The organism is Pseudomonas sp. NGC7, from assembly GCF_047159675.1.
Lineage (GTDB): Bacteria > Pseudomonadota > Gammaproteobacteria > Pseudomonadales > Pseudomonadaceae > Aquipseudomonas > Aquipseudomonas kermanshahensis.
On the sequence record NZ_BAAFZY010000001.1, the window covers coordinates 3754520 to 3869562 of the forward strand.

Here is a 115043-nt window from a genome sequence, read left to right on the forward strand (position 1 = left end):
AGGCTGCAGCCCGTTATGGGCGTGAAAAGCACATCCGCTTCAGCCTGTCGCTGCGGCCGATCCTGGGGGCTACCGAGGAGCAAGCCTGGGACCGTGCCGAGCGCATTCTGGCCGATGGCCAGACGCGCATCGGCATCCGCCAGGGCAACCGCCGCGAAAAGAACTTCGGCAAGAGCAACGCCGGCTCAGAGCGCCTGGTGCAGTTGGCCAGCCAGCGCAAGGTGCATGACACCCGGCTGTGGACCGAGATTGCCGCGTTGGGCGGCGGTGCGGGCAACTCGACGTCGCTGGTAGGGACGGCGGACCAGGTGGCTGAGGCCGCGCTGGCGTACTACGAACTGGGGGTTAGCACCTTCCTGTTCCGCGGGTTCGATCAGTTGCGCGATGCGGTGGAGTATGGCCAGGAACTGATTCCGCGGATTCGCGGTTTGGTGGCGCAGCGGGAGGCTGGGCGTAGCGCGCGGACGGCTTAGTACACCTTGATGCCTCTAATGCCGGTGAGACCGAGCGTCGCCGATCTCACCGGCCCTGCAACACCTCAGACATGCACCACAAATGGATTTGTGCAAACCGTCGGGCTGCGTCATGGGCCCGACTGACCTGCTGCACACATCCGAATCGCCCTTTCGGAGACCGTGACATGGGATTGTCCCGCAGAGACCTGATCACCCGCCTCGCCGCCCTCGGCGGCTATTCGGCAACCCTGGGTATGCTCGGGCAAAACACCCTCGCAAGCACCTTCCAGCCCCTGCAACTGGCCACCAACGGCGGTAATGGCAAAACCGTGGTCATTGTCGGCGCCGGTATTTCCGGCCTGGTATCGGCCTATGAGCTGCGCAAGGCCGGTTTCAACGTGAAAGTCCTGGAGGCCCGCGAGCGCGTCGGTGGCCGGGTATGGACGCTGCGTAATGGCGACTCGATCGAGCACAACGACGGTTCCCGCCAAACCGTTGAATTCGACACGGGCCTGTTCTTCAACGCCGGTGCTGCACGCCTGCCCAGCCACCACCTGACCATCCTCGGCTATTGCCGCGAACTGGGCGTCGAACTGCAGGTGCTGGTCAACAGCAGCCGCAATGCACTCGCCCAACCAGACCTCAACCGACCACCGCTGCTGTTGCGCCAGGCCGTCAACGACACCCGCGGCCACTTCAGCGAGCTGCTGGCCCGCAGTGTCAGCCGCAACAGTCTCGACCAGGACCTCAGCGCCCCTCAGCGCAAGGCACTGCTGGACTTTCTGAAGGTCTATGGCGACCTGGACCCCCAGCAGCAGTACCGGGGCTCGGTACGCTCGGGCTACACCCGCTTCGCCGGTGCCGGCGACCAGACGCCCATACAGCGCCAGCCGCTGCCCCTGGAGCAACTGTTGGACAGCAACCTGCTGTTGCCCCTGGTGTTCGACGAAATCCCCGAATTCTCTTCCACCATGTTCCAGCCGGTCGGTGGCATGGACCAGATCCCCAAGGCGTTCTATCGCCAGGTCAAGGACAGCGTGCAACTGGGCGCCGAAGTACTTAGCGTGCAGACCGGCGAGCAAGGCAGCCGTGTGGTTTGGCGCGACCGCAAGAACGGCCGGCAACACGTCGAAACTGCCGACTACGCGATCGTCACCCTGCCCTTGCCGCTGCTCGCGCGTCTGGACACCAACTTCAGCGCCGACTTCCGCAAGGCCATCGGCCTGGCCGAGGGTGACAAGGCCAACAAGGTGGCCTGGCAATCGCCGCGCTTCTGGGAGACTGACTTCCAGATTTACGGCGGCCTCTCCTACATCAACCACGAGGCTCGCACCCTGTGGTACCCCAGCGACCGGCTTAACAGCGAACAGGGCGTACTGGTCGCCACCTACAACACGGGCGAGGTCGCGCAACAGTTCGCCGGCAAAGGCTTGCAGGCGCAGATCGCCTCCTCGCGCCAGGCAGTCGAGTCACTGCACCCTGGCCACAGCCACAAACTCAGGCGTCCGCTGGCGGTGAACTGGTCGAAGATCCCGTTCAGCGAAAGCCCGTGGATCGTCCACGACGAAGTCGCCCAGCCCGGTTACGACATCCTCAACCAACCGCAAGGCCGCACCTGGCTCGCCAGTGATGCCCTGGCCCATGGCGGCGTTGGCATCTGGCAGAACAGCGCCGCCGAATCGGCGCGGCGTGTGGTCGGCCTCATCGCCCATCACGCCAGCCAAACCTCTCACGGCGTTGCGGCCTGACACAAGGAACCCAGACCATGCCACGTCTTCTTCTGCTAGCCGGAGTACTCATGGCCCTGACCCTCAACGCCAAGGCCGAAGGCATCAAACGCATCGACCCGCCAGGCTCGAGCTTCCCCATCTCGCAACTGGTGACCGTGCCCGCTGGCAGCCACCTGACATTCGTCAGTGGCACCCTGCCGGACATCGCCGACCCGAACGCGACCAAGGGCAGCAGTGCCGCCTTCGGCAATACCGAGACCCAGACACGCTCGGTACTCAACAAGCTACGCACGGCCCTGCGCAGCCAAGCGCTGGACCTGGGCGACATCGTGCAACTGCGGGTGTTTCTGGTGGGCGACCCCGACAAAGGCGGCCACCTTGACTTCGATGGCCTGCAGGCGGCGTACACCGAGTTTTTCGCCACTGCCGAGCAGCCGCGCAAACCAACCCGAACCGCGATCCAGGTCGTGGCCCTACCATTGCCTGGCGCCCTGGTGGAAATCGAAGCGATCGCGGCCAAGGCGCCCTGAGTGCGCCATGCCGTCAGTTAAGGAATTTTGTGCATGAAGCAACCTTTGACCACCGCCTCGCTGCTCCCCGTTGCCCTGCTCGCAGGGCTCAACAGCGCCACCGCCCTCGCCAGCGAACCCGCCGCCTCGGCATTGGGCACGGTGATCGTCACCGGCAACCGCGGTGCGGAAAAACGCACCATCACCTCCAGCCCCGTGCCCATCGATGTGATCAGCGCCAAACAATTGCAAGAGACGGGCAAGCCCGGCCTGATGGAAGCCCTGAGTGCCAGCGTGCCGTCGCTGACCCTGCCGGAAAAGACCGGCTGGGACGCCAGCGGCATGGCCCGCGCACCGAGCTTGCGTGGGCTCAATGCGGCCCAGGTGCTGGTGTTGGTCAACGGCAAGCGCCGCCACACCAGTGCCACCTTGAATATCAGCGGTATCAATGCCGGCGCCGCACCCAGCGACCTCGATCTGATTCCGATCAGTGCAATCGATCACGTTGAAGTGCTGCGTGACGGAGCCGCCGCCCAGTATGGCTCGGACGCCATTGCCGGAGTGATCAACGTGATCCTCAAAGCCGATGCCAGCGGTACAGCAGTGACCACCGCAGGGCAAGGCTACGACGGTAAGAAGCAAACCGTTCAACAAAGCCTGAACAAAGGCTTCGAACTCGGCCGCGACGGCATCTTGCAACTTGCCCTGGATGCGCGCAGCCAGAACGACGACAACAAGGCCAGCGCCAATGGCTACAGCCAGGCCGAAGCGTTCGACCGTGCTGGCAAGGTCACCTATGGCGGCTACGGTACCCCCAAGATCAACCTGCTGACCTTGGGCTATAACGCAGAACTGCCGGTCAACGACGAACTCAGCCTGTACTCGTTCAGCACCTGGTCTTACCGTAAGGCCGAGCAAGGCCAGAACTTCCGCCTGCCGACCATCGTCAACACCATTACCACCGGCCCTAATGGCTACCCGGCCGGCTATACGCCCACCTGGTACATCGAAGAACACGACTACCAGGCCGCCCTCGGCGCCAAGGGCCTGGTCGGCGAGTGGGACTGGGACTTGTCCAGCACCTATGGCCGAAACGAGGCCGAACAAGGCACCTGGAACAACCAGAACCCGTCCTTGGGCGAAGCCACGCCGAACCATTTCGAATCGGGTACGTGGATCGCCTCGCAACTGACCAGCAACCTCGACTTGCACCGCATCTTCGACATCGGTCTCGGCAAGCCCCTGGACGTGTCCTGGGGGCTGGAGCAGCGCCGCGACAGCTATCAGGTCAAGGCTGGCGACTGGGCCAGCTGGGCCGATGGCGGTTATTGCGCCAGCCCCGGCAACTGCGCGGCCTCCGGCGCGCAGGTCACCAATGGTATCTCCCCAGCCGAGGCCACCAGCGCCAGCCGCAACAGCTATGCAGGCTACCTGGACGTTGGCTTCCACCCACTGCCGCAGTGGTACTGGGGCGCCGCCGTGCGCTACGAACACTACGACCGCGGCATCGGCGCCACCCGCAGTGGCAAGCTGACCACGCGCTACGAATTCACTCCCGAACTGGCCCTGCGGGCCACGGTTAGCAACGGTTTCCGTGCGCCTTCCTTGGCCAACAGCCTGTTCAGTGCCCGCTCGACTACCTACGGTGTTGTGAACGGGGTATATCAGTCGATCAACTACGGCGTGCTACCCGTGGACAGCGCAGCGGCTCAGGCGCTGGGGGCCGAAGCGCTCAAACCGGAAAAATCGACCAACTACAGCCTCGGCCTGACCTGGCAGCCCAGCGAGCGGCTGGCGTTCACCGCCGATGCCTACCTGATCAACGTGCGCGACCGAATCACCCTGACCGGCACCCTGCTCGGCCCAGAGGTGACGGATACCCTGCTAGCCAGCGGCATCGACTCGACCTCTGGCGGCCGCTATTTCACCAACGGCGCCGACACCCGCACCAAGGGGCTGGACGTGGTGGGCAGCTACGACCAGGACCTAGGCGGCGCCGGCTCGCTAAAGTGGACGGCCGCGTTCAACTGGAACGACACTGAGATCCTCGACTACAAGCAGAGCGTGAACATCCTGGGCACGCCCTATGAACTGATGAACCGGGAGGCGCGCAACTTCCTCACCGACGTTCAGCCGCACACCAAGCTGATACTCGGTGCCAACTGGCGCTGGGACCGCTATCGCGTCAACCTGGGGCTGACCCGTTACGGCGCGTGGCGTGAGGTGAATGCCGCCAACGATCGCTCGCTGGACCGAGAATACAAGGCTCGCTGGATCACCGACCTTGACCTTGGCTACCAATTGACCAAAGACCTTGAATTGGCCATCGGCGCGCGCAACCTGTTCGACGTGTATCCCGAACGCCAAGCCCCCAGCAGCAAGACCATGGTCAAGGGCTACGGGGCTTATTCGCCGTACGGCTTCACCGGCGGTTACTACTTCGGGCGCGTCACCTACAACTTCTGAAATACTTTTCACGCGCACACCGCTGTGCAATTGACGGAAAACCTGCCTCGTGGTCTCCTAATGCCTCGCGTTCAGGTGCCCCTCAGGGGGTGAAACGGGAAACCGGTGCGTCGCAAGCCCTCGACCAGGGCCCGACCAAGCCGGTGCTGCCCCCGCAACGGTAAGCGAGCGAAGCGTCTAGACCACTGTGCCGCGTCATCTGGCATGGGAAGGGGCGCTTTTCAGGAGCCCTGCTCCTCCTCGTGAGCCCGGAGACCGGCCTGACGTTCATGAACACCCCGCGGTGGGCGGGCGCTGTCGCATTCCCCTGGGCGGATCACGTTCGGGGCTGCCGCGCTTTCCCGTTGCCCACAAAAAGCAGAGGAACGCGTCATGCCCGTCACCAGCGCCAAACACAGCATTGCCACCCCCGTCACCCTCAGTCAGCGTGTCGTCATCGCCGTCGGCGCCAGCCTGCTGGGCCTGTGCCTGGTGTACTTTGCCGGCTTCTCGCACATCGAAGCCGTGCACAACGCGGCGCACGACACACGCCACAGCGCCGCCTTCCCCTGCCACTGAGTACGCCCCATGATCATGCGCATTGCCCGTACTGCGGGCTTCAGCGGGCTGCTCGCGGCCTTGCTGCTGACCCTGCTGCAAAGCTTCTGGGTTGCCCCGTTGATCCTTGAAGCAGAAACCTACGAATCCGCAGCCCCTGTTGCCGAGCATCACGAACACGGCGCCGAAGGGGCCGCGGCCCATGAACACAGCGCCGAAGCCTGGTCGCCTGAAGACGGCTGGCAACGCGTGCTGTCCACCACCGGGGGCAACCTGGTGGTAGCGGTAGGCTTCGCGCTGATACTGGTCGCCCTGTACAGCCTGCGTGAACCGAAGCGCGTGGGCACCGGCGCCCTGTGGGGCCTGGCGGGGTTCGCCGTGTTCTGCCTGGCCCCTACCCTGGGCCTGCCGCCAGAGCTGCCGGGCACCGCTGCCGCTGACCTGGGGCAACGCCAGGCCTGGTGGATCGGCACCGCAAGCGCTACCGCACTGGGCCTGGCCCTGTTGGTATTTGCCCGCCACTGGCTGGTTAAAGCGCTAGGCGCCGTGCTGCTGGTACTGCCGCATGTCATCGGTGCACCGCAACCTGAGGTGCATCAAAGCCTCGCCCCTGAAGCCCTGGAAGCCCAATTCAAGGTCGCCAGCTGGCTGACCAACGCCGCCTTCTGGCTGGCCCTGGGCCTGCTCAGCGCGTGGCTGTACCGCCGCTCTAGCCAGGCCTGATGGCTTTCGACGCCACCCTGCCGGCGCTGTACGCCGGCTTTGGCTGCCGCCGGGGGTGCCCGGTGGACACCCTAGAAAACCTGCTGCGCCAAGCCTTGGCTGACCATGGCTTGGCGCTGTCAGCACTGCGCGGTATCGCCAGCATCGCCCTCAAGGCTGACGAACCTGGCCTGCAGCAGCTTGCCAAACGCCTTGGCCTGCCCTTGCTGCTGTACGATGCCGGGCAACTTCAGCCCTACGAACCCCTGCTCAGTCATCGCTCGGTCATCGCCCATGCCCACAGCGGTTGTTGGGGCGTCGCAGAAAGCGCGGCGCTGGCCTTGGCCAGCCAGCACCTCGGCACGGCCCGGCTGCGGGTCGCACGCCAAGTGCTCGGGCCGGCTACCCTCGCCTTGGCCTGCGGGCGATAATTCGCAGCATCCCTTTCATCGCAAGGACTTTCCATGACGGTCTACTTCATCGGCGCCGGCCCCGGCGACCCGGAACTGATCACGGTCAAGGGCCAGCGCCTGATCCGCCAGTGCCCAGTGATCATCTATGCCGGCTCGCTGGTACCCGCGGCTGTGCTCGAAGGCCACCAGGCCGTGACCGTGATCAACAGCGCCGAGCTGCACCTGGAACAGATCATCAGTGCTATGCGCACGGCACACGCGCAAGGCCAGGACGTGGCCCGCGTGCACAGCGGTGACCCGAGCCTGTATGGCGCAATCGGCGAGCAGATCCGCCATCTGCGTGAGCTGGGCATCGACTACCAGATCATCCCAGGCGTCACCGCCGCTGCCGCCAGTGCGGCCCTGCTGGGCTGCGAGCTGACCCTGCCACAGGTGTCGCAAACGGTGATTCTCACGCGCTTTGGCGACACTTCGCCGATGCCGCCCGGCGAGCAATTGGCCGACCTGGCGCGCCATGGCAGCACCTTGGCCATCCACCTGGGCGTAAAAAACTTGCCGCGTATTGTCAGCGAACTGTTGCCGCACTACGGCCCGCAATGCCCGGTTGCCGTGGTCCATCGCGCCACCTGGCCGGACCAGGACTGGGTGCGGGGCACCCTTGGCGATATCGTCGAACGCGTGGCGCTTAAGGATTTTCGCCGCACGACGCTGATTCTTGTCGGCCATGTACTGGGTGACACGCCTTTCGCCGAGTCGGCCTTATACCGTGCCGGGCACGCGCACCTCTTTCGCCCTGGCGACTGAGCATTGCCAGCGTTAGCGCAGGCGTAGCAGACTCAAGGTTCCCCCTGCCACCTGGAGCTACGCCAATGCTGGAATTACGACCCAATTGCGAGTGCTGCGACGCTGACCTGCCGGGTGATAGCCCAGACGCCTTGATCTGCTCCTTCGAATGCACCTTCTGCCGTGCCTGCGCCGACACCCGCCTGCACGGCCGCTGCCCCAACTGCTCCGGCCAGTTGCTGGCACGCCCGCCACGGGTCGGCCAAGCACTGGCCAACAACCCCGCCTCGACCCAGCGCGTGCGCAAACCTCATACCGCTTGCGCCTAAAGGCCTTGTGCAAATGGGCATCGCCACGCCACGCGGGCGGTGCCCATCCCTGTTTTTTGTAGGATTTTTCAACAACACCTACAGGGTTATTCAACAACTCTATACTCGGCATTACCAAACGTAGGGAATGGCCGTATCTTGCAGCGCTTCCGATAAACCCCCTTGCAGACGTATTCCTGAGTGTTCCAGGAAGCGGACCACAGCCCTACAGGAGTTTTCTTCATGACTACCGTCCTGATCGTCGACGACCACCCTATTGTCCGGCTCTCCCTGCGCCTGCTGCTCGAGCGGGAGCGCTTTCACGTCGTGGGTGAAGTTGCCAATGGCAGCGAAGTGGCTCAGGCAGCACGCGAACTACGGCCGGACGTGGTGCTGCTGGACATCGGCTTGCCCGGCCTGGACGGCATGGAGGTCATCAAACGGCTTCAGAGCCTGGAGCCAGTGCCCAAGATCATGGTGCTGACCGGGCAGGCGACCGACCTGTACGTGAGGCGCTGCCTGGATGCAGGCATCGGCGCCTTTGTCACCAAGGACGAAGACCACGAGGCCCTGCTGTTCGCGCTCAAGGCCTTGGTAAAAGGTTATTCGACCTTCCCGCAGATGTCGGTCAACAGCAATTCGCTGGAGAGTGAACCGACACGCCTGGCCAGCTTGTCCAACCGCGAAATGGAAGTGTTGCGGCGCCTGGCTCGCGGTGAAAACAACAAGAATATAGGCACCTGCATGAACCTCAGTGCCAAAACCATCAGCACCTACCGGGGCCGCATCATGGAAAAGCTCAAAACAGAATCGTTGGTAGAAATGGTCGATCTGGCCAAACGCAACAGCGTTTACTGAGCCCAGCCGCCATGACGCGCCTGCTGGCGAGCATCCTGTTGGCCATCGGCATGGCCAGTTCCCCTGGGTTGTTCGCCGACAGCGAACCTCGGCAACTGCTAGCGCGCTCGATCAGCGCCGCGCCGCCCTTGCAACTGAGCGACCAGGACCGCCAATGGCTGCAGCAGCGCGGCCAGCTGGTACTGGGCAGCTCGCGGCCTGACTACCCGCCGTTCGAAATCAACATCAGCGAACGTGATTACGAAGGCCTGAGCGCCGACTATGCAGGCATCATCGCCGAGCAGTTAGGGATCCCGGTCGAAGTGCGACGCTTCGACAACCGCCACGCAGCCATCGCCGCACTGCGCGAGGGCCGCATCGACCTGCTCGGCAGCTCCAACGCCTTCGAGGCGGCGGATGCTAAATTAGGCCTCAGTTCGCCCTACGCCGACGACCTGCCGGTCATCGTCACCCGCGAAGGCCGCACCCTGAAAAATGCCCTCGACCTCGACGGCCTGCGCCTGGCCATGGTCGACCACTACCTGCCCGCCAGCGCCGTGCGCTCGCTGTACCCCAAGGCGCAATTGAGCCTATACCGCTCCACCTTGGCCGGCCTTGCCGCGGTCGATCTGGGTGAGGCCGACGCCTACCTGGGCGATGCCATCAGCACCGACTTCTTTATTGGCAAGAGTTACCAGGGCACCTTGAAGATCGACCATTTCTGCCAGGTGGCCCCGGGTGCCTTTGCGTTTGCCATGGCTGACGACAACCCCCGTTTGCGCGGGTTGGTCGACAAGGCCTTGGCCCGAATCACCGAGAGCGAGCGCTTGACCATCCTGCGCCGCTGGACCAGCGGTAACACCAGCCTGCTGCTGGAGCGCCACCTGACCGCCTTGACCGCCGAAGAGGCCGCCTGGATCGCCCACAACCCGACCGTCAAGGTACTGGTCAACACCTCACTGGCACCGCTGACGTTCAACGATACGCAGCACCGTACCAACGGCATCACCTTGGAGCTGCTCAAGCAAATTTCCCTGCGCACGGGCCTGCACTTCAAACCCATCGAGAGCCAGTCGGCGCAGGCGATGATAGAGCGCCTGGCGCGCGGCGACGCGCAGATGATCGGTGCGCTGGGCTACGGCACCGAGCGTGCCAAACAACTGCGCTTCACCCGCCCTTACCTGGTCAGCCCCAGGGTATTGGTGACCCGCAACGACGCCACCTCATCGGCGCAGGCCAAAGCCCTCGATGGCCAGCGTGTCGCCCTGGTACGTGGCTCGCCACAGCGCGCAGACCTGCAGCGGCGCTTCCCACGCGCCAAGGTAGTCGAAGTGGACAACCCCCTCGGGCTAATGGAAGCGGTGGCCAGTGGCACCGCCGACGTGGCCCTGAGCAACTACATCAACGCCACCTACTACATCAACCATGTGTTCAAGGACCAATTGCGTATCGCCAGCGTGCTGGACGACAGCCCGGCCATCGCGGCATTTGCCGTGGCCCCGGACCAACCTCAGCTGCAGGCCATACTCGACAAGGCGCTGCTGAGCATCCCCCCCGAAGAACTGGACCAACTGATCAACCGCTGGCGCACCAGCACGCTGGTCAGTGACAGCCCATGGCGCGACTACCGCACGCTGGCGCTGCAAGTGCTGGTGCTGTCCGCCCTGCTGTTGGCCGGGGTGGTGTTCTGGAACACCTACCTGCGCAAACTCATCCACCAGCGCACCGACGCCCAGCACGCCCTGCAAGCCCAGCTAGCCTTGAGCCGCGGCCTGCTCGAACAGTTGCGCCAGGCCAAGGATGATGCCGAACAGGCCAGCCAGACCAAGAGCACCTTCCTGGCCACCATGAGCCATGAAATCCGCACACCGATGAATGCGGTGATCGGCCTGCTCGAACTGGCCCTGGAAGACAGCCGCGCCGGCCGCTGTGATACCCAGACCCTGCAGACTGCCCACGACTCGGCCATTGGCCTGCTGGAGTTGATCGGCGACATCCTCGACATCTCGCGCATCGAGTCCGGGCACATGACCCTGCAACCGGTGCCGACCAACCTGGTCGAACTGGTGCGCAACACGCTGCGGGTATTCGAAGGCAATGCGCGGATCAAAGGCCTGCACCTGCACAGCACGCTGCCCACCGCACCAGGCTGGGTCATGGCAGACCCCTTGCGGCTCAAGCAGGTACTGTCCAACCTGATCAGCAACGCCATCAAGTTCACCGAGCGCGGCGAAGTGCACGTCAGCCTTACCCTGTCGCCTGCCGACGCAAAGAGCGACCTGCAGGTCGAACTCTGCGTACGCGACACCGGCATTGGGATCAGCCCGGAAGACCAGGCCCGGCTGTTCAATGCATTCGCCCAGGCCGATGGCCCGCGGGCACGCCAGGGCGCCGGGCTGGGTCTGGTGATCAGCCGCACCCTGGCCGAATTGATGGGCGGCACGCTGAGCCTGCACAGCGTCGAAGGCGTGGGCAGCAAGGTGCAAGTCTGCCTGCAGTTGCCCGCCAGCCAAGCCCCCACGCCTGCCGAGCAGCGCGCCCCGGTGCTGGAAGCCAGCAGCGGACCGCTGAACATTCTGGTGGTCGACGACTACCCCGCCAACCTGCTGTTGCTAGAGCGGCAACTGCACACATTGGGGCATCGCGTCACCCTGGCTGAAAACGGCGAAATCGCGCTGGACCGGTGGCAGGCAGCGCGCTTCGACCTGGTGATTACCGACTGCAGCATGCCGATCATGGATGGCCACGAACTGACCCGCCGCCTACGCAAGCTGGAACACGAGGGCGGGTTGATGGCCTGCAGGATCCTCGGCGTCACCGCCAACGCACAGGCCGAGGAACGTGCCCGCTGCCTGGCCAGTGGCATGGACGAATGCCTGTTCAAGCCGATTGGCCTGCAAACCCTGAAAAACCACCTGCCCCAGGCCAGCACGCACATACCGCCTGTGCAGGCCCAAGGCAGCGGTTTCAACCTGAGCGAGCTGCGCCACCTGACTCAGGACGACGAACAGCTCACCCGGCACCTGCTAGAGCAGCTGTCACAAAGCGCCAGTGAAGATTTGGCCGCACTGTGTGCACTCGGGCCAGAGGCGGATAGCGACGCCGTGCGCGCCTTGGCCCACCGCATCAAAGGTGGGGCAAAAATGCTCAAGATGCGCACGCTGGTCAAGCACTGCGAAGCCATCGAACAGGCGCAGGCCCAAGGGCTGCCAACGGCTGAACTGCGCCAGCAACTGCAAGCCAGCATGCAGGCCCTGTTGCACGAACTCAGTGCCGCCCTCAGTGCAATTGCAACGTCGAGTTGATCTGGCTGATCGCATCGACCACGTGGCGTGACCCTTGCTGGATTTCCATGATCACCGTGCCGGCCTCGTTGGCCAGGGCCACGCCATGGCCGGTACGCGTCAGGCTCGACTGCATGCTTGCCACCGCCAACAGCGACAGGTCATGGTTTTGCCGCACCACATCGACGATCTCCAAGGTGGCCTTGCTGGTACGCGCCGCCAGGTTGCGCACTTCATCGGCGACTACGGCAAAACCGCGCCCATGTTCGCCGGCGCGCGCCGCCTCGATGGCCGCGTTCAACGCCAACAGGTTGGTCTGGTCGGCGATGCCGCGAATGGTCAACACGATCTGGCCGATCACGTCCGACTGCTTGCTGACTGCATCGATACTGCGTGCGGCGTCATTGAGCTCCTGGGAAATCTGTTCGATTACCTGCACCGCCTGCTGTACCACCTCGGTGCCCTTGCGGGCGCAGGCATCGGTTTGCATGGAGCTGGCGTGGGCGGCATCGGCGGCGCTTTGCTGGGTGCAGACCTGGCTGGTGATGTCGCTGGCGAACTTCACCACCTTGTACAGCCGGCCCTTGCTGTCGAAGATCGGGTTGTAGGAGGCTTCGAGAAAGACCGTCTGGCCTTGCTTGTTGATGCGCTCGAAGCGGTGCGAATGGTATTCCCCCCGGTTAAGCGAGGCCCAGAACTCACGGTACGCCGACGACTCCCGCTCGTGGGGCAGGCAGAACAGCCCATGGTGGCGCCCGACCACCTCTTCCAAGCGGTAGCCCATGGTGGTGAGAAAGTTCTGGTTGGCCTTGATCACCCGCCCGGCAGGGGTGAACTCGATCACCGCCATGGAGCGGCCGATGGCCTTGAGCAGGCTCTCGCTTTCGTGCTCCTGCATAACGCGCTGGCTGATGTCCGACGCCACCTTGATCACGCTGGTGACCTGGCGCTGCTCATCCAGCACCGGCATGTAGCTGGCTTCGAGCCAAACCTCCCGCCCTGCCTTGTCGACGCGCTCGAAGGTCCCGCTGATGGCCTTGCCCTGCCCCAATTCACGCCAAAGCTGCTGATACTCGGCCGTCTTGACGTAGGCCGGGTCGCAAAACAACCGATGGTGCTTGCCGCGTAGCTCTTCGACGCTGTAACCCATGGCCTGGCAGAAACGCTCGTTGGCGTCGAGAATGGTGCCGTCGGGCGCGAACTCGATCATCGCCATCGAACGGCTGATTGCCGCCAGTTTCGCTTGCGCGCTGGCCAGTGCCTGGTGACTACGCTGAATCTCGACCAAGTCGGACTTGCGATGGAAATCGAACATGACGCCGGGCTCCTTTATGCGCGGGATGTCCTGAGCATAGATGGGCAACTGCGCCATGCAAGCACATTGATATCACCTTGTAATTAACACCCCAGGCGCTACTCGGGCACCGCGTGTCACGAGCTTTCGCGCACCATCAACTCGAAACCAAGGTCTTGCTGCTCGGTGGCCACCCGCTTGCCGTCAAGCAACGCCAGCAGGGCCTGCGCGGCGCCCCGACCAACGGCAGCCCGCGGCGTGCGAATCGAGGTCAGCCGCGGGACCATGTGCGCTGAAGCGGGCAAGTCGTTGAAGCCGACCATCGCCACCTCGCGGGGTACTTCAACGCCCTGGCGCAGTGCCTGCAGGACCGCACCCTGGGCCAGGTCGTCGTTGCAGAAGAAGATACCGTCGACATCCGGCGCCTGTTGCATCAGCTGGCTGAACAACGTACTGCCCAGCGCGATCGAGGAAGGCTCCGGTGCAAGGATTTCCAGCTCCGTCGACTGCAGCCCTGCCTCGGCGAGGGCCTGGCGGAAGCCTTCGGCACGCTGCATCACCCGTGGGTCGAGCTGCGCGGCAATGAACGCCAGCCGGCGCCGCCCACGCTCGATCAGGTGCCTGGCCGCAGCGCGCCCGGCCTGTTGCTGCGAGAAGCCCACCGACAACGCACCCGCCTCGCCGCCCAGCTCCATCATGTGCACGCAGGGCACGCCACTGGCCGCCAGCATCTGCCGCGCGGCGTCACTGCGCTCGAACCCGGTCAGCAGCATGCCGCAAGGCTGGTAGGCCAAGTAGTTGCGGATCAGGTTTTCTTCTTCGGCAATGTCGTAGTGATAGTTACCGATCAACACCTCAAGCCCTCGCGGGCGCATCACCTCGTGAATGGCTTCGAGGGTGTCGATGAACAACTGGTTGGACAACGACGGGATCAGTACCACCACCGACTGGCTGCGCGCCGAAGCCAGTGCGCGGGCTGCCGGGTTGGCGACATAGCCCAGGCTGGCCGCAGCAGCGGCAACCTTTTCCACCAGCGCCGGGGCAACCGTGCTGACGCCGCGCAAGGCGCGGGATGCGGTGATCGGGGAAACCCCAGAAAGCCTGGCGACTTCTGCCAGGGTAGGACGACCGGTGGTGCGAGAGCCTGTGCGTGACATGGATGTTGTAATTTTACTACTTGCCAAGGGAGGGGAACGGCCACTAAGGTAGCGCTGTCTCAGGACGCAGGCAATGTAATCTTTGGTAGCGGTTCCACGTGCACTGTGCCAAGCGTCCATACTGCGTAAGGACAAGACCAATAACACCGGGGAGGTGGCTGTTCGTCAACGACGAGACAGCGCTATCTCACCCCGCAGGAGGTACTGATGAATTCTCCCCTGTCCGCCATTGTGGTGATGGGCGTGGCTGGCTGCGGCAAAAGCTGCGTCGGCGCTGCCATTGCTGCCAGAAGCGGCGGCCGCCTGATCGAAGGCGACGCTTTCCACCCTGCCGAAAACATCCGCAAGATGAGCGCTGGCATCCCCCTGGACGATAACGACCGAGCCGGCTGGCTGGTGCGCCTGGGCCAGGAGCTGCAAGCCACGGTGCAGTCGGGCGAACGCCCGATCCTGACCTGTTCGGCACTCAAGCGCCGTTACCGCGAAACGTTGCGCGCGTCCATGCCGGGCCTCGCGTTCGTGTTCCTTGAGCTGACCCCTGCCGAAGCCGAAAAACGGGTCTTGGCGCGCCCAGGGCATTTCATGCCGGCGAGCCTCATCGACAGCCAGTTCGCAGCGCTCGAATCGCCGCGTGGCGAGCCACGGACCTTGCCGCTGGACGCCACCCAGGCCATCGACGCCTTGGCCGAGACGGTAGACACCTGGCTAAAGCCTTGCGGTGAGCAGGACCTGGCGCAAACCGCCTGAACCTGGCGGTTTATCCGGCTCACCCAAGACAGCGCTGTCTCGACCAATGAAAGCGCCTGAAAGTTTCATAACGTTACGCCCAAAACAACGATAAGACCGAGGCATTAAAACCATGTTCGGACTGGCTACTGATACCTTCCTGCTGCTCGACGCACTGGTCACCATCGTCGGGCTGATCCTGCTGATCACCCATTTCAAAGTGCACCCCTTCGTCGCCCTCACCCTCGCGGCCGGCTTCCTCGGCCTCACCTCCGGCATGCCGGTGGCCAAGGTGATGAAATCGTTCCAGGACGGTTTCGGCGGCGTTCTGGGCTTCGTCGGTATCGTCCTCGCGCTGGGCACCATGCTCGGCAAGCTGATGGCCGACTCCGGCGGCGCCGACCAGATCGCCCAGACCCTGATCCGCGCCTTCGGCAAGAAGAACGTGCACTGGGCCATGATGTTCGCCGCCTTCCTGGTTGGTATTCCGCTGTTCTTCGAGATCGGCTTCGTGTTGCTGATCCCGTTGGTGTTCATCGTCGCCCGGCGCTCCGGCGTTTCGCTGGTAAAAATCGGCATACCGCTGCTGGCCGGCCTGTCCGTGGTTCACGGCCTGGTGCCGCCGCACCCGGGGCCGTTGCTGGCGATCGGCATTTTCCATGCCGACATCGGCAAGACCATCTTCTACGGCCTGATCGTCGCGCTGCCCACCGCGATCATTGCCGGCCCGCTGTTCGGTAACTTCATTTCACGCTATATCCCGGGCAACCCGTCCCAGGAGCTGATGGACCAGATCGCCAAGGAGTCCGACCAGGGCAACCTGCCGAGCTTCACCATCACGTTGGTCACGGTACTGCTGCCAGTGGCGTTGATGCTGCTCAAGACCTTCGCCGACGTGGTCCTGCCGGCCGAGCACATCGTGCGCCAATGGATGGACCTGATCGGCCACCCCATCACCGCCCTGCTCGCTGCGTTGCTGCTGGCCTTCTACACCTTCGGCGCGGCGCGTGGCTTCAACCGCCAGCAGATCATGAAGATGCTCGACCAGAGCCTGGCGCCCACCGCCGCCATCGTGCTGATCGTCGGTGCCGGCGGCGGCTTCAAGCAGATGCTGGTGGATACCGGTGTCGGCAACGTGATCGGGCAAATGGCCGTGCAGGCCGAAATCTCGCCGATCATGCTGGCCTGGCTGGTGGCGGCGGTGATCCGCATCGCCACGGGTTCGGCGACGGTCGCGACCATCACGGGCGCGGGCATCGTGGCACCGGTGATCGACCTGGTGCCTGGGGTCAACCGTGAGCTGCTGGTGCTGGCCACTGGCGCCGGCTCGCTGATCCTGTCACACGTCAACGATGCCGGGTTCTGGCTGGTGAAACAGTACTTCAACATGACCGTGGCCGAGACCTTCAAGACCTGGAGCATGATGGAGACCATCCTTTCGGTGGTCGGCATCATCTTCATCATGTTGCTGTCGATGGTGGTGTGACCGTTGATCGGGGTGGGGGCACCAGGCGCGGGCTTAATGGCCCAATCGAAATAGAAGCCTTGCCCCCATCCCGATGCAAAGGAGCTTGCCCCATGATCCGCACCTTCCTGCTTGCAGCCGTACTGGTTTCACCGCTGGCCCTGGCGGTCGGCACTGGGCCCACCTACCCCGACGACCCGCACAACCCAGCGCCGACACCGGGTGTAGACAGCACGCTCAACCCGATTGAAAAGCCGATGCCACGCGACACCGACCCGCGGATCGAGGGCAATGACCCCAAGAGCCCGCCGGCCACCCAGAATGATGGGCGGGATTTGCCAGGGATGGATGGCAGTGGCTCGGAAGGTACTGGGCGCCAAGGCACGAGCACGGGCAACCCTTGACCCCCCTGTAGGAGCAGCCTTGTGCTGCGAAGAGGCCGGCGCCAGCAGCGAAGATTCACTGTGTAGTTGCCGGCCTCTTCGCAGCACAAGGCTGCTCCTACCCAGAGCGCGCGCTTGGCCTAAGAAAAGGGGGCAATGCTCACCACTGCCGCTTGTCTGGCCTGGTCAACCCGAGCTTTTCGATCCGGTAACGCAGCATATCCCGCGACAGCCCCAGCATCCGCGCCGACTTGGTCACATTCCAGTCAGTCCGGTCTAAGGTCTTGCACACCAAATCCCGCTCCATGTCCGGCAGGCTGGTACCCGGCTCTGGCTCATGCCGTGGCATCTCAAATACTGCAGGCGCCTGCTGCTGTATCAACGGCTCGTCGATCAGCGTCATGCACAGGTTCAACTGATGCGATTGCACCACCTCATTGGGTGCCAGCAACACCGTCTGCTCCAGCATGTTGCGCAGTTCGCGCACGTTGCCAGGCCAGCTGTAGCTCAGCATCAGGGCCTCTGCCTCGGCGGAAAAACGCAGGTTCGGCTTGCCATAGCGCCGCCCGTGGTGCGCTAAAAAATGCCTGGCCAACAGCAGGATATCCTGCCCCCGGGCATACAGCCGCGGTACCTTCAAGGCGATGATGCGTAGCCGGAAGAACAGGTCGCGGCGGAACTTGCCTTGCTGCACCATCTGTTCGAGGTTGCAGTTGGTAGCGCTGATCACCCGCAAGTCGACCTTGCGCTCCTTGACCGCGCCAATGCGGCGGATGCTGCGATCCTCCAGCAGTTTGAGCAGCTTGGCCTGCAGCACAAGGTCCATCTCGCCGATTTCATCGAGGAACAGCGTGCCGCCATCAGCGGCCTCGACCAGGCCTACGCGACGCTCCTTGGCATCGGTGAACGCGCCTTTTTCATGGCCAAACAACTCCGCCTCCAGCAAGTTGGCCGGGATCGATGCGCAGTTGAATTCGATGAATGGGCCCTTGCTGCGCGAGCCATCAAAATGCAGGGCCCGGGCCACCAGTTCCTTACCAGTACCGGTCTCACCCTCTACCAACACCGGCGGCAGGTCGTCGCTGGCCATGCGCCGCTCGGCGTCCAGCACCTGGCGCAGGGTGTGCTTGAGGCTGTGCATCACCGGCGACTCGCCAATCAGTGCCTGCAGCCCGGACTTCTGCGCCTCGCGCTCCTGGTAGAACGACAAGGTGCGCTCCATCCTTTCAGCCGCCAGGGCCTTGTCCAGGGTCAGTTTAAGCTCGGCCAGCACCACCGGCTTGGTCAGATAATGAAAGGCGCCCTCCTTCATGGCCTGCACCGCGTCTTCGACATTGCCGTAGCCGGTCATCATGATGACCTTGAGCGCGGGCGCCTGCGCCACCAGCACGCGCAACAGGTCATGCCCACTCATGCCTGGCAACGAGTTGTCGGTCAGCACCGCATCGGGCTGGGCCTGCTTGATCTGCTCCAGCGCAAGCTCCGCGCTGTGGCAGACCGTCACCTCGTAACCCTTGAGGCTCAGGTAGGTGCGAATGTTGTCAGCAAGGATTTCATCATCCTCGACTACCAGGATGCTGTGTTCCATGGTCCCCTCCCGCTGCGATATTGAAAGTAAGGCTTACGCGGGTTCCTTCCTCTTCGCGGCTGCTCAGGCTGACCGAGCCGCCAAAACGCTCCATGATGCGTTGCACCAGGGCCAGGCCTACACCGAGGCCGCCCTGCTTGGTGGTGAAGAACGGCTTGAACACCATCCGTTCCTGCTGTTGGCTCATGCCCTTGCCGGTATCGCTGAGCAGCAGCACGGCGCGTTGGCCGTCCTGCACGTTCACTTGGGCGCGCAGCACCCCCCCTGCCGGCATGGCTTCAAGGGCATTGGAAAACAAGCTGTTGAGGATTTGCGTCAGCTGCAGCGGCTGGCTGGCCACACACTGCACGTCGGGGCCCTCGTAGCAGAACTGCACGCCGTTGCGCGCCATCTGCTGGGCGAAGGCCAGGTGGGTGTCCTCGATGGATGCGACCAGGTCCACGGCCTCGGGCTCGTCACTGGTCGGGCGCAACGACACCAGCAAGTCGCGCACCCAACGTGACATGCGGTCGACCTGGCTGATGATGTCGGTGATGTTCTTCTGTGCGGTGGGGTTGGCGATCTCCTGGGCCAGTTCGGCGCTGGAGCGGATGTTGGCCAACGGGTTGCGCAGGCTGTGGGCCACCGCAGAGGACATTTCGCCCAGTGCCACGTAGGTTTCACTGGCTACCAGGCGGTCTTGCTGCTGGTTGAGCATCAGCGCCGCCCGGCGCACGATCCAGAACAGGCCAAAGTAAATCAGCGCGCCACCCATCAGGGTCGAGGCCCAGATCAATACATAACCGCGCTGGATACGCCGGATCAGGTCCTGCGGCTCCTTGTAGATTTCCACCATCGACAGCACCTGCTCGCCTTGGCTGTCGAACAGCGGGATGTAGTTTTCGATGAACAGGTACTTGGGTTCGCGCAGAAACTTCTGTTCTTCACGGTCGTCCTCGGCCTGGTGGTAGCTGGCAGACACCGCTTTGCGCGAACGGAACGCGCGCTCCAGGTCGCCGTCCTCCTCGATCCGCTCGCCAATCAACTGAGGGTTGGTGGACCAGACAATGGTCCGGTCGCGGGCGTAGACGTTGGCCAGCAGGGTATCGGGCAGGTGTTCGACGTGGTCGAGGAACTCGACACGGGTCGATTCGGCCAACGCCGGGGTGAACTGCAGGTGTTGCAGGTCCAGGCGCGGATCGAGCAGTTCGCCCATGGTGGTGCCCGGCGGCAGTTGCGAATGGCGGACCTCGGCCTGGGCCATGGCCTGGATGAACTGAGCGGTGAGCATGGCATCGCGCTCCACGCTGTCGCGCACCACGAAGCGCGTCGACACATAGCCCAGGCCACCGGCCACCGTGGCGATGATCACCAGGCTGATGATCGAAAACCAACGCAACAGGTTGAACTCGCGCAACGGCGCCGCAAAACCACGGGTGGCCGCAGACGCTTTGTCGGGCACTTCGTTTTCCAGCATCTGCATTGAGGGGTTCCCGCGCTGGGCGTCCGTTCTGAAGCGCACTCTTGCCACGATTAGTAGCAATTTAATGGCACTTCACCTAGGTCGCCAAGGCGACCCGTTGTTGCCATGCTCACGTTGCAAAAAATCAGCCAGCAGGCTAAAGAAAAGACATATTCATATTTTTCAATCACTTGAGATAACTTATTAAACCCTGGTCAAGCTTCAGTCCCCACTTTTGGGTAACCATTACCCAAAAAAATCTAGCTGTTATAAATCATATACTTGCGATCTGAACCTAAAGCCCACTAAGAAGACTTGGCCAACCTGAAATTCAGCGAAACGCGGGTGCCATGCCCTAGGCTGCTGCTCAACCTTACCGCGCCACCAAAGCGCTCCATGATGCGTTTGACCAGAACCAAGCCAACGCCCAGCCCGCCCTGCTTGGTGGTGAAGAACGGCCTGAAGGCCATGCGCTGCTGTTGCTCGGTCATGCCCTTGCCGCTATCGGACAGGCGCAGCGTCAGGCCGCGCCGGTCGTGGCGCACCACCTCGACACGCAACTTCCCGCCCTGCTCCATCGACTCCAGTGCGTTGGCAATTAAACTGCTGAAAATCTGCCGCAGTAACGCCGGGTGCCCCAACACCTGAACCGCCGGTAACGGTTGCAGGTCGAGGGTGACGCCACTGCGCGCCAGCGGCACGGCAAAGGTCTGCAGGCTTTCCTGCAGCGCCTGCGGCAGGTCCACCGCCACCGCCTCGTCATTGAGCGGGCGCAGTGACTGCAACAGCTGGCGGATCCACTGCGACATGCGGTCGACTTGGCTGATGATATCGTTGATGTTCCTTTGCGCCGGGCCCTCGTCGAACGCCTGCGCAAGCTCGGCACTGGAGCGGATGCTCGCCAGCGGGTTGCGCAAGCTGTGCGCCACCGCCGAAGACACCTCGCCCAAGGCCACGTAGGTTTCATTGTTGATCAGCCGTTTCTGCTGCACCGCCAGCAGCTTGGCCGCGCGGCGCATGATGCCGTACAGGCCGATATAGACCAGCCCGGCGCCGACGGTGATCGCCAGCCAGATGAGGATCAGGCCATGTTCGATGCGCACGATCAGGTCATGCGGTTCCTTGTAGATCTCCACCATGGCCGTGACGTGCTCGCCATCGGCGTCGAACAGCGGTATGTAGTTTTCAATGAACAACTGCTCAGGCAGGGTCACGAACTTTTGCTCTTCGCGTGCCCGTTCGAAGTCGTGGTAGCTGGCCGAGACCCGCATTTTGTACTCGAAGGCGCGGTCCAGGTCGTCGTCGCCTTCGATCAACTTGCCGATCAGCGCCGGGTTGGTCGACCAGATCACCGTGCGGTCCGGCGCATAGATATTGGCCAGCAGCATGTCCGGCAGGTGGGCGATGTGGTCGAGAAACTCGCCCCTAGCCTTGCGCCGGGCATCAGGGTCGACATCCGGCAGCGCCGTGCGATCGGTGCGCGGGTCCAGCAATTCGCCCATGGTGCGCACATTGGGGATCGACACATGGCGCACTTCAGCATCAGCGATAGAGGTGATGAACTGAGCGGACAGCAGCGCATCGCGCTCGACGCTTTCATCGATGATGAAACGGCTGGAGATCAGCCCCAGCCCGACCGCGACCGAAAGGATGATGGCCAGGCTGACCCAGGCATACCAGCGCAGCAGGTTGAACGGCTTGCGTGGGGCTGTCGCCTCGGTACCGGCAGGCACTCCAAGGGCGTCGGAACGGGGGGCGATGTCCATGGCGGACTCCACAGCTGGGCACCTTTGAAGGTTATAGCCCAGAGTTGGGGGAACCATGGTTCTAAATTGATGTCATCCGCCGAAGGGTGGCCGCCGCGCTGCTCGGCCACGTCGCGCGCCTACAGCGGCGAGTCGTCCGCCAGCCCTTGCAGCTTGCGGTAATCGCGCAGCACGTTGGGCACGTAGCGGCGGGTTTCGGCGTACGGTGGCACTGCCCCACGGCGCAGCACCGCGTCGGGGCCGGCGTTATAGGCGGCCACAGCCAGGGTGATGTCATTGTCGAACAGGGTCAGCATGCGTTTCAGGTAGCGTGCCCCACCCTGTACATTGTCCTCAGGATCCAGGGCGTTCTCCACGCCCATCTCACGCGCGGTATCGGGCATCAGCTGCATCAGCCCCACCGCGCCCGCCGGCGAGCGGGCCTTGGGGTTGTAGCCCGACTCAGCCTTGATCAGCGCATGCAGCAGTGCTTGCGGCACGTTGTGGGCCAACGCTGCAGCGGCCACCAGCTCGGCATAGGGCCGCCCGGTGATCATTTGCGCACCGGCAGCGCCCGCCTGGGCCAGCGGTTCGCTGATCACCCGCTGATACTGGCGCCCGGGCCGATGGACGTTGGTCAGTACGTAGCCGCCCTTGGCATCGATGGAGATGTACACATCGGCCTGGGCGGCACCCGCCGCCAGCCAGATCAAACCCAGGATAAGTCCACGCATGTCGGTCGCCTCTTCGTCGTGGCCCCCGATGTGGGGGAAATGCCCCGGAAAACCCGAGGTTGCAGACCACGACGCAAGCACTGTGCCGCTTCCTGCACCGCATGGCGCAAGGCCCCGAGGCAGACGTGCACGGCTGTTGCATGGTGCCTGCCACAGCATGTTCCTACGCAGCGGAGGGCATCACCATGCAGCGCAGATCCAACCCCCAACGTGGCTTCACCCTGCTCGAACTCCTCGTGGTGCTGGTTGTGCTCGGCCTGCTGGCCGGTATCGTCGCGCCCAAGTACTTCAGCCAGCTTGGCCGCTCGGAGGTCAAGGTGGCGCGGGCGCAGATCGAGGGTTTGAGCAAAGCCCTGGACCTCTATCGCCTGGAAGTCGGGCATTACCCCAACAGTGAACAAGGCTTACAGGCACTGGTCATCGCCCCAAGCGGCGAGGCCCGCTGGACCGGCCCGTACCTGCAGAAGGCCGTGCCGCAGGACCCGTGGGGCCGCGCCTACATCTACCGGCAACCCGGTGAGAACGGCGGCGAGTACGACCTGCTGTCGATGGGCAAGGACGGCCAGCCCGGTGGCGACGGTGAGAACGCCGAAATCACCAGCTGGCAATAAGGAGCTCGGCCATGCGCTACAGCCTCAAGGCCCTGGGCAGACAGGGCGTGGTGCAATTGCAGATCGATGCCGAAGATGCCGACCAGGCGCGCCGCCAGGTCGAGGATCAAGGCTTGCGGGTGGTCAGCGTGAAGGGCCAGGGCAGCGCCTTGCGCGGCATGGCCTGGCGCCGCGAAGCGAGCTTTGACCTGGTGTTGTTCAGCCAGGAGCTGTCGACCCTGCTCAACGCTGGCTTGCCATTGATCGATGCTCTGGAAAGCCTGGCGGAAAAAGCCCCCGCTGCGGCCTCGCGCAAGGTGCTCGGCGAACTGGTGCGCCAGCTGTACGAGGGGCACTCGCTGTCTCAGGCGCTGGGCCGCCAGCCCAGGATATTCCCGGCCCTGTACGTGGCGCTGGTGCAGTCCAGCGAGCGCACTGGCGCCCTCGGCGACGCCCTCGGCCGCTATATCGCCTACCGGCAACGCCTGGACCTGGTGCGGCAGAAACTGGTGGGGGCGTCGGTTTACCCACTGCTGTTGTTGCTGGTCGGTGGTGGCGTGGTGCTGTTTTTGCTCGGCTACGTGGTGCCGCGCTTCAGCCAGGTGTTCGAAGGCATGGGCACCGAGCTGCCGTGGCTGTCACGCCTGCTGATGCAGATCGGGTTGTTCTTGCATGCCCAGCAACTGCCGCTGGCGCTGGGCAGCGTGGCGAGCATCACCGCCCTGGTGCTGCTGCGCCGCCACCCGCTGGTGCGGCGCTGGGCAGCGCGCCAGCTCAGGCGCATGCCAGCGCTGCACCAGCGGCTGATGATGTACGAACTGGCGCGCTTCTACCGCTCGCTGGGCATCCTCCTGCAAGGCGGTATTCCAATCCTCACGGCCATGGGCATGGCCCGCGGGCTGCTGGGTAGCGCCGCCGCGCAGGGCCTTGAACAGGCCAGCCAGCGCGTGGCCGAGGGGTTGCCGCTGTCCGATGCGCTGGAAGTTGGGCAACTGGTGACGCCAGTGTCGCTGCGGCTGCTGCGCGCCGGTGAGCAGTCGGGCAACCTTGGCGAAATGCTTGAGCGTTGCGCCGACTTTCACGACCAGGAGATTGGTCGCTGGGTGGAATGGTTCGTGAAGCTGTTCGAGCCGCTGCTGATGACGTTCATTGGCCTGTTGATCGGCTTTATCGTGATCCTGATGTACATGCCGATCTTCGAATTGGCCTCGAGCATTCACTGAAGGCTAAGGCCGAGGCTTTCGCGCAATGTCGTGCCTTCATACGCGGTGCGGTAGACGCCACGTGCCTGCAGCAATGGCACCACTTCTTCGGTGAAACGGCGGAACTGGCCTGGATGGCCAATGTAGATATTGAAGCCATCCAGCGCCCGCGCCTCGAACCACTCGGTCATTTTTGCCGCCACCGTTTCGGCGGAGCCGACGAATGCCCCCGGGCGTAACTGGCGGCCGAACTCCACCGCCTGGCGCAAGCTGAAGCCCTGCGCCCGCGCCTGGTCGGCAATACGCTTGGCATTGGTGAAGAAGCTGCTGCGGGCATGCTCCAGGCTCTCCTGAGGGAACGGCGCATCGAGGTCGTACTGGGTGAAATCGTGCCACCCGAAATTGCGCCCGAACTCCTTGAGTGCCAGTTCGAAGCTGTGGTCCTGCTGGTGGTAGTGGCGCTCGATCTCACGGGCGTGGGCATCGGTGTCGCCCACATAGATTTCTGCACCTGGCAGTACCAGCAACTGCTCCGGGTCTCGCCCCAGGCGCGCGGCACGTTCCTTGACGTCACGATAGAAGGCCTGGCCCTGCTCGATGCTGGCCGCGTGGGTGAAGATCACATCAGCGGTGGCGGCGCCCAGATCGCGGCCCTGCTGCGAGTCGCCAGCTTGGAAGATTACCGGTTGGCCCTGGGGCGAACGCTGGATGTTCAAGGGCCCCACCACCGAGAAGTGTTCGCCCTTGTGGTTGAGCGCATGCAGCTTCGAGGGGTCGAGGAACTGGCCCGTGGCGCGATCACGCGGGAAGGCACCGTTTTCATAGGAATGCCACAAGCCCTGCACCACTTGCACGTGTTCCTCGGCGCGGGCGTAGCGGGTGTCGTAGTCGTAATGCTCGTCACGGCCATAGTTACCCGCGGTGCCGGCATCGCCGCTGGTCACCACGTTCCAGCCAGCGCGGCCTTTGCTGATCAGGTCCAGCGAAGCAAGGCGACGGGCAACGTTATAGGGCTCGTTGTAGGAGGTGGTCAGGGTACCGACCAGCCCGATATGCCGGGTGGTGACGGCCAGGGCCGAGAGCAGGGTCAGCGGCTCAAGGCGGTTGAGGTAATGCGAAGGTGAGCCGGGGGTGATGTATTGGCTGTCGACGATGAATATCAGGTCGAATAGCGCAGCCTCGGCCTGGCGGGCGATGTCGATGTACCAGTCGATGTTGACACTGGCATCCGCCGGCAGCTCGGGGTCGAGCCAGAGGTTATGGCGGCCAGGGCCGCCGCAGCCCATGGTCAGGGCGCCGAGTTTGATTTTGCGGGTGGTCATGGGGAGTCCTCTGAAGTGATGGGGCTGTACCGGCCTCTTCGCGGGCAAGCCCGCTCCCACAGGAAAAGCGCCATCTTCAGCGTCGACGCGGTCCCTGTGGGAGCGGGCTTGCCCGCGAAGAGGCCGGCACAGCCAAACTCAATGGTCGTTGGCCAGCGCCGCTGCAAACGAGGTATCGAACAGGCTCGCTGCCGGGTAGGCCTTGATCAGCCCAAGCCCGGCAAAGAAGTCCACGGTCTTCTGCGCATCGACAATCACCTGGGGGTTGAGTGGCGCCACGTCGGTGCGCGCGCGGGCGAACCAGGCCCGGGCAATGTCGCGGTCGGCGCGGGTGCGCTTGGCCCAGGCGTCGGCATAGGCCTCGGTGTTGGCTGGGTTGTTCAAGGTCCAATCACGGGCCTTCTTCAAACGCTGCAGAAAATCAGTGATCTGCGCACGCTTGGCGTCGACGGCCTTGGCATTGGCCACCACAAAGCTCTGGGCCGGAATCAAGCCTTCGGCTGTGGCCAGCACCCTGGCGCCTTGGCGCTCCTGTTGGGTGACATAGGGCTCCCAGGTCGCGATCACGTCCACCGAACCGCCATCCAGGGCGTGCGAGGCATCCAGCGCGCTGAGGTAGCGCAGTTCCAGTGCATCGCGGGGCACGCCGGCCTTGTCCAGGGCGCTGAACAGCAGTTGCTGGCTCCACGAGCCTTTCCACAGGGCCGCGCGTTTGCCGCGCAGGTCTTCAAGGCTGTGAATGTTCGAATCCTTGCGCGCCAGGATGGCGACCCCGTCGAGGTTCTGCCGGCTCACCGCAATCACCTTGATCGGTGCCCCCAAGGCACCGAGGAACAGCGGCGGCGCATCGCCCAGCAGGCCAATGTCGAGGCTGCCGACATTCAAGGCTTCAGCCACCGGGGAGCCTGCAGTGAACTGCTTCCATTCCAGGGTATAGGGCACGTCATCGAGCACGCCGGCGGCTTCCATCACCGCACGGGCATTAAAGCTTTGATCGCCGACCACCAGGGTCTGCGCGGCGGCGGCCAGGCTCAGTGAGGTGGCCAGCACACCGGCGGCCAGTTGCTTGAGGTATCGCACGTTCGTCTCCAGGGCCAATAAAGGCGCAACTAGGTAGTCGATCCGCCCGTGCGGTCTCGCTTTGATAAATGAAATTGGTATGCGCTTTGAGTCTAAGCAGCGCTCTATTTATAAGTTATAGATGTATAAACCCTGTGGGAAATTCGTTCTAGGCATAACCTAATGCCTCCGACGGTGGCCTATTTCAAAACAGATAGGCGAGCCTGTAAATGCATTTTTTGCATATTAGCTTATGCTTAATTTTACTTTTGTGAATATTCAGCGAGTTTGCTAGGGTTAACCGAAACCGTCAGCCGAGCCTGAACCATGAGCCAACCCCTGCGCCTGGAGCGCCTTCGACACTTCATCGGTGCGCTTTCGGAGCTGCTTGACCGAGCCCCCGACGAAGCCACCCTCCTCGACCAAGGCCAAGGCCTAATGCGCAGCCTGGTCGCCCATGACGACTGGTTACCCGAAGCCCTCGCCCAACCGGACCCAAGCCGCTACCAGCAATACCTGCTGCATTGCGACTCGCGCCAACGCTTCTCTGTCGTCAGCTTCGTCTGGGGGCCAGGGCAGCAGACGCCGATTCACGATCACCGGGTCTGGGGGCTGATCGGCATGCTGCGCGGCGCTGAATATTCGCAAGGTTTCGCCCGCAGCGAGCAAGGTGCGTTGCTGCCGGCCGGTGCGCCGGTGCGGATCGACCCTGGCCATGTCGAAGCGGTTTCGCCGCGTATCGGCGACATTCACCAGGTCAGTAACGCCTTCGACGACCAGGTGTCGATCAGCATCCACGTCTACGGCGCCAATATCGGCGCGGTCAGCCGGGCGGTGTACCTGGCCGACGGCACTGAAAAACCCTTCATCTCCGGCTACTCCAATACCCTCCTGCCCAACATCTGGGACCTGTCCAAAGAGAATCCAGCCCCATGAGTACTGTCGCCACCCGTTCCTTCCATGACATTCGCCGGGCCTTGCTGGCCCATGAAGAGCTGGCGTTGATCGATGTTCGCGAGGAAGACCCGTTCGCCCAGGAACACCCGCTGTTTGCCGCCAACATCCCGCTGTCGAAGCTGGAGCTGGAAGTCTTCGCCCGGGTACCGCGGCGTGACACCGCCATCACCCTGTATGACGACGGTGAAGGGCTGGCTACGCTGGCTGCCGCGCGCCTGTCGGCGTTGGGTTACAGCGATGTGGCACTGCTCGAGGGCGGCCTGGCTGGCTGGCGCGCGGCTGGCGGCGAGTTGTTCCGTGACGTCAACGTGCCAAGCAAGGCCTTTGGCGAGCTGGTTGAAAGCGAGCGGCACACGCCGTCGTTGGCGGCCGAGCAGGTGCAGGCATTGCTCGATGCCAAAGCCGATGTGGTGGTGCTCGACGCCCGTCGTTTCGACGAGTACCAGACCATGAGCATCCCCGGCGGCATCAGTGTGCCGGGGGCCGAACTGGTATTGCGCGTGGCCGAGCTTGCGCCGAACCCCGCCACCCAGGTAATCGTCAACTGCGCGGGGCGTACCCGCAGCATCATCGGCACCCAATCACTGGTCAACGCCGGCATCCCCAACCCGGTGGCGGCACTGCGCAATGGCACCATCGGCTGGACGCTTGCCGGCCAGCAACTGGCTCACGGCCAGCAACGCAGCTTTGCCCCCGTCAGCGACACCACCCGCGCCAGCGCCGCCGGCCGTGCCCGCGCCGTGGCCGACCGTGCCGCAGTCGCGCGGCTGACTCGCGATGGCCTGGCGGCCTGGCAGGCAGAGCCCCACCGCACCACCTACCTGTTCGATGTGCGTACCCCTGAAGAGTTTGCCCAGGGGCATCTACCGGCCAGCCGCTCGGTCCCCGGCGGGCAACTGGTGCAAGAGACCGACCATGTCGCCAGCGTGCGCGGCGCGCGTATCGTGCTGGTGGATGACGACGGTGTGCGGGCCAACATGAGTGCCTCGTGGCTGTCCCAGATGGGCTGGCAGGTCGCCGTGCTGGACGGCCTGTCGGCAGCGGATTTCAGCGAGCCCGGCGATTGGCAGGCGCCCTTGCCGGAACAGCCCCAGGTGAACGAGATCGACGTCGACCAGTTGCAGACCTGGCTGCAAGCGCCAGGCACGGTGCTGCTGGACTTCACCACCAGCGCCAACTACGTCAAACGCCACATCCCAGGTGCCCATTGGGCGATCCGAGCGCAGTTGCCGCAGGTGCTGGAGCACCTGCCGGTTGCCGAACGCTACGTGCTCACCTGCGGCAGCAGCTTGCTGGCGCGCTTTGCGGCGGTCGACTTGCAGGCCCTGACACACACCCCGGTGTATGTGCTGGAGGGCGGCACTGCGCGCTGGATTGCTGCGGGCTTACCGCTGGAAAGTGGCGAAACGCACCTGGCAGTGGCGCGCAGCGACCGCTATCGCCGGCCGTATGAAGGCACCGACAACCCGCGTGAAGCCATGCAAGGGTATCTGGACTGGGAGTTCGGCCTGATCGCCCAGCTAGAGCGTGACGGTACGCATGGGTTTCATGTTGTCCGTTAACGTGCGCCCCGGTCATCAGTGACGCAGTAGGTAGGCACCCGCTGGAACATGCTTTTGCAGCTTCTTGCATTTGCCCGGCGGGGGTTGGTGCCCAGGTGGGCGATCGGGGTACCAGATTCGGCATTTGCCTGGCGGCGGCCTGTGGCCCCGCGGTACCTCGAAGGCAGTTTCGTCCATGAGGTATTCAGGCATGCCCACGCGCTGCTGACCGGCAACGCCCTGGCGTTGCTGGGCAGCAGCTAGGGAGACTGATAGCGCGGGCTCCGGGCTGGCCTCCGCGGGTATTACTTGAACGGCCGACGCCTTTACAGCACCCGGCGGCGTACCCGAAATCCGGGCTTGGTTCGCCGCCTCGATCAATTGCAGATTGCGATTGCGCAAGGCCACGTTGCGTCCAACCCGCAGGTTGGAGCGCGCCGCCAACACTTCAGCCTGTTCGTATTGCCCCTGCTGCAGGCGCAGCACACCCAGGTAGTGCAGCGTGGCGGGGTTGTTCGGCTGGATTTGCAGCGCCCGCTCCAGCGTGGCGGCAGCCTGGTCCAGTTTGCCTTCTGCGTACTGCCTGGAGGCTGTTTCGATCAGCAGGGTCGAGGCCGTGTTACTGCTTGCAGGCGCCGTGCGCTCACCGGCGGTGATGAAATCGCACGCGGTGATACTGAACAACAGGGTTAAGGCCGACAGCATACGCTTGCTTGGCATGAGGAACGCACTCGACGGGTCCAGGTGGGCCTGGTTCGAAAGAAGACGCTATCGACCTGAACATGCCATCGAAGTTCCCGATCAACCGCTCAGATACGCGGCAGGCCATTGCTTCACCGCCCACTAGCCGCTAGAGTCCGCCCTAAGGCGTTCGCTGCGCCTGCGGTCCGCGCGAAGGGGTGCCCAAGCCACGCTTCATCTCATTTTCATTCCAGCTCCCGGCTTGTCGGCGGACCGAGCCCCAAAGGAGTTGGCATGCCCGCCATCCATGCTTCCCGTCATCACGGCCTGCTCGATCTGGCCGACCTGCGCAAACGCGCCAAACGCTTGCTGAAAGCGCTAAACAACGGCGAGGCCGAGGAAGCGCGCGCCCAACTGCGCCTACTCGGCCTGGCCGGCCCGCACTACCGGCTCGCCGACACCCAGTGGCTGCTGGCCCGTGAGACGGGTTTTGCCAGTTGGCCAAAGCTCAAGGCGCATGCTGACGCTGTCGCCTTTGCAGCGCGCCACCCAAACTTCACCGCCGATGGCGAGGCCACCGTGCAGCACTGGCGCTGCGGCAATGACATCGCCCATAGCTTGCGCACAGTGGGCTTTAACGGCGCGTTTCACATGTTCGACGACCCGATGGTCATGGGGCCGGTGCCGGCACTGCCAGAAGATGAGTACTGGCCCGTGCGTGCCGCGTATACGCAACAGGCGTTCAACCTTGGCGCGCAGGACGTCGAGCAGCGCCAGGCTGAACAGCGCGCGGCACTGGCACAGTTGAACGCTGACAGCGAAGTTGTGCTCTGGTGCGAAGGGGATGCTTACGATCAGCTATTTTTGATCCGAGTTCTGGCAAGCCTGCCCTGCCTGCCGCGGCGGCTCGAACTGATCGAAATTACCGAGGTGCCCGGCGTCGAGCGCTTCATCGGCATCGGCCAACTCGCCCCCGACCTGCTTGCCTGGCTTTGGCCACAACGGCGGCCTTTGGGCCCAGACGCCCTAGCGTTAGCGAAGCAGGCTTGGGCTGCCTATACCGCACCAGACCCACGCGCCTGGGCTGCCCTTGCGGCTCAGAAGCACCCGTCTTTACCCCAATTAAGCGCAGCACTTGCGCGACAGTTGCAGGAACTGCCAGGGGCAAAGGATGGCCTGAGTCTCACAGAGCGCTTGCTGTTACGCATTCTCGCGCAAAAGGGTGAGCGCCCGGCCGGCCGAGTGTTTGCACAACTGATGATGCACGATGAACCATTGCCTTACCTGGGCGACCTGATGTTCCACGTGCTGCTGCAACCGCTGATCCATGCACCGCACCCGCTGTTGCTGGAAGGCTCAGGAGAGGGCTGGGCGCAACGGCCCTTGAGGCTGACTGCACTGGGCGAAAGCGTTCTCGACGGGCAGGCCAATTGGCTGGATCAGGCGCCTCCCCCGCGCTGGGTTGGTGGTGTACTTATCGACGCTGAGCAAGCGCCTTGGGTAGTCAGCGAGCGAGGCGAAGTCTGGCAACGCCATTAGGGAAATGCTGCTGGCGCTTGATCTCAAAGGGACTCAACCTTTTCAAGCGCCAGCACTTACCCGCCGCATCACCATGCCCACCAGCACCACATTGACCAGTGCCAGCAGGCACAAGGTCACCAATACCCCCATCGAGCCAAAGTGCTCAAACAGATATCCACCCACCAGCGGCGTCAGGGCCTGGCCGATCAGCGAAGGCCGCGACATGCGCCCCATCAGCAGCACATACTGCGCGGGCGGCATCATTGCCAACGGCAACAGCCCGCGCACGATCGCTCGCAAGCCGTTACCGCAGCCGAATACCAGCAGGCCCACGGCCGTGGCCGCCGGCACCAGCGTCACCAGCAGCAAGCCCACCAGCACCAGGCTTACCCAGGCCAGCGCCGTCCAGATCGGGTGACGCTTGCCCGCCAGAATCTGCAGCACCCGCGAGGCCACCTGGCTGGGGCCGAGCATCGCCGCCAGGCCGATCGCCACCGGCAGCGAATGCCCAAGGCCCTGGAGCACGGCGACCAACTGCACGGCAATCGCCGTCATGATGATCGCGCCAATGGCGAACATGCCGGTCAACAGCAGGTAGAGCTGGCGATCTACCCCGACTGCAGCGCTGTTCTGCTGCGACTTGCGCACCTCGACCTGCCCGCCTGGCGGCAATACACGCCAATACAACGGGGCTACCACCAGTAGCAGCACGACCGCATAACACACGCAGGTCATGCGCCAGCCCAGGTGCTCGATGGCCAAGGCTACGGTCGGCCACGACAGGGTCGAGGCAAAGCCGGCAATCAAGGTGATGCCAGTGATAGCTTTGCCAGCACCCTCGCCATACAGGCCGCCCAGGGTCGAGAACAGGGCCTCGTACAGCCCCATGGCCATGCCCACACCGATCACCGCCCAGGCCAACAAGAACACCAACAGGCTGTGGCTGGCAGCCATGATCAGCAGGCCCACTGCAACCACCGCACCACTGGCCGCCATTTGCGGGCGGCCGCCGTAGCGGGCGACCAGGCGGCTGGACAACGGGGCGCACAGCGCCGAGACCATCAGGCTCAGCGACAACGCGCCGTACACCCACTGGCTGGGCCAGCCAGTGTCACGGCTGATCGGGTCGGCCATCACGGCCATGAGGAAGAACGAACCGCCCCAGACCAGGATTTGCAGGATGCCCAGGCAGACGATGCCGAGGGGCCTGGGGAATTGGGGGGTGCTTTTCACTACGAGGCCTTGAGTCACATACGAGGGTGCCTGCACCGGCCCTTTCGCGGGGCAAGCCCGCTCCCACAGGAAATGCGCCACCTTAAGCATTGACACGGTTGCTGTGGGAGCGGGCTTGCCCCGCGAAAGGGCCGACAAGGGCACCCTACCATGCCCAGCATCGATGAAATATCCCGACATATCATTCAGCGTGATAATAACCTTCGCCCCGTTCGATTCGTGCCTCACGCGCAAGACACTCACACTCCGCCCACTACTAATACATTGGCGGAGTTCTCCATGGAACAATCACTCAAACCCTTGCGCTTTCCACTCGCTGCCCTGGCAGTCGTAGTGCTCAGCGCTTGCGGTCGAACCCCCGACGCCGTGCAGGCGCCCGCCGCGCCCAAGGTCAGCGTGGCCAAGGTGATCGAGCAGCCGATCAACGAATGGGACGAGTTCACCGGCCGCCTCGAAGCCCCAGAAACCGTCGAAGTGCGGCCACGGGTCTCGGGCCAGATCGACCTGGTTGGTTTCACCGAGGGCGCGCAGGTCAAGAAAGGCGACCTGCTGTTCCAGATCGACCCACGCCCGTTCCAGGCAGAGGTCCGCCGCCTCGAAGCCCAACTGCAACAAGCCAAGGCTACAGCCATTCGCAGCGCCAACGAAGCCCGCCGCGGCGAGCGCCTGCGTGACAGCAACGCGATCTCCGCCGAGCTTGCCGAGTCGCGCAGCAGCGCCGCCGCCGAAGCCCGCGCCGGGGTCGATGCGATCCAGGCCCAACTCGACCTGGCCCGCCTGAACCTGAGCTTCACCCGCGTGACCGCGCCCATCAGCGGCCGGGTCAGCCGTGCCCAGTTCACGGCCGGCAACATCGTCACCGCCGACGTCACCCCGCTGACCAGCGTGGTCTCCACCGACAAGGTCTACGCCTATTTCGACGCCGACGAGCGCGTGTACCTCAAGTACACCCAGCTGGCGCGTGAAGGCCAGCGTGGCCAGGCCACCCCGGTGTACCTCGGCCTGACCAACGAAACCGGCAACCCGCACCTGGGCCAGATGAACTTCGTCGACAACCAGGTCAACCCGCGCACCGGCACCATCCGTGGCCGCGCCGTGTTCGACAACCGCGACGGCCAGTTCACCCCTGGCCTGTATGCCCGCCTGAAGCTGGTCGGCAGCGCCCAGTACGACGCCGTGCTGATCAACGACGAAGCCGTCGGCACCGACCTTGGCAAGAAGTTCGTGCTGGTGATGGACAAGGACAACAAAGCCGCCTACCGCGCGGTAGAGCTAGGACCGAAGCTAGAAGGCCTGCGCATCGTGCGCAGCGGCCTGGCCAAGGACGACCGCATCGTGGTCAGGGGCCTGCAGCGTGTGCGCCCAGGCTCCACGGTAACCCCGGAAGACACCCCGATGGCCAGCGAGCAGACCCTCGCCGCCCTCGCCCAACAGCGCCAGGCCCTGGAGGCCAGCAACCCGGCGCCGAAGGTAGCGGGCGCCACTGTAAAAGTCGCCAGCGCCCAAGCGCCACGCGGTTAAGGGACCACACCGATGAACTTCTCGAAATTCTTCATCACCCGGCCGATCTTTGCGGCGGTACTGTCGCTGGTACTGCTGATCGCAGGGTCGATCTCGCTGTTCCAGTTGCCGATCAGCGAATACCCCGAGGTAGTGCCGCCTACAGTGGTGGTGCGTGCCAACTTCCCGGGCGCCAACCCCAAGGTGATCGGTGAAACGGTCGCCGCGCCGCTGGAGCAGGCCATCACCGGCGTGGAGAACATGCTGTACATGTCCTCCCAGTCCACCGCCGATGGCAAGCTGACGCTGACCATCACCTTCGCCCTGGGCACTGACCTGGACAACGCGCAGGTGCAGGTCCAGAACCGTGTCACCCGTACCCAGCCCAAGCTGCCGGAGGAAGTGACGCGCATTGGTATCACCGTCGACAAGGCCTCGCCCGACCTGACCATGGTCGTGCACCTGACGTCGCCGGACAACCGCTACGACATGCTCTATCTGTCCAACTACGCCATCCTCAACATCAAGGACGAGTTGGCGCGCCTGGGCGGCGTGGGTGATGTGCAGCTGTTCGGCATGGGCGACTACTCGCTGCGCGTGTGGCTCGACCCGAACAAGACCGCTTCGCGCAACCTGACCGCCAGCGACGTCGTTGCGGCCATCCGTGAGCAGAACCGCCAGGTTGCGGCCGGCCAATTGGGCGCCCCGCCCGCCCCCGGCTCCACCAGCTTCCAGCTGTCGATCAACACCCAAGGCCGGTTGGTCAATGAGGAAGAGTTCGAGAACATCATCATCCGTGCCGGGGCCGATGGCGAAATCACCCGCCTGAAAGACATCGCTCGGGTCGAACTGGGCTCCAGCCAGTACGCCCTGCGCTCGCTGCTGAACAACCAGCCGGCGGTGGCGATCCCAATCTTCCAGCGCCCAGGCTCCAATGCCATCGACATCTCCGACGAAGTGCGGGCGAAAATGGCCGAGCTGAAGAAGGACTTCCCTGAGGGGATGGACTACAGCATCGTCTATGACCCGACTGTGTTCGTCCGTGGTTCGATCGAAGCGGTAGTGCACACGCTGTTCGAAGCGCTGATCCTGGTCGTCCTGGTCGTGATCCTGTTCCTGCAGACCTGGCGCGCCTCGATCATTCCGCTGCTGGCCGTGCCGGTGTCGCTGATCGGTACCTTTGCCGTGATGCACCTGTTCGGCTTCTCGCTCAATGCCTTGTCGCTGTTCGGGCTGGTATTGGCCATCGGTATCGTGGTGGACGACGCCATCGTCGTGGTGGAGAACGTCGAGCGTAATATCGGGCTTGGCCTGAAACCGCTGGAAGCCACGCAAAAGGCCATGAGCGAAGTGACCGGGCCGATCATCGCCACCGCCTTGGTGCTGTGCGCCGTGTTCGTACCTGCGGCGTTCATTTCCGGGCTTACCGGCCAGTTCTACAAGCAATTTGCCCTGACCATCGCCATCTCGACCGTGATCTCGGCATTCAACTCGCTGACCTTGTCGCCGGCCTTGGCGGCTGTGCTGCTCAAAGACCACCACGCGCCCAAGGACCGTTTCTCGCGGTTGCTGGAAAAGCTGCTGGGCAGTTGGCTGTTCGCGCCGTTCAACCGGTTCTTCGACCGTGCCAGCCACAGCTATGTTGGCGGCGTGCGCCGGGTCATCCGCTCCAGCGGCATCGCCCTGTTCGTCTACGCCGGCCTGATGGGCCTGACTTACCTGGGCTTCTCGTCCACCCCGACCGGTTTCGTGCCGGCCCAGGACAAACAGTACCTGGTTGCCTTCGCCCAGCTGCCGGACGCCGCCAGCCTCGACCGCACCGAGGCGGTGATCAAGCGCATGAGCGAAATCGCCCTGAAGCAACCGGGTGTTGCCGACTCGGTGGCCTTCCCAGGCCTGTCGATCAACGGTTTCACCAACAGCCCGAACAGCGGCATCGTGTTCACCCCGCTCAAGCCATTCGACGAGCGTAAAGACCCGAGCCAGTCGGCAGCCGCCATCGCCGCCGCGCTGAATGCCCAGTTCGCCGACATCCAAGACGCCTACATCGCGATCTTCCCGCCTCCGCCGGTTCAAGGTTTGGGCACCATCGGCGGCTTCCGCCTGCAGATCGAGGACCGCGGCAACCTGGGCTACGAAGCGCTGTACAAAGAAACCCAGAACATCATCGCCAAGAGCCACAACGTGCCAGAGCTAGCTGGCCTGTTCACCAGCTACCAGGTCAACGTGCCACAGGTCGATGCAGCCATCGACCGCGAAAAGGCCAAGACCCACGGCGTGGCGATCAATGACATCTTCGACACCCTGCAGGTCTACCTGGGCTCGCTGTACACCAACGACTTCAACCGCTTTGGCCGTACCTACCAGGTCAACGTTCAGGCAGAACAGCAGTTCCGTCTCGACGCCGAGCAGATCGGCCAGTTGAAGGTGCGCAACAACCTGGGCGAGATGATCCCGCTGGCGACCTTCCTCAAGGTCAGCGACACCTCCGGGCCTGACCGCGTCATGCACTACAACGGCTTCATCACTGCCGAGATCAACGGCGCGGCGGCACCGGGCTACAGCTCTGGCCAGGCCGAGGCAGCCATTGAAAAATTGCTCAAGGAAGAGCTGCCCAACGGCATGACCTTCGAGTGGACCGACCTGACCTACCAGCAGATCCTCTCGGGCAACACCGCGCTGTTCGTCTTCCCGCTCTGCGTGCTGCTGGCCTTCCTGGTGCTGGCCGCCCAGTACGAAAGCTGGAGCCTGCCGCTGGCGGTGATCCTGATCGTGCCGATGACCCTGCTGTCGGCCATTACCGGGGTGATCATCTCGGGTGGCGACAACAACATCTTCACCCAGATCGGCTTGATCGTACTGGTGGGCCTGGCGTGCAAGAACGCGATCCTGATCGTCGAGTTCGCCAAGGATGAACAAGCCAAGGGCCTCGACCCGCTGGCTGCGGTACTGGAAGCCTGCCGCCTGCGCCTGCGGCCGATCCTGATGACCTCGATCGCCTTCATCATGGGCGTGGTACCGCTGGTGTTCTCCTCCGGTGCCGGCTCGGAAATGCGCCACGCCATGGGTGTCGCGGTGTTCTCGGGGATGATCGGCGTCACTGTATTCGGGCTGTTCCTGACGCCTGTGTTCTTCTTCCTGATCCGCCGTTTCGTCGAACGCCGCCAGGCCCGCAAAGCTGAACGCGTTCAATCGCTGGAGAGCCACGCATGAATATGCTCAAGCCCCTGACCCCGAGCCTGTTGGCCTTGGCCCTGGCGGCCTGTGCGGTGGGCCCGGATTACAAGACGCCGACCACCGAGCCTGCCCATTTCGACACTGAAATGCAGGCCAAGGCCTACGACCGCAGCCGCTTCGAAAGCATCTGGTGGAAGCAGTTCGACGACCCGGTGCTGAACCAACTGGTGCAGGCCTCGCTCGACGGCAACCGTGACCTTCGGGTGGCCTTTGCCCGGCTGAAGTCGGCCCGTGCGATCCGTGAGGACGCCTCGAACGACCAGTTGCCGGTGGTCACCAGCCGTGCCAGCAGCGAAATCGGCAAGGGCCAGGTCCCCGGCCAGACTGAGCAGCGGGTTAACAGCGAACGCTACGACCTGGGCCTGGACATGGCTTGGGAGCTTGACCTGTTCGGCCGTATCCAGCGCCAGATCGAAGCCAGCGAAGCCCAGGAAGCCGCTGCCGCAGCCGACTTGCAGCAGTTGCAGGTCAGCCTGATCGCCGAACTGGTCGACGCCTACGGCCAACTGCGTGGCGCGCAGTTGCGCGAGAACATCGCCCTGGCCAACCTCAAGACCCAGCAAGAATCGCGCAGCATCACCGAAACCCTGCGCGATGCCGGGGTCGGCAACGAACTCGACGTGGTGCGGGCCGATGCGCGCCTGGCTGGCGTCGAGGCCACCGTGCCGCAGCTGCAGGCCGAACAGGCGCGCGCCCGCCATCGCATCGCCACCCTGCTTGGCCAACGCCCGGATGCACTGAGCGTCGACCTGTCGCCCAAGGCCCTGCCGGCGATCGCCAAAGCGCTGCCGGTGGGCGACCCTGGCGAGTTGCTGCGTCGCCGCCCGGATATCCGCAGTGCCGAACGCCAGCTGGCGGCCGCCACGGCCAACGTCGGTGTCGCCACCGCTGACCTGTTCCCGCGGGTCAGCCTTAGTGGCTTCCTCGGCTTTACCGCCGCACGCGGCTCGCAGATCGGGTCTTCGGCAGCCAATGCCTGGGGCCTTGGCCCGAGCATCACCTGGGCGGCCTTCGACCTGGGCAGCGTACGGGCCCGCCTGCGCGGTGCCAAGGCTGACGCCGAAGGCGCCCTGGCCAACTATGAGCAGCAGGTGCTGCTTGCCCTGGAAGAGTCGGCTAATGCCTTCAGCGATTACGACAAGACGCAGCAGCGCCTGCTGTCGCTGATGCGCCAGAGTGACGCCAGCCGCAAGGCTGCGGAGCTGGCGTCGATCCGTTATCGCGAAGGTACGGTGGACTACCTGGTGTTGCTCGACGCTGAACGTGAACGCCTCAGCGCTGAAGATGCCCAAGCCCAAGGTGAGGTCGAGCTGTACCGCGGTATCGTCTCGATCTACAAAGCCTTGGGCGGTGGCTGGCAACCTGAAACGGTGGCCAGCACGCGCTGATTTCACCCGCTTTATCGACTCCTTTGGTTGGTTCCTCCCCCAACCGTTTGCCCCGCTGGCCTCGGCCTGCGGGGCTTTTTTTGATGCCTTGTACGGGCTGTGACGGCCGTGGCACCGCCAAGCCTTCAGCGGTTGCATTTGCCCCCTAGCTGCCCCAAGCTCTGCCCTTCCTGCCGCCACGGACCGTCCGATGCCCAGACGCAACCGCTACCTGATCGCCTTGCTGCTGCTGATTCTGGTGTCGGCCATGATCAGCTACCTACCGCGAGACGACCAGCCGGCCCCGCCTACGCTGCCCGCGCACAGCTACGCCAAGGCCTTGCGCCAGGCCCATGAAGGCTTGCCGGGGGCAGCGCGGGTGCTGTACCAGCAGTTGCAACGTAACGACCTGGCCCCAATCCGCCGTGCGGCCCTGTATGCCGAGCTGCCCAACTACCCCTCCCCCCAGGCGCTGAAACTCGCGCGCCTGGACCTGGAGCATGCTGACCCGCTGGTACGCCGAGCCGCCATCGCCGGTATCCGCCGCCTGCTTCCCGCCGCGCAACGCAGCCTGGTGCTGGGCCCGTTGCTCGATGATGCGGATCAAAGTGTACGTTTCGCTGCCGTGGACGCCTTGCTCGGCCTCGACCCGGACGCCATAGGCCTGTACTTCGGCCCCTTGCAGGCCGCCCTTGAGCAGTATCAGCAGGCGCTGGAGCAGCAGCCAGAAGACGCCGACGCGCAGGTGCACCTGGCGCGCCTGTACCTGCACGAAAACGACTACACCCAGGCTGCTACAGCCTTGCAACGCGCCCTGCAGGTTGCACCGGGCAATCTGGACGCGCTGGCAACCCAGGTACGCCTGCTGGAGCGCCAGGGCCATCACGACGCCTCCCGCCAGGTGCTGGCCAAGGCCTTGCTGCTGAGCCCCGACTCGGCCTTTCTGCAATATGAACTCGGGCTCTGGCTCAATCGCCACGATCAACGCGAGTACGCCCTGCTGGCCTTATCGCGTGCGGTGGAGTTGGACACGGACAACGCCGACTACCGCTACTCGCTGGCAATGACCTTGCATGAGCTCGACCAGGTCGACGCTGCGCAAAAGCAGCTGGAAACCGTGCTCAATCGGCAACCGGCCAATCGCCGGGCCCGGCTGTTGCTGATTCAGTACTGGAAAGAGACCGGCCAACTGCAAAACGTCCAGGTGCTGCTGGCCGAGCTAGAGCGCCAGAACCCTGACGATCCGGTGCTGCAACAGGGCCTGTAGGCCCCGCCCCTGATTCGTTGAACCCTAAGCGGCAGCCCGTGGTCCAGTGAGTATCGAACCACTGGCGGCAGGCCAAGCCTTGGCCCTGCCCATTGTCACAGGAGCGTCGCTTTGGCCAGTTCGTTGGCGCTGGACGAACGTGCCTTGATCCTGGCACCCCCGCAACTTGCCGCGGATACCGCGCGTCTACTGGCGTCCGCTGGCATCGAGAGCCTGTGCACCCTCGACATCGCCAACCTGCACGCCTGCCTGATCGAAGGCGCAGCCTTGGTCATCATCGCCGAACAACATTTCAGCAATGGCCCGAGCGTACCGTTGCAGGGGTTTATCGACCAACAGCCCAGCTGGTCCGACCTGCCCATCTTGTTGATCATGGACTTGGCCGCCACTGCCACCCGGCCTTCTCACCCGCCTGACGGCAACCTGATGCAGTTGCTCTGCCCGCTTGATCACGGGCAAGTGCTGCAGCTGGCGCGTATCGCGCAGCGCAACCGCCGCCATCAATACCGGGCACGTGATCAGCTTTCAGCACTGCAACAGCGGATGGACGCCCGCAGCCAGGAACAGCACAGCAACGAGTTTGCCCGCACACAAATTCGCAAGATGGAAGCTGTCGGCCAGTTGGCCGGTGGCATTGCCCATGATTTCAACAACCTGCTGACCAGTATCGGCGGCAGCTTCGAACTGATCGAGCGACGCTTGAACAAAGGCCGAAGCGACAGCCTGGAAGGCATTTTGCGCATGGGCCAGGAGGCCGTGTCACGCGCAGGAAAATTGACCCATCGGCTGCTGGCCTTTTCCAGCCGGCAATCGCTGCACAGCCAGCGGGTCGACCTGCATGCACTGCTGGAGGCGAAGCGCCTGAACGCTGGCCTGACCCACTCGGTGACCCTACAACTGCACGTGCCCAACGACCTGTGGGCCGTGGAGGCCGATGATGGGCAACTGCGCGAAGCCCTCGACAACCTGCTGCTCAATGCCTGCGAAGCCATGCCCACCGGCGGCCTGCTGCGTATCGAGGCCAGCAACCAGCAGATCGAGGCCGAGCAGTTCGCCGACGGCGCCTTGAACAGCGGTGATTACCTGCGCCTGCGCATCATCGACAACGGCCAGGGTATGTCGCAGAGCACGTTGGAACATGCTTTCGAGCCGTTTTTCAGCACCAAACCCGTCGGCCAGGGCATCGGCCTTGGCCTTTCCATGGTGTATGGCTTCAGCAAGCAGTCGCATGGGCATGTCACCCTGCTGAGCAAGATCGGCCATGGCACCCAGGTCGACCTGTACTTGCCGCGGCACGTCGGCGAGGCGATGCCCAAACGCCCAGCCCTCGCACCTGCGCCTGACAGCACGGGCCACACTGTGCTGGTGGTCGAAGACGACCCGCATGTGCGCCAGTTACTGTGTCAGGCACTGAGTGAAGACGGCTTCCCTTGCCAAACCGCCGCCAACGCCAATGAAGCCCTGCAGATCCTGCGGTCGTCGCAACGGATCGACCTGTTGGTCAGCGATGTTGGCCTGCCGGGCATGAATGGGCGGCAACTGGCGGAGATCGCACGTACCTTGCGGCCACGCCTGCCGGTGCTGTTCATTACCGGGTACGCGGAAACGGCCATGGCGCGCGAGGGCTTCCTCGGCGCTGGCATGCACCTTATCTGCAAGCCATTCGAGCTCAAGCAGTTGCAGGCGCAGGTGACGCAGATTCTTGGCAAGCCCTGAACCGGTTCAACCGTCTAGCATGTGCAAAGCCTGGTTCGCTAAGTGCTCCAGCGCGAACGGCTTGAGCATCAATGCGGTGCCCGGCTGATCGAGCAGTTGGGCTTCGATCGGCTGGTCGGTGTAGCCGGTGATGAACAAAATCTTCTGCGACGGCACGATCATGCGGATTGCCTTGGCGACTTGCCGCCCGCTAAACCCGCCCGGCAAACCGATATCCGTGATTACCAGGTCAAAAGGCCCGTCATGGCGGAAGCGATCCAGCGCTGAATTGGCATCTTGAACGTCACAGATGGCAAACCCGCGTTCGGTGAGAAATTCGCGCATCAGTGCACGCAGGTTGAGTTCGTCATCGATCAACAACACGCGCTGGCCTTGCGCGCGATTAACGCTTGGCAGGCATACCAGTGGCTCTTCCGGAACCGGCGCCAGGCTACGCGGAAACAGCATGGAGACTTTTGTCCCTTGGCCTTGGGTCGACTCGATCCACACATAGCCACCCGACTGCCCGACAAAGCCATAGACCATCGGCAGGCCAAGCCCCGATCCCCGTCCCAGTGGTTTGGTCGTGAAGAAGGGTTCAAAGGCCTTGGCGACCTCAGCGGCCGACATCCCGTGGCCGTCATCCTCGACATGCAAGGCCACATAGTCGCCAGGTGGCAGCCCGTTCTCATCCGGGAAATGCGTCGCCAAGCGTTCGTTGACCGTTCTGATCCAGACACTGCCGCGCTCAAGGCACGCTTCACGGGCATTCGCGCACAGGTTGATCAAGGCATTTTCAAACTGGGTGACATCGACGCTGACAGCCCAGGGGGTGACGTCCAGCTCCCACTGCAGGCTCATTTCCGCGCCCAGCGCCTGCTGCAGCAAGGGCTCGATCAGAGACAGCTGTCGGTTGACATTCAGTGGCCTGGCATCCAGCGGCTGGTTGCTGGAAAACGCCAACAGCCGGTGGGTGAGGTTCATGGCCCGTTGCACAGAGTCTCGCGCCAGTTCCACATAGGTCTCAATGCGCTCCAGGCGCCCTTGTAGCAAGCGGCGTTGCAACAACTCGAGGCTACCACCGATGCCTGACAGCAAGTTGTTCATTTCATGGGCCATGCCGCCTGCCAGTTGGCCAACCACCTCCAAACGCTCACTGTTGCGCAGCAAGGCCTCGGACTGGCGTGTGGCTTCTTCGCGGTCTGCGGTGATGTCGCGGCCGACGGCGGTCAGTAAGTTGCCATCGAATGTAGCGGACCAGCTAAACCAGCGGTAGTGGCCGTCCTGGTGGCGCAGGCGGATATCGATCTGCTCAGCCTCCTGACCCTGCACAAAGCTGGAGACCGCCACCTGCACTTCAGCGCGGTCCGCTGGGTGGATCAGCTCCAGTATCGACATGTTCTGTACCAACGCCTCACTCCAGCCCAGGATGCGGTGCCAAGCGGGGTTGGCCGCGTGCAGCGTCAGCTCGCGAGTAACGATCATCATGGCATCACGGGACAATCGCCAGATTTGATCCCGATCGGCCATGTAGCGCTCAAGCTGTTTTTCAAAGGCCGTCGCCTGCTCGCGCCAATGATGGTGCGCCTCGTCACTGGCCTTGGTTTCGATGACCGTGTGTAGAAAACCCGCAACGCCACCCTGCTCGTCCCGAATCGGCGAGTAGCCGAGGGCACACCACAAGGGGTCGTTGACGTTGCCGCGCTCGATGCGTAGCGGCGGGTCTTCGACGAAACTCGAACGGCCTTCGAGGGCCTTGAACACCCAGGGCCCCATGCCCTGCCAGGCATCGTTCCAGAGCACGTCGAACGCCTGCCCCAATGCATCCTGGCCATCGCCCCGGAGCATCCGATAGGCGTCGTTATGGACCACGCTCAGGTCCGCCCCCCACACCACCGCACACGGGAATGGCGACACTTGCATCATGTCGACGGCAATGCGCAGCGAGGCCGGCCAGCGTGGCAGCGGCCCCAGCGAAGTACGGCCCCAATCGAATTGGGCAATGCGTTCGCCCATGGGATCAGCTGATGCTGGGTTGGGCGCCAGCAGCATGACCTGCGGCTCAGCCTCGCGCGGAGTACCGTTTGCGACCAATCTCATGACTCCAATGGCTGATGGGTGGCGACGTTGTTCACGTTAGCACAGCATGCGCTGCATTTATGGCGTACCGGCAGGTGGCAGCTATGCTGATTAGGTTTTCCACTGAGCCATGGAATAGCGGTCCCTTTAGGTTGCCGATGGGAGTGTGGTCATGAGCAAGAAGAAGATGCTGGTAGTGCTGACCAATACGGCCAAGTACCCGACCCTCAAACGGGCAACCGGGCTGTGGTTGGGCGAGGCCGTGCATTTTGTCGAAAAAGTCGAGAAGGCCGGCTACGACGTCGATTATGTCAGCCCCAGCGGCGGCTACGTGCCGATCGACCCGCACAGCCTGCAAATGGCACCTGACCTGGACTGGAAGTGGTACGACGACAAGGACTTCATGACACGTCTGGGTGCCACACTCAGCCCGGGGCTGGTCAAGGCTGACGACTATAGCGTCATCTATTACACCGGTGGGCACGGGGTCATGTACGACTTTGCCAATGACCAGCCGCTGCAAGAACTTGCGCGCAAGATCTATGAGAATAAAGGCGTTGTGGCGGCCGTTTGCCACGGCGTTGTCGGCCTTTTGAACATCAAGCTCAGTGACAACAGCCTGCTGCTGAAAGACCGTCAGGTCACCGGTTTTTCCAACATCGAGGAACAACTGGTGGAACTGGACAAGGTTGTGCCTTTTCTCACCGAAAACGAACTGGTTGCCAGGGGCGGTATTTACAGCAAGCACGATGACCCGTGGAAACCTTACGTGGTGAGCGACGATCGGCTGATTACTGGGCAAAACCCAGATTCCACTGCAACGTTGGCTGAAAAGGTACTCGCAAGACTCGAAGCAAAGTGACGGCTTACGCCTGATTACTTCATTTCTCGAAGCGCAGGCCGCACGCGGACTACATCCGACACGCAATTGATTACATAGGCTCCCAGACTACCTGCCCACCACGGGCAACCTCAGACTGGAGAACAATAGCCTATGTCGAAAATCATGCATGCCGGGCGCAGTTTGCTGGAATTGCTGCTCATCATGGCCATTGGGCTGGTGCCGGTGGTGTCCGGGTTGCTGGTCATGGTGTTTCAGCTGGAGAAAAAGCTCGAAGAAAATGCACAGATCTCCGTGCAGGAAGCGGTATTCACCATCGATAAAGTGCTGGACCGCATGCAAAGCACCGTTATCCTCGCCCAGCCTGTTGCAGGCAAGGCGTGCGCCGAAGTCCACAGCACCCTGCAGGAGCAGGTAGCCCGTGACCCCTTGCTACGCTCGTTGACCTTGGTGCGCGACCAGGAAGCGTATTGCAGCACCCACTCGGACTCCCTCGACCATCTTTCGGCCTTCGCTCAATCCGGGCAACAGGTTGAACTCGCGCTCGATTCGCCAGCATTACCCGCTACGCTGGTGACCCACTTTCAGGAACCGGGCAACAACCCGAGCGTGATCGTGACAGGCTATGCCACTGAACTGCGCAACGAACTGCGGGCTTTTCAGGATGGCCTGACACTGCTTCTGGAGTTCGGCGACCAGTACATCTGGAGCCATGGAGACAGCCGCGAACCGCATCGGCCTTCGCAGTCCGAGTATGCCCAAAGGGCGCTCTCCGAGAGGTATGGGTATGCGGTGAGGGGCGGTTATGCCAGAGGCTATACGGCGCAAGAAATCCGCCAATCGATGTTGCAGGTCCTGCCCTCGCTGGTACTGGTAGGCATCGTGACCGGCTCGATCGTCTACTGGGGTTTGTTCAGGGCGCGTCGCAACAAGCGTGGTACCGCCGCCGAAGCGGCATGACGGCGGTACCAGCACCTATCAATCGGTACTCAATACACCGCGGCGAACCTGGTCCCGTTCGATGGATTCGAACAGGGCCTTGAAGTTACCTTCGCCAAAGCCATCATCACCCTTGCGCTGGATGAACTCGAAGAATACCGGCCCAAGCAAGGTCTCCGAGAAGATCTGAAGCAGCAAACGCTTGTCGCCCTGCTCTGCAGCGCCATCGAGCAGGATGCCGCGCGCTTGCAGTTGGTCGACAGGTTCACCGTGGCCTGGCAGGCGCTCTTCGAGCATCTCGTAGTAGGTCTGCGGCGGCGGGGTCATGAAGCGCATGCCGATGCCCTTCAGGGCATCCCAGGTCTTGAGCAGGTCGTCGGTCAGGAAGGCCACGTGCTGAATGCCTTCGCCGTTGAACTGCATCAGGAACTCTTCGATCTGCCCGGCGCCCTTGGACGATTCTTCGTTGAGCGGGATGCGGATCATGCCATCGGGTGCGGTCATGGCACGCGAGGTCAGGCCGGTGTACTCACCCTTGATATCGAAGTAGCGGATCTCGCGGAAGTTGAACAGCTTCTCGTAGAACCCGGCCCAGTAGGCCATCCGCCCACGGTAAACGTTATGGGTCAGGTGATCGATGATCTTCAGGCCCGCGCCCACCGGGTTGCGGTCTACGCCTTCGATGAAATTGAAATCGATGTCGTAGATCGAGCTGCCTTCTTCAAAGCGGTCGATCAGGTACAGCGGCGCGCCACCGATACCCTTGATCGCGGGCAGGCGCAGCTCCATCGGGCCGGTTTCGATTTCGACCGGCTGAGCGCCCAGTTCCAGGGCGCGGGCATAGGCTTCGTGAGCATTGCGAACGCGGAACGCCATGCCACAGACCGACGGGCCGTGTTCGGCGGCAAAATACGAGGCGATGCTCTTGGGTTCGTTGTTCAGAATAAGGTTGATGCCGCCCTGACGGTACAGGTGCACGTCTTTGGAGCGGTGGGTGGCGACCTTGGTGAAACCGAGTATCTGGAAAACCGGCTCGAGCACGCCAGGGGTCGGCGATGCCAGCTCGATGAACTCGAAGCCCATCAGGCCCATTGGATTTTCGAAAATATCAGCCATGTTCTTGTCCTCATCTACAGCGAAAAATTTAGTGATTTCCGGGGATGTAGAACAGAACAGGCGGTGAGCACGGGATGCCACGCACGCTGCGAGCGAGGAAGCCACCAATGATCAGTTTGAACCCATGGTTTGTCATATGGACCCATTCTCGGCGGGCTTGATTCTCCCGAATGTGGAGAACCTTATTGTTGTATTCGTAACTGGATTCTACAGTGCGTAAATTGGTTTGTCGCGCTTTAGTTCGCCCGTGCCCCCGACAAACGGCTATCCTCTGCACGTTCTCTTCAACAGATTAGGCCAGTATGCCCCTCACCCGTAAAAGCCGCGCCGGCTGGAGTTGGCGCACCCTGCTGCCTTGGGCGATCGGCGTGCTCCCGGTAGCCTGCGGCCTGGGGGTGATGAATTGGCAGATTGACCGTGAACTGCATGCCAACAGCCATGCCACTGCCGCTCAGGTGATCGACCATGTCGAGCGTATTCTCGACACGGCGTCCAGTACGGCACAAGCGCTGCTGCCGTTGGCAGGCGACCCGTGCGCGCAGGTGCAACTGCCCCTGCGCGGCCAGGTCACGCGTAATGCCTTTGTGCGCTCCACCAACCTGTTCCAGCACAACACGCTCTATTGCTCCTCGCTGTTCGGTGAGTTCGATGAGGCCGTCGACGCTGGCGACTACGCCAACGGCACGCTGTGGTTGATGGATGGCAACTCGGTAACGCCGGGCCATGCCCTGCTGGTGTATCGGGCCAGCGACGGCGATCGTGGCGCGATCACTACCGTCGATGGCGACCACTTGCTCACGGCACTGCGCCTGATCGGCCCGGACGAAACGCTGCAGATCCGCGTCGGTAAGGATTGGATGGGCAAGGACGGTGCTGTCCACGAAGGCTCACCGCCCACGGCAGCGACTGCCGCGGTGACGTTGAGCTCAACCCGCTACCCGTTCAGCGTGTACGGCGGCTATGGCGCCGACAAGCAAGGCCAACTGCTACTCAGCCATTACCCCGCCCTGCTTAGCCTGCTGCTGATACTCGGCGCGGTAGCCGGGGCGGTGTGCCACTGGCAAGTCCGCCGCGCCACTTCGCCGCGCGTCGAACTGCAGCGCGCCCTGGAGGCCGACGAGTTTCTGCCGTACTTTCAGCCGGTGGTACGCAAGGGGGATTACCAGTGGGCCGGTGCCGAAGTGCTGATGCGCTGGAACCACCCCCGCGAAGGCCTGGTGCGCCCCGACCTGTTCATCCCTTACGCCGAGCACAGCGGCCAGATCGTCGCCATGACCCGCGCGCTGATGCTGCATACCGCACAGAGCCTGGCGCCGTATGCCGCGCTGCTGGAGGATGGCTTCCACATTGGCATCAACATCACCGCTGACCATTGCCGCGACCTGAGCCTGCTCGACGATTGCCGGACCTTTCTTCAGCACTTTCCGCCAGGCCGTGTGGCGCTGACCCTGGAACTGACCGAGCGCAAGCTGATCGAAGCCACGCCGGTGACCCTTGACCTGTTCGAGAAGCTGCATGAAATGGGCGTGATGATTGCGTTGGACGATTTCGGCACTGGCCAGTCGAGCCTCAACTACCTGCGCCAGTTCAAGGTCGATTACCTGAAGATCGACCAAAGCTTCGTTGCCATGGTTGGGGGTGACGCATTGTCGTTGCACATCCTCGACACCATTATCGAGCTGTCGGGCAAACTGGGCCTGGGCATCGTCGCCGAAGGCGTCGAAACCGAGACCCAGCGCGACTACCTGGCCCGGCATAACGTCGACTTCCAGCAAGGCTACCTGTTCGCCAAGCCCATGCCGGCTGAGGCGTTCCTCGAAGCGCTGGCCGCTCGCCAAGGCGTCTCGCGGTTGCCGCAGGACGCGCCCCCTGAGATCATGCGCGGCTGATCCAGCCGCCCAACTCTCCCATTCGAGGCATTCGTGTCAAAAGGCATCCTTTCATCAGTCATGGCGTCGTGCTTGTTCGCCGTGATGTACTTCTATACTTCCCTGCTCACGCCGCTCGATGGTGAGGAAATCTTTGGCTGGCGTACGCTGCTGACGCTGCCTTGCCTGACGCTGTTCATGCTGGTTTCGAAGGACTGGCAACGTGTCGGTGAGCTGCTGGGGCGGGTACGGCGCACCCCGGTGCTGCTGCTGGGGATGGTCGGTACGTCCTGGCTGATGGGGGTGCAACTGTGGCTGTTCCTCTGGGCGCCGTTGCACGGGCGTAGCCTGGAGGTCTCGATGGGCTACTTCCTGCTGCCACTGACCATGGTCTTGACTGGGCGCCTGGTCTACGGCGAGCGCCTGTCGCACTTGCAGAAAATCGCCGTGTGCTGCGCTGCGCTGGGTGTCGGGCACGAGCTGTACCAACATGGCAGCTTCGCCTGGGAAACCTTGGTGGTGATGATCGGTTACCCGATCTACTTCGTGCTGCGCCGACGCTGCCGCACCGACCACCTGGGCGGTTTGTGGTGCGACATGTGCCTGCTGTTGCCGTGGGCCCTGTACTTCGTGATCCAGGGGCCGTTGTCACCTGCGGACCTGCAGATGCACCCCGGCCTTTACGCCTTGATCCCGGTACTGGGGGCGATCAGCGCATCGGCCCTGATCGCCTACGTGTTGGCCAGCCGCCTGTTGCCGTTCAGCCTGTTTGGCCTGCTCAGCTACGTCGAGCCGGTATTGCTGGTGGGCGTGGCCCTGCTGCTGGGTGAGAGCATTGGCCCGGATCAGTGGCTGACCTACCTGCCGATCTGGGCCGCAGTGCTGGTGCTGGTGCTCGAAGGCTTCAAGCACCTGCTGCGTCAGCGTCGCCGCTCGGTATAAGCCGCACCTGGCGCACGCGCCGCTCCTCAACCGCCTCCACGGTCAGCGTCCAGCCATTCCAGGCCAGGCGATCCCCCACCATAGGCAGGCGGTCCAGCAAGCTCATCACCAGGCCCGCGAGGGTCTGGTAGTCCTCGGTAGCACGCGCGCTGAAACCGGTACGCGCCTGCACCTGGCTGAGGTTAAGGGCACCGCTGACGACAAAGCCATCTCCCTCTTCGACGATACCCGGCCCTTCTACCTCACTCGCATCCGGCAGCTCACCGGCGATCGACTCGAGGATATCGGTCATGGTCAACAGGCCGGTGAAGTCACCGAATTCGTTGACCACGAAGGCAATATGGGTCGATTGACCGCGCATCTGCTCAAGGGCGTTGAGGATGCTGAAGCTTTCCAGCAGGTTCAACGGCGCCCGGGCCATGCGCTCCAGGTCTGGCTGGCTGCCTGACAGCAATTCCTTGAGCAGCTCCTTCTTGTGCACGAAGCCCAGTGGTTCATCGATGCGGCCGTCGCGGATCAGCGGCAGGCGCGAGTACGGCGAATTGGCCAAGGCTTCGGTAATGGCTGCGGCCGGCAGCGCCAAGTCAATCACATCGACCTCGGTGCGCGCGGTCATCACCGTGCGGATCGGCCGCTCGGCAAGGTTCAGCACACCGCTGATCATCACCCGCTCACGGCGGTCGAACAGCACCTCTTCACCACCGCCCTCGACCAGGTCGGCGATTTCTTCCCCTACCTCGTCAGCCTCGACCCGACGGCCGCCCAGCAGGCGCAATACCGCATGGGCCGTGCGCTCACGCAGGGGCTTGTGCTGCTGCAGGCTGCGCTTGCGGCGCGCACGGGCCAGCTGGTTGAACACCTCGATCAGGATCGAGAAGCCGATGGCCGCATACAGGTAGCCTTTCGGGATATGGAAGCCCAGGCCTTCGGCGGTCAGGCTGAAACCGATCATCATCAGGAAGCCCAGGCACAGCATGATCACAGTCGGGTGGGCGTTGACGAAGCGGGTCAGCGGCTTGCTGGCGACAATCATGATGCCGATCGAGAAGATCACCGCGATCATCATGATCGACAGCTGCTCGACCATGCCCACGGCCGTGATCACAGCGTCCAGCGAGAACACCGCATCAAGCACCACGATCTGCGCGACGATCGGCCAGAACGCCGCGTGACGGACCGCACCGCTGGCCTGGGTGACATGCCCTTCAAGCCGTTCGTGCAGCTCCATGGTGGCCTTGAACAGCAGGAACACACCGCCGAACAGCATGATCAGGTCACGGCCCGAGAAGCTCTTGCCGAATACCTCGAACAGCGGCGCGGTCAGCGTCACCATCCACGAGATACTTGCCAACAGGCCTAGGCGCATGATCAGCGCCAGGCTCAAACCGATGATCCGCGCACGGTCACGCTGATGCGGCGGCAGTTTATCGGCCAGGATGGCGATGAACACAAGGTTGTCGATACCCAGCACCAGCTCGAGGACGATAAGCGTCAACAGGCCTAGCCAGGCCGTTGGGTCGGCTAGCCATTCCATTAGCGGGTACTCACGAGGGAAGCGTCACAAGGACAGGTAAAAGGTGGCCGAGAAGGCCAAGGACAGGGGGGTTCCGCGAAGGTGCTCATAGGTACCTGAATAGAAATTGGGTAAGAGATCCTACAATCACAGCCTGTTTTTCTGACAGTGAGAAACTATTACAAAACCTGTAACAGGGGACTTTCATTCAATACAGCTGACGCCCTGCGCCTGAAGAATAGCGTCAACTTCCACCACCTGGATTACCCCCATGAGCCTGTCTTTGTCCATGGCCGCCTTTGCGCTGGCCGCCTCGATTTCCCCTGGCCCAGTCAACATCGTCGCCCTGGGCAGCGGTGCCCGGCATGGTTTGCGCGCAAGCCTGGCGCACGTGGCCGGGGCCACGCTGGGTTTCTGCCTGTTGCTGGTACTGGTCGGGCTGGGCCTGCATGAACTGCTGTTGCGCTGGCCGCTGCTGGGGGTGCTGCTGCACGGGGGAGGTATCGCGTTTTTGCTGTACATGGCGTGGAAGCTGGCCCGCGACGATGGCCGCTTGGGCAGCGATCATGCACAGCCCGCCCCGTCTGCCTGGCAGGGCGCGGCCATGCAGTGGCTCAACCCCAAGGCGTGGTTGGCGGCGGTGGCAGGTGTCGGCGCCTACACAGGGGGCGATCAACAACTGTTGTGGTTGTTCACCTGGATCTATGGGCCGATCTGTTTCGTCTCGGTGGCCAGTTGGGCATGGGCTGGCAGTGTGATTCGCCAATGCCTGGGCAACCCACGGCGTATGCGCTTGTTGAACCGAGGGCTGGCCTTATTGCTGGTGGGCAGCGCGGTTTACCTGGTCATTTGATGCGGGTTCAAGCCTGTCAGTCAGGGCCAAAGGAGCCGCTTCGCGACCCATCGCCGGCAAGCCAGCTCCTACAGAGGTAGCGCATTTCTTGAGATTCACTCACACCTGTGGGAGCTGGCTTGCCGGCGATGGGCTGCCCAGCGGCCCTAAGTTATCGCTTGCGATAATGCCCCGGCGTCGCAGCCAAATGCCGCTTGAAGGCACGCTGCAGGTGCGCCTGGTCGGCGAAGCCCGCTGCCAGGGCCGCGTCGGCAATCGAACTGCCCTGGCGCAGTTGTGCGCGCGCACACTGCACACGCTGGTCAAGCAGGTAGTCGTGGGGCGTTAGCCCAAAACGCTGGCGAAACGCGCGGATCAGGTAGGCGCGGGACAAGCCGCAGGCTTGGCAGATGTCTTCAAGGTCTAGCGGGTCGGTACGGTGTGCACGGATGAAGGCCGCGGCGGCCTCCAGCCGAGGATGGTCCGGTTTGGGTACCCCAGGCTCGCCACCCAGCACGCTCGACAGCCTCTGGAAGAACGCCGCAAGCCGCGCTTCGCGATCCCGCAGGTTTTCGTCGAACAGGTCGGCAAACACCTGCAGCAAGGCGCTGTAGAGGGCCGGCGAGGTACTGGCAACCTGCGCCGGCAACTGGAACCCGAGCCCCTGCAACCACGCTACGTCAACGAACAGCATCAGGTAGGACCAGGCCTCGCCCTCGATGGGGTTGCAGGTGTGCACCACCCCTGGGTTCATTAGCACCGTGGTGCCCGCGCTGACTTCGATCCGGCTGTCAGCGCTCAGGTAGGTGCTGCGCCCACCGGTGATGGCGCCGATGGAAAAGCTCTCATGGGAATGGGCGGCATAACACACCTGGCGCCCGTCCCCGACCCGCCGAGCCTCGACGAAGGGCAATGCTGGATCGCGCCAGAACCGCGACACCTCGATCATCGCCCTGCCCTCATTCGCCGTTGTCGTGTACCACCACCAGCAACTGCGCTGGGCGCGGCCCGACTGAACGCAAGCGGTGAGGTGTCTGGGCGTTGAAATGCAAGGCGTCGCCCTGCTCCAGCAGCACCCGTTCGTTCATGAAATCGACCTCAACCTGCCCGGCATGGACGAACAGAAACTCCTCGCCTTGGTGTTCCTTGAACGTCGGGTCACTGAACTCGGTGGGCGGCTGAATCAGAAACGGCAGCAGGCTGCGCTGCCCTACCTGGCTGGTCAGCGCCGCATAGCCTGGCCCTTCGCCGTCGCCCACCAGCGCCTGGCGTTCAGCGTGGCGCACCAGGCTGTAACGGCTCTGCGCGGCGTGTTCTTCAGCGAACAGCTCTTCGACATTGACGTTCAGCGCCCGCGCCAGTTTCAGCGCGGCAGCGATCGACGGCGTGTTCAAGCCGCGCTCGACTTTGGACAGGTAGCTTTTGGTCATGCCGGTCTTGTCGGCCAGCACTTCCAGGGTGATACCCAGTTTCTTTCTCAGCAGTTTCAATCGGATCGACATGTGAAGCAGTTTCCCAGGCGAAGGCAGATGCAAGGCTCGCGCACACCGATGATACGTGGAGTGCGCGCGAAATGCTGGCCTTGACCGGGCAAATTCTCACGGCATCACGGGCGGCACGTACTGCAAGGTCGTGCCCAGTGCCCACAGCAGCACCAGCACCAGGGGCGCATGCACCAGCAACTGCACGAACGAGAAGCCGATCAGGTCGCGCGCCTTGAGGCCCAGTACCCCCAACAACGGCAGCATGTAAAACGGGTTGATCAGGTTTGGCAGCGCCTCGGCGGCGTTGTAGATCTGCACCGCCCAGCCCAGGTGGTATTGCAGGTCATTGGCCACCAGCATCACGTAGGGCGCCTCGATGATCCACTTGCCACCGCCCGAAGGGATGAAGAAGCCGAGCACAGCCGAGTACACCCCCATCAGCACCGCGTAGGTGTCGTGGGAGGCGATCTGCACGAAGAAGGTGGAGATGTGATGGGCCAGCGTCTGTTCGTCCACCCCTTTGACCTGTGTAAGGACCGCCGCAATCGAGCCATACAGCGGGAACTGGATCAGCACCCCGGTGGTGGTCGGCACCGCGCGGGCCACCGCATCGAGGAAGCTGCGCGGGCGCCAGTGCAACAGGGCACCCAGCATGATGAACAGGAAGTTATAGGTGTTCAGCCCGGAGATGGCCGTGATGGCGGGCTTGGTGGCGAACTCCTGATACAGCCAGCCACCGGCCAGGGCGACCAGCAGCAAGGTCAGGATGGGGCTGTACTCCAGCCACTCACCGGGCCGGCTGCGCTGGGCCGGTGGCGGCGCGGTGAAGCTTGGGTCGACACCGCATTGTTGCGCGGTACGGGCACTGCTAGGGCCTGGTGCGGTGGCATAGGCCACCACCAGCGACACGATCACCAACGCCGCCAGCAGGACGCCGGACTGCCAGAGGAAGATGGTCTCGGTGAACGGAATCACCCCGGTGATCGACAGAATCGACGGTGGCAAACTGGCCGGGTTGGCCTGCAATTGCGCCGCCGAAGACGACAGGCCCAATGCCCATACCGCGCCAAGGCCCAGGTATGCCGCAGCACCGGCTGCACGGTAATCCATGTTCAGGTCGCTGCGCCGAGCCAGGGCGCGCACCAGCAAGCCACCGAACACCAGCGACAGGCCCCAGTTGAGCAACGAGGCCAGCATCGAGATCAGCGCCACCCAGCACACGGCCGAGCGGCCGTTCTTGGGAATGCGTGCCAAACGGTCGATCAGCCGCGCGGCAGGCGGTGAGCTGGCCACCACGTAGCCACCGATGACCACGAATGCCATCTGCATGGTGAACGGGATCAGGCTCCAGAAGCCATCACCAAAGGCCTTGGCGGTGTCGGTCGGTTTGGCGCCCATGGCCAGGGCCCCCACGCACACCAGTACGACGGCCAGGGCAGCGAATACCCAGGAATCAGGGAACCAGCGTTCGGCCCAGTTGGAGCAGCGCAGGGCAAAGCGGGCGGAGCGGCTGTCTTGGATTTCAGCGGCCACGATCAACTTCCTTTTATTGGTTTTATCGGACATTTCTACAGCAACGCAAAAAACCTGTAGGGGCAGCACAAGGCTGCCCCTACAGGTTGAATGACCCGTTTGCGGGTTAGAAAGTCATTTCTTTCACATCATCCGGCACGATCAGCTTGCCGGCGGTCTTCTCGATGATTTCTTCAACGCTCACCCCCGGCGCTGTCTCGCGCAGGATGAAGGCGCCATTGTCGATTTCCAGGTAGGCCAGGTCGGTCAGCACCTTGCGGATGCAACCGGCACCGGTCAGCGGCAGGCTGCAGCGCGGCAGCAGCTTGGACTCGCCGTCCTTCGACGCGTGGGTCATGGTCACGATGATGTTGTCGGCACCGGCCACCAGATCCATGGCACCGCCCATGCCCTTGACCAACTTGCCGGGGATCATCCACGACGCGATGTTGCCTTGCACATCCACTTCGAAGGCGCCGAGCACGGTGAGGTCGACGTGGCCACCGCGGATCATGGCGAACGATTGCGCCGAATCGAAGATCGACGCGCCACGGCGGGCGGTGACGGTCTGCTTGCCAGCGTTGATCATGTCGGCATCGATCGTGCTCTCGGTAGGGAATTCGCCCATACCGAGCAAGCCGTTTTCCGACTGCAACATCACATCCATGTCAGCGGGTACGTAATTGGCCACCAAGGTCGGGATGCCGATGCCGAGGTTGACGTAGTAGCCGTCCTTCAGTTCACGGGCGACGCGTTGCGCCATCTGTTCGCGGGTCAGTGCCATGGTCAGGATCTCTTTGTTGTTCTGAAGGATGGCGCTCAGGCCTTGACGGTGCGCTTTTCGATACGCTTTTCGAAGGTGCCGACAATCACGCGGTCAACGAAAATACCCGGGGTGTGGATCTCGCTGGGCAGCAGCACGCCCGGTTCGACGATCTCTTCCACTTCGACCACGGTGATCTTGCCGGCCGTGGCCGCCAGCGGGTTGAAGTTTTGCGCAGTGTTGCGGTACACCACGTTGCCGTAGTGGTCGGCCTTCCAGCCCTTGACGATGGCGAAGTCGCCGGTGATGGACTCTTCGAGAATGTAGTGGCGGCCCTTGAATTCACGCACCTCTTTGCCATCGGCGACCGGGGTGCCGTAGCCAGTGGCGGTGTAGAACGCCGGGATGCCAGCGCCACCGGCGCGCATTTTTTCGGCCAGGGTGCCTTGTGGGGTCAGTTCGACTTCCAGCTCACCACTGAGCAGTTGGCGTTCGAATTCGGCGTTTTCGCCGACATAGGAGGCGATCATCTTGCGGATCTGCCGGTCTTGCAGCAATACGCCGAGGCCGAAACCGTCGACACCGCAGTTGTTCGACACCACGGTCAGGCCCTTGACGCCACGGCGCTTGATCTCGTTGATAAGGTTTTCCGGGATGCCACACAGGCCAAAACCACCGGCCAATACCGTCATGTTGTCGGTCAGGCCGTCGAGGGCCTCTTCATACGTTGCTACGCGCTTGTCCAGTCCGGCCATGTTGATCCGCCTTTTGTAGTTGTTGAACCGACGAGGCTGTCGGTGAGCGTGTGCCCTCATCTTCACCTTAGTCGACTGATTTGTTAATTTTGTTTTCATCATCGATTGATAACTTTTTCAAAACAACGATCAGGGCCGTCATGAACGTCAAGCAACTCCGCGCCTTCGTCGCCGTGGCCAAGTACCAGAGCTTCGCCCAGGCGGGTGAACACCTGCATGTATCGCAACCGGCGTTGAGCCTGACCATCAAGGCGCTTGAGGAAAACCTCGGCGGCGCCCTGCTCAGCCGGACCACCCGCAGTGTCAGCCTGACTGCCGAAGGTGAGGTGCTGCTGCCGCTGGCCCGGCGCCTGCTGGCCGACTGGGACGACACCGAAGAAATGCTCCGTCAGCGTTTCACCCTGCAACTGGGGCGGGTTTCGGTGGCGGCCATACCGGCCTTCGCCGGTAACCTGCTGCCGCACTCGCTCAAGGTGTTTCGCCAGCGCTACCCGAAAGTCAACGTCACCGTGCATGACGTGATCAACGAGCAGGTACAGGAACTGGTGCGCCACCGTCGCGTCGAACTGGGCATCGGCTTCGAACCGGACAACACCGATGGCCTGGACTTCTACCCCCTGTACATGGACCGCTTCGTCGCCGTGGTGCCCGCCGACTCGCCCCTGGCCGTGCTGCCCCAGGTCAGTTGGGCGCAACTGCTGGCCGAAGACTTCATCGCCTTGCAACGCCCGTCGGCGGTCCGCCTGTTGATGGAACAGAACGTCGCGGCCAGCCATGGCAAGCTGGCGGTGGCATTCGAGAGCCATCAACTGTCGACCGTTGGCCGCATGGTTGCCAGCGGCCTGGGCGTCAGCGCGGTGCCGGCGCTGTGCATCAACCAAATGCAGGAGCTCGGTGCCCGCTGCGTGCCGCTGGTCGAGCCCGCCGTGGAGCGGCGCATGGGTGTCATTGCCCTCAGCGAGCACAAATTGTCCACCGCAGCGCAAGCGCTGCTCGAGGTACTGCTTTCCCATACCCAGATCCCGGAGGTGACATGCGATACGTGAAACTGGCAGGTTCGAAGGTGCCGGCCATTGGCCAGGGCACGTGGTACATGGGTGAAGACCCTGGCCGCCGGGCCGCCGAAGTGGCAGCCCTGCAACAAGGTATCGAGCTGGGCCTGAGCCTGATCGATACGGCTGAAATGTATGCCGAGGGCGGCGCGGAGCAGGTGGTTGGCCACGCCATCGCCGGGCGCCGCGACCAGGTGTTCCTGGTCAGCAAGGTCTACCCGCACAATGCCAGCCAGCGCGGCATGCCTGCCGCCTGCGAGCGTAGCCTCAAACGCCTGGGCACTGACTGCATCGACCTGTACCTGCTGCACTGGCGTGGCCAGCATCCGCTGGAGGAAACCGTCGAAGCGTTCGAGCGTTTGCGCGAACAAGGCAAGATCAAACGCTGGGGGGTGTCCAATTTCGATGTCGATGACTTGCGCGAACTGCACAACCCCGATTGCGCCACTAACCAAGTGCTGTACAACCCGGTGCAACGCGGCATCGAATTCGACCTGCTGCCGTGGAGCCAGAAGCGCGCCTTGCCGACCATGGCGTATTGCCCATTGGCCCAGGCCGGGCAGTTGTTGCAGCACCCCGTGCTGGCCGAAATTGCCGAGCGCCACGGTGCGACACCGGCCCAGGTCAGCCTGGCCTGGGTGACCCGTGATGAGGGGGTGATTGCCATTCCCAAGGCGGTAAACCCAGAGCATGTGCGACTGAATGCGGCGGCCGGCTTGCTGACCCTTAGCAGCGAAGACCTGCGGGCGATTGACCGGGCATTCCCCGCACCGACCCGCAAGCAACGCTTGGCGATGGTCTGAAGCCCTTGCCTGACCCTTGTAGGAGCAGCCTTGCGCTGCGAAGAGGCCGGCGATACCAGAGAAGATCTGCTGAGTTGTCACCGGCCTCTTCGCAGCACAAGGCTGCTCAACAGTCAACGCAACAGGCAACGTTGGCTAATGAAAATCGCGGCTGCGCACATCCAGCCCCTGCAGCAAGGGGCTGATATCCTCCAGCCGCCGCGCAATCAGGTGACGCACCCCGTTCTCCTGCTCCAGCCGCCCGCTCACCTTGAGCAACTGCGCCCCCACCAACGCCCGCCTCTGCCGCTCGGCCAAGTCACGCCAGACCACCACGTTGACCATGCCGTACTCATCCTCCAGCGTCACGAACGTCACCCCACTGGCCGTCTGCGGGCGTTGCCTGCCTACCACCAGCCCGGTCACGGTAATGTTGTCGCCATGCTCGACAGCTGACAGCTCGTGCGAACTGCGGCAACCCAACGCTCGCAAACGAGGGCGCAGCAGCCGCAAGGGGTGGGGCCCAAGCGTGGTGCCCAGGGTCTGGTAGTCGGCAACCAGGTCCTCGCCGACAGTCGGTGCAGGCAGCGCTACCACGGCCTCAGCCAACGCTTCGACCTCGGCGAACAAGGGCAACTGTGGCTGCACCGCCGCCACCTGCCAACGCGCCTGATGACGGTCACGTGCCAAAGCCCTCAGGGCCCCGGCGTCAGCCAGGCGGGCACGGGCGCGGTGGTCGAGCCCTGCACGCAGGCACAAGTCTTCAACATCGCGCCAAGGCCGTTGCGCCCTCGCCTGCTCCAGACGCCGGGCGTCAGCTTCAGCAAAACCACGGACCTGCCGCAGCCCTAAGCGTATGGCCAGCGCCTGTTCACCCACCGGTTCAAGCGTGCAATCCCATTCGCTGTGAAACACATCCACCGGCCGCACCTCGACGCCTTGGCGACGGGCGTCCTGCAGCAACTGGTCGGGGCTGTAAAAGCCCATCGGCCAACTGTTGACCAGCGCGCAGGTGAAAATGGCCGGCTCATGGCATTTGAGCCAACTGCTCGCGTAACACAGCAAGGCGAAACTGGCCGCGTGGGACTCGGGGAAGCCATAGCTGCCAAACCCCTTGATCTGCTCGAAGATGCGCTCGGCGAACGACCGTTCGTAACCATTGCGCAACATGCCTTGAATCAGCCGTTCGCGGTGCGGCTCCAGCCCGCCGTGGCGCTTCCAGGCCGCCATGCTGCGGCGTAGCTGGTCGGCCTCGCCCGGGCTGTAGTCGGCAGCCACCATCGCCAGCTCCATCACCTGTTCCTGAAACAACGGCACACCCAGCGTGCGCTCGAACACTTCCTGCAATTTAGGCGAGGGGTACGTCACGGGCTCCTGCTTCAGGCGCCGGCGCAAATACGGGTGGACCATGTCACCCTGAATCGGCCCGGGGCGCACGATGGCCACCTCGATGACCAGATCGTAGAACGTGACGGGCTTGAGCCGTGGCAACATGGCCATCTGCGCCCGAGACTCGATCTGGAACACGCCCATGGTTTCGGCTCGGCTGATCATCGCATAGGTGGCCGGGTCCTCCCCCGGGATGCTTGCCAGCGTCAATTGCCGGCCCCGGTGGCGCTGCAGCAGGTCGAAGCAACGGCGCAAGGCACTGAGCATGCCAAGCGCCAGCACATCGACCTTGAGCAAACCGACCATGTCCAGGTCGTCCTTGTCCCACTGGATCACGGTGCGCTCTTGCATGGCGGCGTTTTCCACTGGCACCAGTTGATCCAGCGGCTGCTGCGAGATGACGAACCCCCCAGGGTGTTGCGACAGGTGCCGGGGAAAACCGATCAGCTCACCGGCCAGAACCAGCACCCGCCGCAGCGACGGGCTGCTGGCCTCGAAACCGGCCTCGGCCAGGCGTTGCGCATCGGGGATGCGATCACTCCAGCGGCCACAGCACTTGGCCAGCGCATCCACCTGGTCGGCCGGCAGCCCCAGTACCCGCGCCACATCACGCACCGCACCGGCAGCATGGTAGGTGTTGACCACGGCGGTGAGTGCGGCCCGGTGCCGGCCATAGCGCCGGAACACATACTGGATCACCTCTTCGCGGCGGTCGTGCTCGAAGTCCACGTCGATGTCCGGCGGCTCATTGCGTTCGCGTGACAGAAAGCGCTCGAACAGCAAACGGTGCTCCATGGGGTCGAGTTCGGTGATCCCCAGCACGAAACACACCACCGAGTTGGCGGCCGAGCCTCGGCCCTGGCAGAGGATATGCTGGCTGCGGGCAAAGGCGACGATATCGTGCACGGTCAAAAAATAGCTTTCGTAGGCCAGTTCCTCGATCAGCGCCAGCTCCTTTGCCAGCACCTCGCGCACCTTGTCGCTCGGCCCACCCGGCCAGCGCATCGGCAAGCCGCGCTCGCACAGCTCGCGCAGCCAGCTCGCCGGGGTCTGGCTGTCTGGCACCAATTCACGCGGGTACTGGTACTTCAGTTCGCTCAAGTCGAAACGGCAGCGCTCGGCGATGACCAGGGTCTCGGCCAGCAGGTCGGCCGGGTACAGTTCCTGCAACTGTTCAGGACTGCGCAGGTGACGTTCGCCATTGGCGTACAGGTAGCGACCCGCTTCGGCCACCTGGCAATGCTGGCGGATGGCGGTCATGCAATCCTGCAGGGCACGGCGACCGCGTGCATGCATGTGCACGTCACCGCAGGCCACTGCGCGGATACCAACCTTGCTCGCCAACTGGCGCAGTTTGCCAAGCCGCACCTCGTCATCACTGCCACGGTGCAGGTGCACGGCCAGCCACAGCCGCTCGGCGAACAGCGTGCGCAAACCCTCACCGGGCGCAGGGTCGTCGGCATCCTCGGCAACCCACAGCGCCACCAAGCCTTGATGATGCTCGCGCAGGTCCTCGCTGAACAGTTGGTAGTCGCCCTTTTCCGCCCGCCGTCGCGCACGGGTAATCAGCGCGCACAGGCTCTGGTAGCCGGTGAGGTTTTCCGCCAGCAGCACCAGTTTCGGGCCATCCTGCAGGCGGACTTCGCTGCCGATAATCAGCCGCAGTTGGTGCGCCTTGGCGGCCTGCCAGGCGCGGACGATACCGGCCAAGGTGCACTCATCGGTGATCGCCAGGGCGTCATAGCCCTGTTCGCGCGCACGCTTGAACAACTCATCGGCACTCGACGCACCCCGCTGGAAGCTGAAGTTCGACAGGCAGTGCAATTCGGCATACCCGAACCGGCTCATGCAAACCAGCCTTGCAACCACAAAGGGCCTGGCTGGCTGAGGTCGCGGTAGGCCCAGCCGCGCAGGCCGTCGCGGGTTTCGATGCGGTAGTAGTCACGGCGCACGTCGCCCCCGTCCCACCAGCCCGACTCGATGCGCTCGGCATGCCCCAGCACACGGTGGCCGGCTGCCTCCAGCGCCACGGGCGCCGGCAACAGCCAGCCGGGGCGGCTACCCGGCAACACCGGCAGGCTCCCTTGTGCGCCCTGCTCCGCCGCTTGCCAGGCACATTCGGGGCGGTGATCGGCCTCGGCGCTCAGCCCCTTGACGGCCTCGTCGCCCAACCGTGCGCGCAAGCGTTCACGCAACTGCTCCCAGGGCTGCGTCTGCTGGGCGCGGGGGTCGAATAGCGCTTGGTGCTGGGGCACGAAGGGTGGCAGGTCATCGGCGACCAAGCGCAAGTTGCGTACCGGGGCGGGGATTTGCAGCGGCTCCAGGCGCCCTTTTGCCAGTTCGAAGAGCATGGCAGGGTCACGTTCGGCCGCCAGCAGGCCAACCTTGAGCAACGTGTCCGGCCCTTCGGCATGCTCCAGGTGCAGGCAAAAACGCTGCACGCCACAATCGCGCCCAGCCAGGAACGCGCCGAGGTCGTTGAGCATTCTGCGCAGCGGGAACAGCAACGCCTGGTGCGACTCCACGTCGAAGTTCAGCTCCAGGCGCGACTCGAAGCGGTCCGGCGGCTGGTAGAAGCCCAGCCCCAGGGTGCGCAGGCCGAGCAGTTGGTCCAGGTGCAACTGGACCTGCGCAGAAAAGCGCTTGGCCAGGGCGTCGCGCGGCAAGGCCAGCACCTGGCCCAACTGGCGCAACCCCATGCGGGCAAAGGCCTCGGCGGCCTCCAGCGGCAAGCCGACACGGTCGATGGGCATCTGTGCCAGTACGGCGCGGGTGGCGTCGGCACAGGTTACCGCCAGGCCATCGTGGCCGTTGGCGAGCATGCGGGCCGCCACCGGGTTGCTGGCCAGCACGATGCGCTGCCGCAAGCCCAACGCGCTGAGCTCCTGGCGCAGGCGTGCCTCGAACAACGGCCAGGGGCCAAACAGCTGCAGGCTGGAGCCGACCTCCAACAACAAAGCCCTTGGGTAATGCAGGCTCACCTGGGCGCTGAAGCGATAGGCCCAGGCTGCCAGCAGCTGTTGCAACTGCTCGATACGTTTGTCATCGGCCTCTACGCAGGTGAAGCCATCGGCCAAGGCACGCGCCGTGGTCAGGGTTTGCCCGGCACGCAGGCCGAGCGCTGCGGCAGCGGGGTTGACCGCCTGTAGCACACGGCGCTGTGTCGGGCCGCCAATCACTACCAGGGGCGTTTCAGGGTCGTCACGCTCGCGCAGAACAGTGTCCAGCGCCAGCTGTGGCAGCAGAATGCAGGCCCAGAGCATGATGCATCAGCCTCAGCCGGGCAGCGCGATGGGCAGCGCTGGCGGCATGCCGCCCCGGCTCTTGAGCACACGCCACTGTGCCGGCCGAGTGTCGATGGCAATACGCAGAGCGGCCGGCGACGGGTTGTGTGCCGCCTGCTGTGGGCGACAGGCGAACGCCAGCGCCTGGCCGGTCTCGGCGGCCACCTGCAGGCGCCGCAGTGCCCGGTCATCGGCGCGCTCCGGCCAGCACAACACGGCGGCGCAACTGCCTGAGCGCAGGCATTGCTCAGCCGCCCACAGTGCGTCGGCAGGCGTGGCGCTAACCTGGGCCAGCCAGCGTAGATCCACCCCCGCTGCCTGCCAGGCCGGGGCATAGGGAATGAACGGCGGCGCGACCAGCACCACGCGGCCACCTTCTGCGGTCAGGCGCGCCAGTGAGGGCCACAGCAGTTGCAGCTCACCGCACCCCGGGCTGGCCAGCAGCAGTTCGCTGAGCGCCGCGGCCGGCCAGCCGCCCTCGGGCAGGCGTTGGTCGAGCGCGGCATGCCCGGTCGGCTGCAACCCCAGTGGCCGGGCCTGAACCTGCCGCCCGCGCCAGACCTGACGCTGATCGAGCAGCCTGTCGAGATCGACCACCGCGCCCATCAGTCGCGCCTCAGCAGGCCGCAGAACACGCCTTCAATGAAGAACTCCTGCTCAGGGCCCACATCGATCGGCGCATAGGCCGGGTTGCGCGGCAACAGCCGGTAACCGCCAGGCTGACGCTGCAAGCGCTTGATGGTCACCTCGCCGTCCAGGCGGGCGACCACGACCTGCCCGTCACGGGCCTCGCCCTGTTGCCGAATGCCGACCAGGTCACCGTCGAAGATGCCGTCATCGACCATCGAGTCGCCGCGCACTTTCAACAGGTAATCGGGCGTGCGCCGGAACAGGCTGGGGTCGAGCAGCAACTGCTCGTGAATGTCGAGGTCCGGGCCGATCGGGGCACCTGCCGCGACCTGGCCCAGCACCGGCACTTCGAGGATTTCCGGGCGGCGCAGCGGTTGAGCCAGGCGAATACCTCGCGCCTGGTTCGGCGTGACGTCGATATAGCCGGCCTGACACAGGGCGGTGATGTGTTTACGCGCGACGCTGCGCGAGGCGAAGCCGAAGCGCGTGGCGATGTCGGCAAGGCTCGGTGGCTGGCCGTGGTCAGCAATGCGCTCACGAATAAATTCGAGAATGGCGCGGCGTTTGGGGGTCAGATTGTCCATGGAGTACATTTGTACTCTTTTCGCCACACACTGAACAGCCCCCTTCGTCGTCCGCATTGGTTATGATCGTCGGGCTTGTGTTTTTTCATACCTGGATACCTGATGCTGACTGCCCTGCTGTTCGACCTCGACGGAACCCTCACCGACACCGATACCCTGCACCTGCAGGCTTTCCGCCAGTTGCTGCGCGAGCATGACGGCCGTGAACTGAGCCAGGCCCAGTTCGATGCACAGGTCAGTGGCCGGGCCAACGGCGAACTGTTCGCCGAGTTGTTTGCCGATGCCAGCCCGCAGCAATGCCTGGCCCTGGCGGATCGCAAAGAGGCGTTGTTCCGCTCGCTGGCGCCGTCGCTTGCGCCCATGCCCGGCCTGTTGCGCTTGCTGGAGCACGGCCAAGCCTGTGGCCTGGGGATGTGCGTGGTGACCAACGCCCCCCGGCTCAATGCAGAGCACATGTTGCAGGCCATGGGGCTGGAGGCCCGCTTCGAGCATGTGTTGGTGGCCGAGGAGCTTGAGCGAGCCAAGCCGGACCCGCTGCCCTACCTCACCGGGCTACAGCGGCTCGGGGCCGAGGCCGGGCAGGCGCTGGCCTTCGAGGACTCGTTGCCCGGGGTCAAGGCTGCCAGTGGTGCGGGGATCTTTACGGTTGGCGTTGCGACTACTCAGACTGCCGAACGCCTGATGGACGCCGGGGCTGGGCTGGTGATCGAGGACTTTGATGATGCGCGGTTGTGGGCGTTGATTGAATCGATGGGGTGAGGTGTGCATGGTGCATGCTTTGAGTTCAATGGCGCCTGTGAGATCGAGCGCCGCCCGCGCGGCGCATCGCGAGCAACGCTCGCTCCTACGTTTGTTTCGGGCCAATAACGCCTGTGACAGGCGCGCGCGACCGCCTTGTTTGTTCGACGCGATATCGCGTCATGCGCCAAGGCGGTCGCGCGCGTTTGCCCCAGGAATAATTGGCCCGAAACAAACGTAGGAGCGAGCGTTGCTCGCGATGCGCCGCACGGGCGGCGCTCGATCTCACAGGCGCCACAACACTCAACCCCTACACCTCGATGCTCTAACCTTCAACCGCTGCCCAACCTCTCAGGCCGCCCATGCTCATCGACGAAGAACTGACCCTCAAAAAGCTGGAAACCTTCCTCGCCTTCATGCGCAGTGGCAACCTCGGCCGCGCCGCCGCCGAGCTGTCCACCAGTGCCGTTAGCGTGCACCGCGCCATCCACTCGCTGGAAAGCGCCTTGCGTTGCCCCCTGTTCAAGCACGAAGGCCGGCAACTGATCCCGCTGGAAAGCGCCTACGTGCTGGAGAAAAAAGCCCGCCAGCTGATTCAGGACGCCGAGCAGATGGTCCGCCAGACCCGTGAGGCTGCGGGGTTCTATGCCGAACGTTTCCGCTTGGGCGCCCTGTACTCGCTAACGGTAAAGACCGTGCCAAAGCTGGTCATGGGCCTGAAACTGCGCCGCAGCGCGCTCAACATCGACCTGACCCTGGGCTCGAACGTCGACCTGCTGCAACGCCTGAAAAACCACGAACTGGAGGCCATCCTGGTGTCGCTGGACGAAAGCGTCTGCGACCCCGCCTGCGAGCAATTGCCGCTGTTCTCCGACGACATCTTCCTTGCCGTCCCCACCGACTCGCCCTTTGCCGAGCACGCCGAGGTGGACCTGGCCGACCTCGCCGACTCCACCTTCATCACCCTGACCCAAGGCTTTGCCACCCACCGTGATGGTGCACGGGTATTCGAGCAGGCAGGGTTCGAGCCGAAGGTGGCCATGCAGGTGAACGATATCTTCACCCTGCTGAGCATGGTCAGCTCCGGCGTTGGCTTTGCCCTGCTGCCAGGGCGAATCGCTGCGGTCTACGAGAACCGGGTGAAGTTGATTGCCCTGCAACCACGCTATCGCCTGCAACAGCACATTGGCGTGGTGTTTTTGAAGGCGCGGGAACGGGAACCGAACCTGCTGGCGTTGCTGGCTGAATGCAGGATGTACAGCCGCGAAAACTGAGCGAAAGCCTGCAGGTGTTCATGTTCCAGCGACATTTACACCGCTTGCCGGGCGGCGCGCCGGCCTGAACCGGCATGACGCCCTTGCAACAACACTGCCAGCGCAGCCAATACCGCCGGGATCAGCAACGACGCGAACACCTGTGCAAAGCTCCAGCCCATGGCCAGCATCTGGGCGCCGGCAAACGCACTGAGAATCGCCCCGAAGCGGCCGATGCCACTCATCCAACTGGCACCGGTCGCCCGCGCTTCGGTGGGGTAGAACGCCGCTGCCAAGGCATTCATGCCCACACTCGCGCCATTGAGGCCAAAGCCCACGGCCCAGGCAATCGCGCACAGCCAGGCAAAATCCCCGGCCACCTGGCCAATGGCGAAGATCACCGCACCGCTGAACAAGAAGGTCAGCATCAGTACCCGTTGCGGGTTGCAGCGGTCCATGGCCCAGCCCACCGAGATCGCCCCCAGCGGCCCGCCGATCTGGAAACAGGCGGTGACGATGGCCGCTTCGGCCACCGAGAAGCCGCCCCCCTCCTTGACCAAGGTGGGCAACCAGCCGCTGAACAGGTAAACCAGAAACAGCGCCAGCACGTAGCCAGCCCAAAGCATCAACGTGCCAAAGCGGTAGCGCGGCGAGAGAATGGTCGCAATCGCCCCACCACTGCTGGGCGCGCTGGCCGGTACGATGAAGGTGCTGTCGGCGTTGACACGCTCCGGTGCCAGGCGGCTGACGATGGCGTGGATGCGACGCTTGTCAGCACCCTTGCTGACCAGGAAGGTGACCGACTCGGGCAACCGCCAGCACAGCAACGGCACTGTCAGCAACGGCAGCACGCCGCCCAGCACCAGCACGCTGCGCCAGCCCAAGTTGGGGATCATCCAGGCACTGACAAAACCGCCTGCCGCCGCACCCAGTGAGAAACCACAGAAGGCCAGAGTGATCAGCAGCGAGCGGCTGCGCGCCGGCGCGTATTCACTGACCAGGGTGCTGGCATTGGGCATGGCGGCGCCCAGGCCCAGGCCGGTCAGAAAACGCAGGGCAACAAGGGTCTCGAGGTCGGGCGAGAATGCCGAGGCCAAGGTCCAGATACCAAACAGCAGGACACTGCCCAGCAAGACCGCCTTGCGCCCATAGCGGTCGGCCAAGGGGCCGGCGATCAGTGCACCGAGCGCCAGGCCGATAAGGGCCGCGCTCAACACGGGGCCCAGGCTTTGCGCGCCCAGGCCCCAATCGCTTTTCAATTGCGGTGCGATGAAACCGATGAGGGCGACGTCCAGCCCATCCAGGGCGATGATCAGAAAGCCCAAGAAGACCACCCATTTCTGGTAGCGGCCGATGGGTTGCTGGTCGATCAGTTGGCGCACATCAATGGCGTTGTTCATGGGGTATCACCTGTTGTTGTTTTTATGAAGGTGCATCGGCAGTGGGCCGCCATGCGACCCAGACAGCATTACCGGTGAACGAGGCTGGGCAGCCGCACAGGCCGGATGATCCGCGTCTCTTGGGCCACGACCAGATCGCGGGTGGCCTGCAGGTAGGCTGCGAAGTCCGGGTCAGCGTCCCGCGCGGCGCTGCGTTTTTCGAAGTCATCGAGGCTGTCATAGCCCCACAAGTGCACCACCTGGTTGAGCGGGCCAATGCTGCTGGTGTAGAACGCCAGCGGCGCACCGAGATGGCGCAGCAGAATCGGCATGGCCAGCTGGTCGAAGGCTTCGAGAAAGGCCGCCATGCCACGTGGGCGGATGGTGTAGACCCTGTGATCGACGACAGGCTTGTCCATCATGCAACCTCCCGCGCTTTGCCCGCTGTCGCCAGCCCTTGTTCGACGCCCGCCAGGTGGCGCCCGGTGATGTAGCCAAAGGTCATGATTGGCCCCAGGGTGATGCCCGCACCGGGGTAATTGCCGCCCATGATGCTGGCGCGGTCGTTGCCGACGGCGTACAGGCCGTCGATGGCCTGCTGATCGGCGCCCAGCACTTCGCCGACCACGCTGGTGCGGATGCCGTCGAAGGTGCCCAGGTCACCCATGATCACCTTCACGGCAAAGTAAGGCCCCTCGGCCACTGGCGCCACGCACGGGTTGGGCGTGTGCTGCGGGTCGGCCAGGTAGCGATTGAAACGCGTGGTACCTCGCCCAAACTGGCGGTCCTCACCCTGAACGGCGCCCAGGTTGTACTCACGTACGGTCTGCTCCAGCCCGGCGGCATCGATCCCGGCCTTGCGCGCCAGCTCGGTGAGGCTGCTGCCCTTGAGCAAGTAGCCGTTACGCAACAGCGGCCCCAGCGGCATCGGCGAGGGCTTGGCGAAACCCAGGCCGTACTTGGCCAGGGTGCGCCGGTCACAGACCAGCCACATGGCGGTTTCCGGTTGCTCTGCACACGCCTCGATCAAGGCGGCACCCACGTCGTGGTAGGAATTCGATTCGTTGGTAAAGCGCTTGCCTGAGCGCAGCACGCCGATCACACCGGGCTTGTAACGGTCGAGCAAATGGGGGAACGCGACAAATCGCCCTGCCCCCATCGGCACCTTGGACACCGGCATCCACGCCGCCGCCGCTTGCAGGCGGATATCGACCTTGGCGCCCATCGTTTCAGCCATACGCGCACCATCACCCGTGTTGCCTGCTGGCACCGGCGAAAAGTGCTCGCCACCCCGACGCACATGCGGGTAGGCCTGCTTCAACCGTTGCACGTCATGGGAAAACCCGCCACAGGCCAGCACCACGCCGCGCCGTGCCTCGATGCGCAGTTCGCTGTCACCTTGTTTCGCCAACACGCCAGTGACCCGATTGCCTTCACGCAACAGGTGCCTGGCCGGGGTCCCGGTCAAAATCGGAATGCCCAGGTCCAGCGCCGACTTCACCAGCCGCGCCGCCAGGGCATTGCCGCTGGTCACCTGGGTGCCACGCCGGTACAGCGCCAACTCCTTGAGGTGGGTCAGCAAGCGCTTGGCCACATACACGAACGAGGTCAGCGAGCGGGTGGCATTGAAGAAGTGCTTGAGGTCGGCATTCGACGAATTGAACATCATGCCGATGAAGGTGATGGTCTTGAGCGGTGGCCGCAGGCGTGCCATGTCGGGCCCAAGGCCGCGAATGTCGTAGGGCGCTGCCAGTATCGAGCGCCCGACATCGACGCCACCTTCCACGTGTGGGTGATAGTCGGGGTACAGCGTGGGGACGAATTTGACGGCGGTCTCGCGCTCGAAGAACTCGACCATGTCTGGCCCGTGACACAGAAACGCCTTGACCGCCACTTCGTCGAAACAGTCGCCGGTTTCGTTGCGCAAGTAGGTCAGCGCCGCCTCATCGCTGTCGTTCATCCCATGCCGGTTGCCCGGCACCCACAGCACCCCACCGGAGAACGCCGTGGTGCCGCCGAAGCAGTCGTCCTTTTCGATGACGACCACATCCAGGCCGTGTTTTTTCGCAGTGATCGCAGTCGCCAGGCCGCCGGCTCCCGCCCCCACCACCAGTACATCGCAGGTGCGTGTGTTCATGCGCGTACGCCCTCGAAACCGGGGCGCGGGATCAACGCCATGGGCATGCTCTCCAGCCCACCATCGACCGTCAACTCGGCGCCGTTGATGTAGTCGGCACGCGGGCTGGCAAGAAACAGCACCGCCTCGGCGATGTCCTGCGGCTCGCCGATGCGCTGGTTGGCGGTCATGGCGCTGCGCTGGCGTTCGATGTGCGGGTCCGCGTAAAACGCCGCCGACAGCGGCGTGCGGATCAACCCCGGGCACACCGCGTTGCTGCGTACACCGCGCGGCCCCCACTCTACGGCAATCTGCCGGGACAGCATGCTGACCCCGGCCTTGGCCGCGCTGTAGGCACCACTGTTGGGTTGAGGGTAATGGGCCGCGATCGACGCTACATGCACGATGCGCCCCTGGCCTCGGGCAAGCATCAAGCTGCCGAAGGCCTGCGAACACAGCAGGTAGCCGCTGAGGTTGACCGCCAACACCTGGTTCCATTGCTCCAGGGTCAGCACGTCGAGCGAACCCGGGCGCAGCACACTGGCGTTGTTGATCAGTACATCGCAGCGGCCGTGCAGCGCCTGCACCTGTGCGGCGGCGTGGCTTACGCTATCGGGGTCGGCGATGTCGCACCCCAGCGCGCTGACCTCGCCGACACTGTGCTCGCCCAAGGTGGCCGCCAGCTCACGGCACTTGCCCAGGTCGCGGTCCAGCAACACCACATGGGCTTGCTGTTCGACCAACGCGGCAGCCAGTGCCGCGCCAATGCCGCCGGCCGCGCCGGTCACTACACAAACGGCTGAATCCAGGCCCAGCCAGTGAGCGCTAATCTTGTTGTTATGCATGCTGCTCTCCAGAGTGTCGCTTCATCTGGCGAACAGCCTAGGGCTGACAGGCACCCGGGCAGAATGGACAAAACCTGCAACCAACCCCACATTCCCGACAATTTGCTGCACCGCCCCTGAACCTGTTCAGCGGCTGTGGCACAGTAGCCGGGTACCGATCAAAACAATTACAACACCATGAACAAGATCCCCAATTACGCCCTGTACGGTGAGACTGCACAGCCGGTGTGGCACGAGTCGCTGCATGTGGAGTCGATCTCCAAACGCTCCGGTGCCCACAACTGGGAGATCGCCGCGCACCGTCACGAAGGCCTGCTGCAGTTGCTCTACTTGCAAAGCGGCGGCGGTGAAGTGCTGTTCGACAGTGACCGCGTTCAGGCCCAGGCGCCCTGCGTGGTGTACGTGCCGGCGCAGGTGGTGCATGGCTTCCAGTGGGCCGGTGCGGTCGAGGGCCAGGTGATCACGGCGGCGCAGCACCCGCTGGAAAGCATCACCCAGGTACTGGCGCCGAACCTGCTGGCAACGGTCCGCAAACCCCAGGTGATCGCCCTGCCCCACTGGGAAACCGACGAAGACCCCCTGCTGCCGTTGTGCCGCGCCCTGCACGAGGAATACCACAACCGCGCTCGCGAGCATGTGGCCAGCAGCATGTCACTGTTGCTGACGCTGCTGATCCAGGTGCTGCGCCACGAACCACAGGCCAGTGGTAACGGGCGTCGCCCACCGTCCAGGCGCAGCCAGCAACTGACCGGGTTCCGCGAGCTGGTGGACATGCACTTTCGCGAGCATTGGTCGTTGGGGGCTTATGCCGCTGAACTCGGGCTGACGTTGGCCACGCTGGGGCGGCTGTGCCAGGAACACCTGGGCATGACCCCGATGAATGTCATCAACGCCCGGTTGGTGCTGGAGGCCAAACGGGCGCTGGGGCATTCCAGCCTCAGCGTGAAAGAGATTGCCCATGACCTGGGGTTTGTGGATGTGGGGTATTTCAGCCGGTTTTTTCGCAAGCACTCGGGGGTGAGCCCGAGCGAGTTTCGCGAGGCCGCGTTGGCCCCTTCGCGGGCAAGCCCGCTCCCACAGGCTCCCTGCTAATTCAGCGAGTCTCCACCCTGTGGGAGCGGGCTTGCCCGCGAAGAGGCCAGTACAGGTTTCTTCAAGCCTCTAGCGCATGCTGCACCTGGCCCACTGTCGCCGCCAATCGGTCCAGGTGCAGGCTCAACACCCGCTCCACCGGCGCCTGGTCCACCGGCCAGTGCAGGGCGATGCTGCCCGCCAGTTGCCCCTCGACCCGCACCGGCAAGGCGATCGCCCGGATCAGAAACGGCAACCGCACCGGGTATTCCCAATGCCCCTCGGTGCGCTGGCCAAAGCCCTTGTGCGCATCCTCCTCGATATCGCGCAACAGGCTGTCATCACCCAACCGTTGGTGGCTGGCCAAGCGCTGCACTTCGTCGCCGTCCAGCTCGCCCAGGCACGCGCGCCCCATCGCCGAATGAAACAGGCTGGCATGGTGGCCGACGATCTGGCAGTTGTTCGGGTAGCGCTTGCGCAACACCTGAGGAATGGCGCTTTCCATCACCTCCAGCCGCTCGCCATCGAAGCACGACAGGTCTGCCACCAGCCCGGTGCGTTCACTCAGCTCAAGCAGCCAAGGCGCCGCCTGCTCCACCAGCCGCCGCTTGAAGCGCAACTGGCGGTCGCCGAACAGGCGCCGGGCACACAGGCGATAGCGCCGGTCGCTCAAACCCCGGTAGACCCAACCCTGCTCCTGCAAGGTGGCGAGCATGCGCGAGACCGTGGCCTTGGGCAGCGCCGTCAGGTAATGCAGTTCTTCAAGCCCTAATGCCTGGTGTTCGCCCAGCAAGTCGACGATGGCCAGCGCCCGCTCCACCGAGCGTACGCCGCCACTGTCTGTCATGTTGCCCATGTGTCTGACCTCCCTGTCACTTGGCGGGTTGGTCATCATGCACAGCAAGAACCGCGCCTGCCCAGGGCCTTTACGCAAGTTGCAAGCACGGCGGCGGCCGCCGTTCGACCCAGTGGGTCAATTGCTCATGGGCATGGGCCAGTTGCAACACCGCGTGGTCCGCCTGGGCCGGGCCAATGATTTGCAGGCCCATCGGCAACCCCGTGGTACTGAAACCCACCGGTACACTGATGCTCGGCAGCCCTGCCAGGGTCGGCCCGATTACCACCTCCATCCAGCGGTGATACGTGTCCATCGTTCGCCCTGCGACCGCCTTCGGCCACGCCTGCTGTGCATCGAAAGGGAACACTTGGGCCGAAGGCAACAGCAGGAAATCGTAACGTTCGAACAACCTGCCGAGGGCCTGGTACCACGCACTGCGATCTATCGAAGCCTGGTACACCTGCGCCGCGCTCAGGTGCAAACCGCCCTCGACTTCCCACTGCGCCTCAGGCTTGAGCAGGGCACGCTTGCCCGGGTCGGCATAGGCCGCGCCGAGGGTGCCGTGCACCAGGAAGTGGCGGTGGGTCAGCCAGCATTGCCAGAGGCGCGCCAAGTCAAAGGCCGGCTGGCAGGCCTCGATCTGGCAACCCAGCTCGGCAAAATCCGTCAGGGCCGACTCGCACAGGCTCAGCACTCCGTCTTCCATCGGCAGGTAGCCGTCATAATCGCCCAGCCAGCCCAGCCGCGCGCCCTTGAAGTCGCGCTGCAACCCTTCGGCGAAATCAACCTTGCCGCCACTCAGCGACAACGGCACCCTTGCATCGAAGCCTGCCTGGGTCGTCAACAGCCGCGCGACATCGACCACGCTGCGCCCCATCGGCCCTTCGGTGGCCAGTTGCTGCAGGAACACCTCCGGCGCCGGCCCATGCGGCACCCGCCCCTGGGACGGGCGCAGGCCGAACACGTTGTTGAACGCCGCCGGGTTGCGCAGCGAGCCCATCATGTCGCTGCCATCGGCCACCGGCAGCAAACGCAGGGCCAAGGCCGCCGCGGCCCCGCCACTGCTGCCACCGGCCACCCGGCTTGGGTCGTAGGCATTGAGGGTGGTGCCAAACAGGGTGTTGTAGCTTTGCGAGCCCAGGCCGAACTCCGGCACGTTGCTCTTGCCGACGATGATCGCCCCACTGGCCCTGACCCTTGCCACGCTGACCGCATCGTGTTCGGGCACCTGCTCAGCGAACAGCGGCGAACCCAGGGTGGTGCGCAGCCCGGCCGTGGCAGCAAGGTCTTTGATTGCCTGGGGCATGCCCTGCATCCAGCCCCTTGACTGCCCCCGCGCCAGTTCACCGTCGCGCTCATCGGCTTCGGCCAGCAGCACCTCGGCCGCACGCAGCGACACCAGCGCATTGACCTGCGGGTTGAAACGCTCGATATGGGCGAGGTACGCCAGCATCACCTCACGGCACGATACGTGGCGGGCATGAATCGCGCGGGACAACGCCGCGGCATCCAGCGCTACGATTGGGTCGATGGCTAGCGGCTTCACGGTTTCACTCCAAGGTTGAACGCGACAGCTTTACCCGCACGCGGCGCTTCTTTCAGGCAGTAGGTGCCCAACAGCGTCAGCAGGCAAGCGAACAGTACATAGAACGACGGCGCCACCGGCGTGTTCAGGGCTTTGCTCAGCCAGGTGACGATCAGCGGCGCAAAGCCGCCGAACACCATCACCGCCACGTTGTAGGCCACCGACACCCCGGTCGAACGCACCTCGACCGGGAACTGCTCGGCCAGGGCAGTCGGCGCCGGGCCAAAGAACCCGCCGATGGCGGTGCACAGCAGCAGCTGCATCACCAGCAGGCGCTCGATCGACGGCGCCGCCGCCACCCACACGTACAACGGATAAACCATCACGAAGAAGGCCAGGGTGAAGGCCATTAGTACCGGTCGCCGGCCCAGCCGGTCAGACAAGGCCCCCGCCAGCGGGATGACCACGGTCATCAACCCCACCGCGAGCATCTGCACCAACAGCACCTGGTCCAGCGGCAACCCGAGGTTCTTGTGGGCGAAGGTCGGCATGTTCACCAGCACCACGTAGAACGATACCGTGGCGCCACACGCCAGGCCCATCGACACCAGCAGGCTGCGGCGGTGTTCCCGCAGTACCTGCCACAGCCCCGGCGCCTGGCCCTTGGCCTGTTTACGCGCCTCGAGGAACTCTTCGGGTTCTTCCATGTGCTTGCGAATCCACAGCCCCACCGGGCCAATCAGCAGGCCAAGCACGAACGGGATTCGCCAGCCCCAGCTGTCCAGCGCCTCAGGCGTGCACAGGTGCGTCACCAACGCCACCATCGCCGCCCCCGAGAACACCGCCAGGCACTGCCCCACCAGTTGCCAGGAGCCATACAGGCCTTTGCGATGGGAGGGTGCGCTTTCCACCAGAAACGCTGTTGCGCTGGCGTATTCGCCCCCTGTAGCGAAGCCCTGGAGCATGCGCGCCACCACGATCAGCAACGGCGCGCCCATGCCGATGGCGAGGTAGTTGGGCGCAAAGGCGATCATGGCGATGGACACGGTCATCAGGCGGATGATCAGCTGCATGGCCGCCTTGCGGCCTTTGCGGTCGGCGTACATGCCCAGCAGCACGCCGCCCACCGGGCGCATGAAAAAGCCCACGCCGAAGGTGGCCAGGGCCATCAGCAGCGAGGCGTATTCGTCGTCGGAGGGGAAGAACTGCCGGGCGATGATGCTCGCCAGAAAGCCGTACACGATAAAGTCATACCACTCCAGCGCATTGCCGATGACGGCAGCGACCACCTGCCGGGTACGCGACACGCCTGTGCTCGAAGTCTGCATAGGGAACACTCCATTCATCTGTTGGGTGATGACCCAGGCACAGCCGCGCCCAGGTTCCAGCGGCAGTCGTCAAATAAAGGTCAGGCGGGCTCGAGCCAGCGCTCGGCAAGCGCGCCCCAATAGGCGGCGCCGGTCAGCAGAATGTCGTCGTTGAAGTCATAGGCTGGGTTGTGCACCATCGGCCGCGACACGCCATTGCCGATGAACAGGTAGGCGCCCGGGCAACGTTGCAGCATCCAGGCGAAATCCTCGCTGCCCATCAATTTGCGGGTGTTGCCGTCCACCGCGTCGGCACCGAGCAGCTCCACGCCCACTTCTTGGGCGAAGGCGTTCTCTGCGGCATGGTTGACCAGTACCGGGTACGCCGGCCGGTGTTCGATGCTGGCGGTGCAGCCAAAACTCTCGGCTTGGCTAACGATGATCGCGCGTACTCGCGCCAGGGTCTGCGCCCGCACCTCGGCATTCAGCGCCCGCAGGCTCAGGCGCAGCACCGCCTGCTGCGGAATCACGTTGGCCGCCTCGCCCGCCTGCAGTGCCCCCACAGTGACCACTGCGGCTTCCTGGGCATCGATATTGCGCGCCACCACCGTCTGCAACGCCATCACCACACTGGCCGCTGCCACCAGCGGGTCGACGGTCAGGTGCGGCATCGAGCCATGCCCGCCGACGCCTTCGAGGGTTACGCTGAGCAAATCCTGCGAGGCCATCATCGGCCCCTCGCGAAAGCCCAGGTGCCCTGCCGGCAGCCCCGGCATGTTGTGCATGCCGAACAGTGCATCACAGGGGAAGCGCTCCAGCAATCCGTCGGCGAGCATCGCCTCGGCGCCGCCCTGGCCCTCTTCGGCCGGCTGGAAGATCAGCGTCAGCGTGCCGTCGAACTGCCGGGTCGCCGCCAGGTAACGTGCAGCGCCCAGCAGCATGGTGGTGTGGCCATCATGGCCGCAGGCGTGCATGCAGCCTTGGTGCCGGCTGCTGTAGGCCGCTCCGGTGGCCTCATGGATCGGCAGCGCGTCCATGTCGGCGCGAAGCCCCAGCTTGCGTGGGCTGCTGCCGTTGCGCAGCACCCCCACCACGCCGGTCTTGCCGACACCGGTGTGAACCTCGTAGCCCCACGCTTGCAGCAGCCGAGCGACCAGCGCCGATGTGCGGCTTTCTTCAAAACCCAGTTCCGGGTGTGCATGGATGTCGTGACGGATGGCGTGCAGGTCGCTGGCCACGTCGTTGAGCCAAGCCAGGATGTGTTGATGTCGGGACATGCGGAATCTCCTTGCGCGGGTATGTTCCCGTTCTTGTTGTTCGCGTTGAGATCACGACGGGGAAGGCAGGTCGTGTTGGCTGACAGATAAACGCGAGTGATGGGGGGAGCACAATCGAATGTGGTTCCGCAGGGTGGAACTGGGCATGGGGGATTGCATGCGGGCCGCCAGGTGAACGGTTTGAGATCTTCAACGCCTAGGAGATGGAGCGCCGCCCGCGCGGCGCTTCGCAGCACAAGGCTGCTCCATCTGTTTCGGGCCAATTATTCCTGTGGTATGGCGCGCGGGCGACGTACCTAACCGCCGCCCCTCACTGTTTTGATTTGTACCAACAGGACCTCCTCTGGCCTGGGGCTTAGGATCGCCGACTCTTGACCACGCATACGATTCCAGCCAGCAGCTTCTTTCAGCGACTCCCAGAACAGCTCAGGCAGTGGGAGCCTGTTCGCCGTGGCCTCTTGAATCGTCGACGTTAAGTCGGTGTACAACTGTCTCAACTTGCCCACACCCGCCACGGATGCAGCCCCTATGCCGACTAGCGTGGATGCCTCACTCGCTAGCGAACCCATTGGAAATGCATAGGCCATCGCAACGCCAGGGACTTTTGTCAACGTACTCACCAACCCTCCATTGAATATCAACGCATTGTTAGTGCGGCTCGATGCATCGTATTCCGGTGGCACAGGCCTCCCTTGGGCCTTGGCAACCGATCTTCTGACGATAGTTTTCGAGGCTTTATTCAACGCAGACAACATGCCCACAGTTCCCCATACCAAGCCTGTCCCCTGGCCGAATATGCGCGTAGCGGAATGGCCGTCACGGTCAACATTGTTAACAGGATCCCCCAAGCAGTACGCATAGGCATTGAGCCCACCTCGGCCGAAAGGGCTAAAAGCATCCGGGCTGTAAAAGCGCATCAGCCCTGTACCGTAGGCACGCTTGCCGTTGCCAATCAGATAACCATTTGGCAGTAGCGCATTCGGTTCTCCAACAAACGCTAAGCGTGGGCCGCCCCTGCCCACGTGATAACCATAGGGCGCATAAGCCCGCAATGGGGGGGCCCTGAACATCTGGAGCGAGGGTTGCTTATCATTGGGTAATAGTGCCGTTGTTTGCATGTTTCGAGCCTGCTCAACCTGTGTTTAGAGGGCCAGGCTATTCATATGAATTGGCGTACATAACTCTCAGAACTACTGAAGGGAATCATTTTCCCGTCACTGTCTTTGCTGTTACTGGTACCGTTGGCGCACCGTTCAGCCACAGCCTAGGACTGCGTCATGCCTCCAAGCCAAACCACCCCAAACGGCTTCGTCCGCGTCCGTGGCGCCCGCGAGCACAACCTCAAGAACATCGATGTCGATATCCCCCGCGACGCGCTGGTGGTGTTCACCGGTGTATCGGGCTCTGGCAAGTCTTCGCTGGCCTTCTCCACCCTGTATGCCGAAGCCCAACGCCGCTACTTCGAGTCCGTCGCGCCCTATGCCCGGCGCCTGATCGACCAGGTTGGCGTGCCCGATGTGGACGCCATCGAAGGCCTGCCGCCGGCGGTGGCGCTGCAACAGCAACGCGGCACGCCCAGCGCGCGGTCCTCAGTGGGCAGCGTCACCACACTGTCCAGCTCGATCCGCATGCTTTACTCGCGCGCCGGCCATTACCCGGCCGGGCACGCGATGCTGTATGCCGAAGACTTCTCGCCCAACACCCCCCAGGGCGCCTGCCCCGAATGCCACGGCCTGGGCCGCGTCTATGAAGTGACCGAGGCAACCCTGGTCCCAGACCCTTCACTGACCATCCGCGAGCGCGCAGTGGCGGCCTGGCCCATGGCCTGGCAGGGCCAGAACCTGCGCGACATCCTGGTAACCCTGGGCTATGACGTCGATATTCCCTGGCGTGACTTGCCACAAGCGCAGCGCGACTGGATCCTGTTCACCGAAGAAACCCCCACCGCCCCGGTGTACGCCGGCCTGACCCCGGCGCAAACCCGCGCCGCCCTCAAGCGCAAGCAGGAGCCCAGCTACCAGGGCACGTTCAGCGGCGCCCGGCGCTACGTACTGCACACCTTCATGCACTCGCAAAGCGCGCAGATGCGCAAGCGCGTGTCTCAGTTCATGCGCCCAAGCCCCTGCCCGCTGTGCGCGGGCAAACGCCTCAAGCGCGAAGCGCTGAGCGTGACCTTCGCAGGCCTGGACATCGCCGAGCTGTCGCACCTCTCGTTGCAGGCGCTGGCCGAGGTGTTCCGCACGGTGGCAGCGCCGGCCTACCTGGACCAGCACCAGGGCGACCTGACCTTGGAAAAACGCCTGGCCGCCCAGCGTATCGCCCATGAGTTGCTGGAGCGCATCGACACCCTGCTCGACCTCGGGCTGGGCTACCTGGCCCTGGAGCGCAGCACCCCGAGCCTGTCCTCAGGTGAGCTGCAGCGGCTGCGCCTGGCCACCCAGCTCAACTCGCAACTGTTCGGCGTGATCTATGTGCTCGACGAGCCTTCGGCCGGCTTGCATCCTGCCGACAGCGAGGCCTTGTTCGAAGCCTTGCAGCGCCTGAAACAGGCTGGCAACTCGGTCTATGTGGTGGAGCACGACCTCGACACCATGCGCCGCGCCGACTGGCTGGTGGATGTTGGCCCTGCCGCCGGTGAACACGGCGGCACCATCCTTTACAGCGGCCCGCCCGAGGGGCTCGCCCGGGTCGAGCAATCGTGCACACGTGCCTACCTGTTCGGCGAGCACGCCCAGGCCGTTCGCACACCGCGCCAGGCGCAGGACTGGCTAGCGCTGGAGGGCATCACCCGTAACAACCTCGACAACCTCAGCGCTCAGTTCCCGTTGGGGTGCTTCACCGCCGTGACGGGTATTTCCGGTTCGGGTAAATCCAGCCTGGTCAGCCAGGCGCTTCTGGAACTGGTGGGCGCGCACCTGGGCCATGCCGAACAGCCTGCCGAGCGCGAAGAACAGAACCTGGAGGACGACCCCGAACCAACCAGCAGCGGCCGGGTAAAGGCAGGGCTGGGCAGCATCAAGCGCCTCGTGCAGGTCGATCAGAAACCCATCGGCCGTACCCCCCGCTCCAACCTGGCCACCTACACCGGCCTGTTCGACGCCGTGCGCAAACTGTTCGCTGCCACCGACCACGCCAAGGCACAAGGCTTCGATGCCGGGCGTTTCTCCTTCAACGTCGCCAAGGGCCGCTGTGCAACCTGCGAGGGCGAAGGGTTTGTCAGCGTCGAGCTGTTGTTCATGCCCAGTGTCTACGCGCCCTGCCCGACCTGCCACGGTGCCCGCTACAACCCCGAGACACTGGCGGTGACCTGGCAAGGGATGAACATCGCCCAGGTGCTGCAACTGACGGTCGAACACGCCATGGCGGTGTTCGCCGAACAGCCGTCAGTACGGCGCAGCCTGCAAGTGCTGCAGGATATCGGCCTGGGTTACCTGCGCCTGGGCCAACCGGCTACGGAGCTGTCTGGCGGCGAAGCGCAACGCATCAAGCTGGCCACCGAGTTGCAGCGCACGGCGCGCGGGGCGACGTTGTATGTACTGGATGAACCCACCAACGGCCTGCATCCCCAGGATATCGACCGGTTACTGGTACAACTCAACCGTCTGGTGGATGCCGGGCACAGCGTGGTGGTGGTCGAGCATGACATGCGCGTGGTCGCGCAAAGCGACTGGGTGATCGATATCGGGCCGGGGGCTGGGGATGCGGGGGGCAAGGTTGTGGCCAGTGGCACACCGCAGGCCGTCGCCGGGTGCGTTGAAAGCCGTACCGCCAACTTCCTGGCCAAGGCGTTGTAGCGGTGCTGGGCACCGGCCTCGCCGGTGCCCATGCCATTACCCCGCCGACAGTTCCGCGATGCTGATCTCGCGCATGCGAAACTTCTGCACCTTGCCGGTCACCGTCATCGGGAACTCATCGACGAAGCGGAAATAGCGCGGCACCTTGAAGTGCGCAATCCGCGCCCGCGCCCAGTCACGCAGCTCGTCTTCAGTGGCTGCTTGCCCCGGGTGCAAGCGCACCCAGGCGACGATCTCCTCGCCATACTTGCTGCAGGGCACACCAATCACCTGCACATCGGCCACCGCTGGATGGGTGAAGAAGAACTCTTCCAGCTCACGTGGGTAGATGTTCTCGCCACCTCGAATGATCATGTCCTTGCTGCGCCCGACGATGCGCACATAGCCCTGCTCGTCCATTACCGCCAAGTCACCGGTGTGCATCCAACCCTCGGCATCGATGCTCTCTGCCGTGGCCTTGGGGTTGTTCCAGTAACCCAGCATTACGCTGTAACCGCGGGTGCACAGTTCACCGATCTCGCCGCGTGGGGCTGTGCGGCCATCGGCATCGATGACTTTGTTCTCCAACCGTGGCTGGGTACGGCCGACGCTGGTCACGCGGCGTTCCAGGTCGTCATTGGCACCGGTTTGCAAGGACACCGGGCTGGTTTCAGTCATGCCATACGCGATCTGCACCTCGGCCATGTGCATCTCGTCGATGACCCGTCGCATCACTTCGATCGGGCAGGTCGCGCCGGCCATGATCCCGGTGCGCAGGCTCGACAGGTCGAAGGCACTGCGTTGCGGGTGGTCCAGTTCAGCGATGAACATGGTGGGCACGCCGTACAGCGCGGTGGCCTTTTCCTCGGCCACTGCGCGCAACGTGGCGAGTGGGTCAAAGGCGTCGTTGGGGTAGATCAAGGTGCTGCCGTGGGTCATGCAGCCCAGGTTGGCCATGACCATGCCGAAACAGTGGTACAGCGGCACCGGCACCACCAGCCGATCGTGCTCGGTCAGGCCCAGGCTTTCGCCCACCATGTAGCCGTTGTTGAGGATGTTGCTGTGACTCAGCGTGGCCCCCTTGGGAAAGCCGGTGGTGCCGGAGGTGTACTGGATGTTGATCGGGTCGTCACAGTGCAGTTGCGCCTGGCGGGTGGCCAACGCTTCGGCGCTGATGGCGTCGGCGCGGGCCTGCAGGGCATGCCAGGCGAGAAAGCCCGGTGGCGGTGAGGCAGCCAGGCTCACGACCCCGCGCAATTCGGGGAACCGTTCACAGGCCAGCGCGCCCGGGTGGCCCTCGGCCAGGCCCGGGATCAGGCCCAGCAGCATGGCATGGTAGTCGGAGGTCTTGAAGGCATCGGCGCAGATCACCCAGCGGCAACCCGCCTGGCCCAGGGCGTAGTCCAGCTCGCTTGCGCGGTAGGCTGGGTTGATGTTGACCAGGATCGCACCGACTTTGGCGCTGGCGAACTGGGTGATGCACCACTCGGCACAGTTGGGGGCCCAGATGCCCAGGCGGTCGCCGGCTTGCACGCCCAATGCCATGAGGGCGCGCGCGTGCTGGTCGACCGCCTCGGCCAGTTGCCGCCAGGTGTAGCGCAAGGCCTGGTGGCGGACCACCAGGGCTTCGCGGTCGGGAAAGCGAGCCACGGTGGTGTCGAAGGCGTCGCCGATGCAGTGGGTAAGCAGGGGTTTGTCCTGGTTGCCCTGGGAATAGCTTGGCTGGGGCATGGGCGTTCTCTTGTTGTTCTTGTGTTGTTTGAACCGGCCTCTTCGCAGCACAAGGCTGCTCCTACAATGGAACGCGGTGGCCTGTAGGAGCAGCCTTGTGCTGCGAAGAGGCCGGTAAGTTCACCCTGTATCTAGCGGATAAACACCTGCGGCGTAGTGGTCGACATGTCCCCACCCGGCAGCTTGATGTTCTTCACCTTCTGCAGCGTTTCGGGGTCGAACACCGCCAGGTCATTGAAGGTGCCGCCCAGGTACAGCTTGTCGCCCTTCTTGTCGAAGGTCACGCAGTAGTAGGTGTGTTCAAGGTTAGCCGCCTTGATCAGCTTGCGTTCCTTGATGTCATACCGCGCCAGGCGGTTGAGCACGCCGTAGATCTGGTTCGGGTCCTTCGGCGAGCGCAACCCGGTGAAGTACAGCTCGGTCAGGTCGGCGAACTCCTGGGTGTGGGTCTTGCCGGTTTTCAGGTCGACACTCAGGTAACCGTACAGCAGTTCAGCGGTATTTGGGTCCTGCTTCTCGTCCTTGAACTTGGCAATCGTATAGAGCATCGAGAACTCGTGCCGAGGGCTCTGATGCGGCCAGAAATACAGCACATCCGGGGCGCTGTAGCCGGGCCGGTTCCAGGTGCGCAGCGGCAATGCCACCTCGTACTTGCCGGTTTGCACGTCCATCTTGTAGATGTCCGGGCCCGCCACGAACAAGCTGCCGTCGTCAGCGGCGCGCATCAGGTACACCTGGCGCGGCATCGGGAAGGTACGCGCAGGTTTCGCATCAAGGCCATCGGCCGTGCGGAACACCTCCAGGCGCGGCGGCTTGACCACATAGTGATCGTTCAGGCGTTGGGTCGGGTTGACGGTGGCATACACCTCTTTGCCATCAGGGCTGATGGCAAACGAATACATCGACTTGCCGACCTCCCCTGGCACGCTGGACAAGTTGGCGTGGAAGGTGGTCTTGCAGGTGTCCAGGTCAATGCCGTAGATGTCGGCGTAGTGGTTGTTGAGGATGTAGGCGGTACGGTTGTCCGGCGCCATCATCGCGGTGCCGGGGCCGAACGCATCGGGCATGTGGCAGCTCTTGTACAGCGCATCGCTGGCCACATCGACCACATGCAGGTTGTTCGGGTAGTTGGTCACGATCAGGTATTCATGGCCAGCCTTCAAGGCCGGCCCGGTGTCGTCAGCCTGTACCGCCCAGGCGCTGGCCGTGGCGGCGACGGTGAGCGCGAGCTGCGCGCAGAGTCCAGGTTTCATGCGGTTTCCCCTTGTCATTCTTGTTGGGCCGGTCACTTGTCTTTCGGGAACACGGTGCCGAGGTTGCGCCAGTCGTCCTGGGAGTTGGTCGCCTGGGCGTTCCAGTCCTGGTAGGTGCTCATCATGTCTGGCACCTGCGCTGGCCACCAGCAAGGGTCGGAACAGCCGTAAAGGTCGGCTTCCATGGGCTGGCACAGCGAGCTCACGCCACCAAAGGCGTCCACTTCCCAACCCGGGTCGGTGGTGGCGGTACAGCCTGCCACCGCGCTCATCGCCATGACTTCTTCGACACGGTCTTCGGCAGCGGCCTGCTCGAGGATGCGCGCCTTGTTGTTCAGGGGCTTCAAGTGCTTCATGTCAGTGCGCCTTCCGCGGGGTGATGTAGCGGTCGATGAAGGCCGGGTTGGCGGCCATGATGCGGCTGTAGACCTCGATGCCGAAGTCGACCCAGTCGCGCATCAGCTCGCAGTAGTGGTAGGTCGGGTGCTGCGGGTCGCCGTAGCGGGCATAGCTCTCGTGGTAGCAGCCACCGGAGCACAGGTTGCGAATACGGCAGCTCTCGCAGCCGGTGTTGCTGCGGTCCAGGCGTTGCGACAGGAAGTCATTGAGCTGGGCCTGCTTCACACCTTGGTGCACGTTGCCGAACGTCGGCAGGCTGGAGCCGGTGAAGCGGTGGCACAGGTTCAATTCACCTTCATGGTCTACCGCCAGCATTTTCAGCCCGGCGCCGCACGGCAGGGCCTTCTTGTGGCCCTCGTGGATGTCGGTGATCAGTTGGTGCAGGTTGGAAAAGCCGATGTTGCGGTGCTCCAGCGCGGCTTCCAGGTAGCGACGGCCCAGGGCCTTCATGTTGGCGAACACCTGCACCAGTTCGTCGCTGGTGAGGTTGAATGCCGACAGGTCGCCCGAGGTCACCGGGGCGAAGCCGACTTCGGCAAAGCCCATCTCGTTGAACAGGTGATTCCAGATGGTCTCGACATCGGTGATGCCACGGGTCAGGGTGACCCGCGCGCCCACCGGGCGACTGGTATAGCGTGACAACAGCATCTCGGCCTTGCGCCGCACCACATCATAGGTGCCCTGCCCGCCCACGGTGATGCGGTTGCGGTCGTGCACGGTCTTCGGCCCATCGATGCTGATCGACAACCCGAAACGGTGGGCGTTGAGCCAGTCGATGATCTCTTCAGTGAGCAAGGTGGCGTTGGTGGTCATGATGAACTCCACCTGCTTGCCGGCCTCGGCGAAACGCCGCTCGCAGTAAGCGACCATGTGCTCGATCAAAGGCCGGTTGGACAACGGCTCGCCACCGAAGAACACCACGCTGTAGCGTTGCTCGTCAGGGGACTCCTTGAGCAGCATCTCCACCGAGGCCTCGGCGGTAGCGGTGCTCATCTTCTTGCCGGCAGAGGGTTTGTCCAGGTCTTCCTTGTAGCAATAGGTGCAGCTGAGGTTACAGCCGGTGTTGACGTTGAGCACCACCGTGTTCAACGCCGTGCGCTCGACCTGCTTGAGGGCGATTTCCGGCGTCAGTGGTGAGCCGTCGCTGACCACTTCCAGGGCGATCAGCTCGCGCAGGGTGTCCTGGATGTCGGCACCGGCAAACTGCTGACCGAGGCGCTGCATCAGCTCCTCGGCGGAGCAGCCTTGCTGGCGCAGGGTGTCGATGATGCCGCCGGTCACCGCGTCGGTGGCGAACAGCGAACTGCTAGGGATGTGGAACAGCATGCGGTCGGCATCCACCTGCACTTCGTGCAGGTTGCGTTCGACCAGGTTCAATAGTGCGCCCATGGCGACCTCCGATAATCGATCCGTTGGAAAACGCGTTCACACCTGCCTTATGGCAAGGGCGGGTTGTTCCAGCGTTGGACGGTGACGATCATGTGGCCCTCGCCGGTCTGGCCGCCGTCAGCCAGGGTGGCGATGACTTTCAGGTTGCCGGCGTTGTTGGTCATCATCTTGCGTGCCGGGTTAGGCCCCGCACTGCCGGGTACGAAGACGCCGTCGGCCTGCATCTGCCCGGCGAACTTGACGTCCTCGTCCTCGACGGCACGCTCGTTGAACGGCTCGACCTTCCATTGGGCGGGCAGGTAACCGATGCGCAGCGGCTGGCCGCTGGCGTCCTTCCCCCAGGCTTCGGCTTCGAAGCGCCCCTGCACCTTCGGCACGGACGCGCCGTTTTCGCCAATGCGGGCAATGGAGAACGCCGGCACCACCTTGACCTCGTCGACCTTGTCGTAAACCGCCAGGTTGACGCCCTTGAGTGCGCCCACTGCAACGTCTCGCTGGCCTGGCTTGGCGTCTGCCGCCGCGCGCGCCTTGACCCGCACCAGGGTCGGGGTGGCCTCCAGCACTTCTGTCACTTCAACACCTGCGCCCAGTTCCGGCTTGCCCGTCAGGCCGCTGCCGACCAGGGTGATCTCGCTTTCGCTGCCCACCTTGATGAAGGCCGGCTGCACTGCCAGCAGGCGTGCCTTGCCGTCTTTCACCGCGCTGAAGTCCAGGCCGCGCTCGTCGTGATCGGCCTCGAACATGCGGCCTTTCATCTCGCCATCCAGTGCCGCGAATACCTGGCGTAGGTTGCTGTCACCCACCTTCACGTTGCCGCGCCATTCATAGCCGTTGTAGAGGATCGCCGAGCCGCTGCCATTGAACGGCGTGCCGTCGGCGTAGCTGCCTTTGACCTCGACCTTGAAGGTGTCAGCCTCCCCTGCACTGACCGTCATCACCCCACGGACATCGCCTTTGGCCAGCATGTGACCGCTGAACGCCCACTGCCCTGGCAAGGCATCGGCCTTGGGCCGGGCCTGTTGCCATTCGGCCCAGGCCGGGCTGTCGAGCGGGTAGCGCTTGGCCAGGTCCGGCACCATTTGCTTGAGGGCGATTTCAAGCCAGTCGCGGTCACGCGCCTGGGCCTGGTATTCGAGAGACGGCCATTGGCCGAGGTGGAAGTTGACCAGGTGTTCCCATTCCTGGGCCGGGCGACGCTGCAGGGCAACGCGGGCACCGGAGTGGCAACGGCCACAGGTTTCGCTGAGCTGTTGGTCGAAGTGTTCGACGGTGTTCAGCCGCCGCTCCATGGCGTAGCGCACGCCATCGGTCTCGCTGGGCGCCAGCCCCTGCTTGTCGGCCAGGTACTTGACCAGGGTGCGCCGGTCATCGTCGCTGATCTGCAGGCCGTGCATGACCTGCATGCGGGCGATGCTCATCAGCCAGCCTTCCGGCGTTTTGCGCTGATGGCTGATACGGCTGTAGGTGTCGTTGCCTTCGGGGATATGGCACCCCATGCACTTGGTTTGCAACAGGTTAGGGCCCTGCTCGGCCGCCATGGCCTGGGTGCTCAGCAGCGCGGCGGCGACCAGCGCCAGTTTGCCCGCATGCCGGCGGAGTCGAGTCGTCTTCAAGGTCAGACCTCCACGGTTGTTGTTCTTATCGTTCTCGCACGCTTTGGTACAGCAGGTGTGCATGTGACAGTCGTGATACAGAAACTGTGCCACATACTGGAAAGTTGTTGTATTTCAGCCTCTTAGTAGGTTTCGCGTGGTTGCGCAGGCACGCCGGGGTAGAGCCGAAGCGTGCCATTTCGCGACAGGGTGTTTCATCCTGAGACAGGGCCTGCTCTGCAGGCCATTCGCGGGGCAAGCCCGCTCCCACTGAAACGGCGCAGCGGCTGAGTTCGGCTCTATCCCTGTGGGAGCGGGCTTGATCTCACCGAAACGGCGCAGCACCTGAATTCGGCTCTATCCCTGTGGGAGCGGGCTTGATCTCACCGAAACGGCGCAGCACCTGAATTCGGCTCTATCCCTGTGGGAGCGGGCTTGCCCCGCGAAGAGGCCTGTATAGCCACTGTTCCACAACCGTCTCACACCGTCTCAATGTGCAACAGCGCACGCCCGCAATCACAACCTTGCACCCAGGCAAAACCCAATAACTACAGGGCTTTAACACCATCTGCTCAGGTTGGCACGCCCATTGCGCCTGTGCCCGACACACCCAATGACAAGAGGCACCGCCCCATGCTTTCCGAACTGCCCATTCTGCCCGCCACCCGCGCCTTCCTCGAACGCAAACTGAAAATGCGCATCGGCGCCGACTGGCAGGACGCCGCCAGCGGTCGCACCCTGTCGTTGCGCAACCCGGCCACCGGCGAGGTGCTGGGCGAAGTACCCGCCGCCGACGCCGACGATGTCGACCGCGCCGTGCGGGCCGCGCGCCAGGCCTTCGATGACTCGCCCTGGAGCCGCCTGCGCCCGCGTGAGCGGCAGAACATGCTGTGGCGCCTGGCCGACCTGATGGAGCGTGATGCGCAACAGTTGGCGGAGCTTGAGTGCCTGAACAACGGCAAGAGCGCCGCAGTGGCCAAGGTCATGGACGTGCAATTGGCCATCGACTTCCTGCGCTACATGGCCGGCTGGGCCACCAAGATCGAGGGTAGCACCGTCGAAGCCTCGATGCCTTTGATGCCCAACGACCAGTTCCACGGCTTTGTACGCCGCGAGGCGGTAGGCGTGGTGGGTGCCATCGTCGCCTGGAACTTCCCGCTGCTACTGGCCTGCTGGAAGCTGGGCCCAGCCTTGGCCACGGGCTGCACCGTGGTGCTCAAACCGGCCGACGAAACCCCTCTGACCGCACTGAAACTGGCCGAGCTGATCGAGGAAGCCGGCTACCCGGCAGGCGTATTCAACGTGATCACCGGCACCGGCCTGAATGCCGGCGCAGCCCTGAGCCGCCACCCCGGCGTCGACAAGCTAACCTTCACCGGCTCCACCGAGGTCGGCAAGCTGATCGGCAAAGCGGCCATGGACAACATGACCCGCGTCACCCTGGAACTGGGCGGCAAGTCGCCGACCATCGTCATGCCCGACGCCAACCTGCAGGAAGCCACTGCCGGCGCTGCCACGGCTATCTTCTTCAACCAAGGCCAGGTGTGCTGCGCAGGCTCCCGGCTGTATGTGCACCGCAAGCACTTCGACAACGTGATAGCCGACATCGCCGGTATGGCCAATGGCATGAAGCTGGGCAGCGGGCTGGACCCTTCGGTACAGATGGGCCCGTTGATCTCGGCCAAGCAGCAGGACCGGGTCACCGGCTACATCGAACTCGGTCGCGAGCTGGGCGCGACCATTGCCTGCGGCGGCGAAGGTTTCGGGCCGGGTTACTTCGTCAAGCCAACTGTGATCGTCGATGTCGACCAGCGTCATCGCCTGGTGCAGGAAGAAATCTTCGGGCCGGTGCTGGTGGCGATGCCCTTTGATGACCTCGACGAAGTGATCGGCATGGCCAACGACAACCCCTACGGGCTGGGGGCGAGTATCTGGTCGAACGACCTGGGGGCGGTGCACCGGATGATCCCGCGGATCAAGTCGGGCTCGGTGTGGGTCAACTGCCACAGCGCACTCGACCCGGCGCTGCCGTTCGGTGGTTACAAGATGTCCGGCGTCGGCCGCGAGATGGGCGCGGCGGCCATTGAGCATTACACCGAGCTCAAGTCGGTGCTGATCAAGCTCTGATCATCAGCCTGTAACAGTGACAATGCTGTTACAGGCGATGCTCTCCTGACATGCTAGTAGCCGAAAAATAAGCCCCTAGTTACTAGCCCTCGACGCTCCTCCTGAATTTTCGAAGTTGCGCACAGCCTTGGTAAGGTGTGCAAGTTTATCACTTGCAGCCTTAATCCTTGATTTACCACGAACTCTCATATGGGCACTGACATAAGCCGGATAGCTATTGAAAGGAATTCCTGGCATCCCCTTGTTTTTATTTATAACCAAGGCTGCAACGAGGTGCACCGGGTCAGTCTTGCTCACCGTATGAGAATGCGCTGTTTTGAATGCCACGTAGCGCCTCACACCCTCATCCCATTGTTCCTTTGGGAATCCAGGATTGGTCCACTTTGCTTTAGAAATTGACTGTATTTGTCCAACCTGGGCATTGCGAGTGGAAGAGCTTGAAGAAGCTGATGCAACAACATGACTAGGATCATGAGACTGACCTGATGTATCCATGGCTTCAGAGCCTTGGAATGATCCCGCATAAACGATAACGCTAGCGCGCTTCCGCTGTGCAGTCACGATCACACTTTGGCGGGGAGGTGCTGGGGGGTCGTCAAACTGAGACAACGGCCCATTGCCCCTGGTTAAAACGCTGAACTTCATATTTCCATCAATGTCCATGTAGTTGACAGGGTCGCCACCACAATATGCATAAGTATGCAGTCCCCCCACACCAAATGGGCTGTATGGGTCGGGTGAGATGAAACGCATCAGGGTCGGGCTGAACGCTCGAACTCCATTTCCTAACAGATAGCAGCTGGACAAACGATCATGCACCTGTCCATTAAAAGCCAAAACACCTATACAAGGAGAAAAAACGGAGCACCCATAAACAGAGTAGTTCATACACCCTCCTCATAGTACCAACTCGCCAGCAACCAAACTGACGCATCGTGTTCTCCATCACCCAAAAGAAGTCCCCCGAAAAATGCCATGAGTCAACCTGAAGCTAAACTTAAGCCTTATTCGAAAGCTGGAGCCAATTGCGTTGTCACGACACACCTGAAAATCAATCATGACCGTAACACATTGCACATACAAGCATGTCGAAGGCGGTCATCACAACTATCAAAACTAACAGGCGCCAAGCTACATAGGCTTTGATATACTCATCAACCATTTCTGTAATAGAATTCGTTCAGAAGTAGAATAGTCCTCTAATACCTTCTGGATACTTTTGCCTCCCTTGAGTGCTCGCACCACCGGCGCCAACTCCACGTTTTGCAAATGCCAAATTCCCAAAGGCTGATCTGCCGTTACAACCACTTCGGCCTCATCCACCAGTCCACCACGCAATACCGGCCTGCGTTCAATTTGCACCGCCTTCCAGCCCACCTTCAGATGCGACAGCTGCGCATCCGGCCATGCCCGACGGCGTTCCCAGAATGGCTGCCCAGCGCGTTTTAGCTCCTGCCCGTAGAAGTCCCGCCCGATGCGGGCAAAGCGCAAAAAAAGCTGCTCGATCCGCTGTTGGTGGAACTGCTTGGCCAGTGCCGCACGCTCAGGCCGGCGCAGTAGGGTATTGATCACCACAGGCGCCTGCAGCGCCGAGGACAGCGACTGGAAAATCCCATTCCCCGATAGTGGGTCAACCGCCATCGCAGCATCCCCCACCCGTATCCAGTCATCCCCCACGCATTCGCCGGCCAGTATCGCGGTACTGCTACGGGCATGTACCTGTGCAGGTTCCATCGCCTGCGCCCCGAACAGTTCGGCCACTAACGCCGAGCCACGGCGCCGTGTGGCGCAGTACTCAGGCAGAGCGGCCTTGGTCGGCACCCCTTGGGCATCGAGGGTAATCTGCCAATAACAGCGCCCATCGGCCAACCTGGCCATCCAGGCCCAGCCGCCGTCCAGGCTTTCCACCGCCGAAGCCGGTGCGCCTGGGGCGTCATGCCAGACATTGAGCAAACTGATCGTCTCAGGTCCGCGCAGGCGGTCAGCTGCCAACGGTGCCTGGCGCCCACGGGCCTCAACCAGGAATGCGGCCTGCAGGGTTTGCCCATCGTCCAGGCGCACCTGATGACCCTCGGCACGCGCCACCTCACGGATGCGCCCTTCGATCAGCGTCACCCCTGCCCGTGCAAGGTCAGCTCGCAAGGCACGGTCGAAGCGTTGCCGGTCGAGCAGAAACTCCTGGTTCATCTGCAGGTGCTCGCCATTCCAGCGCACCTGACGTGTCGCTGGCATCGCCGCCTCGCTCAGGGCCCCGCCTAGGCCGGCATGGCGCAGACCTTCCAGCACCCGCTGCGAAACGCCTTCCACGGCAGCAAAGCGGCGCCAGTCGGACACCACCGTGACTGGGTAGCCCAGGCGGCGCAGGCCGATTGCCGTGGCGGCCCCCGCGGGGCCGGCACCCAGCACCACGATGTGCGGCTCACTCATCCTCGGCACCTCGCCGCTCAGGGCCGCTGAATGCGGCATGGGCGCGCAGCCAGTCGAACACCTGCTGCCGCCCCATGCCGGGCCGCTCACGCAGTAACGCTGCAACGCGCCCGCTCAGCGCAGCGCAACCCAGGCTTGCCCCTGCCCGGCCACCGGCGCCGACATGGCCACCGAAGTCCGCCTGTGCAGTGCCCAGCCAGGACCACTGCCCCGGTGCGCAACGGGCATCGCCGGTCATGCGAATCACGCCCGGGTAACTGGCCGGGTACACCGCCCCACCCTGCGCCGGGCTGGAGGCGCACAGCAGCACGCCAGCCGCCTGGGCCTCGGCGCAGGCCTGGTGCAGCACGGGCCGGTCCTGCAGCAGGCCGAGGCTGAGGTTGATCAGCGTCGCCCCCTCTTCCACCAGCCATAACAATGCGGCGGCCACCTGCAACGCACTGGTGCTCGCCTGCGCAGAAAACACCTGGGCCAGCAACAGCGGCACCGGGCCAGATTCACGCAGCAGGCCAGCGACTACGGCACTGCCGTGGCCTAGTTGGTCGGGCAACGCTTCGCCTTCTCGCAGCTGGCCTTCCTCAAGCCAGAAGCGTCGTGCGCCCAGCAAATCCAGTGCTTGGGCAGACGAGCAACCGCTGTCGATGACCCCGACACGCAACTCATTGCCCATGCTTGATGGCCTCCTGGGGCAACACCTTCAGTTGCCCATCATGCAGGTGCAAATGCAAGTCAGCATCGGCGAGGGTCGAGGCTCGGTGGCTGATCAGAATGCGCGTGCGCCCGGCAAACAGCTGGTCGATGGCCGCGATCACTTCGCGCTCGGTCGCTTCGTCTACCGCCGACGTGGCCTCGTCCAGCACCAGGATCGCAGGGGCCTGCAACACCGCGCGGGCAATGGCGATACGTTGCTTCTGCCCGCCAGACAGCTGCTGGCCACGCTCGCCCAACAGCCCGTCCAGCCCCAAGGGCAGGCTTTCGACCAGGCTGTCCAGGCGCGCCAGGCGCACCACCCGTTCAAGTTCCGCACGGCTGGCTTCGGGCACCCCGTAGGCAAGGTTCTGCGCCAGGGTGCCACGGAACAGCACGATGTCCTGGCTGACCACGGCAATGCGCCGACGCAGCGCCGCCAGGTCGAGTTCGCGCAGGTCGGTGCCATCCAGCAGGATGCGCCCAGCGTCCGGGTCGTAGAACCGTTGCAGCAGATCGATCAAGGTCGACTTGCCGACGCCAGAGGCGCCGCTGATGGCGACCTTCAGGCCACCCGGTACGCAGATATTCACATCGCTCAGCACCGCGCCTTGGCGCCCGTCATGGGCGAAGTGCAAGGCCTCCAGGCGCAATTCACCTGGCCCGTCTGGTATCGGCTGTGGCGTGTCCACCTGGCGCACGGCAACGGCTTCTTGCTTAAGCTCCATTACCCGGCCCAAGCTCACGGCCATGCGCTGCACCGCCACATACAAGCCCAACAGGCTTTGCACCGGCCCGACCGCCATGCCCATGTAGGTGGAAAACGCGATCAGCGCGCCTAGTTGCCAGGTACCTTGGATCACCCACCAGCCGCCGACCAAAAAAGCGCAGGCGCGGCACCAGGAGGTCAGCGTGCCCGGTATCGCCTGGGTAAAGAACTCGGTCACCTGCACCTTGAGCAACTGGCTCATGTAGCCCTGGCCCAACTGGTCCAGGCGCCCGGCTTCCCGAGCCTGCTGGCCAGCCGCCTGAATGAACTTCATGGCCGGCAGCGTCTCGACCAGAAACGACGAGACATCGGCCGAGCGCTCACGCAAGCTGCGCACCTCGCGCTCGACTTTGCGCCGCATCCAGCGCAACCACAGCACCTCGAGCGGGATCAGCAGCGCCAGCAACAGCGACAGCTGCCAAGACAACATCAGCATCAAGGCCACCGCACCTATCAAGCCGATCACGGCAGACACCGCTGAAAACAGCGAGTCCACGGCAAAGCGCTGGATTTCGGCGACGTCGCCATCCAGCCGCGAAAGGATATCGCCGATGCGCCGCCGCCCGTAAAAAGTGGGCGACAACTGTTGCAGGTGGCGGTAAAGGTCATCACGCAGCGCGAACAGAATGCGCCCGGACAATCGCGTATGCAGGTAGCGGTTGACCCCGGCCAGCACGGTGCCCAGCAGGCCCGCAGTGATCATGATCGCCGCCATGTGCCAGAGGGTCTGGTAGTCCTTGGCCAACAGGCCTTCGTCGATCAGTGTCTTGACCAGCCAGGGTTGCGCCAGGGCCAGCAGCGACGCGCCCAAGGACAAGCCCAGCAGCACACCGATGGCGCGTCGATGGGGGCGGACAAAACCATACAGCCAGGCCAACGCCTGACGCATGAGGACAGGGTCGCTGGTCTCTACCAGCCTTGCGAACAAACCACCCATGTCAGCTACGCAACTGCTTGAGCTTGCGGTACAGCGTCGCCCGGCTGATACCCAGGGCCTCGGCGGCTGCCGAGACGTTGCCCTGGTGGCGGCCCAGGGCGCTGCGAATCAGCTCCAGTTCATTGTCCTTGAGGCTGCCGGACGGCGTCGTGCCGCTGGCCAGTTCATCGAGTAGGCAATCGGTGAGGTGATCGAGGGTCAGCACCTGCTCACCGTCCTCACGCATGGCCAGCGCGGTGCGCACGACCATCTCCAGCTGGCGGATGTTGCCAGGCCAGTCGAAGCCTTCGAGCAAGGCGCTGAATGCCGGGTCCAGGCTCACGCCCTTGGCGCCGGACTTGTCCAGTAGCCCTTGGATGATCCCGGCCAGGTCGTCACGCTCGCGCAGGGCCGGCAGGCGCAGCGAGACGCCATTGACCCGGTAATAGAGGTCTTCGCGAAAATGCTGTTCAAGCACCAGGCGTTTGAGGTCGCGGTGGGTGGCGCAGATCAGCGCCACGTCGATGTCCTGCTCGTCACCCGCGCCCAGAGGCGCCACGCGGCGCTCTTGCAGTACCCGCAACAGCCTGGCCTGCAGGGCCAGCGGCATGTCGCCGATCTCGTCGAGGAACAGCGTGCCGCCATGGGCCTGCATCAGCCGCCCGACCATGCCGCCACGGCGTGAGCCGGTGAACGCCCCTTCGCGGTAGCCAAACAGTTCGGATTCGATCAGCCCTTCGGGAATGGCCGCGCAGTTGACCGCCACAAACGGCTTGTCGGCCCGCGGGCTGGCCTGGTGCAGGGCCCGGGCGACGACTTCCTTGCCGGTGCCGGTCTCACCCAGCAGCAGTACCGGCAAGCCATTGCCCAGGCCCTGGCGGGCCATACGCAGATTGCGCGCCAGGCGTGGGTCGCCACCGGCCAGTGCATCGAGCGCCGGTGACGTGTTGGCCAGCGCCGGCTTGCTCACCGCCACGCTGCTGTTCAACTGCCCGTTACGTGGCAGTTGCAACGCGCGGAAGAAGAACTCGCCCTTGGCCGTCTGCACACTGCTGACACCGCCCTGCCAAAGCCGGGCGATGAAGGCCGGCGAGCGCTCGCCGAGCAGGTCGCTGCTACGCCGACCAATGAGGTCCTGGCGCGGCACCTGCAACAATTGGCAGGCACTGTCGTTGGCCGCCAGCACTTCGCCGTCCAGGCTCAATGCCAATAGACCGTGCCAGGCACTGTTGAGGTACTGCGGGCGGCTATGGAAGGCCAGCACCAGTTGCTCGGGGTGGCACAGGCCGAAAAGCCGGCCTTCGATGTTGCCGGCTGCCAGCATCAGCGTCGACAGGCTGTCCTGCGGTTGCGCCATCACGCCTTCGCGGGTGATGTCGAGCACACCGATCACCTCGCCCCGCGGGTCACGCAGCGGCACCGAGGTGCAAGAGAACGGGCTGAGGCGATCGAGGTAGTGTTCACCACAGTTGATCAAGGTCGGCCGCCCTTCTACCACGGCCGTGCCGATGGCATTGGTGCCACGCAGGGATTCGCTCCAGCAACTGCCTGGGTGCAGGTCACGCAAGCCTTCGCGGCTGAGCACGTGGGTTTGGCCTTCGATGGCCAGCACGTTGGCCTGGGCATCACCGAGGATGATGATGCCTGCCTTGCCCTGGCGCGAGACCAGGTAATCCAGCTCGGGGGTGACGGCATCGACCAGCAAGCGGTTGCGCTCCAACAGCATGCGCAGGTCATGGCCTTGCTCCAGGCCCAGGCCGACCTGCTCGCCTTGAAGGCAGTCCAGGCCATGGCCCAGGCTGCGGCGCCAGGACGCGTCGATTTCATCGCGCAGCATGCCCAGTGGCAGCTCGCCTTCGCTGGCCAGCTTGAGCCGGGCCTGGCGGGATTCGTGTAGCGGGTCTTGGGCGTTTGTTATTAGTTGTCGCGCCATTTTCTACTCCGGCTGCGCCCCGCGAGTGGCGGGGTACAGGCTTGGGAATTTTTCGCAGTGTGCGGGAGAAAAGGCTGGGCGTCATCTGGTTGATGGGTTGGGGTATGGCTGGAAGTGCATGGCTTGGGTTTCGTGTGCGGGCAGAGATCGAGCGCCGCGCGGGCGGCGCTCGATCTCACAGGCGCCAAACCTCTGTCGGCGAATAGCTTGATCTCAAAGGCTACGCAGCACCTGTGGGAGCGGGTTCACCCGCGAAGAGGCCCTCAAGGTCGATCACGGCTGCTGATTCTGACTCAGGTACTTGTCCACCGTCGCCTTGCCATCCCCCGCCTCCCCCGCCACCTGCCACAACCGCCGCTCAATACCCTGCGCCAGCAAATGCCCCACCGCCGCCTCGATCGCCGACAGCACGCACAGCTGCGCCGGCTCATTGGTGGTATACCCCACCTCCGCCTCCAGCAACTTCTTGAACTCGATGAACTTGAACACCCCGGCACTGCGCCCAACCGAGTAGATGGTCTTGCTGGTCATGACGTTGGCCAGCACCTGCCCGGTGCGCACATCGACTGCGCGCAAGTTCACGGTCACCTGGTCGACGCGGTACTCGCGGGAGATGTCTATGCCTAAGTAACGCGCCCCTTCCCCGCCACTGCGCACGTTGGTGTCATAGGCGATGATGCCGCCTTCGAGCATCAGGTTGGCGGCCTGCAACGGCGGCAGTTCGCCCATGATGTTCTCTGCAACATCCGGCTTCTTCTGCGAGGCGCGGATGATCTTGCGTTCGGTCAACAGGTTCTGCAGCCCTTCACGCTCCAGCACCACGAACCAGCCACTGGCGCTCAGGGCGTCCATCAGCATGCTCGCCGCGCCTTGGGTGACGCTGGTCGAGAACGAACTGGCCGGGGTGGGTTTGTACTGCCCGGTCTGGTCGCGGAAGCCATACACCACCGCCATCAGCCGGCCTTTAGGGCGTGGCATGTTGATCAGGTCGTAATAGGTCGAGGCGCGCGGGGTCAGGGTCGGGGTTTCCGAGTCCTGTTCGGCCGACATGGGTTCGCGCAGGCTGCAACCACTTTGCAGGCCAAGGGCGGTGAGGATCAGCAGCGTGCTCAGCAGACGTTTCATGGTGTTCTCTCCCCAACATAAATGCCTTTCCCTCTCAGGGGTTCAGGCCGCTGACCTCAATGATCGAAATTTCTCCTGTGGCGCGGTCGGTGACCTTGATGCTCAGCGCCCCTGAATCGTCGATAACGTCGATCAGGAAGGCATCGGTGGCCATGCTTCCGGTGCTGCCATTGCTGATGTTGTCCAGCAGCTGCGACAACATCCGCGACTCCAGCTGATTGCTGAAGCGCTCCAGGGCCGAGGTGCCCGAGAAGGCAGACGCGCGGTCCTTGAGGTCGGGGTCGTCGTAGTCGTTCTGCGCCTGGGCGTTGTTCAGCAACCAGGTGCCGTTGAGCGGGTTGCCGCCGAAGGCCGGGTTGACCGGGGTGTACACCAGCTCGGTGGCCTGGGCAGCACAGGCGCTGGCCAGCAGGCAGGCGGCGATGCAACGGGGAATGCGGGTTTTCATAGCTCGTCCCTCTCCAGATCGGTGGTGTCCTGCAGCAGGCGTTGCAACTTGCGTTGGATGATCTGCTGCTTGACCAGGTCGGCGGCCGCGACGGCCTCTTCTTTGAGTTCCGTTGTGTTGGGTGGCAGGAAGCGGCGGTACATCACGTCGCGCTCGAACTCCACGGTGATCAGGCTGCCCCAGCGGGCATCCGGGCGTTCGCGCACCACCAGGTTGAAGTCCAGGCGGCTGGTGGCACGCAGGCGGTCGGCGAAGTAGTAGTAAAAATCGTGGCCGATGTGCGAGATGGTGTTGTCGACGATAAAGCCCATCATCTCGTCCTCTTCAGCCGCCTTCAGCGCGCTGCTCAGCGAGCTCGCCAGCAACAGGCTCAGGCACAGCGCAGCCAGGCGGTTCATGGCGTGTCTCCCGGGCCGGCATGGGGCTGGGCACCATTGGGGCTGTCGGCGAACGCCTGCTCGGCGACGAACTGCCAGTCGCTGTAATGCTCCAGCCCTTCGAAGCCCGACCACTCGGCGGCAAAGCCACTGCGTTTGAACGGGGTGGCGTCCGAGCGGCTGTGCACGCCGGTGATACGGCCGTCGATCGAGCGCAGCAGGCCCCAGTCGTCGCTGTTGGTGATCGGGTCCGGGTAGAGCCTGCGGATGTGCCGCTTGGCCTCGGGGAAGCGGTTGTCCTGCAACAGGTCGGCCAGGTCCTGGGGGTACTGGGCCAGCCCCGGCGATGCGCGGTAGTAACTGCGCAGGGCTTGGGCGTACTGGCTGCCGACCCACAGCAACTGGCGCTCGTGGTCGCGCTGGGCGGCACTCGACCAGACCGTCCCGGTGGCGGCCAGGGCCACGCTGCTGACCGCGATCAGCAGCAGCACGCCCAGGTAGGTGAAGCCGGCACAGGCCTTACCATTCAGCATAGAGGCTGCCATCACGCGCCCTCCCTGTAGCGCCGCTTTTGATGTCGGCCACGCCACCGGCCACACCTTCCGGCGGTGGCACCAGTTGCCAGGCATCGCTGCGTTCGGTGATCGGGTCCACCGGGGTGTTGCGCAGGTAGCGCAGCTCGACCAGTTGCTCAAGCGAATCGGGGTAGTGCCCGGTGTCGCCGTAGAAGTGGTCCAGCGACTCGCGCAGCACTGCCAGGCTCTGGCGCAGGGTGGCCTCGCGGGAGCTCTCCAGGCTGTTGAAGTAGCGCGGCATGGCGATGGTCATCAGCGTGGCGATAATCGCCATCACCACCAGCAGTTCGATCAGGGTGAAGCCTCGGCTGCGTTTCATGGCCGTCACCATTGCCCGTAGGGGATGTTGTTGAGGCCTTTGCCACGGGCCTTGGAATACACGTCGAAGACGTCTTCGCCTTCCCGTGGGCTGTCAGGGCTGCTGTCGTAGGCACGCAGGCCCCAGGCCCCCTCATCGTCCTCCTTGGCCGCCAGCAGCGGGTCGTGGGGGATGCGCCGCAGGAAGTAGAACTTGGCCCCCTTGGCACTGCGCACATCACGCACCCCGTCGACCAACACCTGCAGGTTGGGCGGGTAGCCGCTGGCATCCAGGCGTTTTTCGATGTAGCCGGCGTCAAAGGCGCGCTTGTAGGCATCGATTGCATCACGGATCTGATACAGCGCCTCGCGCAGTTGCTGCTCCTTGCCCCGGCGCACCACGGTTTCGGTCAGCGGCGCGGCCATGCTGGCGAGCAGCCCGAGCAGTGCCAGGGTCAGCACCACCTCGATCAGGCTGAAGCCTTGCATGCCGCGTTTCATGGCCGCGGGCTCCCGTTGGCAGGCACCACGGCCATCTGGCTTTCCACTACCGGCGTGTCACCGGACGGCGTATTGCCCGGTACATCGGTTGGCGGCAGCGGCGCCATCTGGCGGACTTGCAGGCTCGACTCGGTGCCGGTGGCAAACTCCATGTCCGACGGGCTCTGGTACGGCAGGTTGCGCACGATGCGCGGGGTAATCGCCAGCACCAGTTCGGACTTGCTCATGTCGTCCTTGTTGCTGCCGAACAGCCGGCCCAGGCCGGGGATGTCGCCCAGGCCGGGGATCTTGTTGCCGCTGGCGTTGTGGTCGTTACGCACCAGCCCGGCCAGTACCTGGGTTTCACCGTCGTGCAGGCGCAGGCTGGTCTGGGCGTTGCGGGTATCGACCTGAACCGGAATGGTGCCCTGGCGCGTGGCCTCCAGTGGGGTGGCGTTGCTGACCTCCAGTGCAATCTTGATCGCCACTTCGTTGTTCAGGTGCACGGTAGGCTGCACTTCAAGCTTCAGGCCCACGTCCAGGTAGGTGACGCTTTCGGTGATCACTGGGCCCTGGGTCGACGGCACCGAGGTGGCGCTGATGATCGGCACCCGCTGGCCGATGTGGATGCGTGCCTGCTCACGGTTGCTGACGCGGATCACCGGGCTTGCCAGGGTGTTGATGTCCTTGTCCTGGGCGTTGATCTTGGCCTGTGGGGCCGGCGAGATACTGATGCGGCTGGAGTCGATGCCGCGCAACTGGTCCAGCACGCTGACCGGTTTGCCGTCGGAGGTCAGCACGCCGAAGGTGTTGGGCCATTGCAGGCCGAGGTCGAGGATGCGCGAGGTGGCCACCTCCATAACCTCCACTTCCAGCACCACTTCGGGGTTGGACTGGTCCTGGGACTGCAGCAGCTTCTCGGCCATGCGCACTGCGTCGGGGCTGTCGCGCATGGTCAAGGTGTTGAGGCGCTCGTCGACGAACACATCGCGGGTCTTGAGCATGGTCTTGACCATGTTCAGCGCCGTGTTGGCGTCGATGCTGGTCAGGTAGAAGGTGCGCATGACCAGTTCCTGGTAGTCCTTGGCCTTTTGCGGCGAGTCGGGGTAGATCATCAGGGTGTTGTCGTTGACGATCTTCTGGCGCAACTGGTTCTGCTCCAGCAGCAGGGCCACGGCGTCCTCGATGCGGACGTCGCGGACGAAGATGGTGGCCTTCATGTCCGGGCGCAGGTCTTTGTCGAAGATGAAGTTGATGCCAGCGACCTGGGACAGCACTTCGAAGATGGTCTTCAGGTTGGCATCACGAAACTCCAGGGTGACCGGGCGCTCCAGCTTGCTGCGCAGCTGCGGGAAGGGCTGCGCAGTGCGTGCCTGGACGTTCTCGATGTCGCTGCGCAGGGTCATGCCCTTCTGGTTCTGCGGGTCCAGGCGCAGCACTTCGCGCATGTAGCGCTCGGCACCGAACAGGTCGCCCTGGCGCAGGGCCGCCTGGCCGAGGGCGACGCGTTCGTCAAGGGTGCGGATCAGCTCCAGTTGACGGATGCCTTCCTGGGCACGGCGGTTGTTGGGCTCGATGCTCAGCACCCGGCCGTAGCCCATGCGCGCACCGGCAAAGTCGTGGCGGATACGGTCGCTGTCGGCCTGGCTCAGCAGTGCCTCGACCGCCGCCTGGCGGCCATGGGCCAGGGCGATGTTCAGTTCGGTGTCGCGCGGGTCTTCACGCAGGGCCTCTTCCAGGCGCGCGATGCCGGCTTCGTACTGCCCCTCCTTCATCAGTTCTGCGCTGTCTTCGCGTACCGCACTGGAGCCGCAGCCGGCGATGGCCACGCACAGCGCCAACAGCAGGAACGGAGCAGGCTTGCACAGCTTCGATGACTTCATGGTGCGCTCCCGACAGACAAGGTCTGCGACTGATGCAAAGGCAGGTAGACCAGGCTCAGCTCGTTGGCCGAGACCCGGTCGAGGCGGTAGGTGTCTTCGATGACGTCGCCCTGGCGCACGACGTAGAGTTTTTCGCCGCTCTGCAGAAACACCTGCAGGTCGTCGCGATCGCCCAGGCGGCCGACGAACTGGAAGGGCAACGCCGGTGCCGTGGGTGCGGCAACCACCACGGGTGTGGCGATGATCGGTTGTTCGGTGACGGTGGCCAGGGCCTTGGGTTTGGTCCAGCGCTGGCTCGGGAACAGGTCGGTGGAGGCCTGTTCTGGCCTATTCGCGGGCAAGCCCGCTCCCACTGGTTCCATGGGCACCCCCGAACCTGTGGGAGCCGGCTTGCCGGCGATTGGGGCGTCCTCGACTTGCTGGCCAAACCAATGCCCAGGCGCCCACGCCAGCGCGGCAGAAAGCCCAAGAAACCCGAGCCAGACCAACCCACGTTGAGTATTCATCACGACCTCGACAGGTAGAGGGTCATGCGCAGGCGGGCGTTGAGCTCGCTGTCGCCGATGCGTTTGCGTTGCAGCTCAAGGTCTTCCAGCACCAAGGTCGGCAGCTGGCCAAGCAGGCCCTTGAGGAAGCCGCGGATCTGCGGGTAACTGCCGCGGACCGGCAGCACGATCTGGTAGCGCGCCAACTGGGTTTTCGGGTCGATGCCCAGGGCGTACTCGCCGCGTGCCAGGCTGATGTGCTCGGCACTGGCCAGGTGATACAGCCGCTCGATCAGTTCGCTGGCCTGCGGCTGACCGGGCAGTTGCTGACGCAGGGTGTCGAGGGCCTGCTGCTCGGGCTTGACCGCGATTTTCAGCTCGCCGCGTTGCACCCTTCCCACTTGCACACTGGCGTCTGCCTCGCTGGCCCGCAGTTCGCGCACGCTTTGCCATTGCGGCAATACACCGGCCACCGCCACGCCGACCACCAGCAGGCCAACGGCAACGGCGGCCAGGCCCACCGGGCCGATACGGCGCAGGTACTCCTGAATGATCAGGCTGCTAAGCGGTTCAGGGGCGCGCATGGCCGGTCTCCCAGGTGGCGGTCAGGGTGAAACGCACCGGGTGCTCCGGCTGGCTCACCATCACCTCGTGATTGAGCAACGAAACATCGCTGAGCTCGGCACTGGCCTCCAGGCGCTGGTGGTACTGCAGCATCGCCTCCAGGTTGCGCGCCTCGGCGGCAATGCGGACCTGGCCCTTGCGAGCGTCCGGGGTCAGGCCAAGCAGCGCCACATCGTCCTGCGGCAGTGCTTCGAGCATGGCGAACAGTTGCTGCCAGGGCCGTTGCAGCTGCTGCGAGACATTGCGCATCTGCGCCAGGCGCTCGGCCTGCTCGCGGCTGGCTGCACTGCTTTGCGGCGCCGCGGTGGCTGGGCGCCGGCCCAGTTGCAGCTCCAGGCTGTGCAGGCGGCCTTCGAGGTCGACTTGCTCGCCCTGCAGGTGGTGTTGCAGCAGCACCAGTGCGGCCACCCCTGCACAGCCCAGGGCCAGCAGCGACCAAGCCAAGGCGCCATTGCGGCGGGGCTGGAATTCCAGGTCGAGGCGGCGCATGTCAGGCCACCGCCCGCCACATGGCGCACAGGGGGTCGGCTTCGCTGGCCGGCTGGCACAGCTGCACCGCTGCCAGTTGCGGCACGTCGCCGCGGCCGGGCGCATGCAGGTAGACCCGTGGCAGATGCTCGCCGTACAGCTCGCAGGTACGCTCGATCAACGCTTGCAGGGCCTGGTCGGTATCGGCACAGCCTTGCGCCAACACCTGCTGCCAGGCACCGCCAGCAGCCAGCAACAGCACGCTGCGGCGCGGCTCGGCGAGGACGAACAGGAAGTCGCCTTGTGCCAGCTGCGCCGAACAACGGTTGTAGGCCGCCATCAGGTACGGCTGCACCGAGCGCAGGCTCAGGCGGCTTTCCCGGCCCAGCGCCTGCAGCCGTTGCAGCAAGGCCTCGGGCAACGCCGTGGCAATGCGTGCGGCACCTGCCGGCTCCGGCGAGAGGACGATGCGCCAGTCACCCAGCGACTGGCCGTAGAGGTTCTCGAAGCAGGCCCGCGCATAAGCATCCAGCTCGCGTGGATGGCCAATGGCATCGCTCCACGGGACCAGGCAGAAGCGGCTGTAGCGGGCCGACAGCAACACCCGCAATTGGGCGCCGCGTACGGCGTGCTCGGCCAGCAGGGCGCCCAGCGCTTCGACAGCAGCTTCCCAGGCCGGTTGGGCGGCGTCGCAGCTGAATTCGCGGCTGCCCAGCCACTGGTGCTGATTGCCTTTCCAGCAACCCAGGCCAACACCCTCGGCGCCGAGCACGGCACAGTATTTATGAGCAGCACGATCACGCAATGAATGTGACACGGTTGATCTCCTCAAGGGTGGTGCGGCCGTCACGGACCAGGTCCAGGGCCGAGGCCCGCAGCAAGCGCAGGCCGCGCTGGCAGGCGAGTGACTTGATCTGCGACAGGGGGCGGCGTTCGACGATCATCTGCCGCAGGTCATCGTCCAGGTGCAGCAGCTCGGCGATGGCGCTGCGGCCGCGATACCCGCTGCCGCGGCACTGGCCACAGCCCTGGGCGCGGACGAACGTCCAGCCAGCGACGGCGGCGCGGGTCAGGCCCGAGGCCAGCAGGGTTTCATCGTCCACTTCGCAGGCGCTGGCGCAGTGCGGGCAGGCCAGGCGAATCAGGCGCTGAGCCAGGATGGCGTTGAGCGCCGAGACAAAGCTGTAGGGGTCGACCTGCATCTGGCTGAAGCGGCCGATCACATCGAAGACGTTGTTGGCGTGGATGGTGGTGAACACCAGGTGCCCGGTCAGGGCCGACTGCACGGCGATCTGTGCAGTGTCTGGGTCGCGGATCTCGCCGACCAGGATCTTGTCCGGGTCGTGGCGCAGGATCGAGCGCAGACCGCGGGCAAAGGTCAGGCCCTTCTTCTCGTTGACTGGAATCTGCAACACGCCGGGCAGTTGATATTCGACCGGGTCTTCGATGGTGATGATCTTGTCAACGCCGTGGTTGATCTCGCTGATCATGGCGTACAGGGTGGTGGTCTTGCCGCTGCCGGTGGGGCCGGTGACCAGGATCATGCCATAGGGTTCGGCGGCCAGCCGGCGCAAGGCACGCAGGGTTTCGTCGGCAAAGCCCAGGGCCTGCAACTGCACGCCGCTTACCTTGTCGGACAGGTCCTGTTTGTCGAGCACCCGCAGCACGGCGTCTTCGCCAAAGATGCTGGGCATGATCGAGACCCGGAAGTCGATCTGCCGCTCACCCACGGCGACCTTGAAACGACCGTCCTGGGGCACGCGTTTCTCGCCGATGTCGAGCTCGGCCATGACCTTGATGCGCGAGATCACCTGGTCGGCGAAGGCGCTGCCGCTGGCCTTGCCGGCACCGTTGAGCACACCGTCGATACGGTACTTGATGGTCAGGCCCTGGCCGGTCATGCCCAGGTGAATGTCGCTGGCGTGCAGTTTGAGGGCGTCGTAAAGGGTCGAGTTGACCAGCTTGACCACGCGGCTCTGGTCTTCGCTGATGCTGGTCAGCGACAGGCGTTGCAGCGGGTCGCTTTCGCTGCTGGCTTCACTGTCTTGGTCAAGCGCATCGACCGCGTGGAAGCTTTCTTCATGGCGGGCCAGAAACGTCGCCAGCTCGGCGGCGTGCGCCAGGTACAGCGGCGCGCCTTGCAGCACATCGTCGATCCAGGCCAGGCGCGCAGGGTCGAAGGGGTCGGCGAACACACCCAGCAGTTCGCCGCCCTGCTCGATCAGCACGAACTCGCGTTTCAGGCACTGGGCCAGGCTGACCTTGTCGAAGCGGGGGGTGCTGGCCAGCAGCGCCTGGCTGTGCAGCACGGGGTAATGCAGGGTGATGCCGAGGCGGCGGGTGAAGGTGTCCGGGGTGTCGTTGGCCAGGCGCTCCAGGCAATTGAGCAGGCGTTCGTCACTGGCTTGCAGACGGGCCTGGGCCAGCAGCTCGCGTGTAAAACCGACAATCTCGAGTACTTCGGGCATGGCCTGCGACTCCGCTCAGGGGGCGCGTCGCAGGCTGGCTCAGCCAGGGCAGCGGGCGCCGCTATTCCCCTGTGAGCAGTTGTTCGTCATCCGGACCTGGGGGCTTGGCGCCATTACGGCGGCGGTCGGCCAGTACCCAGCTACCATCGTACAACTGCAGGGGGAACGATTCGTTCCTGGTCTGGCGTCGTTCGACGAACCCTTCTGCCGGGTTGTCCGTGGCCCTGCGCCGGCGCTCGATGCCCATCAGGTCGAGGATCGCGCGCGCCAGTTCCGCTAACGGGAACGGTTTGAACAGGACATGGGTCACGCCAAGTTCGGCGGCTCGCTCACGGACCTCGGCGGTCGGGTGGGCGGTGATCAGCACGAAGTGGCACTGCCTGTTCTTGCGCACGGTCTCCAGTACCTGAAAACCCTCCATATCGGGCAAGCGGTAATCCAGCACGATCACTTGCGGTGCCAGGCGTTCAGCCTGCTCGATACCACTGGCACCGTCGTGGGCAACATGAACTTCCAGGCCTTGCGCCTGCAAATACGCCTGCAGGTTCTGCGCAAGAGTCTGTTCGTCATCGACTACCAATACTCTGTTCACCAAGGTCGACTCCCAAATACTGCCCGGTTTCCCGGTCTGCGAAGTGCGGCCTTGATAAGGCTTGAGCAGGCTTCGTGCCAGGCGTGAATAGTCATGCTGCACCACTGTAAGTCGTTGATCTGGCAAGGGTGCCCGAAAACACCCCAGGCGCGGAGAGCAGGCGAGCTCGCCCGGTTCCCCACATCCGGGGAACCTGATGGCACTTTGCCAAGTCGTTATTCCCCAGCTTTGGGGAAACGCCATCGGGGCCTTCAGTCGGCGATTTCCACTTTAGCGGATTCGCGCAAACGTTGGCGCACAGCTTGCCGCGCTTGCGCCTGCAATTGCCCGATGAGCGAGGCCCTGGCCAAGACCAGACCCTGTTCACGTATGACAGAAGGGTTATCACTTTGGTTCTGCGCTCCTTGCAGTCTTTGTCGATTGGCCCTGTAGAAGGCCTCCACCTCGGCCTGGCTGGGCGCGTCGACCGCGCTGAGCTGGGCATACACCCGCTGGGCAGCCAGCTCGCGGCGGGTGTAATCAGCGTACTCTGCCCTATCGAAGCCTGCCTGCGCCAGACGCCGTTCAAACACTGTCGGGCTGCCAAACGCCGCCTCCACTTCACCAACCTGGGCAGACACCTGTTCATCACTGATGCCGATGCCCTGGCGTTGGGCCTCCTGCCACAGCAGCTCCTTGTCGATCAGCTCGTCCAAGGCCTGGTCGCGCAGGCGCTTGTACAGGGTCGGGTTGCGGATGCTGGCCACCGCGCGGCCCTGGGCTTCGAGGTACTCCGTGAAGTAGCGCTCAAGGCGCATCACATCGATCTCCACACCGTTTACTCGCGCGGCCGGCACATCGGCCCAACTCGCCTTGGCGACCAGCAGCAACAGGCACAGCAATAGGGTACGCATGGCAACCTCCGCTCAAGGGGTGTCCGGCACTGGCCGGTACGGGGTGACCGAGGTGAAGCGCGGCCCGGGCAAGGCCACCGCCACCACGTGGGCACCGGCCATGCCCTGCCGGCGACCGGGACCAAAGCCCAGGGCTGGCGTGAGGCCGGTAGCGACGTCGTGCAGGCCCTCCAGGGCCGTGATCAGTTGCTCGCGGCTTGCATCTCGGCCGATCTGTTTAAGGGCCTCTGTCAGCAAGCGCAGGGCGCACAGGGTGTTGACCTGCAAGGACGCCTGACGCGGGTCCAGGCCCTGGCGTTGTTGCAGCCCGGCGAGGGTCGCCAGGCCTTGCTCGGTCCAGTCTTCGGGCACGAATGGGTAGGCAAGGTAGACGCGCTGCGACCACTGCGCAGGTAAGTTCGCCACGGCCCCGACCACCTGGCTGGACGCTGCAAACAGGTATGGCTGGCGGCCTGCCGCCTGCAACGCGGCAGCCAACTCGGCAAAGGCCTGGGCGCGGCCAACGAAGACTATGCCCTGGCCGTCCACCGCCTGGCCATCGAAGGGCTGCAGGGCGCCGGGGGCCCAGCCTTGCTGCACAAGCTGTTCACGCACCTGCTCGGCCAGCGGCGCTTGCTCGTCACCGGCATACACCACACGCAAGCCATCTGGGGCGAGGCCCAAGGCGTCACGGGCGTGGCCGGCCAGGCTCAGCAGTTGCGCAGGCAAGCCCGGCAGCGGGTCGAAGATCTGCGCACTGCCGCCACTGCGCGGGGTGCTGCCGATCAGCGGCACGTTCTGCTGCGCCAGGACGGTGGTCAGTCGCTGATCGAGCATAGGTGCCAGCGGGGTAATCAGGCTGAACACCTGCTCCTTGTCCAGCAATTGGCGAAGGGCCTGCTCGGCGCTGTCGGCGTCGCTGCCCGGGTCGAGCACCACCAGTTCCAGGCGCCGCCCGTGCACACCGCCTTGCTGGTTGAGTTGCGCCAGGCCGTCTTCCAGTACTGCGCGCACCACGTGCCCTGCTTCGGCCAGCGGCCCGGAGCCCGGCAGCAAGGTGCCCAGGCGCAGCACGCCCTCCTCCACGCCCGGGTCGCGCTCATCGGCCAGGCGTTTGAGGTAGGCGGTAAGGTTGCGCTGGTCGGCGAGGGTCAAATCGAAACGCGGCATGGCGGCGTCCAGGCGATTGCCGGCAGGGTCCACCCCCTGCTGGATCGCCCTGGCCAGGCTGGCGTCGGTATAAGGCGGGTAACTGCGGCCATTGGCCTGCCGCTCGCCCTGGCCCAGGGCCAGGCGTTGCCAGTCGAGGCTCGGCGGGCGTACACCGCCTTCGGCGCGGCCGCGGCCGTCGGTGCCGTGGCAGCTTGCACAGGGTAAGACGCTGGCAGGAACGCTCATGTCGCTGGAGCCGACGCGTGCCAGCAATTGTGCGTCGCTGCTCGACTGGCCTTCGCGGTACAGACGCTTGCCGGCCTGTTCGTGTTCGGTGAGGTCGAGGGCAAAGGTTGAGCCGCACAGAGTGAGCCCTAGCACGCATACCAGGCTTTTGTAGGAGCGGCCTTGCGTCGCGAAAGGGCTGCGCAGCAGCCCCAGCAGTCTCTGCATCGACACCAAAATCTGGGGCCGCTGCGCAGCCCTTTCGCGACGCAAGGCCGCTCCTACAAGGGCATTGGCCAGCGCAAGGTTCATGATGTCACCGCCCTGCCAGCGGCTGGGCCAGCAGCTGCATGCGCTGCGCGATCGCCATTGGCGGCGCATCGGGGCGGATCTTGCTCCAGCGCTTGCCTGCCACGTCACCGGCAATCAGCTGCGTGGAATGCTGTTCGGGGCTGGGCAGGAACTGGCCGATGCGGCCCAGGACCAGGTCGACACTGGCCTTGTCGCCAGTCAGGAACAGCCAGTTGGGGCCGTCCACGCCCTGCTTCTCGGCAAAGGCCTTGAGCGCCGCCGGGGTGTCGTTGAGCGGGTCGCTGCTGATCGAGACGAACGTCACCTGCCCGGCCAACGCCGGCCCCATGGCCTCGCGTACCTCCCGCAGCTTGCGGGTGATCAACGGGCAGGCGTCGGTGCAGTGGGTGAAGATGACGTTAAGCATCACCACCTTGTCCTTGAGCACATCGCTGTAGAAGCGCAGGTCGCGGCCATTCTGGTCCTTGAGCACGGTGTCGGTGAACCAGGTCTGGGCATCGCGGGTGCCGCCGCCGCTGGTCATCGCCTGGGGCGCTGCCTGTGGCTCGGGCGCCTGCTGGGCATGGCCTTCATGGGCCAATGCGACCGAGGCAAGAATCCACAGGCAACCGCCCAGTACCAGCCAGTCGAGACCGCGCATGCCGGCGCGGCGTGAGATCAGATGGCTCATGGTTGCACCTCGTTATGGTCACCGGTGTGGTCGGCATGGTGTTCGGCGATGGCCGTGCTCTTGGCATGCACCCGGCGTGCGCTGAGGCGGTTGATTTCCGCGACCAGTACCGCCGGGTCGGTGAAGCCGTAGTAGCGGGTCCAGTGGCCGCTGCGGCCATCGCCCACCAGAATCAGCGGCGGGTGCTGGCTGAGGTCGGCACTGAAGCTGCCCAGGCCTTTGAGGGTTTCGGTGATGGCGTACGACGTACCGGTCAGCCAGCTCCAGCCCGGCCCTTTCTGGAAGGCCTTGGCGTAACCTTGCAAGCGCTTGGAATCGTCGCGCTGGGGGTCGACGCTGATCGACACCAGATGGATTTCTTCACCCACACGGCCACCCAACTGCTGCTGGACCTTGCCCATGATCGACGACACCACCGGGCACACCGTGGTGCAACTGGTGTAGATGAAACCCATCACCACCAGGTGATCGCCGACCAGGTCCTTCTCCAGGCGCACGGGCATGCCGTCCTGGTCCAGCAGCGAGACATCGGCAAAGCGCACACTGGCTTTCTCCTGTCGCGCGGCGGGCGGTTGCTCGGCATGGCCGCTGTGGTCATGCCCGGCATGGGCCAAGGCCAGGTTGCTGGACAACAACAGGGGCAGCGCCAGGCTCAGGCCCAGCCGTGTGAAAGCATGCTTGGCGTTCATCGCACACTCCTGGTTTGCATCTGGGAAGCGTCCCCTTGGGACGCCGTGGAGGCCGAGGCCGGCAGGACGCGCAGGCTGGTGTAATTCTCTTCGGCAAACTTGCGGCCCAGCGACGGTGACTGCACATGCAGGTACCAGGCGCCGGCTTCGGGCAGGGTCAAGGCCGCTTGGTAGACACCCTCGCCCACTTCTTCCAGGCGCAGGTTGCGCGGCATCGACGACGGCGCCAGGAAGTAGCGCAGGCTCAGGTCGTTCAGGCCCAGGCGCGGTTCACCGTCGTCGCCGACGATGCGCACCCGTGCGGTGAAGGCGCTGTGCTGCGGCAAAGGCTGCTCTAGGCCAAGGAACTCGGCATGCGCGCCCTTGTGCTTGCGGGCATTCGGCGCCTCGCCCACATCGGTGCTGAAGCAGTGGATGATTTGCGGCTGGTTGAGCAGGAAGGCCACGTCGAACTTGCCGGCCGCCGGCAGCTTCACCGTCGAGCCGTACACCCCTGGGGCCACCTCGCGCAGGCTGCGGTCGACGACGATGGCGGCGCGGGCCTGGTGGCCGCGGTTGTTGTAGCCCGACATCGGCGCGTTCATGCCCTCGGCGTAGAAGTAGGTGGTGTTGTCTACCGGGTTGACCACGAACACCGAGTTGTCGTCACGCGACACCGATAACCCTTGTGCCAGCGGCAGATCACCGGCTTGGCGCGGCGCGGCAGGGCCGGCGTCGAAGCCCTGGACGATCGGCGAACGCCCTTCCCCAAGGCTGCTCAGGTTGATCATGCTGACCTTGGGCGAGGCCAGGCCGCGGACGTAGGCATAGCCCTTGGTAAAGGTCAGTTGGTAGGGTTCGGCCGCCACCGGGATCCGGTGGATGAGCGTGTCGGTACTGGCATCGATCACCAAGGCTTGGTTCTCCAGGGTGTTGAGCACGATGCCGTAGCGCCCGTCGCTGCTAAAACGCATCGGGCCCAGGCCCTGTTCCGCCGTGACGGTGTGGCGCAGTTGATGGCTGCGGGCATCGATGACCCGCACCGTGCCTTCTTGGCCGTCGACCACATAGACCGCCTGGGACAGCGCCGAGTAGCTCACCGACAGCGGGTGCGGCCCCACCTCCAGGGTCTTGGCCAGACGCATTTCAGGGATGTCGATGATGCTCAAGGTGCCGCTGTCGCGATTGCTGACAAAGGCGTAGCGCGAGTCGCTGCTGAAGGCGATCTCGTGGTGCCCAGAGCCGGTGGCGAAGGACTTGAGGGTGCTGCGCCCGGGCACGTCGATCACCGTTACCCCGCCCTTGGCCGGGTCGCTGCTGTTGTTGCCCACCCAAAGCCGATGCTGGTCCGGTTGCAGCGCCACCCGCGTCGGTTGGTCGCCGGCATCCAGGTCGGCCACGCGGGTGAAGGTCTCGGTATCGATCACCGACACCTTGCCGCGCTCCGGGATCGACACGAACACCTGCTTGTCGTCGCCGGTGGCCGCCCAGTCCATGGGCCTGCCTGGCAGTTCGATACGGGCCATGGTGCTGGTGACGCCCCCCACCGAAACCGTCGGGTCGATGACCGTCAGGCTGGCGTCCTTGTTCAGCACCAACAGGAAGTAGCTGTTGAGGTCGAGCAACGGCCGGGCGCCAATGCTGCTTTTCAGAAACAGCGCCACGCGGGCCTTGCAGCTTTGGTCGCGGTCGCCGACCGGTGCCGACTGGGCCGGGTCGATCCAGGCCCCCGGCGCCATGCCCGACAGCGGCTGGCCGCTGGTCTGGTCGCTGACCTTGAAGCGCACATTGGCGAAGGCGCCTTCGCGCAGCTCGCCCCCGGCCAGCGGCCGCGCCTCAAACTCCACGGTCACCCCGTCCCGGCTGAGCCGGTGCAGGACCTGCGGGTCGGCAGGCTCCTGCAGCAGCTCGCGTGGGTCGCACCAGAGCTGCTCATACGCCACGCCCAGGCCGATCAGTGCCACTCCCAGCAGTACCCCCAAGTAAGCAGGGCGAGTCTTCTTGTTCATGCTCGCACTCCAGTGTCGTTATTGTGGCGCAGCCGTTGCGGGCGGCGCTTCGTTGCTGACCCGCAAAATCCCCCACAGCCCCGAAAGGTTGCCGTAGGCGGCATAGTCGCGGAACAGGTAGTCCCCCGGCACCGCGTTGGCACCACCCGCGCTGGGCAGCATGAAGCTGAAGTGCGCCGCTGGCAGTACGCTTTCCTGGGCCCCGATGTAGATCGACATCGGGTTGAAGCCGAAGCGCACCGAGCCGATGCCTGGCAGGTTCATCGGGTAACCATCGGCGTCGTTCTTCTCGGCCTGGTAGGCGTGCAATGGCCACAGGTGCCCGTCCAGCTGGTAAGTGATACCGCGGCTGCCACCGCTGGGCATCAGCACATGGCTGCGTGCCGGCTGGCCAGGCTTGGCCCAGAGCACGGGCGTCTGCGGGTCGCCACCGACCAGGGCGTTGCTGTAGGCCATGTGGGCGTTTGGCACATCGGCGAAGCCATTGCCGTCGGCGTGGCCGAACGGTGCGTCCGGCGCCATGCCAAAGCGCAACCACAGCGGTTCGGTCTTGTAGTTCATGGCCATGTTGCCGTTGTCCTTCGGATCGCCCGGCACGCCATTGCCTTCAGTAGCGATACCTTCCACGGGGCGGCCGTCAGCCCAGCGCATGTTCATCGAGCGCTGCCACACCGTGACGAAGTCGCGGTAGTCCGGCTGGCCGCTGACTTTTACCGTGGCCTGAGCACGGCTGGCGGTGTCCTCGGTGAAGGTGGCGGTTTGCGGCAGGATGCTCATGGCGCCCACCAGGCCTTTTTGCGGTTGCTTGATGAAGTCGGACGGGGTCAGGTTCAGGCCGCCGAACTCGATCGCAGTACTGTTGATGTTGTCCACCGTACGGCCCAGTTGCAGCACCGGCTTGCCTTCACGCTCCAGGTGCCCGGCGTAGTACTGGTACACCTTGCTCGGGTAGGCACCGCTGTTGCCGGCACGCGGCGGCACGGTCTGCACCGGGTTGAGGCCGACGTTGGCACCATCGGACTTGGTGATGTCGTAGGCCAGCAGCTGTGCGTGCAGGCCAACATGGCTGGACGGCCGCATCAGGTTGTTGTTGAACGCCGTGGAGCCTTCACTGCCATTACGGTCACGCTTGACCACGTTCTGCATCACGGCCGTGCTTGGCAGGTCGGGCATCACCAGCGGCAGGCGGTTTTCCAGGGTGATACTGATGCAGTCGCCGGCATTGGCGCGCAGCACCAGGGGCTCTACCGGCACGCCGGGTTTGAGCTTGCCTGTGGTCGCGTCCAGGTCTGCCTTGCGCACATACAGCACCGCGGTCGGGTCGTGCAGCGGTGCGCTGTGGCCGCCAACGGTGAAGGTGGTGCCGTCCTCCTCATCCACCACGGTCACCTGCGGGATGCTGGTCTTGCGGCTGTTGAACACCAGCGTGCCACCGCCAGGCTTGAGCGGCCCACCGACATGCTGGCCGACGCCGGCCGGGTCGGTGATGCTGACCCCGTGGCGGTTCTCCAGAATGTCGTTGGCCAGTACGGCAACGATCTCGTAGCTGCGCTTGACCGTGGCGCGGGTACCAATGCCATTGGCGTTGGTGGTGGTTTTTGGGCAGATGCCATCAAAGTTTACGGTGTTGCGCATGGCCACCGGCTGCGGGTTGTTCGACAGCGGGAACAGGTCCGGGCGCAAGGTGGTGTAGTTGCGCATGATGCCCCAGATGCCGTTCCAGTAGCCTTCCAGTGCCGCGTCCAGCGAGTACAAGTAGTCGCCGTTGGTGGCCGCAGCGCTGGAAATCATCGACACCGGCGCCATGAAGCCCAGCTGCTCGGAGATGCCGATCATCTGCGATGCCTTCCACCCCGAGTTGGAGCTGCTGCCGAAGCCCGAGCCATTCTGCAGCCACTTGACGCCGTGCAGCGTGACGTTGTGCTCCTCTTCATGGCCACCGGCATGCATGCGCAAGCGCACGTTATCACCCGAGTAGGTGCGCAGCAGCGGCGTGAACGGGTCACCGGGCTCGCTACCGGCGGTGTTGATGTGCGGCGGGAACACCGTGGTGCCACCGGTTGGGCCGACCGCCGAAGTGATCGCCGAAGGCGCCATGTTCATCGCTGGGATGGCACGGTCGGTGCGGCTCTGCAAGGCATAGCTCAGGTCACCGCCCAGGCCGTCGGCCTGCATGCCGCGTTTGCCGTCCGGGGCCACTTTGTTGGGGTCGAACACGCGCAGGGCCAGCGGTTCGTTACGGTAGTTGACGACGAACATGCCTGGGTCATCCACCGAAATGGCTTGTGGGCACGGCCGGCTTGGGCAGCCAGGGCTCAGGCCACCGCGCGACTCGACCACCGATTCGAGCAGCGACGAGGCTTTCTGCCGGACCGGTGGGTTGATGGCGTAGCGGAAGCTGTCGGCCGTGGCCGGGTACGACTGGCCATTGGGAATACCGTCCGGCCCTGCGCCCACGTACACGCCGGCTTCATAGGCATGCTGGAAGTCGCTGTACTCGAGGAAGAACTCACGGTAGCTGTCGTTTTTGCCGTCGCCATCGTGGTCACCGGTCTTGATCACTGCTTGCCACGAGGTTGGCCCACCGTCCTGGCGCGCAGCCGGGTTGTACAGCTGCTCGCCGGTTTCGGCGTGGTACCAGGTGGAGCCGGCAGGTTCGGCCAGTACCGTGGCGTACAGGCCCAGTTGCTGGTGGGTCGATGGGCCAAGGTGGTCGTGGGTGAAGATGGTGCCCAGGCCGCGGTCGACGTTGTGCACGTTGACCACAGGGTCGGCGAACCAACGCTGCATGGCGGTACGCGCGCCCAGCCAGTCGGCCCGGCCAAAGCGCCCGAAGTACGGGTGCTGCTTGGCGCTTGGGCAGGCGGCGGTGCCGTCTCGGCTATCGCCTTCGGTGCAACCGTTGTAGGCGCGAATGGCATGCACGCGCTCGACCACGCTGCCGGGCGAAAGAATGCCGTCCTCGTAGTTCCAGCCGTTGGCAGAACCATCGGCCGCGGTGAGGTCCCACTTGGGCAGGTGGATGTGCTGGCCAATCACGTCGGTTGGGGTGCGCACCTGGTAGTCGTCCATCTCATAAATGGAAGGGATCAGGTTGGTGTGCTGGTACATGGTGCAATCGAAGGTGTTCATGCGCATCACCAGCGGCTCGGGTGGGCGCTGCTTGGTGATCACTGGCCAAGCGTCTTCCCAGAGGGCAATGATGCGCGCCTGCGGGAAGTGGTAGCCGACTTTGTTGTAGACCGCATCAAACTGAATGTTGGCGCCTTTATAGATGCGTGGGCGGTCGGCGGTGAAGGCAGACGCACCCCGGAAGCTCATGCCGGTCAGGCTTTCACCGCTGGCGAACTCGCCTATGCCCGAGGTCTGGGTGAGGCGCTTGCCGCGGTCGTCCATGCACGGCTCGAAGAACGGTGCCCCGGCCGTCGGCAAGGCGCCATTGGTGCGGAAGTTGCGCGCCACCGGCTGGCTGCCCGGCATCAGCGCATAGCTGGGGTGCTCAGCCTTGGCGTGAAACTTCATGGCCGCCTGTTCGACTTCGGTGCCCTCTTCCGGCAGGTAGATCGGCTTGGCTTTATGCACCACCTTGGAGAAGTCCAGCTTGGTGGTGGTGGTCAGTGCTTCGCCACCTGCCGAGATGCCATCCAGCGCGTGCCGGCCCAGGCCACCATCCCAGCCATCGACCTGGTTGGGGTCCAGGTTGGCCCACAGGGCATTGCCGCTGTTCTTCAGTTGCTGGGCAAGCGCAGGGTCGAGCATGTCCAGCGGCGGGGTCGGTGGGCGCTGGCCGACGCTGCTTTCCATGCCTCCGATCCAGAACGGGTAGCCTGGGTTTTTCAAGGTGCCGTCGGCGTTGCGGTTGGTTTCGCTACGG

General features: G+C 63.9%; 96 protein-coding genes, 1 pseudogene and 1 riboswitch (2 of these 98 running past the window's edge). Of the genes and pseudogenes, 36 read left to right on the plus strand and 61 right to left on the minus strand.

Annotation, left to right across the window (positions count from 1 at the left end):
• From ACMCNM_RS16800 to ACMCNM_RS16850, 11 genes are all read left to right on the plus strand, one after another.
• A protein-coding gene (locus tag ACMCNM_RS16800; RefSeq protein ID WP_412764986.1) for an LLM class flavin-dependent oxidoreductase crosses the window boundary here: on the plus strand, window positions 1-473 show its 3' portion. It extends 628 nt beyond the left edge of the window; the window shows 473 of its 1101 coding nt (coding positions 629-1101); its start codon lies beyond the left edge, outside the window; the stop codon is at window positions 471-473.
• A gap of 167 nt (window positions 474-640) precedes the next feature.
• Entirely contained in the window at window positions 641-2203 is a 1563-nt protein-coding gene (locus ACMCNM_RS16805; RefSeq protein WP_412764987.1) for a flavin monoamine oxidase family protein, read from the plus strand.
• Window positions 2204-2220: 17 nt separating this feature from the next.
• Complete coding sequence (locus ACMCNM_RS16810; RefSeq protein WP_027593388.1) at window positions 2221-2715, plus strand: RidA family protein; 495 nt, start codon at window positions 2221-2223, stop codon at window positions 2713-2715.
• A gap of 33 nt (window positions 2716-2748) precedes the next feature.
• Window positions 2749-5160, plus strand: coding sequence for a TonB-dependent receptor plug domain-containing protein (locus ACMCNM_RS16815; protein WP_412764988.1), 2412 nt, complete (start codon window positions 2749-2751; stop codon window positions 5158-5160).
• Between the two features lie 56 nt (window positions 5161-5216).
• Window positions 5217-5439: riboswitch (cobalamin riboswitch) on the plus strand.
• A gap of 93 nt (window positions 5440-5532) precedes the next feature.
• Window positions 5533-5718 (plus strand): CbtB domain-containing protein, encoded by a 186-nt coding sequence (locus tag ACMCNM_RS16820; RefSeq protein WP_027593390.1) that lies wholly within the window; start codon window positions 5533-5535, stop codon window positions 5716-5718.
• A 9-nt stretch (window positions 5719-5727) separates the two neighbouring features.
• Window positions 5728-6420, plus strand: coding sequence for a CbtA family protein (locus ACMCNM_RS16825; protein ID WP_186703759.1), 693 nt, complete (start codon window positions 5728-5730; stop codon window positions 6418-6420).
• 17 nt (window positions 6421-6437) lie between these two features.
• Window positions 6438-6830 carry a cobalamin biosynthesis protein gene (locus ACMCNM_RS16830; protein WP_412765932.1) on the plus strand — a complete coding sequence of 131 codons (393 nt, stop codon included), beginning with the start codon at window positions 6438-6440 and terminating at the stop codon, window positions 6828-6830.
• 33 nt (window positions 6831-6863) lie between these two features.
• Entirely contained in the window at window positions 6864-7616 is a 753-nt protein-coding gene (gene cobM, locus ACMCNM_RS16835; protein ID WP_412764989.1) for a precorrin-4 C(11)-methyltransferase, read from the plus strand.
• Between the two features lie 65 nt (window positions 7617-7681).
• A complete protein-coding gene (locus tag ACMCNM_RS16840) occupies window positions 7682-7924 on the plus strand; it encodes a DUF1272 domain-containing protein (RefSeq protein WP_027593394.1) in 243 nt (80 codons plus the stop codon).
• A gap of 222 nt (window positions 7925-8146) precedes the next feature.
• Complete coding sequence (locus ACMCNM_RS16845; protein WP_186678225.1) at window positions 8147-8761, plus strand: response regulator transcription factor; 615 nt, start codon at window positions 8147-8149, stop codon at window positions 8759-8761.
• An 11-nt stretch (window positions 8762-8772) separates the two neighbouring features.
• The gene (locus ACMCNM_RS16850; RefSeq protein WP_412764990.1) at window positions 8773-12045 is read left to right on the plus strand and encodes a transporter substrate-binding domain-containing protein; all 3273 of its coding nucleotides are present in this window, start codon (window positions 8773-8775) and stop codon (window positions 12043-12045) included.
• On the opposite strand, the gene ACMCNM_RS16855 is transcribed toward ACMCNM_RS16850, so the two are convergent.
• The 3 genes and pseudogenes from ACMCNM_RS16855 to ACMCNM_RS16865 form a co-directional block, all read right to left on the minus strand.
• Window positions 12020-12514 carry a methyl-accepting chemotaxis protein gene (locus ACMCNM_RS16855; RefSeq protein WP_371097432.1) on the minus strand — a complete coding sequence of 165 codons (495 nt, stop codon included), beginning with the start codon at window positions 12512-12514 and terminating at the stop codon, window positions 12020-12022. The two genes, ACMCNM_RS16850 and ACMCNM_RS16855, sit on opposite strands and share 26 nt — an antisense overlap.
• A 42-nt stretch (window positions 12515-12556) precedes the next feature.
• Window positions 12557-13396, minus strand: a pseudogene (locus ACMCNM_RS16860) (PAS domain-containing protein); the annotation flags it as partial.
• A gap of 59 nt (window positions 13397-13455) precedes the next feature.
• The gene (locus ACMCNM_RS16865) at window positions 13456-14475 is read right to left on the minus strand and encodes a LacI family DNA-binding transcriptional regulator (RefSeq protein ID WP_186678217.1); all 1020 of its coding nucleotides are present in this window, start codon (window positions 14473-14475) and stop codon (window positions 13456-13458) included.
• Window positions 14476-14682: 207 nt separating this feature from the next.
• Between ACMCNM_RS16865 and ACMCNM_RS16870 the strand changes: the two genes are divergently transcribed.
• The 3 genes from ACMCNM_RS16870 (at window position 14683) to ACMCNM_RS16880 (ending at window position 17070) form a co-directional block, all read left to right on the plus strand.
• Window positions 14683-15222: a gluconokinase gene (locus ACMCNM_RS16870; protein ID WP_186678213.1), complete on the plus strand. Its 540-nt coding sequence runs from the start codon at window positions 14683-14685 to the stop codon at window positions 15220-15222.
• A gap of 112 nt (window positions 15223-15334) precedes the next feature.
• Window positions 15335-16687, plus strand: coding sequence for a GntP family permease (locus ACMCNM_RS16875; protein WP_027593400.1), 1353 nt, complete (start codon window positions 15335-15337; stop codon window positions 16685-16687).
• Window positions 16688-16779: 92 nt separating this feature from the next.
• Complete coding sequence (locus ACMCNM_RS16880; RefSeq protein WP_099454274.1) at window positions 16780-17070, plus strand: hypothetical protein; 291 nt, start codon at window positions 16780-16782, stop codon at window positions 17068-17070.
• A 139-nt stretch (window positions 17071-17209) separates the two neighbouring features.
• Here ACMCNM_RS16880 and ACMCNM_RS16885 read toward each other — a convergent pair whose 3' ends face one another.
• The 4 genes from ACMCNM_RS16885 to ACMCNM_RS16900 form a co-directional block, all read right to left on the minus strand.
• Window positions 17210-18637 carry a sigma-54-dependent transcriptional regulator gene (locus ACMCNM_RS16885; protein WP_027593402.1) on the minus strand — a complete coding sequence of 476 codons (1428 nt, stop codon included), beginning with the start codon at window positions 18635-18637 and terminating at the stop codon, window positions 17210-17212.
• On the minus strand, window positions 18606-20099 hold the full coding sequence (locus ACMCNM_RS16890) for a sensor histidine kinase (RefSeq protein WP_186678207.1): 1494 nt from the start codon (window positions 20097-20099) through the stop codon (window positions 18606-18608). The genes ACMCNM_RS16885 and ACMCNM_RS16890 overlap by 32 nt, the downstream gene beginning before the upstream one ends.
• Before the next feature lie 284 nt (window positions 20100-20383).
• On the minus strand, window positions 20384-21844 hold the full coding sequence (locus tag ACMCNM_RS16895) for a sensor histidine kinase (RefSeq protein WP_186678204.1): 1461 nt from the start codon (window positions 21842-21844) through the stop codon (window positions 20384-20386).
• Window positions 21845-21963: 119 nt separating this feature from the next.
• Complete coding sequence (locus ACMCNM_RS16900; RefSeq protein ID WP_027593405.1) at window positions 21964-22557, minus strand: transglycosylase SLT domain-containing protein; 594 nt, start codon at window positions 22555-22557, stop codon at window positions 21964-21966.
• 185 nt (window positions 22558-22742) lie between these two features.
• Here ACMCNM_RS16900 and gspG point away from each other — a divergent pair, with 185 nt between their 5' ends.
• Both gspG and ACMCNM_RS16910 read left to right on the plus strand, forming a co-directional pair.
• Window positions 22743-23168: a type II secretion system major pseudopilin GspG gene (gene gspG / locus ACMCNM_RS16905; RefSeq protein WP_027593406.1), complete on the plus strand. Its 426-nt coding sequence runs from the start codon at window positions 22743-22745 to the stop codon at window positions 23166-23168.
• 11 nt (window positions 23169-23179) lie between these two features.
• A complete protein-coding gene (locus ACMCNM_RS16910) occupies window positions 23180-24370 on the plus strand; it encodes a type II secretion system F family protein (protein WP_027593407.1) in 1191 nt (396 codons plus the stop codon).
• Here the strand turns inward: ACMCNM_RS16910 and ACMCNM_RS16915 are convergent.
• A complete protein-coding gene (locus tag ACMCNM_RS16915; protein ID WP_085272928.1) occupies window positions 24364-25671 on the minus strand; it encodes an LLM class flavin-dependent oxidoreductase in 1308 nt (435 codons plus the stop codon). The two genes, ACMCNM_RS16910 and ACMCNM_RS16915, sit on opposite strands and share 7 nt — an antisense overlap.
• Before the next feature lie 138 nt (window positions 25672-25809).
• Window positions 25810-26751: an ABC transporter substrate-binding protein gene (locus tag ACMCNM_RS16920; protein WP_085272929.1), complete on the minus strand. Its 942-nt coding sequence runs from the start codon at window positions 26749-26751 to the stop codon at window positions 25810-25812.
• A 306-nt stretch (window positions 26752-27057) separates the two neighbouring features.
• Here ACMCNM_RS16920 and ACMCNM_RS16925 point away from each other — a divergent pair, with 306 nt between their 5' ends.
• Window positions 27058-27666, plus strand: coding sequence for a cysteine dioxygenase (locus ACMCNM_RS16925; RefSeq protein WP_027593410.1), 609 nt, complete (start codon window positions 27058-27060; stop codon window positions 27664-27666).
• Entirely contained in the window at window positions 27663-29249 is a 1587-nt protein-coding gene (locus tag ACMCNM_RS16930) for a rhodanese-related sulfurtransferase (protein WP_412764991.1), read from the plus strand. The genes ACMCNM_RS16925 and ACMCNM_RS16930 overlap by 4 nt, the downstream gene beginning before the upstream one ends.
• Window positions 29250-29264: 15 nt before the next feature.
• Here the strand turns inward: ACMCNM_RS16930 and ACMCNM_RS16935 are convergent, their stop codons facing one another.
• Window positions 29265-29948, minus strand: a complete 684-nt coding sequence (locus ACMCNM_RS16935; protein ID WP_412764992.1) for a tetratricopeptide repeat protein — start codon at window positions 29946-29948, stop codon at window positions 29265-29267.
• Between the two features lie 255 nt (window positions 29949-30203).
• On the opposite strand from ACMCNM_RS16935, the gene ACMCNM_RS16940 reads away from it, so the two are divergent.
• Window positions 30204-31448 (plus strand): DUF1835 domain-containing protein, encoded by a 1245-nt coding sequence (locus ACMCNM_RS16940; protein WP_412764993.1) that lies wholly within the window; start codon window positions 30204-30206, stop codon window positions 31446-31448.
• A gap of 42 nt (window positions 31449-31490) precedes the next feature.
• Here the strand turns inward: ACMCNM_RS16940 and ACMCNM_RS16945 are convergent, their stop codons facing one another.
• Window positions 31491-32612, minus strand: a complete 1122-nt coding sequence (locus ACMCNM_RS16945) for an MFS transporter (protein WP_412765933.1) — start codon at window positions 32610-32612, stop codon at window positions 31491-31493.
• A 330-nt stretch (window positions 32613-32942) separates the two neighbouring features.
• Here ACMCNM_RS16945 and mexE point away from each other — a divergent pair, with 330 nt between their 5' ends.
• The 5 genes from mexE (at window position 32943) to ACMCNM_RS16970 (ending at window position 41750) form a co-directional block, all read left to right on the plus strand.
• Window positions 32943-34184 (plus strand): multidrug efflux RND transporter periplasmic adaptor subunit MexE, encoded by a 1242-nt coding sequence (mexE, locus tag ACMCNM_RS16950; RefSeq protein ID WP_027593415.1) that lies wholly within the window; start codon window positions 32943-32945, stop codon window positions 34182-34184.
• Window positions 34185-34196: 12 nt separating this feature from the next.
• Entirely contained in the window at window positions 34197-37376 is a 3180-nt protein-coding gene (locus tag ACMCNM_RS16955) for an efflux RND transporter permease subunit (protein WP_027593416.1), read from the plus strand.
• Complete coding sequence (locus ACMCNM_RS16960) at window positions 37373-38788, plus strand: efflux transporter outer membrane subunit (protein WP_027593417.1); 1416 nt, start codon at window positions 37373-37375, stop codon at window positions 38786-38788. Before ACMCNM_RS16955 ends, ACMCNM_RS16960 begins: the two co-directional genes overlap by 4 nt.
• 190 nt (window positions 38789-38978) lie before the next feature.
• Window positions 38979-40034 carry a tetratricopeptide repeat protein gene (locus ACMCNM_RS16965; RefSeq protein WP_412764994.1) on the plus strand — a complete coding sequence of 352 codons (1056 nt, stop codon included), beginning with the start codon at window positions 38979-38981 and terminating at the stop codon, window positions 40032-40034.
• Between the two features lie 111 nt (window positions 40035-40145).
• Complete coding sequence (locus tag ACMCNM_RS16970) at window positions 40146-41750, plus strand: response regulator (protein ID WP_186678170.1); 1605 nt, start codon at window positions 40146-40148, stop codon at window positions 41748-41750.
• 6 nt (window positions 41751-41756) lie between these two features.
• Here ACMCNM_RS16970 and ACMCNM_RS16975 read toward each other — a convergent pair whose 3' ends face one another.
• Entirely contained in the window at window positions 41757-43829 is a 2073-nt protein-coding gene (locus ACMCNM_RS16975) for an ATP-binding protein (RefSeq protein WP_412764995.1), read from the minus strand.
• A 151-nt stretch (window positions 43830-43980) separates the two neighbouring features.
• Between ACMCNM_RS16975 and ACMCNM_RS16980 the strand changes: the two genes are divergently transcribed.
• Both ACMCNM_RS16980 and ACMCNM_RS16985 read left to right on the plus strand, forming a co-directional pair.
• Window positions 43981-44670, plus strand: a complete 690-nt coding sequence (locus ACMCNM_RS16980; RefSeq protein WP_186703770.1) for a type 1 glutamine amidotransferase domain-containing protein — start codon at window positions 43981-43983, stop codon at window positions 44668-44670.
• 132 nt (window positions 44671-44802) lie between these two features.
• Window positions 44803-45609, plus strand: a complete 807-nt coding sequence (locus tag ACMCNM_RS16985; RefSeq protein WP_186678164.1) for a CSS-motif domain-containing protein — start codon at window positions 44803-44805, stop codon at window positions 45607-45609.
• Window positions 45610-45627: 18 nt separating this feature from the next.
• Here the strand turns inward: ACMCNM_RS16985 and hppD are convergent, their stop codons facing one another.
• Window positions 45628-46704 (minus strand): 4-hydroxyphenylpyruvate dioxygenase, encoded by a 1077-nt coding sequence (gene hppD, locus ACMCNM_RS16990; RefSeq protein ID WP_027593423.1) that lies wholly within the window; start codon window positions 46702-46704, stop codon window positions 45628-45630.
• A gap of 302 nt (window positions 46705-47006) precedes the next feature.
• Here hppD and ACMCNM_RS16995 point away from each other — a divergent pair, with 302 nt between their 5' ends.
• The gene (locus tag ACMCNM_RS16995) at window positions 47007-48593 is read left to right on the plus strand and encodes an EAL domain-containing protein (RefSeq protein WP_412764996.1); all 1587 of its coding nucleotides are present in this window, start codon (window positions 47007-47009) and stop codon (window positions 48591-48593) included.
• 33 nt (window positions 48594-48626) lie between these two features.
• Window positions 48627-49514 carry an EamA family transporter RarD gene (rarD, locus tag ACMCNM_RS17000; RefSeq protein ID WP_099454293.1) on the plus strand — a complete coding sequence of 296 codons (888 nt, stop codon included), beginning with the start codon at window positions 48627-48629 and terminating at the stop codon, window positions 49512-49514.
• Here the strand turns inward: rarD and ACMCNM_RS17005 are convergent.
• Entirely contained in the window at window positions 49477-51048 is a 1572-nt protein-coding gene (locus tag ACMCNM_RS17005; RefSeq protein WP_027593426.1) for a TerC family protein, read from the minus strand. The genes rarD and ACMCNM_RS17005 overlap by 38 nt on opposite strands.
• Window positions 51049-51298: 250 nt before the next feature.
• On the opposite strand from ACMCNM_RS17005, the gene ACMCNM_RS17010 reads away from it, so the two are divergent.
• Window positions 51299-51880: a LysE family translocator gene (locus tag ACMCNM_RS17010; RefSeq protein WP_186678155.1), complete on the plus strand. Its 582-nt coding sequence runs from the start codon at window positions 51299-51301 to the stop codon at window positions 51878-51880.
• A 151-nt stretch (window positions 51881-52031) separates the two neighbouring features.
• Here the strand turns inward: ACMCNM_RS17010 and ACMCNM_RS17015 are convergent, their stop codons facing one another.
• The 5 genes from ACMCNM_RS17015 to ACMCNM_RS17035 form a co-directional block, all read right to left on the minus strand.
• The gene (locus tag ACMCNM_RS17015) at window positions 52032-52808 is read right to left on the minus strand and encodes a helix-turn-helix domain-containing protein (RefSeq protein WP_412764997.1); all 777 of its coding nucleotides are present in this window, start codon (window positions 52806-52808) and stop codon (window positions 52032-52034) included.
• A 10-nt stretch (window positions 52809-52818) separates the two neighbouring features.
• Complete coding sequence (locus ACMCNM_RS17020; protein WP_186703773.1) at window positions 52819-53361, minus strand: helix-turn-helix domain-containing protein; 543 nt, start codon at window positions 53359-53361, stop codon at window positions 52819-52821.
• 96 nt (window positions 53362-53457) lie between these two features.
• The gene (locus ACMCNM_RS17025) at window positions 53458-54909 is read right to left on the minus strand and encodes a short-chain fatty acid transporter (protein ID WP_172960356.1); all 1452 of its coding nucleotides are present in this window, start codon (window positions 54907-54909) and stop codon (window positions 53458-53460) included.
• Between the two features lie 73 nt (window positions 54910-54982).
• Window positions 54983-55639, minus strand: a complete 657-nt coding sequence (locus ACMCNM_RS17030) for a CoA transferase subunit B (protein ID WP_027593431.1) — start codon at window positions 55637-55639, stop codon at window positions 54983-54985.
• Between the two features lie 35 nt (window positions 55640-55674).
• On the minus strand, window positions 55675-56373 hold the full coding sequence (locus tag ACMCNM_RS17035) for a CoA transferase subunit A (protein WP_027593432.1): 699 nt from the start codon (window positions 56371-56373) through the stop codon (window positions 55675-55677).
• Window positions 56374-56513: 140 nt separating this feature from the next.
• Here ACMCNM_RS17035 and ACMCNM_RS17040 point away from each other — a divergent pair, with 140 nt between their 5' ends.
• Together ACMCNM_RS17040 and ACMCNM_RS17045 are read left to right on the plus strand one after the other, a co-directional pair.
• The gene (locus tag ACMCNM_RS17040; RefSeq protein WP_412764998.1) at window positions 56514-57419 is read left to right on the plus strand and encodes a LysR family transcriptional regulator; all 906 of its coding nucleotides are present in this window, start codon (window positions 56514-56516) and stop codon (window positions 57417-57419) included.
• A complete protein-coding gene (locus ACMCNM_RS17045) occupies window positions 57407-58228 on the plus strand; it encodes an aldo/keto reductase (protein WP_265969439.1) in 822 nt (273 codons plus the stop codon). Before ACMCNM_RS17040 ends, ACMCNM_RS17045 begins: the two co-directional genes overlap by 13 nt.
• 135 nt (window positions 58229-58363) lie before the next feature.
• Here ACMCNM_RS17045 and ACMCNM_RS17050 read toward each other — a convergent pair whose 3' ends face one another.
• The 4 genes from ACMCNM_RS17050 to lexA are packed head-to-tail and all read right to left on the minus strand — an operon-like array spanning window position 58364 to window position 64103.
• Entirely contained in the window at window positions 58364-61444 is a 3081-nt protein-coding gene (locus ACMCNM_RS17050; RefSeq protein WP_412764999.1) for an error-prone DNA polymerase, read from the minus strand.
• On the minus strand, window positions 61441-62859 hold the full coding sequence (locus ACMCNM_RS17055; protein WP_412765000.1) for a Y-family DNA polymerase: 1419 nt from the start codon (window positions 62857-62859) through the stop codon (window positions 61441-61443). The genes ACMCNM_RS17050 and ACMCNM_RS17055 overlap by 4 nt, the downstream gene beginning before the upstream one ends.
• 12 nt (window positions 62860-62871) lie before the next feature.
• The gene (gene imuA / locus ACMCNM_RS17060; protein ID WP_027593437.1) at window positions 62872-63486 is read right to left on the minus strand and encodes a translesion DNA synthesis-associated protein ImuA; all 615 of its coding nucleotides are present in this window, start codon (window positions 63484-63486) and stop codon (window positions 62872-62874) included.
• On the minus strand, window positions 63486-64103 hold the full coding sequence (lexA, locus tag ACMCNM_RS17065) for a transcriptional repressor LexA (RefSeq protein ID WP_027593438.1): 618 nt from the start codon (window positions 64101-64103) through the stop codon (window positions 63486-63488). Before lexA ends, imuA begins: the two co-directional genes overlap by 1 nt.
• Window positions 64104-64196: 93 nt before the next feature.
• Between lexA and ACMCNM_RS17070 the strand changes: the two genes are divergently transcribed.
• Window positions 64197-64853, plus strand: a complete 657-nt coding sequence (locus ACMCNM_RS17070) for an HAD family hydrolase (RefSeq protein ID WP_027593439.1) — start codon at window positions 64197-64199, stop codon at window positions 64851-64853.
• 341 nt (window positions 64854-65194) lie between these two features.
• Entirely contained in the window at window positions 65195-66106 is a 912-nt protein-coding gene (locus ACMCNM_RS17075; protein ID WP_186678128.1) for a LysR substrate-binding domain-containing protein, read from the plus strand.
• A gap of 35 nt (window positions 66107-66141) precedes the next feature.
• Here the strand turns inward: ACMCNM_RS17075 and ACMCNM_RS17080 are convergent, their stop codons facing one another.
• From ACMCNM_RS17080 to ACMCNM_RS17095, 4 genes are all read right to left on the minus strand, one after another.
• Window positions 66142-67485, minus strand: a complete 1344-nt coding sequence (locus ACMCNM_RS17080; protein ID WP_186678118.1) for an MFS transporter — start codon at window positions 67483-67485, stop codon at window positions 66142-66144.
• Between the two features lie 68 nt (window positions 67486-67553).
• Window positions 67554-67883: an NIPSNAP family protein gene (locus ACMCNM_RS17085; RefSeq protein ID WP_186678116.1), complete on the minus strand. Its 330-nt coding sequence runs from the start codon at window positions 67881-67883 to the stop codon at window positions 67554-67556.
• Complete coding sequence (locus ACMCNM_RS17090) at window positions 67883-69601, minus strand: FAD-dependent oxidoreductase (RefSeq protein WP_412765001.1); 1719 nt, start codon at window positions 69599-69601, stop codon at window positions 67883-67885. The genes ACMCNM_RS17085 and ACMCNM_RS17090 overlap by 1 nt, the downstream gene beginning before the upstream one ends.
• Entirely contained in the window at window positions 69598-70425 is an 828-nt protein-coding gene (locus tag ACMCNM_RS17095) for an SDR family NAD(P)-dependent oxidoreductase (RefSeq protein WP_099454307.1), read from the minus strand. Before ACMCNM_RS17095 ends, ACMCNM_RS17090 begins: the two co-directional genes overlap by 4 nt.
• A gap of 177 nt (window positions 70426-70602) precedes the next feature.
• Here ACMCNM_RS17095 and ACMCNM_RS17100 point away from each other — a divergent pair, with 177 nt between their 5' ends.
• The gene (locus ACMCNM_RS17100) at window positions 70603-71517 is read left to right on the plus strand and encodes a helix-turn-helix domain-containing protein (RefSeq protein WP_412765002.1); all 915 of its coding nucleotides are present in this window, start codon (window positions 70603-70605) and stop codon (window positions 71515-71517) included.
• A 61-nt stretch (window positions 71518-71578) separates the two neighbouring features.
• Here the strand turns inward: ACMCNM_RS17100 and ACMCNM_RS17105 are convergent, their stop codons facing one another.
• The 5 genes from ACMCNM_RS17105 to ACMCNM_RS17125 form a co-directional block, all read right to left on the minus strand.
• Window positions 71579-72352 carry an IclR family transcriptional regulator gene (locus tag ACMCNM_RS17105; RefSeq protein WP_238213640.1) on the minus strand — a complete coding sequence of 258 codons (774 nt, stop codon included), beginning with the start codon at window positions 72350-72352 and terminating at the stop codon, window positions 71579-71581.
• 70 nt (window positions 72353-72422) lie between these two features.
• Window positions 72423-73880 carry an amidase gene (locus ACMCNM_RS17110; RefSeq protein ID WP_412765003.1) on the minus strand — a complete coding sequence of 486 codons (1458 nt, stop codon included), beginning with the start codon at window positions 73878-73880 and terminating at the stop codon, window positions 72423-72425.
• Window positions 73877-75187 (minus strand): citrate-proton symporter, encoded by a 1311-nt coding sequence (locus tag ACMCNM_RS17115; RefSeq protein ID WP_412765004.1) that lies wholly within the window; start codon window positions 75185-75187, stop codon window positions 73877-73879. The genes ACMCNM_RS17110 and ACMCNM_RS17115 overlap by 4 nt, the downstream gene beginning before the upstream one ends.
• Before the next feature lie 80 nt (window positions 75188-75267).
• Window positions 75268-76443, minus strand: coding sequence for a M20 aminoacylase family protein (locus ACMCNM_RS17120; RefSeq protein WP_412765005.1), 1176 nt, complete (start codon window positions 76441-76443; stop codon window positions 75268-75270).
• Between the two features lie 296 nt (window positions 76444-76739).
• On the minus strand, window positions 76740-77561 hold the full coding sequence (locus ACMCNM_RS17125; RefSeq protein ID WP_412765006.1) for an RHS repeat-associated core domain-containing protein: 822 nt from the start codon (window positions 77559-77561) through the stop codon (window positions 76740-76742).
• A 159-nt stretch (window positions 77562-77720) separates the two neighbouring features.
• Here ACMCNM_RS17125 and uvrA point away from each other — a divergent pair, with 159 nt between their 5' ends.
• A complete protein-coding gene (uvrA, locus tag ACMCNM_RS17130; RefSeq protein WP_412765007.1) occupies window positions 77721-80237 on the plus strand; it encodes an excinuclease ABC subunit UvrA in 2517 nt (838 codons plus the stop codon).
• A 36-nt stretch (window positions 80238-80273) separates the two neighbouring features.
• On the opposite strand, the gene ACMCNM_RS17135 is transcribed toward uvrA, so the two are convergent.
• The 5 genes from ACMCNM_RS17135 to peaA all read right to left on the minus strand — a co-directional run bounded on the left by ACMCNM_RS17135 (window position 80274) and on the right by peaA (window position 86601).
• Entirely contained in the window at window positions 80274-81947 is a 1674-nt protein-coding gene (locus tag ACMCNM_RS17135; RefSeq protein ID WP_412765008.1) for a fatty acid CoA ligase family protein, read from the minus strand.
• Between the two features lie 131 nt (window positions 81948-82078).
• The gene (peaD, locus tag ACMCNM_RS17140) at window positions 82079-83200 is read right to left on the minus strand and encodes a quinohemoprotein amine dehydrogenase subunit beta (RefSeq protein ID WP_412765009.1); all 1122 of its coding nucleotides are present in this window, start codon (window positions 83198-83200) and stop codon (window positions 82079-82081) included.
• Between the two features lie 32 nt (window positions 83201-83232).
• A complete protein-coding gene (gene qhpC / locus ACMCNM_RS17145; RefSeq protein WP_008091708.1) occupies window positions 83233-83556 on the minus strand; it encodes a quinohemoprotein amine dehydrogenase subunit gamma in 324 nt (107 codons plus the stop codon).
• A gap of 1 nt (window position 83557) precedes the next feature.
• Window positions 83558-84988, minus strand: coding sequence for a quinohemoprotein amine dehydrogenase maturation protein (gene peaB, locus ACMCNM_RS17150; RefSeq protein WP_027593452.1), 1431 nt, complete (start codon window positions 84986-84988; stop codon window positions 83558-83560).
• A 47-nt stretch (window positions 84989-85035) separates the two neighbouring features.
• On the minus strand, window positions 85036-86601 hold the full coding sequence (peaA, locus tag ACMCNM_RS17155; protein WP_412765010.1) for a quinohemoprotein amine dehydrogenase subunit alpha: 1566 nt from the start codon (window positions 86599-86601) through the stop codon (window positions 85036-85038).
• A 612-nt stretch (window positions 86602-87213) separates the two neighbouring features.
• Here peaA and ACMCNM_RS17160 point away from each other — a divergent pair.
• A complete protein-coding gene (locus ACMCNM_RS17160) occupies window positions 87214-88707 on the plus strand; it encodes an aldehyde dehydrogenase family protein (protein WP_412765011.1) in 1494 nt (497 codons plus the stop codon).
• 75 nt (window positions 88708-88782) lie between these two features.
• Here ACMCNM_RS17160 and ACMCNM_RS17165 read toward each other — a convergent pair whose 3' ends face one another.
• The 24 genes from ACMCNM_RS17165 to mnxG form a co-directional block, all read right to left on the minus strand.
• Complete coding sequence (locus tag ACMCNM_RS17165) at window positions 88783-89595, minus strand: RHS repeat-associated core domain-containing protein (RefSeq protein WP_412765012.1); 813 nt, start codon at window positions 89593-89595, stop codon at window positions 88783-88785.
• A gap of 243 nt (window positions 89596-89838) precedes the next feature.
• Window positions 89839-91134 carry an NAD(P)/FAD-dependent oxidoreductase gene (locus ACMCNM_RS17170; RefSeq protein ID WP_412765013.1) on the minus strand — a complete coding sequence of 432 codons (1296 nt, stop codon included), beginning with the start codon at window positions 91132-91134 and terminating at the stop codon, window positions 89839-89841.
• Window positions 91127-91804 carry a peptidase S8 and S53 subtilisin kexin sedolisin gene (locus tag ACMCNM_RS17175; protein ID WP_412765014.1) on the minus strand — a complete coding sequence of 226 codons (678 nt, stop codon included), beginning with the start codon at window positions 91802-91804 and terminating at the stop codon, window positions 91127-91129. The genes ACMCNM_RS17170 and ACMCNM_RS17175 overlap by 8 nt, the downstream gene beginning before the upstream one ends.
• Window positions 91794-93527 (minus strand): ABC transporter ATP-binding protein, encoded by a 1734-nt coding sequence (locus tag ACMCNM_RS17180; RefSeq protein ID WP_412765015.1) that lies wholly within the window; start codon window positions 93525-93527, stop codon window positions 91794-91796. The genes ACMCNM_RS17175 and ACMCNM_RS17180 overlap by 11 nt, the downstream gene beginning before the upstream one ends.
• A gap of 1 nt (window position 93528) precedes the next feature.
• Window positions 93529-95439, minus strand: a complete 1911-nt coding sequence (locus ACMCNM_RS17185; protein WP_412765016.1) for a sigma-54-dependent Fis family transcriptional regulator — start codon at window positions 95437-95439, stop codon at window positions 93529-93531.
• 273 nt (window positions 95440-95712) lie between these two features.
• Window positions 95713-96564 carry a CsgG/HfaB family protein gene (locus tag ACMCNM_RS17190; protein WP_412765017.1) on the minus strand — a complete coding sequence of 284 codons (852 nt, stop codon included), beginning with the start codon at window positions 96562-96564 and terminating at the stop codon, window positions 95713-95715.
• Window positions 96565-96598: 34 nt separating this feature from the next.
• Entirely contained in the window at window positions 96599-97012 is a 414-nt protein-coding gene (locus tag ACMCNM_RS17195) for a curli assembly protein CsgF (RefSeq protein ID WP_027593461.1), read from the minus strand.
• A complete protein-coding gene (gene csgE / locus ACMCNM_RS17200) occupies window positions 97009-97410 on the minus strand; it encodes a curli production assembly/transport protein CsgE (protein ID WP_085272957.1) in 402 nt (133 codons plus the stop codon). The genes ACMCNM_RS17195 and csgE overlap by 4 nt, the downstream gene beginning before the upstream one ends.
• The gene (locus tag ACMCNM_RS17205) at window positions 97407-97934 is read right to left on the minus strand and encodes a type II secretion system protein (protein WP_027593463.1); all 528 of its coding nucleotides are present in this window, start codon (window positions 97932-97934) and stop codon (window positions 97407-97409) included. Before ACMCNM_RS17205 ends, csgE begins: the two co-directional genes overlap by 4 nt.
• Entirely contained in the window at window positions 97909-98283 is a 375-nt protein-coding gene (locus ACMCNM_RS17210) for a type II secretion system protein (RefSeq protein WP_085272959.1), read from the minus strand. Before ACMCNM_RS17210 ends, ACMCNM_RS17205 begins: the two co-directional genes overlap by 26 nt.
• Before the next feature lie 5 nt (window positions 98284-98288).
• A complete protein-coding gene (locus ACMCNM_RS17215; protein WP_412765018.1) occupies window positions 98289-98762 on the minus strand; it encodes a prepilin-type N-terminal cleavage/methylation domain-containing protein in 474 nt (157 codons plus the stop codon).
• Window positions 98759-100624 (minus strand): secretin N-terminal domain-containing protein, encoded by a 1866-nt coding sequence (locus ACMCNM_RS17220; RefSeq protein ID WP_027593466.1) that lies wholly within the window; start codon window positions 100622-100624, stop codon window positions 98759-98761. The genes ACMCNM_RS17215 and ACMCNM_RS17220 overlap by 4 nt, the downstream gene beginning before the upstream one ends.
• Complete coding sequence (locus ACMCNM_RS17225; RefSeq protein ID WP_186678043.1) at window positions 100621-101130, minus strand: hypothetical protein; 510 nt, start codon at window positions 101128-101130, stop codon at window positions 100621-100623. Before ACMCNM_RS17225 ends, ACMCNM_RS17220 begins: the two co-directional genes overlap by 4 nt.
• A complete protein-coding gene (pilO, locus tag ACMCNM_RS17230) occupies window positions 101130-101693 on the minus strand; it encodes a type 4a pilus biogenesis protein PilO (protein WP_412765019.1) in 564 nt (187 codons plus the stop codon). Before pilO ends, ACMCNM_RS17225 begins: the two co-directional genes overlap by 1 nt.
• Window positions 101680-102222 (minus strand): pilus assembly protein, encoded by a 543-nt coding sequence (locus ACMCNM_RS17235; protein ID WP_099429181.1) that lies wholly within the window; start codon window positions 102220-102222, stop codon window positions 101680-101682. The genes pilO and ACMCNM_RS17235 overlap by 14 nt, the downstream gene beginning before the upstream one ends.
• A gap of 1 nt (window position 102223) precedes the next feature.
• Window positions 102224-103018, minus strand: a complete 795-nt coding sequence (locus tag ACMCNM_RS17240; RefSeq protein ID WP_027593470.1) for a hypothetical protein — start codon at window positions 103016-103018, stop codon at window positions 102224-102226.
• The gene (locus ACMCNM_RS17245) at window positions 102999-104669 is read right to left on the minus strand and encodes a GspE/PulE family protein (protein ID WP_412765020.1); all 1671 of its coding nucleotides are present in this window, start codon (window positions 104667-104669) and stop codon (window positions 102999-103001) included. Before ACMCNM_RS17245 ends, ACMCNM_RS17240 begins: the two co-directional genes overlap by 20 nt.
• Window positions 104670-104730: 61 nt before the next feature.
• Window positions 104731-105264, minus strand: coding sequence for a response regulator (locus ACMCNM_RS17250; RefSeq protein ID WP_172960411.1), 534 nt, complete (start codon window positions 105262-105264; stop codon window positions 104731-104733).
• Window positions 105265-105512: 248 nt separating this feature from the next.
• Window positions 105513-106154 carry a SurA N-terminal domain-containing protein gene (locus ACMCNM_RS17255; RefSeq protein ID WP_412765021.1) on the minus strand — a complete coding sequence of 214 codons (642 nt, stop codon included), beginning with the start codon at window positions 106152-106154 and terminating at the stop codon, window positions 105513-105515.
• A gap of 12 nt (window positions 106155-106166) precedes the next feature.
• Window positions 106167-107738, minus strand: a complete 1572-nt coding sequence (locus ACMCNM_RS17260) for an ABC transporter substrate-binding protein (protein WP_412765022.1) — start codon at window positions 107736-107738, stop codon at window positions 106167-106169.
• An 88-nt stretch (window positions 107739-107826) separates the two neighbouring features.
• Entirely contained in the window at window positions 107827-108492 is a 666-nt protein-coding gene (locus ACMCNM_RS17265) for an SCO family protein (protein ID WP_027593475.1), read from the minus strand.
• Complete coding sequence (locus tag ACMCNM_RS17270; protein WP_412765023.1) at window positions 108489-109181, minus strand: SCO family protein; 693 nt, start codon at window positions 109179-109181, stop codon at window positions 108489-108491. Before ACMCNM_RS17270 ends, ACMCNM_RS17265 begins: the two co-directional genes overlap by 4 nt.
• Window positions 109178-111169 carry a cytochrome D1 domain-containing protein gene (locus tag ACMCNM_RS17275; RefSeq protein WP_412765024.1) on the minus strand — a complete coding sequence of 664 codons (1992 nt, stop codon included), beginning with the start codon at window positions 111167-111169 and terminating at the stop codon, window positions 109178-109180. Before ACMCNM_RS17275 ends, ACMCNM_RS17270 begins: the two co-directional genes overlap by 4 nt.
• 18 nt (window positions 111170-111187) lie before the next feature.
• Window positions 111188-115043 carry the 3' portion of a manganese-oxidizing multicopper oxidase MnxG gene (mnxG, locus tag ACMCNM_RS17280; RefSeq protein WP_412765025.1) on the minus strand. It continues 2012 nt past the right edge of the window, so 3856 of the gene's 5868 nt are visible here — the last part of the coding sequence; its start codon lies off the right edge, out of view; its stop codon occupies window positions 111188-111190.

Excerpts from the sequence above, each read along its gene's own strand:
- ACMCNM_RS16805 (WP_412764987.1), top strand. The coding sequence starts at position 641 with ATGGGATTGTCCCGCAGAGACCTGATCACCCGCCTCGCCGCCCTCGGC.
- ACMCNM_RS16810 (WP_027593388.1), top strand. The coding sequence starts at position 2,221 with ATGCCACGTCTTCTTCTGCTAGCCGGAGTACTCATGGCCCTGACCCTC.
- ACMCNM_RS16815 (WP_412764988.1), top strand. The coding sequence starts at position 2,749 with ATGAAGCAACCTTTGACCACCGCCTCGCTGCTCCCCGTTGCCCTGCTC.
- ACMCNM_RS16820 (WP_027593390.1), top strand. The coding sequence starts at position 5,533 with ATGCCCGTCACCAGCGCCAAACACAGCATTGCCACCCCCGTCACCCTC.
- ACMCNM_RS16825 (WP_186703759.1), top strand. The coding sequence starts at position 5,728 with ATGATCATGCGCATTGCCCGTACTGCGGGCTTCAGCGGGCTGCTCGCG.
- cobM (WP_412764989.1), top strand. The coding sequence starts at position 6,864 with ATGACGGTCTACTTCATCGGCGCCGGCCCCGGCGACCCGGAACTGATC.
- ACMCNM_RS16840 (WP_027593394.1), top strand. The coding sequence starts at position 7,682 with ATGCTGGAATTACGACCCAATTGCGAGTGCTGCGACGCTGACCTGCCG.
- ACMCNM_RS16845 (WP_186678225.1), top strand. The coding sequence starts at position 8,147 with ATGACTACCGTCCTGATCGTCGACGACCACCCTATTGTCCGGCTCTCC.
- ACMCNM_RS16850 (WP_412764990.1), top strand. The coding sequence starts at position 8,773 with ATGACGCGCCTGCTGGCGAGCATCCTGTTGGCCATCGGCATGGCCAGT.
- ACMCNM_RS16855 (WP_371097432.1), bottom strand. The coding sequence starts at position 12,514 with ATGCAAACCGATGCCTGCGCCCGCAAGGGCACCGAGGTGGTACAGCAG.
- ACMCNM_RS16865 (WP_186678217.1), bottom strand. The coding sequence starts at position 14,475 with ATGTCACGCACAGGCTCTCGCACCACCGGTCGTCCTACCCTGGCAGAA.
- ACMCNM_RS16870 (WP_186678213.1), top strand. The coding sequence starts at position 14,683 with ATGAATTCTCCCCTGTCCGCCATTGTGGTGATGGGCGTGGCTGGCTGC.
- ACMCNM_RS16875 (WP_027593400.1), top strand. The coding sequence starts at position 15,335 with ATGTTCGGACTGGCTACTGATACCTTCCTGCTGCTCGACGCACTGGTC.
- ACMCNM_RS16880 (WP_099454274.1), top strand. The coding sequence starts at position 16,780 with ATGATCCGCACCTTCCTGCTTGCAGCCGTACTGGTTTCACCGCTGGCC.
- ACMCNM_RS16885 (WP_027593402.1), bottom strand. The coding sequence starts at position 18,637 with ATGGAACACAGCATCCTGGTAGTCGAGGATGATGAAATCCTTGCTGAC.
- ACMCNM_RS16890 (WP_186678207.1), bottom strand. The coding sequence starts at position 20,099 with ATGCAGATGCTGGAAAACGAAGTGCCCGACAAAGCGTCTGCGGCCACC.
- ACMCNM_RS16895 (WP_186678204.1), bottom strand. The coding sequence starts at position 21,844 with ATGGACATCGCCCCCCGTTCCGACGCCCTTGGAGTGCCTGCCGGTACC.
- ACMCNM_RS16900 (WP_027593405.1), bottom strand. The coding sequence starts at position 22,557 with ATGCGTGGACTTATCCTGGGTTTGATCTGGCTGGCGGCGGGTGCCGCC.
- gspG (WP_027593406.1), top strand. The coding sequence starts at position 22,743 with ATGCAGCGCAGATCCAACCCCCAACGTGGCTTCACCCTGCTCGAACTC.
- ACMCNM_RS16910 (WP_027593407.1), top strand. The coding sequence starts at position 23,180 with ATGCGCTACAGCCTCAAGGCCCTGGGCAGACAGGGCGTGGTGCAATTG.
- ACMCNM_RS16915 (WP_085272928.1), bottom strand. The coding sequence starts at position 25,671 with ATGACCACCCGCAAAATCAAACTCGGCGCCCTGACCATGGGCTGCGGC.
- ACMCNM_RS16925 (WP_027593410.1), top strand. The coding sequence starts at position 27,058 with ATGAGCCAACCCCTGCGCCTGGAGCGCCTTCGACACTTCATCGGTGCG.
- ACMCNM_RS16930 (WP_412764991.1), top strand. The coding sequence starts at position 27,663 with ATGAGTACTGTCGCCACCCGTTCCTTCCATGACATTCGCCGGGCCTTG.
- ACMCNM_RS16935 (WP_412764992.1), bottom strand. The coding sequence starts at position 29,948 with ATGCCAAGCAAGCGTATGCTGTCGGCCTTAACCCTGTTGTTCAGTATC.
- ACMCNM_RS16940 (WP_412764993.1), top strand. The coding sequence starts at position 30,204 with ATGCCCGCCATCCATGCTTCCCGTCATCACGGCCTGCTCGATCTGGCC.
- mexE (WP_027593415.1), top strand. The coding sequence starts at position 32,943 with ATGGAACAATCACTCAAACCCTTGCGCTTTCCACTCGCTGCCCTGGCA.
- ACMCNM_RS16955 (WP_027593416.1), top strand. The coding sequence starts at position 34,197 with ATGAACTTCTCGAAATTCTTCATCACCCGGCCGATCTTTGCGGCGGTA.
- ACMCNM_RS16960 (WP_027593417.1), top strand. The coding sequence starts at position 37,373 with ATGAATATGCTCAAGCCCCTGACCCCGAGCCTGTTGGCCTTGGCCCTG.
- ACMCNM_RS16965 (WP_412764994.1), top strand. The coding sequence starts at position 38,979 with ATGCCCAGACGCAACCGCTACCTGATCGCCTTGCTGCTGCTGATTCTG.
- ACMCNM_RS16975 (WP_412764995.1), bottom strand. The coding sequence starts at position 43,829 with ATGAGATTGGTCGCAAACGGTACTCCGCGCGAGGCTGAGCCGCAGGTC.
- ACMCNM_RS16980 (WP_186703770.1), top strand. The coding sequence starts at position 43,981 with ATGAGCAAGAAGAAGATGCTGGTAGTGCTGACCAATACGGCCAAGTAC.
- ACMCNM_RS16985 (WP_186678164.1), top strand. The coding sequence starts at position 44,803 with ATGTCGAAAATCATGCATGCCGGGCGCAGTTTGCTGGAATTGCTGCTC.
- hppD (WP_027593423.1), bottom strand. The coding sequence starts at position 46,704 with ATGGCTGATATTTTCGAAAATCCAATGGGCCTGATGGGCTTCGAGTTC.
- ACMCNM_RS16995 (WP_412764996.1), top strand. The coding sequence starts at position 47,007 with ATGCCCCTCACCCGTAAAAGCCGCGCCGGCTGGAGTTGGCGCACCCTG.
- ACMCNM_RS17005 (WP_027593426.1), bottom strand. The coding sequence starts at position 51,048 with ATGGAATGGCTAGCCGACCCAACGGCCTGGCTAGGCCTGTTGACGCTT.
- ACMCNM_RS17010 (WP_186678155.1), top strand. The coding sequence starts at position 51,299 with ATGAGCCTGTCTTTGTCCATGGCCGCCTTTGCGCTGGCCGCCTCGATT.
- ACMCNM_RS17015 (WP_412764997.1), bottom strand. The coding sequence starts at position 52,808 with ATGATCGAGGTGTCGCGGTTCTGGCGCGATCCAGCATTGCCCTTCGTC.
- ACMCNM_RS17020 (WP_186703773.1), bottom strand. The coding sequence starts at position 53,361 with ATGTCGATCCGATTGAAACTGCTGAGAAAGAAACTGGGTATCACCCTG.
- ACMCNM_RS17025 (WP_172960356.1), bottom strand. The coding sequence starts at position 54,909 with ATGTCCGATAAAACCAATAAAAGGAAGTTGATCGTGGCCGCTGAAATC.
- ACMCNM_RS17030 (WP_027593431.1), bottom strand. The coding sequence starts at position 55,639 with ATGGCACTGACCCGCGAACAGATGGCGCAACGCGTCGCCCGTGAACTG.
- ACMCNM_RS17035 (WP_027593432.1), bottom strand. The coding sequence starts at position 56,373 with ATGGCCGGACTGGACAAGCGCGTAGCAACGTATGAAGAGGCCCTCGAC.
- ACMCNM_RS17040 (WP_412764998.1), top strand. The coding sequence starts at position 56,514 with ATGAACGTCAAGCAACTCCGCGCCTTCGTCGCCGTGGCCAAGTACCAG.
- ACMCNM_RS17045 (WP_265969439.1), top strand. The coding sequence starts at position 57,407 with ATGCGATACGTGAAACTGGCAGGTTCGAAGGTGCCGGCCATTGGCCAG.
- ACMCNM_RS17050 (WP_412764999.1), bottom strand. The coding sequence starts at position 61,444 with ATGAGCCGGTTCGGGTATGCCGAATTGCACTGCCTGTCGAACTTCAGC.
- ACMCNM_RS17055 (WP_412765000.1), bottom strand. The coding sequence starts at position 62,859 with ATGCTCTGGGCCTGCATTCTGCTGCCACAGCTGGCGCTGGACACTGTT.
- imuA (WP_027593437.1), bottom strand. The coding sequence starts at position 63,486 with ATGGGCGCGGTGGTCGATCTCGACAGGCTGCTCGATCAGCGTCAGGTC.
- lexA (WP_027593438.1), bottom strand. The coding sequence starts at position 64,103 with ATGTACTCCATGGACAATCTGACCCCCAAACGCCGCGCCATTCTCGAA.
- ACMCNM_RS17070 (WP_027593439.1), top strand. The coding sequence starts at position 64,197 with ATGCTGACTGCCCTGCTGTTCGACCTCGACGGAACCCTCACCGACACC.
- ACMCNM_RS17075 (WP_186678128.1), top strand. The coding sequence starts at position 65,195 with ATGCTCATCGACGAAGAACTGACCCTCAAAAAGCTGGAAACCTTCCTC.
- ACMCNM_RS17080 (WP_186678118.1), bottom strand. The coding sequence starts at position 67,485 with ATGAACAACGCCATTGATGTGCGCCAACTGATCGACCAGCAACCCATC.
- ACMCNM_RS17085 (WP_186678116.1), bottom strand. The coding sequence starts at position 67,883 with ATGGACAAGCCTGTCGTCGATCACAGGGTCTACACCATCCGCCCACGT.
- ACMCNM_RS17090 (WP_412765001.1), bottom strand. The coding sequence starts at position 69,601 with ATGAACACACGCACCTGCGATGTACTGGTGGTGGGGGCGGGAGCCGGC.
- ACMCNM_RS17095 (WP_099454307.1), bottom strand. The coding sequence starts at position 70,425 with ATGCATAACAACAAGATTAGCGCTCACTGGCTGGGCCTGGATTCAGCC.
- ACMCNM_RS17100 (WP_412765002.1), top strand. The coding sequence starts at position 70,603 with ATGAACAAGATCCCCAATTACGCCCTGTACGGTGAGACTGCACAGCCG.
- ACMCNM_RS17105 (WP_238213640.1), bottom strand. The coding sequence starts at position 72,352 with ATGGGCAACATGACAGACAGTGGCGGCGTACGCTCGGTGGAGCGGGCG.
- ACMCNM_RS17115 (WP_412765004.1), bottom strand. The coding sequence starts at position 75,187 with ATGCAGACTTCGAGCACAGGCGTGTCGCGTACCCGGCAGGTGGTCGCT.
- ACMCNM_RS17120 (WP_412765005.1), bottom strand. The coding sequence starts at position 76,443 with ATGTCCCGACATCAACACATCCTGGCTTGGCTCAACGACGTGGCCAGC.
- ACMCNM_RS17125 (WP_412765006.1), bottom strand. The coding sequence starts at position 77,561 with ATGCAAACAACGGCACTATTACCCAATGATAAGCAACCCTCGCTCCAG.
- uvrA (WP_412765007.1), top strand. The coding sequence starts at position 77,721 with ATGCCTCCAAGCCAAACCACCCCAAACGGCTTCGTCCGCGTCCGTGGC.
- ACMCNM_RS17135 (WP_412765008.1), bottom strand. The coding sequence starts at position 81,947 with ATGCCCCAGCCAAGCTATTCCCAGGGCAACCAGGACAAACCCCTGCTT.
- peaD (WP_412765009.1), bottom strand. The coding sequence starts at position 83,200 with ATGAAACCTGGACTCTGCGCGCAGCTCGCGCTCACCGTCGCCGCCACG.
- qhpC (WP_008091708.1), bottom strand. The coding sequence starts at position 83,556 with ATGAAGCACTTGAAGCCCCTGAACAACAAGGCGCGCATCCTCGAGCAG.
- peaB (WP_027593452.1), bottom strand. The coding sequence starts at position 84,988 with ATGGGCGCACTATTGAACCTGGTCGAACGCAACCTGCACGAAGTGCAG.
- ACMCNM_RS17160 (WP_412765011.1), top strand. The coding sequence starts at position 87,214 with ATGCTTTCCGAACTGCCCATTCTGCCCGCCACCCGCGCCTTCCTCGAA.
- ACMCNM_RS17165 (WP_412765012.1), bottom strand. The coding sequence starts at position 89,595 with ATGAACTACTCTGTTTATGGGTGCTCCGTTTTTTCTCCTTGTATAGGT.
- ACMCNM_RS17170 (WP_412765013.1), bottom strand. The coding sequence starts at position 91,134 with ATGAGTGAGCCGCACATCGTGGTGCTGGGTGCCGGCCCCGCGGGGGCC.
- ACMCNM_RS17175 (WP_412765014.1), bottom strand. The coding sequence starts at position 91,804 with ATGGGCAATGAGTTGCGTGTCGGGGTCATCGACAGCGGTTGCTCGTCT.
- ACMCNM_RS17180 (WP_412765015.1), bottom strand. The coding sequence starts at position 93,527 with ATGGGTGGTTTGTTCGCAAGGCTGGTAGAGACCAGCGACCCTGTCCTC.
- ACMCNM_RS17185 (WP_412765016.1), bottom strand. The coding sequence starts at position 95,439 with ATGGCGCGACAACTAATAACAAACGCCCAAGACCCGCTACACGAATCC.
- ACMCNM_RS17190 (WP_412765017.1), bottom strand. The coding sequence starts at position 96,564 with ATGAAACGTCTGCTGAGCACGCTGCTGATCCTCACCGCCCTTGGCCTG.
- ACMCNM_RS17195 (WP_027593461.1), bottom strand. The coding sequence starts at position 97,012 with ATGAAAACCCGCATTCCCCGTTGCATCGCCGCCTGCCTGCTGGCCAGC.
- csgE (WP_085272957.1), bottom strand. The coding sequence starts at position 97,410 with ATGAACCGCCTGGCTGCGCTGTGCCTGAGCCTGTTGCTGGCGAGCTCG.
- ACMCNM_RS17205 (WP_027593463.1), bottom strand. The coding sequence starts at position 97,934 with ATGGCAGCCTCTATGCTGAATGGTAAGGCCTGTGCCGGCTTCACCTAC.
- ACMCNM_RS17210 (WP_085272959.1), bottom strand. The coding sequence starts at position 98,283 with ATGAAACGCAGCCGAGGCTTCACCCTGATCGAACTGCTGGTGGTGATG.
- ACMCNM_RS17215 (WP_412765018.1), bottom strand. The coding sequence starts at position 98,762 with ATGAAACGCGGCATGCAAGGCTTCAGCCTGATCGAGGTGGTGCTGACC.
- ACMCNM_RS17220 (WP_027593466.1), bottom strand. The coding sequence starts at position 100,624 with ATGAAGTCATCGAAGCTGTGCAAGCCTGCTCCGTTCCTGCTGTTGGCG.
- ACMCNM_RS17225 (WP_186678043.1), bottom strand. The coding sequence starts at position 101,130 with ATGAATACTCAACGTGGGTTGGTCTGGCTCGGGTTTCTTGGGCTTTCT.
- pilO (WP_412765019.1), bottom strand. The coding sequence starts at position 101,693 with ATGCGCGCCCCTGAACCGCTTAGCAGCCTGATCATTCAGGAGTACCTG.
- ACMCNM_RS17235 (WP_099429181.1), bottom strand. The coding sequence starts at position 102,222 with ATGCGCCGCCTCGACCTGGAATTCCAGCCCCGCCGCAATGGCGCCTTG.
- ACMCNM_RS17245 (WP_412765020.1), bottom strand. The coding sequence starts at position 104,669 with ATGCCCGAAGTACTCGAGATTGTCGGTTTTACACGCGAGCTGCTGGCC.
- ACMCNM_RS17255 (WP_412765021.1), bottom strand. The coding sequence starts at position 106,154 with ATGCGTACCCTATTGCTGTGCCTGTTGCTGCTGGTCGCCAAGGCGAGT.
- ACMCNM_RS17260 (WP_412765022.1), bottom strand. The coding sequence starts at position 107,738 with ATGCAGAGACTGCTGGGGCTGCTGCGCAGCCCTTTCGCGACGCAAGGC.
- ACMCNM_RS17265 (WP_027593475.1), bottom strand. The coding sequence starts at position 108,492 with ATGAGCCATCTGATCTCACGCCGCGCCGGCATGCGCGGTCTCGACTGG.
- ACMCNM_RS17270 (WP_412765023.1), bottom strand. The coding sequence starts at position 109,181 with ATGAACGCCAAGCATGCTTTCACACGGCTGGGCCTGAGCCTGGCGCTG.
- ACMCNM_RS17275 (WP_412765024.1), bottom strand. The coding sequence starts at position 111,169 with ATGAACAAGAAGACTCGCCCTGCTTACTTGGGGGTACTGCTGGGAGTG.